The organism is Bradyrhizobium sp. 192, from assembly GCF_023100965.1.
Taxonomy (GTDB): domain Bacteria; phylum Pseudomonadota; class Alphaproteobacteria; order Rhizobiales; family Xanthobacteraceae; genus Bradyrhizobium; species Bradyrhizobium symbiodeficiens.
In genome coordinates, this window is sequence record NZ_CP064690.1 from 7,729,973 (window position 1) to 7,839,833 (window position 109,861).

At 64.7% G+C, this 109,861-nt stretch carries 110 protein-coding genes, 3 pseudogenes and 1 riboswitch (2 of these 114 cut by a window edge); of the genes and pseudogenes, 67 read left to right on the top strand and 46 right to left on the bottom strand.

Features of this window, described 5'->3' with window-relative positions; translation table 11 throughout:
* From pth to IVB24_RS36310, 3 genes are all read right to left on the bottom strand, one after another.
* On the bottom strand, positions 1–132 hold the 5' portion of the coding sequence (gene pth / locus IVB24_RS36300; RefSeq protein ID WP_247771430.1) for an aminoacyl-tRNA hydrolase. 474 nt of this gene lie to the left of the window's left edge; 132 of the gene's 606 nt are visible here — the first part of the coding sequence; its start codon is at positions 130–132; its stop codon lies beyond the left edge, outside the window.
* A gap of 58 nt (positions 133–190) precedes the next feature.
* On the bottom strand, positions 191–901 hold the full coding sequence (locus IVB24_RS36305) for a 50S ribosomal protein L25/general stress protein Ctc (protein ID WP_140482831.1): 711 nt from the start codon (positions 899–901) through the stop codon (positions 191–193).
* 264 nt (positions 902–1,165) lie between these two features.
* Entirely contained in the window at positions 1,166–1,426 is a 261-nt protein-coding gene (locus IVB24_RS36310) for an accessory factor UbiK family protein (protein ID WP_247771431.1), read from the bottom strand.
* A gap of 163 nt (positions 1,427–1,589) precedes the next feature.
* Between IVB24_RS36310 and IVB24_RS36315 the strand changes: the two genes are divergently transcribed.
* The 8 genes from IVB24_RS36315 to IVB24_RS36350 all read left to right on the top strand — a co-directional run bounded on the left by IVB24_RS36315 (position 1,590) and on the right by IVB24_RS36350 (position 9,238).
* On the top strand, positions 1,590–2,327 hold the full coding sequence (locus tag IVB24_RS36315; RefSeq protein ID WP_140482829.1) for a dienelactone hydrolase family protein: 738 nt from the start codon (positions 1,590–1,592) through the stop codon (positions 2,325–2,327).
* Between the two features lie 8 nt (positions 2,328–2,335).
* Positions 2,336–3,181 carry a prolipoprotein diacylglyceryl transferase gene (lgt, locus tag IVB24_RS36320; RefSeq protein ID WP_247771432.1) on the top strand — a complete coding sequence of 282 codons (846 nt, stop codon included), beginning with the start codon at positions 2,336–2,338 and terminating at the stop codon, positions 3,179–3,181.
* Positions 3,182–3,201: 20 nt separating this feature from the next.
* Entirely contained in the window at positions 3,202–4,317 is a 1,116-nt protein-coding gene (locus IVB24_RS36325) for an SAM-dependent methyltransferase (protein ID WP_247771433.1), read from the top strand.
* Entirely contained in the window at positions 4,317–5,084 is a 768-nt protein-coding gene (pgeF, locus tag IVB24_RS36330; protein WP_166467143.1) for a peptidoglycan editing factor PgeF, read from the top strand. Before IVB24_RS36325 ends, pgeF begins: the two co-directional genes overlap by 1 nt.
* Positions 5,085–5,197: 113 nt before the next feature.
* Positions 5,198–5,812, top strand: coding sequence for a hypothetical protein (locus tag IVB24_RS36335; RefSeq protein ID WP_247771434.1), 615 nt, complete (start codon positions 5,198–5,200; stop codon positions 5,810–5,812).
* A gap of 192 nt (positions 5,813–6,004) precedes the next feature.
* The gene (locus IVB24_RS36340; RefSeq protein ID WP_162308363.1) at positions 6,005–6,958 is read left to right on the top strand and encodes a ribose-phosphate pyrophosphokinase; all 954 of its coding nucleotides are present in this window, start codon (positions 6,005–6,007) and stop codon (positions 6,956–6,958) included.
* Positions 6,959–7,178: 220 nt separating this feature from the next.
* Positions 7,179–8,207: a putative zinc-binding metallopeptidase gene (locus IVB24_RS36345; protein ID WP_247771435.1), complete on the top strand. Its 1,029-nt coding sequence runs from the start codon at positions 7,179–7,181 to the stop codon at positions 8,205–8,207.
* Complete coding sequence (locus IVB24_RS36350; protein WP_162407023.1) at positions 8,204–9,238, top strand: ATP-grasp domain-containing protein; 1,035 nt, start codon at positions 8,204–8,206, stop codon at positions 9,236–9,238. The genes IVB24_RS36345 and IVB24_RS36350 overlap by 4 nt, the downstream gene beginning before the upstream one ends.
* Positions 9,239–9,329: 91 nt before the next feature.
* Here IVB24_RS36350 and IVB24_RS36355 read toward each other — a convergent pair whose 3' ends face one another.
* Positions 9,330–9,887 (bottom strand): 6,7-dimethyl-8-ribityllumazine synthase, encoded by a 558-nt coding sequence (locus IVB24_RS36355; RefSeq protein ID WP_094973048.1) that lies wholly within the window; start codon positions 9,885–9,887, stop codon positions 9,330–9,332.
* A gap of 77 nt (positions 9,888–9,964) precedes the next feature.
* A riboswitch (FMN riboswitch) is annotated at positions 9,965–10,138 on the bottom strand.
* 424 nt (positions 10,139–10,562) lie between these two features.
* On the opposite strand from IVB24_RS36355, the gene IVB24_RS36360 reads away from it, so the two are divergent.
* The 3 genes from IVB24_RS36360 to IVB24_RS36370 all read left to right on the top strand — a co-directional run bounded on the left by IVB24_RS36360 (position 10,563) and on the right by IVB24_RS36370 (position 13,558).
* Positions 10,563–11,063: a YbjN domain-containing protein gene (locus IVB24_RS36360; RefSeq protein ID WP_094973049.1), complete on the top strand. Its 501-nt coding sequence runs from the start codon at positions 10,563–10,565 to the stop codon at positions 11,061–11,063.
* A gap of 229 nt (positions 11,064–11,292) precedes the next feature.
* Positions 11,293–12,117: a pyrroline-5-carboxylate reductase gene (gene proC, locus IVB24_RS36365; protein WP_140482813.1), complete on the top strand. Its 825-nt coding sequence runs from the start codon at positions 11,293–11,295 to the stop codon at positions 12,115–12,117.
* Positions 12,118–12,196: 79 nt separating this feature from the next.
* Positions 12,197–13,558: a flagellar biosynthesis protein FlgA gene (locus IVB24_RS36370; protein WP_247771436.1), complete on the top strand. Its 1,362-nt coding sequence runs from the start codon at positions 12,197–12,199 to the stop codon at positions 13,556–13,558.
* 25 nt (positions 13,559–13,583) lie between these two features.
* Here IVB24_RS36370 and IVB24_RS36375 read toward each other — a convergent pair whose 3' ends face one another.
* The 5 genes from IVB24_RS36375 to IVB24_RS36395 form a co-directional block, all read right to left on the bottom strand.
* Positions 13,584–13,976, bottom strand: a complete 393-nt coding sequence (locus IVB24_RS36375; RefSeq protein ID WP_094973051.1) for a hotdog domain-containing protein — start codon at positions 13,974–13,976, stop codon at positions 13,584–13,586.
* Positions 13,977–14,058: 82 nt separating this feature from the next.
* The gene (locus IVB24_RS36380; protein ID WP_008144861.1) at positions 14,059–14,262 is read right to left on the bottom strand and encodes a tautomerase family protein; all 204 of its coding nucleotides are present in this window, start codon (positions 14,260–14,262) and stop codon (positions 14,059–14,061) included.
* A 117-nt stretch (positions 14,263–14,379) separates the two neighbouring features.
* Entirely contained in the window at positions 14,380–15,900 is a 1,521-nt protein-coding gene (gene hisS, locus IVB24_RS36385; RefSeq protein ID WP_247771437.1) for a histidine--tRNA ligase, read from the bottom strand.
* Positions 15,901–15,998: 98 nt separating this feature from the next.
* On the bottom strand, positions 15,999–16,523 hold the full coding sequence (locus tag IVB24_RS36390; protein ID WP_094973053.1) for a DUF2314 domain-containing protein: 525 nt from the start codon (positions 16,521–16,523) through the stop codon (positions 15,999–16,001).
* A gap of 131 nt (positions 16,524–16,654) precedes the next feature.
* Entirely contained in the window at positions 16,655–17,737 is a 1,083-nt protein-coding gene (locus tag IVB24_RS36395) for a branched-chain amino acid aminotransferase (protein WP_247771438.1), read from the bottom strand.
* Between the two features lie 339 nt (positions 17,738–18,076).
* On the opposite strand from IVB24_RS36395, the gene IVB24_RS36400 reads away from it, so the two are divergent.
* Genes IVB24_RS36400 through IVB24_RS36410 form a run of 3 tightly spaced genes read left to right on the top strand, consistent with a single transcriptional unit; the run spans position 18,077 to position 20,754 of the window.
* Positions 18,077–18,619, top strand: coding sequence for a MarR family transcriptional regulator (locus IVB24_RS36400; RefSeq protein WP_247771439.1), 543 nt, complete (start codon positions 18,077–18,079; stop codon positions 18,617–18,619).
* Positions 18,616–19,347, top strand: a complete 732-nt coding sequence (locus tag IVB24_RS36405; protein WP_094973056.1) for a response regulator transcription factor — start codon at positions 18,616–18,618, stop codon at positions 19,345–19,347. Before IVB24_RS36400 ends, IVB24_RS36405 begins: the two co-directional genes overlap by 4 nt.
* Before the next feature lie 18 nt (positions 19,348–19,365).
* A complete protein-coding gene (locus IVB24_RS36410) occupies positions 19,366–20,754 on the top strand; it encodes an ATP-binding protein (protein WP_140482805.1) in 1,389 nt (462 codons plus the stop codon).
* Between the two features lie 55 nt (positions 20,755–20,809).
* Here the strand turns inward: IVB24_RS36410 and IVB24_RS36415 are convergent, their stop codons facing one another.
* Together IVB24_RS36415 and IVB24_RS36420 are read right to left on the bottom strand one after the other, a co-directional pair.
* Positions 20,810–21,340 (bottom strand): DUF3617 family protein, encoded by a 531-nt coding sequence (locus tag IVB24_RS36415; RefSeq protein ID WP_247771440.1) that lies wholly within the window; start codon positions 21,338–21,340, stop codon positions 20,810–20,812.
* A 42-nt stretch (positions 21,341–21,382) separates the two neighbouring features.
* Complete coding sequence (locus IVB24_RS36420; RefSeq protein ID WP_247771441.1) at positions 21,383–21,682, bottom strand: hypothetical protein; 300 nt, start codon at positions 21,680–21,682, stop codon at positions 21,383–21,385.
* Between the two features lie 180 nt (positions 21,683–21,862).
* On the opposite strand from IVB24_RS36420, the gene IVB24_RS36425 reads away from it, so the two are divergent.
* From IVB24_RS36425 to IVB24_RS36440, 4 genes are all read left to right on the top strand, one after another.
* Positions 21,863–22,324 carry a hypothetical protein gene (locus IVB24_RS36425; protein WP_094973059.1) on the top strand — a complete coding sequence of 154 codons (462 nt, stop codon included), beginning with the start codon at positions 21,863–21,865 and terminating at the stop codon, positions 22,322–22,324.
* A 119-nt stretch (positions 22,325–22,443) separates the two neighbouring features.
* Positions 22,444–23,136 carry a ribonuclease T2 gene (locus tag IVB24_RS36430; RefSeq protein WP_094973060.1) on the top strand — a complete coding sequence of 231 codons (693 nt, stop codon included), beginning with the start codon at positions 22,444–22,446 and terminating at the stop codon, positions 23,134–23,136.
* 160 nt (positions 23,137–23,296) lie between these two features.
* Positions 23,297–24,157 (top strand): 23S rRNA (adenine(2030)-N(6))-methyltransferase RlmJ, encoded by an 861-nt coding sequence (rlmJ, locus tag IVB24_RS36435; RefSeq protein ID WP_140482801.1) that lies wholly within the window; start codon positions 23,297–23,299, stop codon positions 24,155–24,157.
* 253 nt (positions 24,158–24,410) lie between these two features.
* The gene (locus IVB24_RS36440; RefSeq protein ID WP_028176631.1) at positions 24,411–24,626 is read left to right on the top strand and encodes a cold-shock protein; all 216 of its coding nucleotides are present in this window, start codon (positions 24,411–24,413) and stop codon (positions 24,624–24,626) included.
* Positions 24,627–24,733: 107 nt separating this feature from the next.
* Here the strand turns inward: IVB24_RS36440 and IVB24_RS36445 are convergent, their stop codons facing one another.
* Positions 24,734–25,357, bottom strand: a complete 624-nt coding sequence (locus IVB24_RS36445; RefSeq protein WP_162307367.1) for an outer membrane protein — start codon at positions 25,355–25,357, stop codon at positions 24,734–24,736.
* A gap of 251 nt (positions 25,358–25,608) precedes the next feature.
* Here IVB24_RS36445 and uvrC point away from each other — a divergent pair, with 251 nt between their 5' ends.
* The 7 genes from uvrC to IVB24_RS36480 all read left to right on the top strand — a co-directional run bounded on the left by uvrC (position 25,609) and on the right by IVB24_RS36480 (position 31,891).
* Complete coding sequence (uvrC, locus tag IVB24_RS36450; protein ID WP_247771442.1) at positions 25,609–27,678, top strand: excinuclease ABC subunit UvrC; 2,070 nt, start codon at positions 25,609–25,611, stop codon at positions 27,676–27,678.
* 97 nt (positions 27,679–27,775) lie between these two features.
* Complete coding sequence (gene pgsA, locus IVB24_RS36455) at positions 27,776–28,393, top strand: CDP-diacylglycerol--glycerol-3-phosphate 3-phosphatidyltransferase (RefSeq protein WP_094973063.1); 618 nt, start codon at positions 27,776–27,778, stop codon at positions 28,391–28,393.
* On the top strand, positions 28,390–28,641 hold the full coding sequence (moaD, locus tag IVB24_RS36460; protein ID WP_027575806.1) for a molybdopterin converting factor subunit 1: 252 nt from the start codon (positions 28,390–28,392) through the stop codon (positions 28,639–28,641). Before pgsA ends, moaD begins: the two co-directional genes overlap by 4 nt.
* Before the next feature lie 4 nt (positions 28,642–28,645).
* The gene (locus tag IVB24_RS36465) at positions 28,646–29,128 is read left to right on the top strand and encodes a molybdenum cofactor biosynthesis protein MoaE (protein WP_140482793.1); all 483 of its coding nucleotides are present in this window, start codon (positions 28,646–28,648) and stop codon (positions 29,126–29,128) included.
* Positions 29,128–30,087 (top strand): 50S ribosomal protein L3 N(5)-glutamine methyltransferase, encoded by a 960-nt coding sequence (gene prmB, locus IVB24_RS36470; protein ID WP_247771443.1) that lies wholly within the window; start codon positions 29,128–29,130, stop codon positions 30,085–30,087. Before IVB24_RS36465 ends, prmB begins: the two co-directional genes overlap by 1 nt.
* Positions 30,088–30,177: 90 nt before the next feature.
* A complete protein-coding gene (locus IVB24_RS36475; RefSeq protein ID WP_247771444.1) occupies positions 30,178–30,759 on the top strand; it encodes a phage holin family protein in 582 nt (193 codons plus the stop codon).
* 1 nt (position 30,760) lies between these two features.
* A complete protein-coding gene (locus IVB24_RS36480) occupies positions 30,761–31,891 on the top strand; it encodes a YihY/virulence factor BrkB family protein (RefSeq protein WP_247771445.1) in 1,131 nt (376 codons plus the stop codon).
* 48 nt (positions 31,892–31,939) lie between these two features.
* On the opposite strand, the gene IVB24_RS36485 is transcribed toward IVB24_RS36480, so the two are convergent.
* On the bottom strand, positions 31,940–32,779 hold the full coding sequence (locus IVB24_RS36485) for a class I SAM-dependent methyltransferase (RefSeq protein WP_094973068.1): 840 nt from the start codon (positions 32,777–32,779) through the stop codon (positions 31,940–31,942).
* A gap of 121 nt (positions 32,780–32,900) precedes the next feature.
* Here IVB24_RS36485 and IVB24_RS36490 point away from each other — a divergent pair.
* The 3 genes and pseudogenes from IVB24_RS36490 (at position 32,901) to IVB24_RS36500 (ending at position 36,974) form a co-directional block, all read left to right on the top strand.
* Positions 32,901–34,458: pseudogene (locus IVB24_RS36490) on the top strand (winged helix-turn-helix domain-containing tetratricopeptide repeat protein).
* A 143-nt stretch (positions 34,459–34,601) separates the two neighbouring features.
* A complete protein-coding gene (locus IVB24_RS36495; protein WP_247771446.1) occupies positions 34,602–36,104 on the top strand; it encodes an EAL domain-containing protein in 1,503 nt (500 codons plus the stop codon).
* Positions 36,105–36,119: 15 nt separating this feature from the next.
* Positions 36,120–36,974 (top strand): TIGR01459 family HAD-type hydrolase, encoded by an 855-nt coding sequence (locus tag IVB24_RS36500; RefSeq protein WP_094973070.1) that lies wholly within the window; start codon positions 36,120–36,122, stop codon positions 36,972–36,974.
* A gap of 174 nt (positions 36,975–37,148) precedes the next feature.
* Here IVB24_RS36500 and IVB24_RS36505 read toward each other — a convergent pair whose 3' ends face one another.
* A complete protein-coding gene (locus IVB24_RS36505) occupies positions 37,149–37,544 on the bottom strand; it encodes a response regulator (protein ID WP_008567674.1) in 396 nt (131 codons plus the stop codon).
* 230 nt (positions 37,545–37,774) lie between these two features.
* Here IVB24_RS36505 and IVB24_RS36510 point away from each other — a divergent pair, with 230 nt between their 5' ends.
* The 11 genes from IVB24_RS36510 (at position 37,775) to IVB24_RS36560 (ending at position 49,897) form a co-directional block, all read left to right on the top strand.
* A complete protein-coding gene (locus IVB24_RS36510) occupies positions 37,775–38,746 on the top strand; it encodes a bifunctional riboflavin kinase/FAD synthetase (RefSeq protein WP_247771447.1) in 972 nt (323 codons plus the stop codon).
* 203 nt (positions 38,747–38,949) lie between these two features.
* A complete protein-coding gene (gene ileS / locus IVB24_RS36515) occupies positions 38,950–41,949 on the top strand; it encodes an isoleucine--tRNA ligase (protein WP_247771448.1) in 3,000 nt (999 codons plus the stop codon).
* A gap of 9 nt (positions 41,950–41,958) precedes the next feature.
* Entirely contained in the window at positions 41,959–42,453 is a 495-nt protein-coding gene (lspA, locus tag IVB24_RS36520; protein ID WP_247771449.1) for a signal peptidase II, read from the top strand.
* A gap of 95 nt (positions 42,454–42,548) precedes the next feature.
* Positions 42,549–43,277 (top strand): hypothetical protein, encoded by a 729-nt coding sequence (locus tag IVB24_RS36525; protein WP_247774241.1) that lies wholly within the window; start codon positions 42,549–42,551, stop codon positions 43,275–43,277.
* Positions 43,278–43,469: 192 nt separating this feature from the next.
* Positions 43,470–44,861, top strand: a complete 1,392-nt coding sequence (locus IVB24_RS36530; RefSeq protein ID WP_247774242.1) for a pitrilysin family protein — start codon at positions 43,470–43,472, stop codon at positions 44,859–44,861.
* On the top strand, positions 44,858–46,225 hold the full coding sequence (locus IVB24_RS36535) for a pitrilysin family protein (RefSeq protein WP_162308360.1): 1,368 nt from the start codon (positions 44,858–44,860) through the stop codon (positions 46,223–46,225). The genes IVB24_RS36530 and IVB24_RS36535 overlap by 4 nt, the downstream gene beginning before the upstream one ends.
* Positions 46,226–46,342: 117 nt before the next feature.
* Positions 46,343–46,765 carry an alternative ribosome rescue aminoacyl-tRNA hydrolase ArfB gene (arfB, locus tag IVB24_RS36540; protein WP_094973076.1) on the top strand — a complete coding sequence of 141 codons (423 nt, stop codon included), beginning with the start codon at positions 46,343–46,345 and terminating at the stop codon, positions 46,763–46,765.
* A 157-nt stretch (positions 46,766–46,922) separates the two neighbouring features.
* Positions 46,923–47,309 (top strand): c-type cytochrome, encoded by a 387-nt coding sequence (locus IVB24_RS36545; RefSeq protein ID WP_247774243.1) that lies wholly within the window; start codon positions 46,923–46,925, stop codon positions 47,307–47,309.
* Entirely contained in the window at positions 47,310–47,705 is a 396-nt protein-coding gene (locus IVB24_RS36550; protein ID WP_247771450.1) for a VOC family protein, read from the top strand.
* A gap of 44 nt (positions 47,706–47,749) precedes the next feature.
* Positions 47,750–48,298, top strand: coding sequence for a gluconate 2-dehydrogenase subunit 3 family protein (locus tag IVB24_RS36555; RefSeq protein WP_140482777.1), 549 nt, complete (start codon positions 47,750–47,752; stop codon positions 48,296–48,298).
* 30 nt (positions 48,299–48,328) lie between these two features.
* A complete protein-coding gene (locus tag IVB24_RS36560) occupies positions 48,329–49,897 on the top strand; it encodes a GMC family oxidoreductase (protein WP_247771451.1) in 1,569 nt (522 codons plus the stop codon).
* Between the two features lie 223 nt (positions 49,898–50,120).
* Here IVB24_RS36560 and IVB24_RS36565 read toward each other — a convergent pair whose 3' ends face one another.
* On the bottom strand, positions 50,121–50,438 hold the full coding sequence (locus IVB24_RS36565) for a ribbon-helix-helix domain-containing protein (RefSeq protein WP_247771452.1): 318 nt from the start codon (positions 50,436–50,438) through the stop codon (positions 50,121–50,123).
* Positions 50,439–50,668: 230 nt separating this feature from the next.
* Between IVB24_RS36565 and mutL the strand changes: the two genes are divergently transcribed.
* Positions 50,669–52,480: a DNA mismatch repair endonuclease MutL gene (mutL, locus tag IVB24_RS36570; protein ID WP_247771453.1), complete on the top strand. Its 1,812-nt coding sequence runs from the start codon at positions 50,669–50,671 to the stop codon at positions 52,478–52,480.
* Between the two features lie 136 nt (positions 52,481–52,616).
* Here the strand turns inward: mutL and rsmD are convergent, their stop codons facing one another.
* Positions 52,617–53,174, bottom strand: coding sequence for a 16S rRNA (guanine(966)-N(2))-methyltransferase RsmD (gene rsmD, locus IVB24_RS36575; RefSeq protein WP_247771454.1), 558 nt, complete (start codon positions 53,172–53,174; stop codon positions 52,617–52,619).
* Between the two features lie 285 nt (positions 53,175–53,459).
* Complete coding sequence (locus IVB24_RS36580) at positions 53,460–55,574, bottom strand: pseudouridine synthase (protein WP_247771455.1); 2,115 nt, start codon at positions 55,572–55,574, stop codon at positions 53,460–53,462.
* A gap of 120 nt (positions 55,575–55,694) precedes the next feature.
* Between IVB24_RS36580 and IVB24_RS36585 the strand changes: the two genes are divergently transcribed.
* Complete coding sequence (locus tag IVB24_RS36585) at positions 55,695–56,153, top strand: nucleoside deaminase (protein WP_247771456.1); 459 nt, start codon at positions 55,695–55,697, stop codon at positions 56,151–56,153.
* A 100-nt stretch (positions 56,154–56,253) separates the two neighbouring features.
* Here IVB24_RS36585 and IVB24_RS36590 read toward each other — a convergent pair whose 3' ends face one another.
* Positions 56,254–57,156 (bottom strand): alpha/beta hydrolase, encoded by a 903-nt coding sequence (locus IVB24_RS36590; protein WP_247771457.1) that lies wholly within the window; start codon positions 57,154–57,156, stop codon positions 56,254–56,256.
* A 200-nt stretch (positions 57,157–57,356) separates the two neighbouring features.
* Positions 57,357–58,640 carry a phosphoribosylamine--glycine ligase gene (gene purD, locus IVB24_RS36595; RefSeq protein WP_247771458.1) on the bottom strand — a complete coding sequence of 428 codons (1,284 nt, stop codon included), beginning with the start codon at positions 58,638–58,640 and terminating at the stop codon, positions 57,357–57,359.
* A gap of 310 nt (positions 58,641–58,950) precedes the next feature.
* On the opposite strand from purD, the gene IVB24_RS36600 reads away from it, so the two are divergent.
* From IVB24_RS36600 to IVB24_RS36610, 3 genes are all read left to right on the top strand, one after another.
* Positions 58,951–59,238 (top strand): hypothetical protein, encoded by a 288-nt coding sequence (locus tag IVB24_RS36600; RefSeq protein WP_247771459.1) that lies wholly within the window; start codon positions 58,951–58,953, stop codon positions 59,236–59,238.
* Positions 59,239–59,262: 24 nt separating this feature from the next.
* The gene (locus tag IVB24_RS36605; protein ID WP_247771460.1) at positions 59,263–59,469 is read left to right on the top strand and encodes a hypothetical protein; all 207 of its coding nucleotides are present in this window, start codon (positions 59,263–59,265) and stop codon (positions 59,467–59,469) included.
* Between the two features lie 1,140 nt (positions 59,470–60,609).
* The gene (locus IVB24_RS36610; protein ID WP_247771461.1) at positions 60,610–60,888 is read left to right on the top strand and encodes a hypothetical protein; all 279 of its coding nucleotides are present in this window, start codon (positions 60,610–60,612) and stop codon (positions 60,886–60,888) included.
* A 131-nt stretch (positions 60,889–61,019) separates the two neighbouring features.
* Here IVB24_RS36610 and IVB24_RS36615 read toward each other — a convergent pair whose 3' ends face one another.
* Positions 61,020–61,982 (bottom strand): hypothetical protein, encoded by a 963-nt coding sequence (locus IVB24_RS36615; protein ID WP_247771462.1) that lies wholly within the window; start codon positions 61,980–61,982, stop codon positions 61,020–61,022.
* A 296-nt stretch (positions 61,983–62,278) separates the two neighbouring features.
* On the opposite strand from IVB24_RS36615, the gene IVB24_RS36620 reads away from it, so the two are divergent.
* From IVB24_RS36620 to xseA, 6 genes and pseudogenes are all read left to right on the top strand, one after another.
* Complete coding sequence (locus tag IVB24_RS36620; protein WP_247771463.1) at positions 62,279–62,518, top strand: hypothetical protein; 240 nt, start codon at positions 62,279–62,281, stop codon at positions 62,516–62,518.
* A gap of 129 nt (positions 62,519–62,647) precedes the next feature.
* Positions 62,648–62,902, top strand: coding sequence for a hypothetical protein (locus tag IVB24_RS36625; protein WP_346771350.1), 255 nt, complete (start codon positions 62,648–62,650; stop codon positions 62,900–62,902).
* A gap of 41 nt (positions 62,903–62,943) precedes the next feature.
* A pseudogene (locus tag IVB24_RS36630) lies at positions 62,944–64,096 on the top strand (IS3 family transposase).
* A gap of 28 nt (positions 64,097–64,124) precedes the next feature.
* Positions 64,125–64,430: pseudogene (locus IVB24_RS36635) on the top strand (transposase); the annotation flags it as partial.
* Between the two features lie 294 nt (positions 64,431–64,724).
* On the top strand, positions 64,725–65,255 hold the full coding sequence (locus tag IVB24_RS36640; RefSeq protein ID WP_247771464.1) for a hypothetical protein: 531 nt from the start codon (positions 64,725–64,727) through the stop codon (positions 65,253–65,255).
* A gap of 355 nt (positions 65,256–65,610) precedes the next feature.
* Positions 65,611–67,251, top strand: a complete 1,641-nt coding sequence (xseA, locus tag IVB24_RS36645) for an exodeoxyribonuclease VII large subunit (protein WP_247771465.1) — start codon at positions 65,611–65,613, stop codon at positions 67,249–67,251.
* Positions 67,252–67,480: 229 nt separating this feature from the next.
* On the opposite strand, the gene IVB24_RS36650 is transcribed toward xseA, so the two are convergent.
* Positions 67,481–67,627: a hypothetical protein gene (locus IVB24_RS36650; RefSeq protein WP_101635014.1), complete on the bottom strand. Its 147-nt coding sequence runs from the start codon at positions 67,625–67,627 to the stop codon at positions 67,481–67,483.
* Positions 67,628–67,877: 250 nt separating this feature from the next.
* Positions 67,878–68,702, bottom strand: a complete 825-nt coding sequence (locus IVB24_RS36655) for a dienelactone hydrolase family protein (protein ID WP_247771466.1) — start codon at positions 68,700–68,702, stop codon at positions 67,878–67,880.
* Positions 68,703–69,023: 321 nt separating this feature from the next.
* Between IVB24_RS36655 and IVB24_RS36660 the strand changes: the two genes are divergently transcribed.
* Positions 69,024–69,248, top strand: a complete 225-nt coding sequence (locus IVB24_RS36660) for a DUF2093 domain-containing protein (RefSeq protein WP_140482753.1) — start codon at positions 69,024–69,026, stop codon at positions 69,246–69,248.
* 218 nt (positions 69,249–69,466) lie between these two features.
* On the opposite strand, the gene lpxK is transcribed toward IVB24_RS36660, so the two are convergent.
* From lpxK to IVB24_RS36690, 6 genes are all read right to left on the bottom strand, one after another.
* Positions 69,467–70,483, bottom strand: a complete 1,017-nt coding sequence (lpxK, locus tag IVB24_RS36665) for a tetraacyldisaccharide 4'-kinase (RefSeq protein ID WP_247771467.1) — start codon at positions 70,481–70,483, stop codon at positions 69,467–69,469.
* The gene (locus tag IVB24_RS36670; protein WP_247771468.1) at positions 70,476–71,834 is read right to left on the bottom strand and encodes a 3-deoxy-D-manno-octulosonic acid transferase; all 1,359 of its coding nucleotides are present in this window, start codon (positions 71,832–71,834) and stop codon (positions 70,476–70,478) included. Before IVB24_RS36670 ends, lpxK begins: the two co-directional genes overlap by 8 nt.
* The gene (locus IVB24_RS36675) at positions 71,797–72,516 is read right to left on the bottom strand and encodes a lysophospholipid acyltransferase family protein (protein ID WP_247771469.1); all 720 of its coding nucleotides are present in this window, start codon (positions 72,514–72,516) and stop codon (positions 71,797–71,799) included. The genes IVB24_RS36670 and IVB24_RS36675 overlap by 38 nt, the downstream gene beginning before the upstream one ends.
* Complete coding sequence (locus IVB24_RS36680; RefSeq protein WP_094973099.1) at positions 72,513–72,755, bottom strand: DUF4170 domain-containing protein; 243 nt, start codon at positions 72,753–72,755, stop codon at positions 72,513–72,515. The genes IVB24_RS36675 and IVB24_RS36680 overlap by 4 nt, the downstream gene beginning before the upstream one ends.
* A 62-nt stretch (positions 72,756–72,817) precedes the next feature.
* Positions 72,818–73,636 (bottom strand): 3'(2'),5'-bisphosphate nucleotidase CysQ, encoded by an 819-nt coding sequence (locus tag IVB24_RS36685; protein ID WP_247771470.1) that lies wholly within the window; start codon positions 73,634–73,636, stop codon positions 72,818–72,820.
* The gene (locus IVB24_RS36690; protein WP_162308357.1) at positions 73,623–75,041 is read right to left on the bottom strand and encodes a TldD/PmbA family protein; all 1,419 of its coding nucleotides are present in this window, start codon (positions 75,039–75,041) and stop codon (positions 73,623–73,625) included. Before IVB24_RS36690 ends, IVB24_RS36685 begins: the two co-directional genes overlap by 14 nt.
* Positions 75,042–75,306: 265 nt before the next feature.
* Here IVB24_RS36690 and IVB24_RS36695 point away from each other — a divergent pair, with 265 nt between their 5' ends.
* Positions 75,307–75,825, top strand: a complete 519-nt coding sequence (locus tag IVB24_RS36695) for a DUF6101 family protein (RefSeq protein ID WP_247771471.1) — start codon at positions 75,307–75,309, stop codon at positions 75,823–75,825.
* 102 nt (positions 75,826–75,927) lie between these two features.
* On the opposite strand, the gene ubiA is transcribed toward IVB24_RS36695, so the two are convergent.
* Entirely contained in the window at positions 75,928–76,860 is a 933-nt protein-coding gene (gene ubiA / locus IVB24_RS36700; protein WP_247771472.1) for a 4-hydroxybenzoate octaprenyltransferase, read from the bottom strand.
* Positions 76,857–77,519, bottom strand: a complete 663-nt coding sequence (locus IVB24_RS36705; protein ID WP_094973104.1) for a hypothetical protein — start codon at positions 77,517–77,519, stop codon at positions 76,857–76,859. Before IVB24_RS36705 ends, ubiA begins: the two co-directional genes overlap by 4 nt.
* A 210-nt stretch (positions 77,520–77,729) precedes the next feature.
* On the opposite strand from IVB24_RS36705, the gene IVB24_RS36710 reads away from it, so the two are divergent.
* The gene (locus tag IVB24_RS36710) at positions 77,730–78,485 is read left to right on the top strand and encodes a 16S rRNA (uracil(1498)-N(3))-methyltransferase (RefSeq protein WP_140482741.1); all 756 of its coding nucleotides are present in this window, start codon (positions 77,730–77,732) and stop codon (positions 78,483–78,485) included.
* Here the strand turns inward: IVB24_RS36710 and IVB24_RS36715 are convergent.
* Both IVB24_RS36715 and IVB24_RS36720 read right to left on the bottom strand, forming a co-directional pair.
* Positions 78,482–79,492 carry a helix-turn-helix domain-containing protein gene (locus tag IVB24_RS36715; protein WP_247771473.1) on the bottom strand — a complete coding sequence of 337 codons (1,011 nt, stop codon included), beginning with the start codon at positions 79,490–79,492 and terminating at the stop codon, positions 78,482–78,484. The two genes, IVB24_RS36710 and IVB24_RS36715, sit on opposite strands and share 4 nt — an antisense overlap.
* Positions 79,493–79,502: 10 nt before the next feature.
* Complete coding sequence (locus IVB24_RS36720; protein WP_094973488.1) at positions 79,503–80,009, bottom strand: hypothetical protein; 507 nt, start codon at positions 80,007–80,009, stop codon at positions 79,503–79,505.
* A gap of 740 nt (positions 80,010–80,749) precedes the next feature.
* Between IVB24_RS36720 and IVB24_RS36725 the strand changes: the two genes are divergently transcribed.
* The 5 genes from IVB24_RS36725 (at position 80,750) to IVB24_RS36745 (ending at position 85,815) form a co-directional block, all read left to right on the top strand.
* Positions 80,750–81,901, top strand: a complete 1,152-nt coding sequence (locus tag IVB24_RS36725; RefSeq protein ID WP_247771474.1) for an ATP phosphoribosyltransferase regulatory subunit — start codon at positions 80,750–80,752, stop codon at positions 81,899–81,901.
* A gap of 3 nt (positions 81,902–81,904) precedes the next feature.
* Complete coding sequence (gene hisG / locus IVB24_RS36730; RefSeq protein ID WP_247771475.1) at positions 81,905–82,882, top strand: ATP phosphoribosyltransferase; 978 nt, start codon at positions 81,905–81,907, stop codon at positions 82,880–82,882.
* Positions 82,883–82,981: 99 nt separating this feature from the next.
* Positions 82,982–84,019, top strand: a complete 1,038-nt coding sequence (locus IVB24_RS36735) for a glycosyltransferase family 2 protein (RefSeq protein WP_247771476.1) — start codon at positions 82,982–82,984, stop codon at positions 84,017–84,019.
* A complete protein-coding gene (locus IVB24_RS36740; protein WP_247771477.1) occupies positions 84,016–84,861 on the top strand; it encodes a ChbG/HpnK family deacetylase in 846 nt (281 codons plus the stop codon). Before IVB24_RS36735 ends, IVB24_RS36740 begins: the two co-directional genes overlap by 4 nt.
* A gap of 126 nt (positions 84,862–84,987) precedes the next feature.
* Complete coding sequence (locus IVB24_RS36745; protein ID WP_247771478.1) at positions 84,988–85,815, top strand: DUF2076 domain-containing protein; 828 nt, start codon at positions 84,988–84,990, stop codon at positions 85,813–85,815.
* 122 nt (positions 85,816–85,937) lie between these two features.
* On the opposite strand, the gene IVB24_RS36750 is transcribed toward IVB24_RS36745, so the two are convergent.
* Positions 85,938–86,747, bottom strand: coding sequence for a L,D-transpeptidase (locus tag IVB24_RS36750; protein ID WP_247771479.1), 810 nt, complete (start codon positions 86,745–86,747; stop codon positions 85,938–85,940).
* Positions 86,748–87,061: 314 nt separating this feature from the next.
* On the opposite strand from IVB24_RS36750, the gene IVB24_RS36755 reads away from it, so the two are divergent.
* Positions 87,062–87,850: a protein phosphatase CheZ gene (locus IVB24_RS36755; RefSeq protein WP_162308355.1), complete on the top strand. Its 789-nt coding sequence runs from the start codon at positions 87,062–87,064 to the stop codon at positions 87,848–87,850.
* 186 nt (positions 87,851–88,036) lie between these two features.
* Here the strand turns inward: IVB24_RS36755 and IVB24_RS36760 are convergent, their stop codons facing one another.
* Positions 88,037–88,558 carry a hypothetical protein gene (locus IVB24_RS36760; protein ID WP_162308354.1) on the bottom strand — a complete coding sequence of 174 codons (522 nt, stop codon included), beginning with the start codon at positions 88,556–88,558 and terminating at the stop codon, positions 88,037–88,039.
* A gap of 316 nt (positions 88,559–88,874) precedes the next feature.
* On the opposite strand from IVB24_RS36760, the gene IVB24_RS36765 reads away from it, so the two are divergent.
* The 3 genes from IVB24_RS36765 to IVB24_RS36775 all read left to right on the top strand — a co-directional run bounded on the left by IVB24_RS36765 (position 88,875) and on the right by IVB24_RS36775 (position 92,408).
* On the top strand, positions 88,875–89,171 hold the full coding sequence (locus tag IVB24_RS36765; protein WP_094973116.1) for a co-chaperone GroES: 297 nt from the start codon (positions 88,875–88,877) through the stop codon (positions 89,169–89,171).
* A gap of 175 nt (positions 89,172–89,346) precedes the next feature.
* Complete coding sequence (groL, locus tag IVB24_RS36770) at positions 89,347–90,975, top strand: chaperonin GroEL (protein WP_094973117.1); 1,629 nt, start codon at positions 89,347–89,349, stop codon at positions 90,973–90,975.
* Between the two features lie 221 nt (positions 90,976–91,196).
* Complete coding sequence (locus IVB24_RS36775; protein ID WP_247771480.1) at positions 91,197–92,408, top strand: hypothetical protein; 1,212 nt, start codon at positions 91,197–91,199, stop codon at positions 92,406–92,408.
* 151 nt (positions 92,409–92,559) lie between these two features.
* Here the strand turns inward: IVB24_RS36775 and IVB24_RS36780 are convergent, their stop codons facing one another.
* Both IVB24_RS36780 and IVB24_RS36785 read right to left on the bottom strand, forming a co-directional pair.
* Complete coding sequence (locus IVB24_RS36780) at positions 92,560–92,958, bottom strand: META domain-containing protein (RefSeq protein WP_166467189.1); 399 nt, start codon at positions 92,956–92,958, stop codon at positions 92,560–92,562.
* 130 nt (positions 92,959–93,088) lie between these two features.
* Complete coding sequence (locus IVB24_RS36785) at positions 93,089–94,753, bottom strand: L-lactate permease (protein ID WP_247771481.1); 1,665 nt, start codon at positions 94,751–94,753, stop codon at positions 93,089–93,091.
* A gap of 312 nt (positions 94,754–95,065) precedes the next feature.
* Between IVB24_RS36785 and IVB24_RS36790 the strand changes: the two genes are divergently transcribed.
* On the top strand, positions 95,066–96,826 hold the full coding sequence (locus tag IVB24_RS36790) for an ABC transporter ATP-binding protein/permease (RefSeq protein ID WP_247771482.1): 1,761 nt from the start codon (positions 95,066–95,068) through the stop codon (positions 96,824–96,826).
* Between the two features lie 256 nt (positions 96,827–97,082).
* Here IVB24_RS36790 and IVB24_RS36795 read toward each other — a convergent pair whose 3' ends face one another.
* The 5 genes from IVB24_RS36795 to IVB24_RS36815 all read right to left on the bottom strand — a co-directional run bounded on the left by IVB24_RS36795 (position 97,083) and on the right by IVB24_RS36815 (position 103,061).
* On the bottom strand, positions 97,083–98,099 hold the full coding sequence (locus IVB24_RS36795) for a TorF family putative porin (RefSeq protein ID WP_247774244.1): 1,017 nt from the start codon (positions 98,097–98,099) through the stop codon (positions 97,083–97,085).
* Positions 98,100–98,489: 390 nt separating this feature from the next.
* Positions 98,490–98,852, bottom strand: a complete 363-nt coding sequence (locus IVB24_RS36800; protein ID WP_247771483.1) for a histone — start codon at positions 98,850–98,852, stop codon at positions 98,490–98,492.
* Positions 98,853–98,936: 84 nt separating this feature from the next.
* Complete coding sequence (glcF, locus tag IVB24_RS36805; protein WP_247771484.1) at positions 98,937–100,259, bottom strand: glycolate oxidase subunit GlcF; 1,323 nt, start codon at positions 100,257–100,259, stop codon at positions 98,937–98,939.
* A complete protein-coding gene (locus IVB24_RS36810; RefSeq protein WP_247771485.1) occupies positions 100,256–101,494 on the bottom strand; it encodes an FAD-binding protein in 1,239 nt (412 codons plus the stop codon). Before IVB24_RS36810 ends, glcF begins: the two co-directional genes overlap by 4 nt.
* 73 nt (positions 101,495–101,567) lie before the next feature.
* Positions 101,568–103,061 (bottom strand): FAD-linked oxidase C-terminal domain-containing protein, encoded by a 1,494-nt coding sequence (locus IVB24_RS36815; RefSeq protein WP_247771486.1) that lies wholly within the window; start codon positions 103,059–103,061, stop codon positions 101,568–101,570.
* Positions 103,062–103,342: 281 nt separating this feature from the next.
* Between IVB24_RS36815 and cycA the strand changes: the two genes are divergently transcribed.
* Entirely contained in the window at positions 103,343–103,738 is a 396-nt protein-coding gene (gene cycA, locus IVB24_RS36820; RefSeq protein WP_094973125.1) for a cytochrome c-550 CycA, read from the top strand.
* A gap of 899 nt (positions 103,739–104,637) precedes the next feature.
* Here cycA and IVB24_RS36825 read toward each other — a convergent pair.
* Positions 104,638–105,594, bottom strand: coding sequence for an alpha/beta hydrolase (locus tag IVB24_RS36825; protein ID WP_247771487.1), 957 nt, complete (start codon positions 105,592–105,594; stop codon positions 104,638–104,640).
* Positions 105,595–105,936: 342 nt separating this feature from the next.
* On the opposite strand from IVB24_RS36825, the gene IVB24_RS36830 reads away from it, so the two are divergent.
* Positions 105,937–106,119: a hypothetical protein gene (locus IVB24_RS36830; protein WP_247771488.1), complete on the top strand. Its 183-nt coding sequence runs from the start codon at positions 105,937–105,939 to the stop codon at positions 106,117–106,119.
* A 7-nt stretch (positions 106,120–106,126) separates the two neighbouring features.
* Here the strand turns inward: IVB24_RS36830 and IVB24_RS36835 are convergent, their stop codons facing one another.
* The 3 genes from IVB24_RS36835 to ykgO form a co-directional block, all read right to left on the bottom strand.
* Complete coding sequence (locus IVB24_RS36835; RefSeq protein WP_094973491.1) at positions 106,127–106,387, bottom strand: hypothetical protein; 261 nt, start codon at positions 106,385–106,387, stop codon at positions 106,127–106,129.
* Positions 106,388–106,613: 226 nt separating this feature from the next.
* Positions 106,614–107,252 (bottom strand): tetratricopeptide repeat protein, encoded by a 639-nt coding sequence (locus IVB24_RS36840; RefSeq protein ID WP_094973128.1) that lies wholly within the window; start codon positions 107,250–107,252, stop codon positions 106,614–106,616.
* Between the two features lie 105 nt (positions 107,253–107,357).
* Positions 107,358–107,483 (bottom strand): type B 50S ribosomal protein L36, encoded by a 126-nt coding sequence (ykgO, locus tag IVB24_RS36845; RefSeq protein ID WP_006611362.1) that lies wholly within the window; start codon positions 107,481–107,483, stop codon positions 107,358–107,360.
* Between the two features lie 311 nt (positions 107,484–107,794).
* Here ykgO and IVB24_RS36850 point away from each other — a divergent pair, with 311 nt between their 5' ends.
* Positions 107,795–108,679 carry an amidohydrolase family protein gene (locus tag IVB24_RS36850; protein ID WP_097657474.1) on the top strand — a complete coding sequence of 295 codons (885 nt, stop codon included), beginning with the start codon at positions 107,795–107,797 and terminating at the stop codon, positions 108,677–108,679.
* Positions 108,680–108,879: 200 nt separating this feature from the next.
* Here IVB24_RS36850 and IVB24_RS36855 read toward each other — a convergent pair whose 3' ends face one another.
* Positions 108,880–109,614, bottom strand: a complete 735-nt coding sequence (locus tag IVB24_RS36855) for an SDR family oxidoreductase (RefSeq protein WP_247771489.1) — start codon at positions 109,612–109,614, stop codon at positions 108,880–108,882.
* Between the two features lie 84 nt (positions 109,615–109,698).
* Between IVB24_RS36855 and IVB24_RS36860 the strand changes: the two genes are divergently transcribed.
* Positions 109,699–109,861: the 5' portion of a helix-turn-helix domain-containing protein gene (locus IVB24_RS36860; protein ID WP_094973131.1), read on the top strand. 272 nt of this gene lie beyond the right edge of the window; the window shows 163 of its 435 coding nt (coding positions 1–163); it begins with the start codon at positions 109,699–109,701; its stop codon lies off the right edge, out of view.

A 109,861-nucleotide genomic window follows, 5' to 3' on the forward strand; every position in this document is an offset into this window, starting at 1 on the left:
GCCCTGAAAACGACGGCGCCATGGTCCGAAACCATGACGCCGCGCGATCTCGTCGACGGCCATGAAGCCGATATTGTGCCGGTTACGTGCGTATTTCGCGCCGGGATTGCCGAGCCCAACAAACAGTCGCATGACGCGGCGCGCCCCTCGCTCGGCGCGCGATCAGAGACCGCGCGCCAGCTTTGAGAGATTACTTCTTCTTTTCGCCGCCGGCGGGAGCCTTGGCAGCGGCCGCCGGAGCAGCACCCGCAGCCGGGGCAGCACCAGCCGCCGGAGCAGCCGCAGCAGCGCCAGGAGCCGCAGCCGCCGCAGCAGCCTTCTGCTCTTCGGCGTAGCCGGACGGCGGCACGATGGTGACGAGGGTCGCGTCCTCGCGGGTCAGCGCCTTCACGCCGGCCGGCAGCTTGACGTCCGACAGATGCAAGGAGTGACCGATTTCGAGCGAGCCGACATCGGCCTCGATGTACTGCGGGATGCTCTCGGCGCCGCATTCGATCTCGATCGCATGAGCCACGATGTTGACGGCGCCGCCGCGCTTCACGCCGGGCGAGCCTTCCGCCTTCACGACATGCAGGGGAACGCTGATGCGAATGGTGGCGCCTTCGCCGAGCCGCATGAAGTCGACATGGATCGGGAAGTCCTTGACCGGATCGAGGTGATAGTCGCGCGGAATCACGCGGTGCTTCTTGCCGTCGAGGTCGATGTCGACCAGCGTGGTCAGGAACCGGCCGGCGAGGATGCGCTGGCGCAATTCACGATCGTCAACCGAGATCGGGAGCGGGGGTTGCTTGTTGCCGTAGATCACTCCGGGCACTTTCCCGGCGCGACGCTCAGCCCGGGCGGCCCCCTTGCCGCTCTTCGGACGTGCGGTCGCCTTCAATTCCTTGACGGTCGTCGCCATGTCGTTAAGTCCTTGTTTTTGCAAAAGTTAATGGGCCGCAAGGCGGCCCATGGTGCCGTCCACAGCAAGCCTCCAGGGGTGCGGGGGCCGCGGACGTGGCGGGCTTTTACCCGGAAGATGCGGAAATGACAAGGAAATGCGAGGATTTTTTGCAGCCGGCGTGGCCCGGAACACCGTCATGGCCGGGCTTGTCCCGGCCATCCACGTCTTGCGGGACTGGAGTTGAGAACGTGGATGCCCGGGACAAGCCCGGGCATGACGACCTCAGCCAGCCGCTCCGCCGAGCTTGGCCTCCAGCGCCGCGATGCGCGCCTTCAGCGCCTCGTTCTCCTCGCGCGCCAAGCGGGCCATGTCCTTGACCGCCTCGAACTCCTCACGCTTGACCAGATCCATGTCACGCAGGAATTTTTCAGCTTGGGTGCGCATCACCGTGTCGAACTCGCGCTTGACGCCCTGGGCGGCGCCGGCGGCATCGTTCATCAGGCGGCCGATCTCGTCGAAAAACCGGTTGTTGGTCTGGGTCATTTCGGTCTCCTGGCGGCCTCAACTTTGCGCGAACTCTCGAAAAGACAATGGCAATCCGAGCGGAACGGTTCAAGGCCCGATCGGCGGTATCCTTGTCATGAACCGGTTTCCTTGCAATCGTATTCAACGTCCCTGCATAAGAAGAATCACAAGGCGACAAGAGATGATCGACCAGCAGATCGCGATCCCCACCAGGGACGGCCACACCGCAACCTTCATCAGCCATCCCGAACGCGGCGGGCCGTTTCCGGTCATCCTGTTCTACATGGATGCGCCCGCGATCCGCGAAGAGCTGCGCGACATGGCGCGCCGGCTCGCGACCTCAGGCTATTACGTGATGCTGCCGAACCTCTATTACCGCTCCGGCGTGATGGAGCTCGGTGCGCTGCCGGCCGATCCGAACGCGCCGGAACGCAAGCGCATGTTCCAGCTGATGGGCTCGCTCACCATTCCCATGATCATGGACGACACCAGAGCGCTGCTCACCTATGCCGAGGGCCAGGCAGCCGCGAACACCAAGCTGGTCGGCACCGTCGGCTATTGCATGAGCGGCCGCTACGCCGTCAACGCCGCCACACATTTCCCTGATCGCGTCAAGGCGGCCGCCTCGGTCTACGGCGTGCAACTGGCAACGGATCAGGACGACAGCCCGCATTTGGCCGCGGCCAAGACCAGGGCCGAACTCTATTTCGCCTGCGCCGAGACCGACGTCTACGCGCCGCCGGAGATCATCGAGAAGGTCAAAGAGGGCATGAAAGGCGCAAAAGCCGAGGTCGAGATCTATCCCGGCACCCATCACGGCTTCGCCTTTCCCAGGCGCCCGGTCTACGACCGCGACGCGGCCGAGCGGCATTGGGAGCGTCTGCTGGCGCTCTATCGCCGTAACCTCGTCCAGATATAGAAGGCGCGATGCTCTTTCTGCTCATCGACTTCCCCGCCTTCAAGCCGATCGCGATCGAGATCGGCCCGTTCGCGATCCGCTGGTATGCGCTGGCCTATATCTGCGGCATCGTGTTCGGCTGGCTCTATGCGCGCTCGCTGCTGAAGAAAGAGCGCCTGTGGGGCGGCCCAGCGCCGATGTCGCTGCTGCAGATCGACGACTTCATCCTCTGGGTCACGCTCGGCATCATTCTCGGCGGCCGCACCGGCTACGTGCTGTTCTACAATCTGCCATTCTTCATCGATCATCCTGCCGCGATCTTCCGATTGTGGGAGGGCGGCATGTCCTTCCATGGCGGCTTTCTGGGCTGCGTCGTGGCGGTGATGTGGTTTGCTTATCGCAATCGCATCTCGATCCTGTCGCTCGGTGACATCACCACCGCGGTCGCCCCGATCGGGCTGCTGCTCGGGCGCATCGCCAACTTCATCAACGGCGAATTGTGGGGCCGCGCCACCGATGCAAGCCTGCCCTGGGCAATGATCTTCCCCCACGATCCCACGCAGCTGCCGCGCCATCCGAGCCAGCTCTACGAGGCCGGCATGGAAGGCATCCTGCTGTTCACGGTGCTCGCGATCATGATCCGGCTCGGCGCGCTGAAGCGGCCTGGCATGATCCTGGGCGCCTTCATCCTGATCTATGGCCTGTCCCGGATCGCCGGCGAGCACTTCCGCGAACCGGACGCGCAGCTTGGTTTCCTCTGGGGCGGATTAACCATGGGCATGCTGCTGTCGATCCCGATGCTTATCGTGGGCGGCATACTTATTGTATTGGCAGTCAGGCGCGGTGCGCCGAAGCCCGCAGGGACCATTCGTTAATTCATTTCGAGAAGACCACCGTGACCGAGCAGCCGCTACTCAACGAGATCAAGGCGCTGATCAAATCCTCAGGCCCCATGCCGGTCTGGCGGTACATGGAACTGTGCCTGATGCATCCGCGCCATGGCTATTACGTTTCGCGCGATCCCTTGGGACGTGAAGGTGACTTCACCACCGCGCCCGAAGTCAGCCAGATGTTCGGCGAGCTGCTCGGACTATGGACGGCCTCGGTGTGGAAGCAGATGGGCTCGCCGCAATTCCTGCGGCTGATCGAGCTCGGCCCCGGCCGCGGCACCATGATGGCCGACGCGTTGCGCGCGCTTCGCGTGCTGCCGCCGCTCTACCAGGCGCTTCATATCCACATGGTCGAGGTCAATCCCGTGCTGCGCGAGCGGCAGGGTGCGACGCTGTCGGGCCTGCGCAACATCGCCTGGCACGACAACATCGACGATGTGCCTGAGGGACCGAGCATCATCCTCGCCAACGAATATTTCGACGTGCTGCCGATCCACCAGATGATCCGCCACGAGAACGGCTGGCATGAGCGCGTGATCGAGATCGACGGCAACGGAAAACTTCAATTCGGTGCGGCATCCGAGCCGACGCCACGCTTCGACGTGCTGCTGCCGCCTTTGGTGCGCGCCGCGCCCGTCGGCGCCGTGTTCGAATGGCGGCCCGACGGCGAGATCATGAAGCTCGCCACGCGCGTGCGCGACCAGGACGGCGCCGCGCTGATCATCGACTATGGCCATTTGCGCAGCGATGCCGGCGACACCTTCCAGGCAATTGCGCGCCACACCTTCACCGATCCCTTGAAGGCGCCCGGCCAGGCCGACGTCACCGCCCATGTCGACTTCCAGGCGCTGGGGCGCGCGGCCGAGGATGTCGGCGCGCGCGTGCACGGGCCGGTGACGCAAGGCGACTTCCTCAAGCGCATCGGCATCGACACCCGCGCCGCCGCCTTGATGCAGAAGGCAACGCCGGAGGTCGCCACCGACATTTCGATCGCGCTGAAGCGCCTGACGGACACCGGCCGCAGCGGCATGGGCTCGATGTTCAAGGTGCTCGGCATCTCCGAGCCGCGGCTGACGGCCATTGCCGGCCTCAGCGATCTCGAACAGGCCGGAGGCAATTGATGACCCTCACCTCGTCGCTGCTGGCAGCTGTGCCCGGCCTGCGCCATGCCTTCTTCACCCGCGAAGGCGGCGTCTCCGGCGGCATCTATTCCGCGCTGAACGGCGGGCTCGGCTCCAGCGACGATCAGACCCTCGTCGCAGAGAACCGCCGCCGCATGGCCGAGCATGTCGGCGTCGCGGCCGACCGCTTCCTCAGCCTGCACCAGATCCATTCGCCCGACGTGCTGGTCGCCGAGACGCCCTGGCCGAACGGGCCGCGGCCGAAGGGCGATGCGCTGGTGACCAACAAACCCGGCATCGCGCTCGGCGTCTCCACCGCCGATTGCGGGCCGGTGCTGTTCGTCGACCCCAATGCGCGCGTGATCGGCGGAGCGCATGCCGGCTGGAAGGGCGCGCTGACGGGCGTGCTGGAATCCACGATATCAGCGATGGAAAAACTCGGCGCCACCCGCAGCGGCATCATTGCGGCGATCGGGCCGCTGATCCGCCAGGACAGCTACGAGGTGGGCAACGAGTTCGTCGCGCGCTTCATCGAGGCCGATGCCGACAACGCAGTCTTCTTCATCCCGTCGGTGCGCGAGGGCCACGCAATGTTCGACCTCGCCGGCTTCATTCGCAACCGGCTCGAGGCCGCCGGCATTTTGATGATCGACGACCTCGGCCTCGACACCTACGCCGACGAGCGCTTCTTCAGCTATCGCCGCTCGGTGCATCGCAAGGAGCCGGATTACGGCCGTCACGTTCACGCGATCGCGCTCGAACCGTGAACACAGCGGCAACCCCGTGTCATTCCGGGGCGATGCCCTGATGCGATGGCGGTGGCCTGTGTCGCCCCTGCCCTAGACCTTAACCGATTTTAACGATATCGCTGCCGTCCATAATGAGGGACGCGTCATTCATCCTGGGCCGTGCGGGTTCGCGCGTGCTGGTGGTCGTGCTGCTGACGGCAGCGACCGCGCTTGGCGGCTGCGCCGGCGGCGGCGGGGCCGCCAATTCCTATGCGATGGCGCCGAGCACGGGCTCCGGAGCGACGGTTGCCTTCGAATCGATCGACGGGCCGCCGCCGCAGGTGTTCGACCGCATGGTCGGCGTGCTCGACAGTGAATCCAAGCTGCGCAGCCTGTCCGTCGTCTCCCGCGAGGGGACCGCTGCCTATCGCGTGCGCAGTTATCTCTCCGCCCAGGTGGTGCGCGGCAAGACCGTGATCGCCTGGGTCTGGGACGTCTACGACGCCAACCAGCAGCGGGCCCTGCGCCTCTCCGGCGAGGAGCCGACCGCCGCCAGGGGCGGCCGCGATCCCTGGAACGCCGCCGACGACCTCGTGCTGCGGAAGATCGCCCAGGCCGGATTCAGCGGACTTTCCAACATGATCAACGGAACGCCGGATGCACCGAGCACGGCTCCGGGCCTTCGGGGACCGGCGGTGGCGAGCGTCGCTCCGATCGCACCCGTACCCGAGATGCCGACGACGGCACTCGGCTATGCGGAGCGATAACCCCCGCTAAACCACGGCCTCAAGTTGCGGCCAAGCCGTTGGCCCGACTCGGGATTTTCGAAGGGAAAACGTAGCCTCCCGGGTTGCCATTGCAGCCCCCGGCCTGATATTTCCTCGCCCGTCGTAACCGTGCTTCCAGTGGGATCTGAGATGTTAAACGTCGTATCCAGCAAAGCGCGGGAGGAAGCATCCATGTCGGGCAAGAACGGCTCCATCAAGCTCGTCGCCGGCAACTCCAATCCGGCCCTCGCGCAGGCGATCGCGCAGGGCCTGGACCTGCCGCTGACCAAGGCGGTGGTGCGGCGCTTCGCCGACATGGAGATCTTCGTCGAGATCCAGGAGAACGTCCGCGGCTCGGATGCCTTCATCATCCAGTCGACCTCGTTCCCGGCGAACGACCATCTGATGGAATTGCTGATCATCACCGACGCGCTGCGCCGCTCCTCGGCGCGCCGCATCACGGCAGTGATCCCGTATTTCGGCTACGCCCGGCAGGATCGCAAGTCCGGCTCTCGCACGCCGATCTCGGCCAAGCTCGTCGCCAACCTGATCACCCATGCCGGCGTCGACCGCGTCATGACGCTCGACCTTCACGCTACCCAGATCCAGGGCTTCTTCGATATCCCGACCGACAATCTGTTCGCTGCCCCCGTGATGGTGCGCGATATCCGCGAACGTTTCGACCTCGGCAAGGTGATGGTGGTCTCGCCAGATGTCGGCGGCGTGGCCCGCGCTCGCGGCCTTGCCAAGCGCATCAACACCCCGCTCGCGATCGTCGACAAGCGCCGCGAGAGGGCGGGCGAATCCGAGGTCATGAACGTGATCGGCGACGTCGCCGGCTATAGCTGCATCCTGGTCGACGACATCGTAGACTCCGGCGGCACGCTGGTGAACGCGGCCGACGCGCTGATCGCCAAGGGCGCCAAGGACGTCTACGCCTACATCACCCACGGCGTGCTCTCCGGCGGCGCGGCCGCCCGTATCACCAACTCCAGGCTGAAGGAGCTCGTGATCACCGACTCGATCCTGCCGACGGACGCGGTGAGCAAGGCGCCGAACATCCGCACCCTGCCGATCGCCAGCCTGATCTCGGACGCGATCGCGCGCACGGCGGCGGAAGAGTCGGTGTCGAGCCTGTTCGACTAGTTTTCCGATCGCGACAGGGCCTCGTAGGGTGGGCAAAGGCGCAACGCGCCGTGCCCACCTTTGTTGTGACCATGAAGACGGTGGGCACGCTTCGCTTTGCTCTCCCTACGGCAGCCGTGCTCTGACGCGCCGCAGCACGCCTCGCAGCCCACGGGTTGTTGCCGCCCTCCGCCCATGACATCATCCGAATACCAAGTCATCTCTGCCCTCTGGATCCCTGATGCCAAGCCGGAAATTTGCCTGGGAGAAGCTGTCGGATGACGAGTTGCTCAGGCAGCGCCTCTCCAGCCTGAGGGTGACGGTCAAAGGCACCTGGCTCGAGGACTGCGTCAGCACGCTTCATGAGGAGCTCGAAGAGCGGGGCATCCGGCTGCGGCCTCACACCTGGATCTCCAGTGAATGGTTCAGTCCGGGCGGTGTGCCGGGCATCGCGATCCCCTTCTATCTCGCCCATCCCCGTCTGATGAAGCTTGAGAAGAAGATGATGTTCGACGTCGAGGGCGGGACCTGGCGCGAATGCATGGCGATCCTCCGTCACGAGGCCGGCCATGCCATGCAGCACGGCTATCAGCTGCAGCGCCGCCGGCGCTGGCAGCAGCTGTTCGGCCCGTCGTCGAAACACTACCCGCGCTACTACCGGCCCAATCCTGCCAGCAGGCGCTACGTCCAGCATCTCCGGCTGTGGTACGCGCAGAGCCATCCGGACGAGGATTTCGCAGAGACCTTTGCGGTGTGGCTGCGGCCGCGTTCGAACTGGCGGACGCGATATGCCGGCTGGCCCGCACTGAAGAAGCTCGAATATGTCGACGAGCTGATGAGCGAGATCGCGGGAAAGCGGCCGCTGATCACCACGCGAGAGCGTGTCGAGCCGCTGGGCCGGCTCAGCCAGACGCTCGAAGACCACTACAAGAAGAAGCAGGCGTTCTACGCCTTCACGCCACCGAAGACCTACGACCGCGACCTCTCCCGGCTGTTTTCGGCCGATCCGCGTCATCACCGCTCAAAGCCGGCTTCGGCCCTGATCCGGCGCCACCGCGCCCATATCAGGCAATTGGTCGCGCGATGGACCGGGGAGAACCAGCTCACGCTCGATGCCGTGCTTGACGAGATGATCTCCCGCTGCCGCGAACTCGACCTGCGCGCCGTCGGCCCTGAACAGAAGCTCGTTCTCGACTTCACCGTCCTCGTGACCGCCAAGACGATGCACACGATGTTCGGCCCGTCTCGGCGCAAATGGATCGCGCTATGAGACGCTTGCGCATTCTGGTCCTGATGCATCCGGACTTCATGCCCCCGGACTCCTCCGACGGATACACCGCGCAGGAAATCAACAATTGGAAAACGGAATACGACGTCGTCAGCACCTTGCGTGCGGCCGGCCACGACGTCCGCGCGCTCGGCGCGCAGGAGGAGATCAAGCCGGTGCGCGAGGCGATCGAGGAGTTCAAGCCGCATGTTGTTTTCACGCTGCTGGAGGAATTCCACAACAACGTTGCCTTCGACCAGCACATCGCGAGCTATCTCGAGCTGATGAAGGTCCCTTATACCGGATGCAATCCGCGCGGCCTGATCCTGGCGCGCGGCAAGGACCTGTCAAAGACGCTGGTCCATCACCGGCGCATCGCGGTGCCGGCCTTCGCGGTTTTCCCGATGCGACGCAAGGTCAGGCGGCCGAAGCATCTTCCGCTGCCGCTGATCGTCAAGAGCCTGAACATGGATGGATCTGCCGGCATTTCCCAGGCCTCGATCGTCGACACCGACGAAAAGCTCGCGGAGCGCGTCGCCTTCATCCACGATCGGAGCGAAACCGCCGCCATCGCCGAGCAATTCATCGAGGGGCGCGAGCTTTACGTCGGCGTGATCGGCAACAATCGTCTGCGCGTCCTGCCGGTCTGGGAACTGAAATTCGGCAGCATGGGCGGGCGCAGGTCTCGGCACATCGCCACCGAAAAGGCCAAGCACGACACCGACTATCAGGAGAAGGTCGGCATCGTCGACGGGCCGGCGAAGGACCTCTCGCCCGAAGTTACCGCGCGCATCCAGCGCGCGGCGAAGCGCATCTATCGGGCGCTTGGCCTCGACGGCTACGCGCGTATCGATTTTCGTCTCACCGCCGACGGCACGCCGTATTTCATCGAAGCCAATCCCAACCCCGAGATCGCCAAGAGCCAGGAGTTCGCCACGGCGGCTCAACATGCCGGGCTCAAATATCCGGATCTCCTGCAGCGCATCCTGACGCTCGGCATCAGCCGGGCCAAGGCGGGGGTGTCATTGGGGTGATGGAAGGTGACAGCGATCGTAGAATGGCCCCTCATCCTACGAGACGCGCTACGCGCTCCTCGGGATGAGGGGTAATGGTCGTTGCACTGCGTTACACAATTCCCGCCGCGACCTGGCCACGCAGGCGCTCCAGGCCGAGCAACGTCTCCGCACAGGCGGCCGCGACCTCGACGCCCTTGATCGCAAAATGCTTGCGGAAGAAGTCGTAGTGCACCTCGGTCTCGTGGAATTGCTGCGGCGTCAGCACCGCAGAGAACACGGGAACTTCGGTGCGCAGCTGCACGTCCATCAGCGCCTTGATCACGGTGTCGGCGACGAACTCGTGGCGATAGATGCCGCCGTCAACGACGAGGCCGGCCGCGACGATGGCGGTGTAACGCCGCGTCTTGGCGAGAACCTGCGCATGCAGCGGGATCTCGAACGAGCCCGGCACCTCGAACACGTCGACATGGGTGAGGTGGCGCGCTTCGGCCTCCTTGATGAAGGAGATGCGGGCCTCCTCGACCACGTCGCGGTGCCAACAGGCCTGCACGAAGGCCACCCGCTGCGGCTTTGCGAAGCGCGGGTGGTCGGGCGCCGGGTCATGCGGAACCGGCGGTAGGGTGACTTCGGAAGTTTCGGTTTTGGGGTCTTGCAACATCTGATTCATGGCTTTCCTCGGTTTAAGGACCAGAATCAGGGCACACGGAACGACAAACAGCCGCATCTTGCGATGCGTCTGCCTCCGACCGTTCTCTTTCATCCGGACTTTAACCGTCGGCTTCGGAGTTGCACCGAATCTGCTGACCCTTCCCCCCGGAGAAATCCTTTTCAGGAAGATCCTTGAGGAAGGCGCTCGCGGGCTTAGGCCTTTCGGCCCTTACCGCCGGTGGGGACTTTCACCCCGCCCTGAGAACATCGACCGCCCGGGATGAGCGGCCTGACCGGAAATATGACGCCGGCCGGCGGCCACAGCAAGCGTGTTCCTCATGGGGAGAGCGCATGGTCCCATGCCGCCATTGGGGTCCTCTTGGCGGCACGCCCCTCGCGGGGCGGAATTAACGCTGGGCGCGGGGTCCGGAATCCGATTCCGGTTTGTTCTCATCGTTAAGAATTGTGGCCGAGAGATGAGCTGTGGACGAACGAGTCCTGACTTGTGGACGGACTCGGCAGCCAGTTGCGCAGATTCCGCAAATCACATCACTTGATCCGCGACAGGCCCGCACCGATCCGAGGGGATCGCAAGAGCGACCCCGAGGGGAATCGCGATCGCGACATTGAGGGAGCGTACCGGGCCGACCGCGTGCGTATCAAAGACAACAAAAAGGCAAGAGGTCGAGACGGCATGTCCCTGCTCGAAGGCACTATCGATTCCAGAAGCCATCCGCTCGCGGTGGTCGAGGATATCGCTGCCAGCAACAACTGGCCGTTCGAACGCTCCGGCGAAGACGAACTCACCATTGTCTCGAAGGGACAATGGACCGACTACCAGATCTCCTTCACCTGGATGGGCGAGATCGAGGCGCTGCATCTGGCCTGCGCCTTCGACATGAAGATTCCGGTCGCGCGCCGCGGCGAGGTGCAGCGGCTCGTCGCCGCGGTCAACGAGCAGCTGTGGGTCGGGCACTTCGATCTCTGGACCAACACCGGCATGATCATGCACCGCCAGGCCCTGGTGCTGCCGGGCGGGCTCACCGCCTCGACCGCGCAATGCGAAGCCATGCTCGCCGGCGCCATCCACGCCTGCGAGCGCTATTTCCCGGCGTTCCAGTTCGTGGTGTGGGCCGGCAAGACCACCGCGCAGGCCATGGACGCGGCGATGTTCGACACGGTGGGAGAGGCGTAAGGTCTCGCCCACCTCTCCGCCGTCGTCCCGGACAAGCGAAGCTCCCGACAACGCGCAGCGTCGTCTGAAGCGGAGCGCCGACCCGGGGCCCAAACCGCGTGATGCCGCTTCTGGCGCGCGGCTTGTTGCCAACAGCTGCATCCACTAGAACGGCCTGTGGTTATGGGTCCCAGCGCCCGTGCGCAATTGCGCACCAGGCAGGGACGACAGCGAGTTTGTGGCAGCAGCGATGACGAACAATCCCCTCCAGAACATCACAGGCACCATCCTTCTCGCCGGCGCCGGCAAGATGGGCGGCGCGATGCTGACCGGATGGCTTTCAGGCGGACTCGATCCGCGCCGCGTCGCCGTGATCGATCCGCACATCTCGCCCGAGATCACCGCGCTTGCCGTCAAGGGTGTCGCGCTCAATCCCGACGCGACGACGGCCGGCCCCGTCGAGACGCTGGTCGTGGCGGTGAAACCGCAGATGTTCCGCGAGGCCGGCATCAGGCTGAAGCAATTCGTCTCGGACAAAACCTCGGTGGTGTCGATCATGGCGGGAACCACGATCGCATCGCTGCAACAGGTCTGCGGCGGCGCCGTGGTGCGCGCAATGCCGAACACGCCGGCCGCGATCGGCCGCGGCATCACCGTCGCGGTCGCAGCCAACAACGTCAGCGCCGCGCAGCGCGCGGTGGCCGATGCGCTGCTGCGCGCCACCGGCTCGGTCGAATGGGTCGACGACGAGAGCCTGATGGATGCGGTCACTGCCGTCTCCGGCTCCGGCCCGGCCTATGTGTTCCTGCTGGCCGAAGAGCTCGCCCGCGCTGGCGTCGAGGCCGGATTGCCCGAAGCACTGGCGACCAAGCTTGCACGCGAGACGGTTGCCGGCTCGGGCGAACTGTTGCACCAGTCGGAGCTGCCGTCGAGCACGCTGCGCCAGAACGTCACCTCGCCCGGCGGCACCACGGCTGCGGCGCTCGGCGTGCTGATGGGCGAGCCCGGCCTGCGCGAGTTGATGATCCGCGCGATTGCCGCGGCGACGAAGCGGTCGAAGGAATTGGCGAAGTAGGCAGAACAAGAGCGTTTCGGCCCCGATCCGGACGGCCGAACGCAAGGCGATCCTGGCTGTTGCCGACAGGGAGAGCGTCGTGAACCTCTACGCGAAACTTCTCGAACGACAGGCCGCGAGGCGCCCCATCGGGATCGGGCTGATCGGGGCGGGCAAGTTCGGTGCGATGTACCTGCATCAGGTTCTGCGCACGCCCGGCGTCCATCTCGTCGCAATTGCAGACCTGTCCCCGTCGCGTGCCCGCGAAAACCTGAACCGCGTCGGCTGGCGCCCTGAGCAGTTCGCCGCGACCTCGCTCGAGGACGCCCTCAAGAATGGTACGACCTTCCTGACCGACGACTGGGAAGCGCTGATGAAGTGCGGCGGCATCGAGGTGATCGCCGAGTGTACCGGAAATCCCGTCGCGGCGGTCGAACACTGCCTTGGCGCCTTTGCCAACGGCAAGCCCGTCATCAACGTGACCGTCGAGGCCGACGCCTTCTGCGGACCGATCCTCGCGCAAAGAGCAAGACAGGCCGGCGTAATCTACAGCCTCGCCTATGGCGATCAGCCGGCCCTGGCCTGCGACCTCGTCGATTGGGCAAGGGCCTGCGGTTTCCCGGTCGTGGCGGCCGGCCGCGGCCACAAATGGCTTCCGCATTATCGGGAGTCGACGCCTGAAACGGTCTGGGACCATTGGGGTCTCTCCGTCGAGCAAGCCGCGCGCGGCGGCATGAACCCAAAGATGTTCAACGCATTTCTCGACGGCTCCAAGCCGGCGATCGAATCCGCCGCGATCGCAAACGCAACCGGGCTGGAGGCGCCCTCGCAAGGCCTCGCATTCCCGCCGGGATCGGTCGACGACATCCCGACGCTGATGCGCCCCCGCTCCGAAGGCGGCATCCTGGAATCCAAGGGACAGGTCGAGGTCGTGTCATGCCTGACGGCGGACGGCAAACCGATCCCCAACGACATCCGCAAGGGCGTCTGGGTCTGCTTCGAAGGCGACAGCGAGTACATCCGCAACTGCTTCCAGGAGTATAGCGTCGTCACCGATCCGAGCGGCCGCTACATGAGCTCCTACAAGAAGTGGCATCTCATTGGTCTCGAGCTCGGAATTTCGGTCGCCTCGATCGCACTGCGCAAGGAGCCGACGGGGGTCGCAACGACGTTCAACGCCGATGTTGCCGCGACAGCCAAGAAGGATTTGCGCGCCGGAGATACGCTGGACGGAGAAGGCGGCTACACCGTCTTCGGCAAGCTGACGCCGGCCAGAACCTCGCTTGCAAAGGGCTATTTGCCGCTTGGGCTTGCACACAATGTGCGATTGACAAAGGCGGTAGCAAAGGACTCCTGCATCACCTGGGCCGATGTGGCGATTGACGAAACGCTGCCTGCTGTGCGTGTCCGCAGGGAGCAGGAAGCGTTCTATTCGTCGCTGGGAGCGCGCAGGGAGAGTTAGGCGAAGTCACGCCGAGCGGGCAGCACTATGCGCCCAGCCGCTTGTTGAACATCTCGACATTGACGAGCCCGCGCGCGTGGCGGCCCTCGCCGAGCTTGCGCGTGCCCTCGAACGCCTCGACCTCGAACCGAATGACGCGGCGTTCGACCGCAACGACCTTCGCGGTGGTCCGCACCGTCGCGCCGACGAGTGCGGCGGCGAGATGGCGGATGTCGACCTCGGTGCCGACGGTGACCCACCCCGGCTGCAGCGCCGAGCGGATCGCATCGCCCGACGTCATCTCCATTTCCAGGATCATCATCGGCGTCGCATAAACCATCGGCATACCCGGCACGAAGTGCCCGACCGTGCGCTCCGCCGGGACCACCAGCGTGCGCTCGGCGCTCATGCCGATCGTGATGTAATCGCGTGCGTCCATGGTGCCTCAAACTCCGCTGTCGTCCCGGATCTGCGCTGACGCTTGTCCGGGACGACGGTGGTGGTTGCCGCTCCAGCCGAGGCTACTTCTTCGCGGCCGCCGCGCGCTCCACGAAGGTCTTGCCGCCCTTCATCTTGTGGCGGAGCGGGGCTTCGTTGATCTGGATGACGACGGCATCGGCGTCGACGCCGAGATTCTTCACCAGCGCCTGGGTGATGTCGCGCATCATGCCGGCCTTCTGCTCGTCGGTGCGGCCTTCGGCCATGCTGACAGTGATCTCAGGCATCGTTCTCTCCCTGCTGCGTTCGTCATGGCCGGGCTTGTCCCGGCCATCCACGTTCGCTTTCATCAAACAGGACGTGGATGCCCGGGACAAGCCCGGGCATGACGCTTGGCGGAATGGCTATCCCCACTTTACGTCATGGCGCGCCAGGACCTCGCGCACTTTCGCAACCAGATCGGCCTCACTGCACGAGAACTGCGCCGGGCGGCTCTCGCGCCATTCCTGGTTGGAGGCAATCGCGGCCGCCGCCTTGGCGCCCTCGACCAGATCCTTGATCTGCACCTCGCCGCGCGCCTTTTCATCCGAACCCTGGATGATCACGCAAGGCGAGTTGCGGCGGTCGGCATATTTGAGCTGGTTGCCCATGTTCTTGGGATTGCCGAGATAGAGCTCGGCGCGGATGCCGGCGGTCCGCAAGGACGCCACCATCTTCTGATAGTCGGCGACGCGGTCGCGGTCGAACACGGTGACGACGACGGGGCCGAACTCCGGCTTGGTGTTGAGCTTGCCGAGCAGCGTCAGCGCAGCCTGGAGGCGCGACACGCCGATCGAGAAACCGGTCGCCGGCACCGGCTCGCCGCGGAAGCGCGAGACGAGGCCGTCATAGCGGCCGCCGCCGCCCACAGAGCCGAAGCGCACCGGGCGGCCTTTCTCGTCCTTGGTCTCGAGCAGCAGTTCGACCTCGTAGACGGGGCCGGTGTAGTATTCGAGGCCGCGCACGACGGAAGGATCGATCTTGATGCGGTCTGCACCATAGCCCGATGCCACGACGAGTTTGGCAATCTCTTCCAGCTCGCTTACGCCGGCCTGACCAACCTCGCTCTTGGCCAGGTAAGTTTCCGCTGCGGCAATGGCCTCTTTCCAATCGTCGCGCGGTTTGGTGATGGCGAGAACGACATCAGCCTCCGCGGCGCTGAGGTTGGCCCCCTTCGTGAAGTCGCCCTTGCCTTCCTCTCCACCATCCCATCGTCCGGGACCGAGCAATTTGCGCACTTCATCTGCGGAAAACTTGTCGAGCTTGTCGATCGCGCGCAGCACGATCAGCCTGCGCGGCGCGTTCTCCTCACCTGCGAGCCCGATGGCTTCCAAAACGCCGTCGAGCACCTTGCGGTTATTCACCTTCACCACATACTGACCGCGCGCGACGCCAAGCGCCTCCATCGTGTCGGCGGCCATCATGCAGATCTCGGCATCCGCTGCCGGCGTCGCCGAGCCGACCGTGTCAGCGTCGAACTGCATGAACTGGCGGAAGCGGCCGGGGCCGGGCTTCTCGTTGCGGAAGACGTAGCCGACGCGATAGCTCCGATAGGGCAGGACCAGCGCGTCGGTGCCGTAGCGCTCGCCGACATAACGCGCCAGAGGCGCGGTCAGATCGTAGCGCAGGCTGATCCACTGCTCGTCGTCGTCCTGGAACGAGAACACGCCCTCGTTCGGACGGTCCAGGTCGGGCAGGAACTTGCCGAGCGCGTCGGTGTATTCCATCGCCGGCGTCTCCACCGGCTCGAAGCCGTAGAGCTCGTAGACGGCGCGGATCTTTTCCACCATCTCGCGCGTCGCCCGGATCGCCGAGGGGTCGCGATCCTCGAGCCCGCGCGGCAGGCGCGCCTTCAATTTCTGGGGTTTTTTGGGTTTTTCGGCCATGCGCGGCGTTTACCAGCCGGGGCGCGAAGCGGCAACCGGTGCTTGGAGGACCGTCATTCCGGGTTGGCCCTTCGGGCGCCCCAGAATGACATCCCATACTACGGCTGCTCCATTCGCGCCCTGAGGGCATCGGCGTCGGCCTTCGGCAGGGACTTCAGGGTCGGTTTGATGGTTTCACCGCCGACGATCTTGCCGTTGCGCATGAACATCCAGTCCGAGATGTCGGCCTCAGTGAACTTGACCTCGTCGCCGGCCCGTTTGCCGGGCAGGTCCCGCGGTTCGTTGGCGAACACGCCCGAATAGCCTCCGCCCGGCAGCTTCTTCACCTCGGCGATCCAGATGTGCTCGCCACCCTTCCGAGTCGAGAAGCGCACCTTCAGGGCGTGCCCGGCTTCCGTCGGCTTGGGCGATTCATAAGAAGCCCAGAAGGTGGGCAGCGTGCCGCGGGCGCGCGCGATCGCGGTGTTCATTTCGGGATCGGTGGTGCGCACGTCGACGATCGGCGAGCGGTCATCGGCTGCGACCTCGTGCGTTGGGCCGATGGTGAGTATGCCGAAAACGGAGATGCCGGTGATTGCGGCGAGAATGGCCCATTTCACGGGCTGGGGGAGTCTGGGTGCCATGATCGCGATGCCTCGGTATGTCCTTGCTTTGTCGCATGGTCATGGCGGCGCGTTCATGGACTATCGGCGGGCGTTCCCCGGATGCGGCGCACCGCTGAAGGAGCGCTGCGCCGCGTCCGGGACCCGAGAGATCAAAACACCTTGCGGATCCAGTTGTGGGGATCGTTGGTGCGGCCGTACTGGATGTCGACGAGCTGCTTGCGCAGGCCCATGGCGACGGGGCCGGCGGCGCCGCCGCTGATCTCGAAATCGCCGCTCACCGAGCGCACCTTGCCGATCGGCGAGATGACGGCGGCGGTACCGCAGGCAAACGCTTCCTTCAGCCTGCCTGAGGCCGCATCCTTGCGCCACTGCTCGAGCGTGTACGGCTCCTCGCGCACGGTCTTTCCGGCATCGCGGGCGAGCGCGATGATGGAGTCGCGGGTGATGCCGGGCAGGATGGTGCCGAGCGGCGGCGTCGAGAGCGAGCCGTCGTCGAACACGAAAAACACGTTCATGCCGCCGAGCTCTTCGATGTAGCGGCGCTCGACCGCGTCGAGGAAGACGACCTGATCGCAGCCGTGCTGCATTGCCTCGGCCTGGGCGCGCAGGCTCGCGGCGTAATTGCCGCCGCATTTGACGGCGCCGGTGCCGCCGACGGCCGCGCGCGTATAATTCTCCGAGACCCAGATCGAGACCGGCGCGGGACCGCCCTTGAAGTAGGAGCCAACAGGCGAAGCGATCACCGCGAAGATGTATTCGGACGACGGCTTGACGCCGAGGAAGGTCTCGCTCGCGATCATGAAGGGCCGCAGGTAAAGGCTGCCCTCGCCGCCGGGCATCCAGGTGCGATCGATGCGCACGACCTGCTCGACCGCCTCGATGAAGACGTCCTCGGGCAGTTGCGCCATCGCCATGCGGTCGGCGGAATCCTTGAAGCGCCGCGCATTGGCGTCGGGGCGGAACAGGTTCACGCCGCCGTCGTCGCGCTTGTAGGCCTTGAGGCCCTCGAAAATCTCCTGGGCGTAGTGCAGCACGGCGCCGGCCGGATCGAGCTGGAAGTTGGCGCGCGCCTCGATCTTCGCCTCGTACCAGCCGCCCTTGGCCTGGTTGTAGCGCACGATCGCCATGTGATCGGTGAAGACCCGTCCGAAGCCGGGGTCCACCAACCTGGCCACGCGGTCCTTTTCGGACGTCGGATTGGATGCGGGCTGGATATCGAATTTCATGCTCATGTCCTTGCCTCCCGCTGCCGGTGGCGGCGCCGTTCCGGCGCCGGCCTGCCCCTCTTCGGGCCCGGCTGGCTTGATTGGTTTTAGGCCGAACCACCGCCAGCCTTGTTACGGCCGGTTTCCGTGGCCAGCATATCGCCGAGGACATGCTTTTGCGGAAGGCGGAAGTCCAGTATGTTTTGCCGAAACGCCGCTCGACAATCGCACGGTAGACCTGATCCGGCCGTCGTCGCCTGTCCGGCTCTCTCCAGCCGCCCTTGCTTCGATGCCACCCCGCGCGAAACGATCTAAAATTTCGTGCTGGTCAATCGTTTTGTAACATTGAACCCAAGATACGTCAATATGCCTGACATAAATTTCGCGACTTCCTCTCACGACGCCGCCGAGCCCAAGCCGGCCGCAGACGACGGAGGCAATTTGCGCTGGGATATCATCGAGCTACTATTCTTCGCCTATCGCGACTTCGTCGGCGACCCCGACCAGGAGCTGGAGGCATTCGGCTTCGGCCGGGCCCATCACCGGGTCATGCATTTCGTCTACCGCTATCCCGGCCTCAAGGTCGCCGACCTGCTCGACGTGCTCCGCATCACCAAGCAGTCGCTCGGTCGCGTGCTCAAGCAGCTGCTGGACGAAGGCTACATCGTGCAGAAGACCGGCGACAATGACCGCCGCCAGCGGCTGCTCTACGCGACGCCGAAGGGCGAGGCGCTGGTGCAGAAGCTCGCCGGGCTGCAGACCACGCGGATCACCAAGGCGCTCGCCGAGATGGCTCCGCAGGATGCGGAAACCGTCAAGCGCTTCCTGCGCGCGATGATCGATCGCGACGATCCGGACAAGGTGCTCGAGACGATCTTCGCTTCCGTCAACCACGACACCAAGGAGTGACCGTGCCGCTTGCAGCCACGCTCGCCCGCCCGCCGGCGCGCCCGGCCGATGACGCCCCGCATCTGCTGCTCGTCGACGACGACCGCCGCATCCGCGATCTGCTCTCGCGCTTCCTCGCCGCCGAGGGCTACCGCGTCACCACCGCCGCAAGTGCCGGCGATGCACGCTCGAAGCTGCTGGGTCTGCATTTCGACCTCTTGATCCTCGACGTGATGATGCCCGGCGAGACCGGCTTCGATCTGGCCCGCTTCATCCGCACATCCTCCTCGGTGCCGATCGTGATGCTGACGGCACGACACGAGGCGGAAGCGCGCATCGAGGGCCTGCAGATCGGCGCCGACGACTACGTGGCGAAACCGTTCGAGCCGCGCGAACTGGCGCTGCGCATCAACAACATCCTCAAGCGTGCCGCGCCGCCGCCGCAGGCCACGGCGGTGGAGAAGATCGCCTTCGGTCCCTACGTCTATCATCTCGATCGCGGTGAGTTGCGGCAGGGCGAGGAGGTCATCCACCTCACCGACCGTGAGCGCGAGATGCTGCGCATTCTCTCGGAGACCCCGGGCGAGACCGTGCCGCGCAGTGCGCTGACCGGCAACGGCAGCGTCAACGAGCGCGCCGTCGACGTGCAGATCAACCGCCTCAGGCGCAAGATCGAGACCGACCCCGCCAATCCACTGTTCCTCCAGGCGGTGCGCGGCATCGGCTACCGCCTGGTGGCCTCGCCATAAATCAGTGAAGCGCGACCGATGAGCACGATCGACACCGGCCTGACGCTGCTCCGAAGCGCCGCCGGCCGCGTCTCCGCCGCCAACGGCTGGATGGGCAACGCGTTCAAGGGCTGGATGCCGACCGGCCTCTACGCCCGCGCGCTCCTCATCATGATCGTGCCGATGGTGGTGCTGCAATCGGTCGTCGCCTTCGTGTTCATGGAGCGGCACTGGAACACGGTGACGCGACGCCTGTCGGCCGCGGTGGTGCAGGACATCGCGGCACTGATCGACGTCTACAAAGGCTATCCGCAGGACAAAGACCGCGACCAGATCCGCCGCATCGCCCAGCAGCGCCTCGGCCTCGTCGTCGACTTCCTGCCCCCCGGCGACATGCCGCCGCCGGGACCGAAGCCGTTCTTCTCGCTGCTCGACCAGACGCTGTCGGTGCAACTCGGCCGCCAGATCGGACGCTCGTTCTGGATCGACACGGTCGGCCGCTCCAACCTCGTCGAGATCCGCATCCAGCTCGACGATGCCGTGATGCGCGTGTTCGCGCAGCGCAGCGCCGCCTACGCCTCCAACTCGGAGATATTCCTGTTCTGGATGGTCGGAACGTCGTCGATCCTGCTGATCGTCGCCGTGCTGTTCCTGCGCAACCAGATCAAGCCGATCCTGCGCCTTGCGGACGCCGCCGAAAGCTTCGGCAAGGGTCGCGAGGCGCCGAACTTCAGACCGCGCGGCGCGCGCGAGGTGCGGCGGGCGTCGGTTGCCTTCCTCGAGATGAAATCGCGCATCGAGCGCACCATGGAGCAGCGCACCGCGATGCTCGCCGGCGTCAGCCACGATCTGCGCACCATCCTGACCCGCTTCAAGCTCGAGCTGGCGCTGATCGGCGACAGCCCCGAGCTCGACGGCATGCGCAAGGACGTCGACGAGATGTCGATGATGCTGGAGGATTACCTCGCCTTCGCCCGCGGTGATTCCGGCGAGCAGTCGCAGCCGACCGACATGGCGCAGGCGCTCGAGGAGCTGCGCGGCGACGCCGAGCGCCACGGCCATGCCGCAACCGTCGCCTTCCACGGACTGCCCGTGGTGACGGTGAAGCCGGCTTCGTTCAAACGTTGCCTCGCCAACCTCGTCACCAATGCGGCGCGTTACGGCAAGGCCATCGCCATCACCGGCCAGCGCGATCATCGTTATTTGACCGTGACGATCGACGACGACGGCCCCGGCATTCCCACGCATTTGCGCGAAGAAGTGTTCAAGCCGTTCCTGCGGCTGGACAACGCCCGCAACCAGGACGAAGGCGGCACCGGCCTCGGCCTCGCCATCGCCCGCGACATCGCCCGCTCGCATGGCGGCGACATCACGCTCGGCGACAGCCCAATGGGGGGATTGAGGGCGAGCGTGAGGATACCGGTGTAGGTGCCGCAGCCCGGATGGAGCGTAGCGATCCGGGCCAAGATCTCACGATGACCACCTACTTCGGCAGTAGCGCCTTCAGCTTGTCCATGTCGCGCACGTTCATCTTGAAGCCGCCGGGCATCACGATGTCGCCCGGCTTCTGCTCCGGCTTGCAGGCCCCAAGCCACTTCGCTTGGAGCGTCATGGTGCTATCGCGCCCAGCAGCGCCCGCGACGCCGCCTTTCGCGTGCGACGAGGTCTTCACGGTGTAGGCCGAATTGAAATCGCCGGTGATCTCGGCATGCGAGGTCGTGCTGACGCCGGCGACGCTGCACTCGGAATCGCTGACATAGCCGGTCGCGGTCTTCTTGATGTCCTGCTTGGCGCAGATCTGCTTCGCCATCGGCGAGACGTTATTGTTCATCTCCTTGTCGACCGTCTCGTCGGTGCAGTGCTGCATGGTCATCTCGGGCATCGGCGAGCCCGTCGTAACCAGCTTCATTTCCCAAAGACCGGCCTTGCGCACCGGCAGGTCGTCGGCGCAGGCACCGCCCGCCGACAGCACGAGGCAAAGGGTCGAGCCGAGCAAAGCGAGTTTGCGCGTCATGCGAGAAGCTCCCGGCTGAGATTGCGGCGTTACGGCAACGCCTCAGTAGAGCGTGCGGATCGGCTGGTCGGCGGCGCCATAGGGCACCCAGCGGCAGGAAAACGAGATGTAACCGCCCTCATAGGCCTGCACCGCCAGGAATTTCACGACCTTGCCATAGCGCGCGCAGTGATCGACCGCGGCCTGCCGGGCATCGACCTGGGTGGCCATCGAATAGGCGATGATGCCGCCGGTGTCGTTGCCCTTGAAAGCCGGCACATAGTCGGCGCGCGCCGACTGGCTCGCCATCATACCCGAGACAACCAGGCTGGCGAGAAGACCCGCGGCCGCAATGATTCGCATTCCCGTCACTCCAATTGGCTGGCGGCCAGTTTACGGTGCCGGGAGGGAAGTGGAAAGAACGGAAGCCCTGCCAACCACGATGTTGTAGTCAACTCCTGGCGAAGTGTTGCCGCGCTGCACTTGACCTCCACCGGCCTTCGCGGCACCGTCCACCCCCAACTTCAGCTGTCCGGATTGACCATGCGCGCCTCCTCCCCGAAATCGCTCCGCTATGCCGCCGTGCTCGGCCTCGTGTTCGGGGCGATGTCGCTCGGCGAGGCCCGGGCCGCCAATCCGCTGGAGCTGAATTTCTGGCTGAGCGGGCCGCGCTATGACGGCGCCGTCGCCGATTGCGACAGGGCGCTGCCGACCATCGCCACCCAGTTCTGGGAAAAGGAAAGCACGTTCTGGAATTCCTCGTTGAAGATCACAGGCTTCTCGGCCGTTCGCGAGACCGCGTTCCGGCCCTGGCAATCCGACAACATTCCGCGCCGCTATTGCAGCGCTGACGCCATGCTCAATGACGGCAAGGTGCGCAAGGTGCATTACTCGCTCATCGAGGATGGCGGCTTCGCCGGCTACGGCAACGGCGTCGAATGGTGCGTGGTCGGGGTCGACCGCAACTGGGCCTACAATCCGGCCTGCCGCGCCGCCAAGCCCTGATCGGAAGGCCCTGATTCGGGTCGCTCGAGGCGCTGAACAGCGGTCGCCCGAATTTTGTTCTTGAAATGTTCCCATCGCCTGCTAGGCTTCCTTGCACAGTCTAGTTGAGGGGCGCCGCCATGTTTCATTCCAGATTGCATTCGTTTTCCCGTCTCGTGATCTCCGTGACCCTGGCAGCCGGACTGGCCTTGCTCGCCGGCGGCGCAAACGCCCAGGACAAGCGGCAGAACGCGCCCGGCGAATTCGACTTCTATGTGCTGTCGCTGTCGTGGTCGCCCTCGTTCTGCGAGGAGGCGACCGAGCGTGGCCGCCGCTCCCAGATCCAGTGCGGCGGACGGCCTTTTGCCTTCGTGGTGCATGGGCTGTGGCCGCAATATGAGAATGGCTTCCCGGAATATTGCCAGCGGCCCGCACCACGGCTGAACCGCAGCATCGTCTCCTCGATGCTCGATTTGATGCCGGCGCCGGGCCTGATCTTCAACGAGTGGGACAAGCACGGCACCTGCTCCGGCCTCGCCGACCGCAGCTATTTCGAGACGATCCGCAAGGCGCGCGCTGCGATCAAGATTCCGGCCGAATATCTCGATTTGTCGCAGGCCAAGACCGTGGCGCCGGCGGAGGTCGAGGAAGCCTTCATCAAGGCCAATCCGGGGCTGAGCAATGCCGCCGTCTCGGTCACCTGCAACCGGACGCGGCTGTCCGAGGTCCGTATCTGCCTCAGCAAGGACCTGCAATTCCGCGCCTGCGACGAGAACGAACGCCGCACCTGCCGCCGCGACCAGGTGACGATGCCGCCGATCAGGGGCGGTTAAGTCGAGGTCGCCGCATCGTCAATCCGGGGCGCGCGGAGTGCGAACCCGCAATCCATCAAACGGCATCTTCGGTGGCAAATTGGATTCCGGGCTCGGTGCTGCGCACCACCCCGGAATGACAGGCCGTTACTTTCATCGCGCGATGTCGTAACTCTTCGCCATGAACTACCACCACGCCTTTCACGCCGGCAATTTCGCCGATGTCATCAAGCACATCGTGCTGGCGCGCATCATCACCTATCTGCAGGACAAGCCGGGGGCGTTCCGCGTCATCGACACCCATGCCGGCGCCGGCCTCTACGATCTCGACAGCGACGAGGCGCGCCGGGGCGGCGAATGGCTGACCGGCATCGCGCGGCTGATGCAGGCGCGCCTGTCGAACGAGAGCGCGGCGCTGGCCAAGCCCTATCTCGACATCGTCCGCGCCTTCAATCCGAAGGGTGAGCTCAAGGCCTATCCCGGCTCGCCGTTGATCGCGCGCGGCCTGCTCAGGCCGCAAGACCGCCTCGTCGCCTGCGAGATCGAGCCGAAGGCGCGAAAGGCGCTGATCGCCGTGCTGCGTCGCGACGAACAGGCCCGCGTGGTCGATCTCGACGGCTGGGTGGCGCTGCCGGCCTTCGTGCCGCCGAAGGAGCGGCGCGGCCTCGTGCTGATCGATCCGCCCTTCGAAGCCAAGGACGAGTTCGAGCGGCTGGGCGAAGCCTTCTCTACAGCCTTCGCGAAATGGCCGACCGGCATCTATCTCATCTGGTATCCGGCCAAGAACCGGCGCGCCACCGACACCCTGGCCCAAACCGTGGCGCGGCTCGCAGCTGCAGCAAAACCGCCGGGAAATTGTCTGCGCCTCGAGTTCAGCGTTGCGCCTCAGCTCGATGGCGGGGCTCTCGCCTCCACGGGGCTCCTGATCGTCAATCCGCCCTACACGCTGCAGGGCGAGCTCAAGACGATCCTGCCCGAGCTGGAAATGCCGCTCGGCCAGGGCGGCGCTGCCAGATTCCGATTGGAGACACCGAGACCGTAACACTCCGGCATTCTTGGGAAAAATATGCAGGAGCGGTGGTCAATCTGCAGAGAACCGTATTATGCTGTTTCCGTGACTGGCTTTACGTTCCGCTTCCGCGAATGGTTGCGGCGGAGTGAAGGCCTAAGAAAGATCCGGCCGGACCGTTGCGGTCCGCCCAAGGATGGCCAGCTCTCCCGGGCTTCGTAGCGCCCGGTCATGTCGTGACGTGAGTCTGCGTCGCGACGGAGGAGCAATGAGGGGGAGTTTCCCGATGGCCATGACGGGAACGGTCAAGTTTTTCAACGGCGAACGCGGCTACGGTTTCATCAAGCCTGACGACGGCGGCCGCGACGTCTTCGTACATATTACGGCTGTGGAGCGGGCCGGACTGAAGGACCTTGCGGAAGGACAGCGCATTACTTTCGAAGTCGAGCCGGACAAGAAGGGCAAGGGACCGAAGGCGGTCAATCTAGTGATCTTGGCCTAGCGGGACTGACGCGCAGTCTTCGGCGCAATACTCGGCGCAAGAAAGCGAAAAAAATCCCGGCCGCGAGCGGCCGGGAGGTTGTCGTCCGGTATTTTCTTCTTCAGCTATCAGAAGTGATAGTTCACGCCTGCGCGCACAACGCTGGCGCTATAGCCGTTTGACACGCCTGTAATCGCGAACTGGCTCGACGACAGATCGATGTAGAGATATTCGAGCTTCGCGCTCCAGTTCGGCGCGAAGCCGACCTCTGCGCCGGCGCCGATGGTCCAGCCGGCGGTGGTGTGCGACTCCGTCCAGCCGAACGTCTGTGCGCGCAACTCGCCGAAGGCCAGGCCCGCGGTGCCGTAGAACAGGATGTTGCTGAAGGCATAGCCGGCGCGACCGCGCAGGGTGCCGAACCAGGGATTGGAGAACTTCCACGGCGCGAAGGTGTCATCGGCACCGGCGGCCTGGATATCGCCTTCCACGCCGAACACCCATGGGCCGTTCTGGAAATTGTAGCCGGCCTGCACGCCGCCGACGAAGCCGGCGGGCTTTGCGGGATTGTTGCTCACCGAACCCCACTCGTAACCGAGATTGGCGCCGAGATACGGGCCCGCCCAGCTATAGGCGTTGAGCGGCTGGTTGACGGTATAGGGCGCGCGCTGACCGTAACTCATGTCGGCGGCCTCTGCCGAAGCTGTCCAGCCGGCCGCAACCAACGCGGCTGCGCCCACAACGAACCTCTTCATCACACACTCCCAACGCAACTGTCGCAACCGGTGCGAAGCCTGACGCCGCCGCGCAAGGCAAACCGCATGGTTACGGAACCACGACCTTTTCGCGTAAGATTTATCGAGAGTTTTAAGTTAAAGGGCTGTTAAGCCGGGTTACCGCGCTGTTAACAGGCTTAAGCAAGCGTTACCGGGAACTGGGCCGCCATCCTGTGCGTGCCGCGTTGCCGGAACTTCAAATCGGCCCCCCCAGCACTTAAATTCGCGCCATGGTTCACGATTCCACCGACAATCCGGACGACCGCGCGCGCAAACCCGTGCATGGCACCGCGCCGGACGTCCCGGCCGAGACGCCGCCCGACCTCGATCCCGCCGCCACCAGCGGCGGCGACGACGAGGACGATGCGCGGCTGCCCGATATCCTGGAAGAGAGCGGCGCCGTCGGCGAAGGCACGCTGGCGACCGGCCACGAGGCGATCGAGCGCGCGGTCCGGCTCGCCCCCACCTCGCCCGGCGTCTATCGCATGCTCAATGCGAATGCCGACGTGCTCTATGTCGGCAAGGCCAAGAACGTCAAAAAGCGCCTTTCCAACTATGCGCGCCAGAATGCGCCGCAGCCCGCCCGCATCCTGCGCATGATCGCGGCCACGGTGACCGTGGAGATCGTCTCGACCAACACCGAGACCGAGGCGCTGTTGCTGGAAGCCAACCTCATCAAGCAGTTGCGGCCGCGCTTCAACGTGCAGCTGCGTGACGACAAGTCGTTTCCCTACATCCTGATCACTGGCGACCATTGGGCGCCGCAGATCCTGAAACATCGCGGCGCGCAGAGCCGGCCCGGGCGCTATTTCGGTCCGTTCGCCTCCGCCGGCGCCGTCAACCGCACCATCACGGCGCTGCAGCGCGCCTTCCTGATCCGCTCCTGCACCGATTCCTTCTTCGAGAGCCGCACCAGGCCCTGCCTGCTCTACCAGATCCGCCGCTGCGCCGGCCCCTGCACCCGCGAGATCGACTTCGGCGGCTACACGACCCTGGTGCGCGAGGCGAGCGACTTCCTGTCCGGCAAGAGCCATGCGGTAAAGCAGGAGCTCGCCGGCGAGATGGAGAAGGCCTCCGGCGAGCTCGAGTTCGAGCGCGCCGCGCTCTACCGCGACCGCCTCGCCGCTTTGTCGGCGATCCAGTCGCAGCAGGGCATCAATCCGCGCACGGTCGAGGAGGCCGACGTGTTCGCCATCCACCAGGAGGGCGGCTTCTCCTGCGTCGAGGTGTTCTTCTTCCGCACCGGCCAGAACTGGGGCAACCGCGCCTATTTTCCGCGCGCGGAAAAGACGTTCACCCCGGAAGAGGTGCTCGGCTCCTTCCTCGCGCAGTTCTACGACGACAAGCCGCCGCCCAGGAACATCCTGCTCTCGCACGAGATCGAGGAGAGCGAACTGCTCGCCAATGCGCTCTCGCTCAAGGCCGGCCACAAGATCGAGGTCACCACGCCCAAGCGCGGTGAGAAGAAGGAACTCGTCACCCATGCGCTGACCAATGCGCGCGAGGCGCTCGGCCGCAAGCTTGCGGATACCGCCACGCAGAGCCGCCTGCTCGACGCCATCGCGACGACGCTGGGCCTGCCCCAGTCGCCCAAGCGCATCGAGGTCTACGACAACAGTCACATCCAGGGCACCAATGCGGTCGGCGCCATGATCGTCGCCGGCCCCGATGGTTTCGTGAAGAACCAGTACCGCAAGTTCAACATCAAGTCGGAAGGGATCACGCCCGGCGACGACTTCGCCATGATGCGCGAAGTGCTGGAGCGGCGCTTCAAGCGCCTGATCAACCCGCCCGAGGAGGGCGCGGCCAAGGAAAACATCAAGGCGAAGGACGACGATTTCCCGCAATGGCCCGACCTCGTCATCATCGATGGCGGCCGCGGCCAGCTCAATGCCGTCCGCGAGATCTTCGCAAATCTCGGCCTGACCCAGGTGTCGCTGATGTCGGTCGCCAAGGGGCCGGACCGGGATGCCGGCCGCGAGACCCTGTTCATGCCGGAACGCGAGGCCATCAAGCTGGAGCCGCGCGACCCCGTGCTCTATTTCATCCAGCGGCTGCGCGACGAGGCCCACCGTTTCGTCATCGGCTCGCACCGCAAGCTGCGCAAGAAGGACATCCGCGAGGCTGGCTTGCAGGAAATCCCGGGCATCGGCCCGTCCCGCAAACGTGCCTTGCTGCATCATTTCGGGACCTTGAAGGAGATCGAACGGGCCTCGATCGGCGATCTCGGCAAAGTTCCGGGGGTGAGCGCCGAGAGCGCCCGCAGGATTTTCGAGTATTTCCATCCCCAGCCGGGATGAACTAAAGGGGCTGTGGTCATATGGTCGTCGTATCCCGCACCCCATCTTGCGGAGCGGAACGGTTGACCTTCAGGCACGAGCGGTATTGGTAGGACGAATGAACATCGCCACGACACGAGGGACGACCAGCCGCGCGATGTCCCTCCCGAACCTCCTGACCTATGGCCGGATCGCCGCGATCCCGGTCGTCATCGGATGCATCTATGCGCAGTCGATTCTGGATCAGCCGCTCTGGCTGCGCTGGGTGGCTGTGGCCCTGTTCATCGCGGCCGCGGTCACCGATTACCTCGACGGCTATTATGCGCGGATCTGGAATCAGCAATCGGCGTTCGGCCGGATGCTCGACCCGATCGCCGACAAGCTGCTGGTCGCCTCGTGCCTGCTGATGCTGGCCGCCGACGGCATCATCCATGGCTGGTCGTTGTGGGCCGCCATCGTGATCCTGTGCCGCGAGATCCTGGTCTCGGGCCTGCGCGAATACCTCGCCGCGCTTCGGGTCAGCGTGCCCGTCACCAAGCTTGCGAAGTGGAAGACCACGGTCCAGCTCGTCGCCATCGGGTTCCTGCTCGCCGGGCCTGCCGGCGATGAGGTGGTGCCTGTGGTCTCGATGATGGGCCTCGCGCTGCTATGGGCCTCGGCGATCGTGACCATCTACACCGGCTACGACTATTTCCGCGCCGGCATCCATCACCTCATCAAGGAGGACGAGGGATGAAGGTGAAATATTTCGCCTGGGTCCGCGAGCGCGTCGGCAAGGCGGAGGAGACCATCGAGCCGCCGGCGAGCGTGCGCACCGTCGAGGAACTGATCGCGTGGCTGTCCGGCCAAAGCGAGGCCTACGCCTACGCCTTCGAGAAGCCGAAGGTGATCCGCACCGCGATCGACCACGCCCACGTGAAATCGGATGCCGCAATCGCCGGCGCCCGCGAGATCGCGTTCTTCCCGCCGATGACCGGCGGCTAGGCTCATGACCTCCTCTGCTGGCGCCTGCCCCGTCACCATCCGCATCCAGGAAGACGATTTCGACATCGCGCGCGAGATCGCGGTCCTGACCAGGAGCCGTACCGACATCGGCGCGGTCGTCAGCTTCTCCGGCATCTGCCGCGCCGACGATGACAGCGCCAAGGTCGCCGCGCTGACGCTCGAGCATTATCCCGGCATGGCCGAGGAAGAGATCAGGCGTCATGCCGACGAGGCGACTTCGCGCTGGCCGCTCAACGGCGTCACCGTGATCCACCGCGTCGGCCGCTTCATGCCGGGCCAGAACATCGTGCTGGTGCTGACCGCCTCGCAGCATCGCCAGGCCGCATTCCATGCGGCCGAGTTCCTGATGGACTACCTCAAGACCAGCGCGCCGTTCTGGAAGAAGGAAGAGAGCGAAGCCGGCACTGACTGGGTCGAAGCCCACGCCCGCGACGACGAGGCCGCCGCACGCTGGACCCGATCCTGATGGCAAAAGCAGCCAAGAAGACCGTACGCGGCCGCGCCGCGCCAAAGCTCGCCAAAGTCGGCCCGGGAGAACTTCTCACACTGCTCGATTTCGTCCGCTATGCGGTGAGCCGCTTTGTCGAAGCCGAACTCGCCTTTGCGCACGGTACGACCGATCCGGTTGCCGAAGCAGCCTTCCTGGTGAGCGAAGCGCTGCATCTCAATCCCGAGCAGTTCGAGATGTTCGCCAACGCGCGCGTCACCGCGCCGGAAGGCAAGACCATCCTCGACCTCATCCATCAGCGCGTCACCACGCGCAAACCGGCCGCCTATCTCGTCAACAAGATCTACATGCGCGGCCTGCCCTTCTATGTCGACGAGCGCGTCATCGTTCCGCGCTCCTTCATCGGCGAACTGCTGGAGTCGCATTTCGGCGGCGACGGCGAGCCGGGCTCGCTGATCGACGATCCCACGGCGGTCGAACGCGTGCTCGATCTCTGCACGGGATCGGGATGCCTTGCCATCCTCGCCGCGCACCATTTCCCGAACGCTGCCGTCGATGCCGTCGACATCTCCAAGGGCGCGCTCGAAGTCGCCACGCGAAATGTCGGCGAATACGGCCTCGAGGACCGGATCAGCCTCTATCGCGGCGACCTGTTCGCCCCGCTCGGCGATGCCAGATACGATCTGATCATCACCAACCCGCCTTACGTCGACGCTGAGGGCATGGCCGCGCTGCCGCCGGAATGCCGGGCCGAGCCGAAGCTCGCCTTCGACGGCGGCGCCGACGGTCTGGATGTGGTCCGCCGCATCCTGGCCGAGGCACCCGATCATCTGACGCCGGATGGCGGGCTGATCTGCGAGATCGGCCGCGGCCGGGACCTGGTCGACGAGGCCTTTCCGGAACTGCCGCTGCTCTGGCTCGACACCGAGGACTCCGAGGGCGAGGTGTTCTGGATCGCGGCCGCCGATCTGGCCTGATCCGCCACGGCACCTTCTGCTCCGGCGGAACAAGTCAAATTCCGCCACGTTCATCCCCGACGAACTGTCTCGCTTTCGGAGGATGTCCAGATGCTCGCGCCATCGGGCGAATTGCTGCGCGCCGGCATGGCGCTGAAACTCAACCATCTCAAGCGCGCCGCCCAATCCTATCTGCGTGACCGCACCAGCCAGGCCACGGGGCGCGCAACGTCCTATATGGTCGCTGCCGGATTGTTCGCAGCGGCCGGGCTGTTTCTGATCGCGACCTTTTTCGTCGGCCTGATCGCCCTGTACCGCTGGGTTGCAATCACCCACGGACAATTCTGGGGCTTTGGCGCCGTCGCGGCCGTGCTGCTGGTGTTGACCGCGGTCTGCGCCGGCGTGGCGATGGCGATGATGAAGCGGCCGACCAAGGCGATCGTGCCGCTTGCCAGCCGGATGCGCGTTGCAATCGCGACGCCGCGGATTCCGCGCGGAACGATCAAAGAGGCGGTGAAAGAGGTCGCAACCGCGATTCCCCTGGCGCCGCTCGCGCCGGGCGAACGCCGCCACGGCAGACCCGCCTGGCCCACCATCCGGCCCGTGCAGCTTGGCCTGATGCTCGCGGCGGTTGGGCTTGCGGGGTTCACCGCGGCGCGCCGCAGGCGGCACGGCCAAAGGTCGGACGCTTGAAATGCCGGTGCGGCGCTCCGAGCAGTTCGACTCGTGGCTCCTGGTAGCAGCCACAGCCGTCTTCGTGCTCACCGCGGAGCGCTATCTCCAGGATTCCGGCCTGATCCGACCGGGACCTCCACCAGACCATCGCAACAACGAGGGGAATTCACCGGAAACTCACCCCGCAGGTGCGGCGCTGCAGCCCGGTCGTGGCCGTCATGCGAAGAGCCCCTTCGCGATCCCCTGGGCGGGCTGGAAGGATATCTTCTGGCGCACCTATCAGCGCATCGACGATGATCGCCTGCTTGCGACAGCAGGTGGCGTCGTCTTTTTCGGGCTGCTCGCGATCTTCCCGGCGGTAACGGCGCTGGTCTCGTCATATGGCCTGTTCGCCGATCCCGCGACGATCAGCGCCAATCTGCAAACGCTGGCGACGATGCTGCCGCAAGGCTCGTTCCAGATCGTCGAGGACCAGGTCGCGCGCGTGGTGTCGAACGGCAATACCACCCTCGGTGCCACCTTCCTGCTCGGTCTTCTACTTGCGATCTGGAGCGCCAATGCCGGCGTCAAGTCGATCTTCGACGCCCTCAATGTCGCCTATGAAGAGCGCGAGAAGCGCAGCTTCATCAAGCTCAACATGTTGTCGCTGGCCTTTACGGTCGGCGGCATCGTGGCGCTGCTGGTGATGGTGGGGGTTGTCGTCGCCTTCCCGCTGGCGCTCAATCATCTCGGCATGGCGCCCGAAAGCAAGCTGATCGTGGCGCTGGCACGATGGCCGTTGATGTTCCTCATCCTGCTCATGGCGCTCGCGGTGCTTTACCGCTTCGCGCCCAGTCGCGATGCGCCCCGCTGGCAATGGCTCAGCCTCGGCGCAGTCATCGCCGCCATCCTCTGGATTGCCGGGTCAGCGCTGCTATCCTGGTATCTCTCGGCCTTCGCCAATTACAACGCCACCTACGGCTCGCTCGGCGCGGCGATCGGCCTGATGATGTGGATGTGGATGTCGGCCATCGTCATCATGTTCGGCGCCGAGCTGAATTCGGAGATCGAGCGGCAGACGCTCAGCGATACGACCACGGGCCAGCCCAAGCCGCTCGGCACCCGCGAAGCCGTCTCGGCCGACACTGTCGGCGCCGCCGCGCCAATTTGATCGCTGGTGGTCAGGCGAGGACCCGCCTGACCAACCATCTCAGGCGCCTCAGCGCTTGGTAATCACTGCCTCGAGATATTCACTGTGCACCACGACCGTGCCGTCTTCGGCATGATTGAACTCGCCGAGCAACGCCATGAGATCGTGCCGCAGCGCGGCCTGGCCGGTTTCGTCAAGCGCGGCAAATGCTTTCAGCATCGGCCCGTAATAGGACTTGAACACATCAAGCCAGTGATCCGGCGAGCGATAGCGGAAGACGAACATGCGGGGTTCTGCGGTAATCTCCGAGGCTTGGCTCCCGAACATCTCCTGAAGCCGCGCTTCCGTACCCCATAGTGCCGGCGACTTCACGCCGGCGGGCGGCGGTACGCGCTTGCCGATGGTCTTGAACAGCTGACCGATAAAACCCTGAGGCGTCCAGTTGGCAAGGCCGATCTTGCCGCCTGATTTGCAGACCCGCGCGAGCTCGGAGGCCGCCTTGTCCTGGTCTGGCGTGAACATCACACCAAAGGTCGAGACGACGACATCGTAGCTCGCGTCCGCAAACGGCAGCGCTTCGGCATCCGCCTCGCGGAACTCGACCGTCAGATGGTCCGCTGCCGCGCGCTCCTGCCCGCGCTCGAGCAGCGCCGGCACATAGTCGGTGGATGTGACGTCACACCAGCGGCGTGCGGCGGCCAAGGTCACATTGCCGTTGCCGGCGGCGACGTCCAGCACCTTGCTGCCGGCGCGTAAGTCGAGTGCCTCACAGAGCTGCTCGCCGACGATCTGCAATGTTGTGCCGACGACGGCATAGTCGCCGGACGACCAGGCGCCGTGCTGGCGCTGCTTGACGGCGGCAAGATCGGGTTGGGCGGCGGCTGGCTTGAGCGCGGCGGATGTGGACATGGCAATCTCCTGCGGTTGAAAACACCGGGACGATAGGGCGCATGCGGCTCGCTGGCCTTGAGAGCGGCATTATTTTACGCTGAGAGTGCCTTGATTTCCCTGCAGGAGCCGAGGAGGAATCGTGACGTTTCGCTTTGAGGATTTCCTGCTCGACCCTGAACGTCGCGAGTTGCGGCGAGCCGACGCACTGATCGCGCTCGAGCCTCAGGTGTTCGATCTGCTGCTTTTTCTCGTCCGCAACCGCGATCGCGTGGTGACGCGGGACAATCTGCTCGATGCGATCTGGAATGGCCGCGTCGTCTCGGAATCGACGCTGACGAGCCGGATCAACGCCGCACGCCGCGCGGTCGGTGATAGTGGCGACGAGCAGCGGCTGATCCGCACCATTGCGCGCAAGGGCGTACGGTTCGTCGCCGATGTCACAGAACTTTCCTCGGCAGCCACGCCCGCTGCGCCCGACAAGCAAGCCGCTCCGCCGCCGGCGGGATTGCCCCTGCCTGACCGTCCCGCCATCGCGGTGCTGCCCTTCACCAATATGAGTGGCGAGGCCGAGCAGGATTACTTCTCTGATGGCATCAGCGAGGACATCATCACCACGCTGTCGAAGCTGCGCTGGTTCTTCGTGATCGCGCGCAACTCCTCCTTCATCTACAAGGGCCGCACGGTACATCTGCGGCAGGTCGCGGAAGAGCTCGGCGTACGCTACGTCGTGGAGGGCAGCGTCCGCAAGGACGGCCACCGCGTCCGCATTACTGCCCAACTCAACGACGTCGCCACCGGAAGCCATCTCTGGGCCGAGCGCTACGACCGCGAGCTCGCCGACGTCTTCGCCGTGCAGGACGAGATCACCGAAGCCATCGTCGCCGCGATCGAGCCGCAGCTCTACGCCGCGGAAAATTTTCGCGCGCAGCGCAAGCCGCCCGACAGCATGGACGCCTGGGACCTCGTGATGCGCGCGCTCTCGCATTATTGGCGGGTAACGCGGCAGGATCATATTGTCGCGCAAGCGCTGCTCGAAAAGGCCATCTCGCTCGATTCAAACTACGGCAAGGCGCTTGGCCTGCTTGGCACCAGCTATATGTTCACGGCGCATATGGGCTGGATGGACATGGCCGCGGCGCTATCCCTCGGGCGCGGCGCGGGCGGCGATCCGCGCCGACGACGAGGATGCCTGGGCGCACAACGCAATGGGCCATGTCCATCTGTTTGCGCGGCGGTTCGAGCATTCGCTGGCCGAGTTCGAGGCGGCGCTGCGGCTCAATCCGAGCTTCGCGCTGGCCCAGGGCTATCATGGGCTGGCGCTGAGCTATTGCGGCCGTTGGCAGGATGCCGACGAGGCCGCGCGCCGCGCGATCCGCCTCAGTCCGCGCGACCCCTATGCGCCAGTCTATCTCGGCATCGCCGCGTACGCCCGCTTCCTCGGCAGCGATTATGTTGAGGCGATCCGGCTTGCCCAGGAGGCCTTACGCCAGCGCAGCGACTTCGTCGGCGCTCACCGGGTGCTGACCGCGGCCGCCGGCATGGCCGGACAGACGGAGATGGCCGATGCGGCGCTGAAGGAACTCCGCCGCGCCCAGCCGAATATCTCGCTCGCCTGGATCGTCGAGTTCATGCCGATCATGCTCGCCCCTGACCGCGATCGCTACCTCGAAGGCTTTCGCCGGGCGGGCATGACATAGACCGCCAGACAGTCACTATGCCCTCGAATCAACAATGATGTTAAGCTCACGCGGCTTTGGGGAGCACGAGGCGTGGCGGGTTCGCACAGCGACCCGTGTTTTCCCGGGGTGAGGCAGTCAGCTCTTGAGGCGTAACGCGCGGCATGATTCGCATTTCGACGATCTTCATCGCCATCTGCATGGTTCTGGTCGCGGCCTCGCTCGGGCTCGTGCTCTACGCCGTCGCCGGCATCAGCGGGACCGAATCCGCGATCGTTGCGCTGACCGCGCTGACCTTCCTGATCCTCTACAACGCGGTGTCGATGCGGCTGCGCGACCGCAACGACGTCGGCGGCCAGATCGCCGATTTGTCGCGCGGCACCGCCGACCTCGCCCGCCAGGTCGCCGAGTTCGGGCGCCGGCTGGCTGCGATCGAGGGACGCATCGCCTCGTCCAATTCGACCAACTCCGACCGGATCCAGTCGGTGGTCGGTGAGATCAACGAACTCGGCGGATTGGTCAGGCAGCTCGCCAGCACCGTATCGACCCATGAGGATCTGTTGGCCGGCAATGCGCCGGCACCCGCTCCCGCTCCGATCGCCAGGCAGGAACCGGAGGCGCCGATCGACCTGATTACGGCGTTCGATGAGCAGCCAGCTGCCCCTCCCCCGCTTCCTGCGGCCCCCCCGCCTCCGGTGGCGCAGCCGCGGCCCGCGCCGTCGATCCAGGCCCAGACCGCCCCCCCGGTCCAGACCGCCGGACGCAATCAGACGCAATTGCTGGCGACGCTGCGCAACGCGATCGACGAAAACCGCATCGACATCTTCCTGCAGCCGATGGTGACGCTGCCGCAGCGCAAGGTGCGGTTCTACGAAGCGGTGACTCGCCTGCGCGACGAGCGCGACCAGTTGGTCGCCGCCGAGGAGTTCATCAGCATCGCGGAAGCTTCCGGGCTGATCGGGCGCATCGACAACATGGTGATGCTGCGCTGCGTGCAGGTGCTGCGGCGCCTGATGGTGCGCAACAAGGACGTCGGCGTGTTCTGCAACGTCGCGGCATCCACGCTCGGCAATTCCACCACCTTCGCGCAATGCCTCGACTTCCTCGAAGCCAACCGGGCGCTGGCGCCCTCGCTGGTGCTGGAGTTCAAGCAATCGACCTTCCGCAATCTCGGCCCGGCCGAGACCGAGAACCTCGCCGCACTGGCCCAGCGCGGCTTCCGTTTCTCGATCGACCACGTCACGGATCTCAGGATCGAGCCGCGCGAGCTGGCCGACCGCGGCGTGCGCTTCATCAAGGTGCCGGCCACGTTGCTGCTCGACCCCCGGCAGGCCTCGGCCTCGGACATCCACCCTTCCGACCTCTCCGACCTGCTCGGCCGCTTCGGCATCGACCTGATCGCGGAGCGGATCGAAGGCGAGCGCGCGGTCGTGGATCTGCTCGACTATGACGTGCGGTTCGGCCAGGGCTTCCTGTTCGCGCCGCCCCGACCATTGCGGCCGGAGGGGGCATCTGCTACCGGCGGGGCCTCGCCGAACCAGGCGCAGGACATTCAGGGATCCAATGGCTCCGCTCCCCCCAGCCAAGGTACGATATCTGCCGCGACGTCAGCCGCTCCTCCGGCACAACGCATCACCGGCAACGCGGCTCTCGCGCGCCGCATCTGACCGGCCGCGCGCATCATGACCACGCTGCATTTCGCCGAAAGCCTGCGCGAGCTCGTGGGTGGTGTCGATGTCGTGCTCAGCGACATCTGGGGCGTCGTCCACAACGGCCTCGAATCCTTCCCCGAAGCCTGCGAGGCGTTGCACACCTATCGCAGCCACGGCGGTACGGTAATCCTGATTACCAACGCCCCGCGGCCCGCTGACAGCGTGCAGCGGCAATTGCGCAAGCTCGGCGTCGCCGACGAGACCTATGACGCGATCGTGTCGTCCGGCGACCTGACCCGGCTCTATGTCGCCGAGCATCCCGGCCGCAAGATGTTCTGGCTCGGACCCGAGCGCGACAACTCGATCTATCGCGGCCTCGATGCGAAAACCGCGCCGCTGGAGGAAGCCGACTATATCGTCTGCACCGGCCTCTATGACGACGAGACCGAAACGGCGGAAGACTATCGCGGCATGATGCTGAAGGCGCGCGAGCGCAAGCTGACGCTGGTCTGCGCCAATCCCGACATCGTGGTGGAACGCGGCGACCGGCTGATCTATTGCGCCGGCGCCATCGCGGAGCTCTACCGCGAACTCGGCGGCGAAGTGATCTTCTATGGCAAGCCGCACCGCCCGATCTACGAACGCGCAATGACGCTCGCCGGTGAACGCCAGGGCCACCCGATCGACCGGAAAAAAGTGTTGGCGATCGGCGATTCCGTCCGCACCGACTTAACCGGCGCGCGCGAGTTCGGCATCGACTGCCTGTTCGTGACTCGCGGCATCCATGCCGAGGAGTTCGAGGGCCTCGACCAGCTCGACCCGAATTCGGTGATGGAGTTGTTCGGCCATCCGCCGAAGGCGCTGATGCGCGAATTGAAGTGGTGATGGCGCGGCTTGGACCGACGCGAGCTTAGACGAATTGCTGAGCCCCAGGCCGTCATGGCCGGGCTCGTCCCGGCCATCCACGCCTTTCTTCTTCCATCCAGGAACGTGGATGCCCGGGACAAGCCCGGGCATGACGATCTCGATGGAGAATTGTTGATCCGGCGAAGAGCGCGCTTACGCGCTCGCCATGTCCGGGAAGACCGCCTCGATCTTGGTCTTCAGCGTCGCCGCGTTGAACGGCTTGACGATGTAGTTGTTCACGCCGGCCTTCTTGGCCGCGATCACGTTCTCGGTCTTGGATTCCGCCGTGATCATGATGAAAGGCGTGGTGGCGAGGTTCGGATCCGCGCGCACTTCGCGCAGCAGGTCGTAGCCCGTCATCGGCTCCATGTTCCAGTCGGAGATCACGAGCCCGTACTTCTTGCCGCGCATCTTGTTCAACGCTGCCGAACCATCGCTGGCATCATCGATGTTCTCGAAGCCAAGCTGCTTCAGCAGATTCCTGATGATACGGATCATGGTGCTGTAGTCATCCACCACCAAAACCGGCATCGACAAATCAACCGCCATCTCGACTCCCCCAACGCAAACCAGGAATATTACGATCGGATCTGCCCAAGCCCGGAGCCCCGGCAGTTCCACGCCCAAGCACTAGCACCAAGGCGTTAAACAGCGCGTTAATTGGGGGCGTCGCCCAAGGACTGAAATCGCATTCGATCCGGCCGCCCCCTCCCGCTTGACTTCATCCGGCGGGTCGCGCCACGGTCCCGGCCGGTCCCGCCGGTTCGAGAATTCCCCTGATGGCTCCGCATTTTACCGTTATCCGTGACACCACGCCGGACTCCGCCATTCCAAGAGGTGCCGTGGTCGCCATGGGCAATTTCGACGGGGTTCATCTCGGCCACCGCGCCGTGATCGCCGCAGCCCTGGAAATGGGCCGGGCGCAGGGCCGACCCGCCTTGGCATTGACCTTCGAGCCGCATCCGCGGCGGTTTTTCAGCCCCAATACCCCTCAATTCCGCCTGACGGACGAGCGGGCCAAGCTGCGGCTTCTGGCCGGCACCGGGCTTGCCGGCGCCGTGGTCATGACCTTCGACAAGGCCCGTGCCGGAACCAGCGCGCAAGACTTCATTCACCATGACCTGATCGGGCGGCTCGGCGTCAGCGGGATCGCGGTCGGCTACGACTTCCATTTCGGCAAGGGACGGGTCGGCTCGCCGAGCCTTCTCGTCAACGAGGCGCCCCGGCTCGGCATCGAGGTCGACGTGCAGCCCCATGTCGATTTCGACGAGCGGCCGGTGTCCTCCAGCGCGATCCGGATGGCGCTCGCCGAAGGTCTGCTCGACGAGGCCACCACTATGCTGGGGGCGCCCTGGTTCGTCACCGGCGAGGTGATCCATGGCGAGAAGCGCGGCCGCGATCTCGGCTATCCCACCGCCAACATCCGCCTGGACGCCAATTGCGGGCTGAAGCACGGCATCTACGCGGTACGTGTCGGCCGCGGGCCCGAGCGGCTCGAGGGGGTGGCAAGCTTCGGCCGCCGCCCGACTTTTGATAATGGCGCGCCCCTGCTCGAAATCTTCCTGTTCGACTTCAAGGGCGACCTCTACGGGCAGACTCTGGACTGCGCCTTCGTCGGCTTCATCCGCGAGGAGCTGAAATTCGATGGTCTAGAGCTCCTGATCCGGCAGATGGACGACGATTCCGCCCGTGCCCGTGCCATCCTGTCCGCCGCCCCGGACGCGTTTCCACGGCTCGGCATCGTCGATTGAGGGCCGAACCCGGCGTCCCCGAACCTTTGCGCTTCCCTTGGCCCCCTGCTATGGAGTGCCCATGTTTGCGCGGCGCATCATAGGGATTAGCGGCCCGGCTTCCGCCTGAGCTTTCGGCTCGGCGCAAGACCGGGATTTTGACGTTTCACCCCGCGATTCCGCATCGCCATCCGTTCCCGCGCCCTTCCGAGCCAGTCAGCCTCATGTCCGAAAAGCCGCAAAAGTCAGACGCCAAAGACTATTCCAAGACCCTGTTCCTGCCGCAGACCGAATTCCCGATGCGCGCCGGCCTGCCGCAGCGCGAGCCGGAGATCCTCAAGCGCTGGTACGAGATCGGCCTCTACGAGAAGCTGCGTGAGAGTGCAAAGGGCCGCGCCAAGTTCGTGCTGCATGACGGCCCGCCCTATGCCAACGGCAACATCCATATCGGCACGGCGCTGAACAAGATCCTGAAGGATCTCGTCACCAAGAGCCAGCAGATGCTCGGCTTCGATTCCAACTACGTGCCGGGCTGGGACTGCCACGGCCTGCCGATCGAATGGAAGGTCGAGGAAGAGCACTATCGCAAGAAGGGCAAGCAGAAGCCCGACTTCCGCGACTCGACCGCGATGATCGATTTCCGGAAGGAATGCCGCGCCTACGCCACGCATTGGCTCGGCGTGCAACGCGAGGAGTTCAAGCGCCTCGGCGTCGTCGGCGACTGGGATCATCCCTACGCCACCATGAGCTATCCCGCCGAAGCCCAGATCGCTCGCGAACTGATGAAGTTCGCCGCCAACGGCACGCTCTATCGCGGCTCCAAGCCGGTGATGTGGAGCGTGGTCGAGAAGACCGCGCTCGCCGAAGCTGAGGTCGAGTACGAGGATCACACCTCCGATACGGTGTGGGTGAAGTTTCCGGTTACCTCGCCCGCGCATGGCGCGCTTGCCACCGCAAGCGTCGTGATCTGGACCACCACGCCCTGGACGCTGCCGGGCAACCGCGCCATCTCGTTCTCGCCGAAGATCGCCTACGGCCTGTACAAGGTGACGGACGCGCCCGCCGACAATTGGACCAGGACCGGCGATCTGCTGATCCTCGCCGACGCGCTTGCCGAAGAGGTCTTCAAGCAGGCCCGTGTGACGGCCTTCGAGAAGGTCCGCGACGTGCCCGGCGACACCATGGACGCAATCGAATGCGCCCATCCGCTGAAGGGCCTTGCCGGCGGCTACGATTTCGTCGTGCCGCTGCTGCCCGGTGACCACGTCACCGACGACACCGGCACCGGCTTCGTGCACACGGCGCCCGGCCATGGCCGCGAGGACTTCGATGTCTGGATGGCACAGGCGCGCGATCTCGACGCGCGCGGCATCACGACGGCGATTCCCTATACCGTCGACGAGAACGGTGCCTACACCGACCACGCGCCGGGCTTTGTCGGCAAGCGCGTCATCAACGACAAGGGCGAGAAGGGCGACGCCAACGAGGCCGTGATCAAGGCGCTCGTCGAACGCGGCATGCTGCTGGCGCGCGGCCGGCTCAAGCATCAATATCCGCACTCCTGGCGCTCCAAGAAGCCGGTGATCTTCCGCAACACGCCGCAATGGTTCATCGCGATGGACAAGGATGTCGCGGCGAGCGGCAAAGCCAAGTCCGGCGACACGCTGCGCGCCCGCGCGCTGCACGCGATCTCGGTGACGCAATGGGTGCCGCCGTCCGGCGAGAACCGCATCAACGGCATGATCGAGGCGCGCCCCGATTGGGTGATCTCGCGCCAGCGCGCCTGGGGCGTGCCGATCGCCGTGTTCGTGCGCGAGAAGGGCGACGGCTCCGCGGTGATCCTCCAGGACGAGGCCGTCAACAGCCGCATTGGCGAGGCCTTCGAGCAGGAAGGCGCCGACGCCTGGTACGCCAAAGGCGCCCGCGAGCGCTTCCTCGGGTCCCGCGCGAGCGAGGACTGGCAAAAGGTCGACGACATTCTCGACGTCTGGTTCGATTCCGGCTCGACACACGCTTTCGTGCTCGAAGACCCCGTGCACTTTCCCGGCCTCGCCGGCATCAAGCGCAAGGTCGACGGCGGCACCGACACGGTGATGTATCTCGAAGGCTCGGACCAGCATCGCGGCTGGTTCCACTCCTCGCTGCTGGAGAGCTGCGGCACCCGCGGTCGGGCTCCCTACGACATCGTGCTGACCCACGGCTTCACCCAGGCCGAGGACGGCCGCAAGATGTCGAAGTCGCTCGGCAACACCATCGAGCCGCAGTCGGTCATCAAGGAATCCGGTGCCGACATCCTCCGGCTCTGGGTCGCGTCCTGCGACTACACCGACGACCAGCGCATCGGTCCCGAGATCCTGAAGAACACCGTCGAGACCTACCGCAAGCTGCGCAACACCGTGCGCTGGATGCTCGGCACGCTGCATCATTACAAGCCGGCTGACGCGGTCGCGCCCGCCGAGATGCCCGAGCTCGAGCGGCTGATGCTGCATGAGCTCGCGATCCGCGCCGCCGCCATCGGCAAGGCCTATCAGGAGTTCGACTTCAAGTCGGTGGTCGCGATCCTGTCCGCTTTCCTGAACAGCGAGCTCTCGGCGTTCTATTTCGACATCCGCAAGGACAGGCTTTATTGCGATCCGCCTTCGTCGCCGACGCGCAAGGCGGCGCTGACGACGATCGACCTGTTGTGCGCCTCGGTCCTGAAATGGCTGGCGCCGGTCCTCAGCTTCACCGCGGAGGAAGGCTGGCGCATGTACCGGCCCGATGCCGAACCGTCGGTGCATCTGACGCTATTCCCGACCGATCTCGAAGGCTTGCGCGACGACAAGCTTGCTGCGAAATGGGAGACGATCCGCAACGTCCGCCGCGTCGTCACCGGTGCGCTCGAGCTCGAACGCGCCGCCAAGAACATCGGCTCGTCGCTGGAGGCGTCACCGGTGATCTACGTCGCCGACCGGGACATGCTGATGACGCTGTTCGACGTCGACCTCGCCGAAATCTGCATCACCTCGAATTACGAGGTGCGTGAGGGCGAAGCTCCGGCTTCGGCATTCCGTCTCGATGCCGTGCCTGGTGTCGCGGTCGTGGTGGAGAAGGCGGTCGGCACCAAATGCGCCCGCTCCTGGAAGATCTCCCCGACGGTCGGCGAAGACGCTGAATACCCCGACGTCACCCCGCGCGACGCCAAGGCGCTGCGCGAGTGGAAGGCGTTGGGCGTGGCCGTCTGATCGCCTGCCATGTCCCCGCTCGGCGCCGGCATCTTCGCGGCCATTGTCACCCTGGTGGCCGACCAGGCCTCGAAACTGTGGCTGCTGAACGTCTTCGATCTTGCCGGGAAGGGCGTCGTCAAGGTGACGCCCTTCTTCGACCTGGTGCTGGCCATGAATATCGGCATCAGCTTCGGCTGGCTTCAGAACGACAGCCAGGCGGCGCAGCTGGCGCTGATGGCCGTCAAGGCCGTCGCCGTGGTCGCGCTGGCGATCTGGATGGCCCGCTCGCACACCCGGCTTGCCACGGTCGCGCTGGGGCTGATCATCGGCGGCGCCATCGGCAACGGCATCGACCGCCTGGCCTATGGCGCGGTGGTCGATTTCGCCCTGCTCCACATCGAGATCGGCGGAAATACCTATAATTGGTATGTGTTTAACCTGGCGGACGTGGCCATCGTTGCTGGGGTGGCGGGGCTATTGTATGATTCCTTCCTGGGGGTACCCGCCGCAAAAGCGCCCTGATCCCGGCCGATACGGACCGGCAGGTGGAACCCGGCCTTTGCGAGGGTTTGCCGCATACGCGCGGCGATCTGACACAATATGGAACAGGTACAGTGATGCGCAGCTCGAAGACCAGCATTTCGATGGTTCGAGACCCCCAATCGGGGCTTTGGCGGGCATTGAAATTGTCCGCTGTCGCGCTCGGCATCGGTCTCGTCATGTCGGCCGGGGCAGCCCGTGCCGGTGACGACGACGATGATGATGATGGGATGACCTTCGAAGAGAAGATCATCGACAATCTGATGTCCGGCATCGGCGCCAAGAGCATGGAGAAGAGGGGCATCGAATACCGCGAGCGCTCTCCGCTGGTGGTGCCGCCAAAGCTCGATCTGCCGCCGCCTGCGACTGAAGCCAAGGCCGCGCCGAACTGGCCCAAGGACCCCGAGGAGAAGCGCCGCAAGGAAGCCATCGCCGCACGCAAGAAGGCAACCAAGGAAACGGAAATCTGGCAGGTCGCCCGGCCGCTGACGCCCGCCGAGATGAAGGCCGGCGAAGTTGCCGCAGCCCCCCGGACAAGCAACGACCCAATCCAGCCGGGCACCAACGGCAATCCGTCGCTCAGCCCCGCGGAGCTCGGCTTCTCCGGCGGCCTGTGGAATATGATGAGGGGAGTCGGAGGCAAGGCCGAGGCCAAGCAGTTCACCAGCGAGCCGCCGCGCCAGTCGCTGGTCGAGCCGCCGCCAGGCTACCAGACCCCGTCTCCGAGCTATGCTTATGGGGCCGGCGAGGACAAAACGCGGCGGACCTATTTCGACATCATGTCGGGCAAGGACAAGGAACAATAGCGTTCCTGTTTGCAGACCTGAAACCCCGCGCCGGCGATTCATGTCCGCCGGCCGAGGTGCATAAATTGCTGATCAGTAACTTGCCACCGCGTTGAGTTCTCTGCTTCGTGACGCGAAGCCTCAGCCGCACGGTGTAGCATGCCGTGCCTCCGAGCCGGGCATCCGGACCTCGGTCATCCCTAAAGGATCATGATGTCCGCAAACCGATCGGCTGCCTGTCTCCTTGCCGCGCTGCTTTCGACCAGTGTCCTGACATCAGGCGCGGCCCTTGCCCAGACCACGGTCACGTCGGCCCCGCCAGCCAGCTTCACGCTCGCCAACGGCATGCAGGTCGTGGTGATCCCCGATCACCGCACGCCCGTCGTCACCGAGATGATCTGGTACAAGGTCGGTTCGGCCGACGAAACGCCGGGCAAGTCGGGCCTCGCCCACTTCCTCGAGCACCTGATGTTCAAGGGCACCTCGAAGCATCCGGTCGGCGAATTCTCCCAGACCGTGCTTCGCGTCGGCGGCAATGAGAATGCCTCGACCTCGGTCGACTACACCAACTATTACCAGCGCGTGCCGAAAGAGCAGCTGGCGACCATGATGGAGTTCGAGGCCGACCGCATGACCGGCCTCATCCTCAAGGACGAGAACGTGCTGCCCGAGCGCGACGTCGTGCTCGAAGAATACAACATGCGCGTCGCCAACAATCCGGACGCGCGGCTGAACGAGCAGATCATGGCCGCGCTCTATCTCAATCATCCCTACGGCCGTCCCGTGATCGGCTGGCATCAGGAGATCGAGAAGCTCGATCGCGAGGACGCGCTCGCCTTCTACCGCCGCTTCTACGCGCCGAACAACGCGATCCTGGTGATCGCCGGCGACGTCGAGGCCGCCGACGTCCGCCCGCTGGTCGAGCGCAATTTCGGTGCGATCCCGGCCCAGCCCGCGATCCCGGCACGGCGCGTCCGTCCGCAGGAGCCGGAGCCCGCCGCGCCGCGCACCGTCACGCTGGCCGACCCGCGCGTCGAGCAGCCGAGCATGCGGCGCTATTATCTGGTGCCCTCGGCGACCACGGCTGCGGCCGGTGAAAGCGCCGCCCTCGACGTGCTCGCACAGCTGATGGGCAGCGGCAGCAATTCCTATCTCTACCGCGCCCTCGTCGTCGACAAGCCGCTCGCGGTCTCCGCCAACGCCAGCTATTCGAGCATCTCGCTCGATCCGACCCAGTTCGCGGTCTCGGCCTCGCCGAAACCCGGAATCAGCTTCGCAGAGGTCGAGCAGGCGGTCGACGCCGTCATCGCCAATGTCGCGCAGAACCCGATCCGCGCCGAGGATCTGGAGCGGGTCAAGACCCAGCTGATCGCGGAAGCGATCTACGCCCAGGACAACCAGGCGGTGCTGGCACGCTGGTATGGCGGCGCGCTGACCACCGGCCTGTCGGTCGAGGACATCAGGAGCTGGCCCGACCGCATCCGCGCGGTCACCGCCGAGCAGGTCCGCGCCGTCGCCCAGAAATGGCTCCAGAAGAAGCGTTCGGTGACGGGCTATCTGATCAAGGACACCGGTGCCGCCAAGCGCGAGGAGAAGCGTTCGTGACCTATCCCTTCCTTCGACGCGCTGCATTCTCCCTTGCCACCGGCGCTGCGCTTGCGCTCGCTTCGCTCTCGCCGTCACAGGCCGCCGCAAAGATCCAGCGCCTGGTCTCGCCCGGCGGCATCGAGGCTTGGTTCGTGCAGGACGCAACCGTGCCGCTGATCGCGATGGAATATTCCTTCGCCGGCGGCTCGGCCCAGGATCCCAAGGACAAGTCGGGCGTCGCCAACCTGGTCGGCGACCTCCTCGACGAAGGCTCCGGCGATCTCGATTCCAAGACTTTCCACGAGCGGCTCGACCGCCGCGCCATCGAGCTCTCCTTCAGCGCCACCCGCGACACCTTCCGCGGCAGCCTGCGCATGCTGCGCGACAACAAGGACGAGGCTTTCGACCTGCTCAGGAGCGCGCTGACCTCGCCGCATTTCAACACCGCCGATGTCGAGCGCATCCGCTCGCAGGTCATCTCGGGCCTGCGCCGCGAGACCACCAACCCGACCTCGCTGGCGAGCCGCAAATTCCTGGAGGTCGCCTTCGGCGATCACCCCTATGGCCGGCAGACCAACGGCAATCTCGACAGCGTGCCGACCATCACGGTCGCCGACATGAAGGACTATGTCGGCCGCGTGCTTGCGAAGGACGGACTGAAGATCGCAGTCGTCGGCGATGTCGACCCGGCGACGCTCGGTAAGCTGCTCGACCACACGTTCGGTAGCCTGCCCGCCAAGGCCAACCTCACGCCGGTCCCCGACGTCGAGGCTGCAAAGCCGCCGCAGCGCGCCTTCGTCACGCTCGACGTACCGCAGACCGTGATCACGTTCGGCGGCCCCGGGGTGAAGCGCAACGATCCGAACTTCATGGCTGCCTACGTCGTCAATCACATCCTCGGCGGCGGCGGATTGTCTTCGCGCCTTTATCGCGAGGTGCGCGAGAAGCGCGGGCTGGCCTATTCGGTGTTCGAATCGCTGCTCTGGATGGAGCATTCGGCGATCTTCATCGGCAACACCGGCACGCGTGCCGACCGTGCCGGCGACACCATCGACGCCATCGACAAGGAAGTGCGCCGGATCGCAGAAGAAGGTCCGACCCAGAAGGAGCTGGACGAGGCCAAGTCCTACCTCAAGGGCTCGCAGATGCTGGCGCTCGACACCTCCTCCAAGCTGGCGCAGGCGCTGCTGCAGTATCAGCAGGACAAGCTGCCGATCGACTATATCGAGAAGCGCAACGCCATCGTCGATGCCGTGACGCTGGACGACGCCAAAGCCGCCGCCAAGCGCCTCTGGGGCCAGGGCCTGCTGACCGTCGTCGTCGGCCGCGCCCCGCAGGCCGCGGCGCAACCGTCGGCGGCGCCGGCGACGAAGTCGAACTGACCTCCCTTCCGGATGTCCTGAAATGGCCGGGCTCGCCCGGCCATTTGCGTTTCCCCCAGGCACCATTGCCGAACGCAGACGTCCGCGATATGTCCGGGCATCACGAATGGTGCCACCATGCTGCGGATATCCCGCGATCTCGTCATCGACGAGGACGACATCGAGATCGGCTTTGTCCGCGCCTCCGGCCCGGGCGGGCAGAACGTCAACAAGGTCGCGACCTCGGCGCAGCTGCGCTTCGACACACGCAAGCTGACTCTCCCCGATGATGCGGCTCTCCGCCTTGCCCGCCTTGCCGGTCAGCGCATGACCAAGGACGGCGTGATCGTGATCCAGGCGCAGCGCTTCCGCACCCAGGAGCGCAACCGCCAGGATGCCATCGACCGCCTCACGGAAATGCTGCGCGAGGCCATGGTGCGGCCAAAGCCGCGGCGCGCGACGAAGCCGACTTTCGGCTCCAAGCAGCGCCGCCTCGAGGGCAAGAAGCGTCGCAGCGACGTCAAGGCCGGACGCGGCGGGGGCCGCAGTTTCGACGACTAGAGATCGCGGCCTTCGATCAAGCCCCCTGACCGCGCCGAACCACGTCGTGCGTTGTGCGCTTTGTTCCCGGTCGAAATAGCCCGCTACTACCACCGCATGTTTGGCGGCGCCTAGAGTTTGCGCACGCTGAATTTGACATGGATGCGGGTTCTTGGCAATGCGCGCGATCGTGCTGGGATTGTGCACCGCAGCGGTGCTGACGGTGCGGGTTGCCGACGCGCAAATGCCTCTGCCGGCCGCAAAGCCGCCGGATGGCGCGACGCTCTTCAAGCAACAATGCGCGGTGTGCCACACGTTGAGCCTGTCGGAGCCGGCGCGCCAGGGACCGCCGCTGCTCAAGGTCGTTGGCCGTCCCGCCGGCAAGATCGAGGGCTTTCGGTATTCGCAAGGCCTCGCCAACGCGGACTTCGCCTGGGACGAAGCCCGGCTCGACGCGTGGCTGACCAATCCGCAAGCCGTCATTCCTGGTGTGATCATGGCCTATCGGCAAGGCAAGCCGGAGACGCGCGCCGCCATCATCGCCTACCTGAAGGAGCAGAACTGAATGGCAAAGCCCGTTCATTCCATGATCCGCGTGCTGGACGAGGCACGCGCGCTCGACTTCTACAGACGCGCCTTCGGTCTCGAAGTCGCCGACCATCTGAAGTTCGCAGACTTTGCCCTGATCTATCTGCGTCACCCCTCCTCACCTTTCGAGGTCGAGCTGACGGTGAACTTCGATCGCAAGGAGCCTTATGCGCTCGGCGACGGCTATGGCCATCTGGCCGTGGTGGTCGAGGATCTCGATGCCGAGCACGCCCGCTTCGAGCGCGAGAAGCTCGCGCCGGGGCCGTTACGCGATTTCAAGCACGGTGGCAGGACGCTGGCGCGTTTCTTCTTCGTCAGCGATCCCGATGGCTACAAGATCGAAATGATCCAGCGGGGCGGACGCTTCGGCTGATCAAGCTACAAAAATCAAAATCACAAAAATCAACGGAGGAACCCATGAGAGAAGTCGATCGTCGAAGCAAGCACAGCCGCCGTGTCTTTCTCAAGGGCGCGGTGACGGCCGTTCCGGTCGTCGCTGTCGCGACCAGCGTCGCCGTCAGCATTGAGGACGCCTGGGCCGAGGATGCGAGCGCACTCTCGCCCGCGACGATGAAGACATTGCTGAAGGTCGCGCGCGACATCTATCCGCATGATGTGCTCGGAGACAGCTATTACATCACCGCGATCAAGCCTTGGGACAGCAAGGCGGCCAAGGACGCGTCCGTCAAGTCGCTGATCAGCGACGGCATCACGCGGCTCGATCAGAACGCGCGGGACCGCCACAAGGTGGCCTATATCGAGGTGCCCTGGGAAGCCGACCGCGTCGTACTGCTGAAGGAAATCGAGCAGAGCGACTTTTTCCAGAAGGTCCGCGGCGACCTCGTCGTCTCTCTCTACAACCAGAAAGAGGTCTGGCCGCGCTTCGGCTACGAGGGCTCCTCCGCCGAGCACGGCGGCTACATCAACCGCGGCTTTGCCGACATCGACTGGCTGCCGAAGGCTTGAGATCCACCCCAACGGTTCAGGAGAACGCATATGGCAAAATTCGATCTGAACGACTCCAGCGTTGTGGTGATCGTCGGCTCCGGTGCCGGCGGCGGCACGCTGGGCAACGAACTCGCACAGAAGGGCGTCAAGGTCGTCATTCTCGAAGCGGGTCCCCGCATCGAGAACCACGACTTCGTCAACGACGAATGGGAGAGTTTTTCCCAGCTCGCCTGGACCGATGCGCGCACCACGTCGGGGACGTGGCGCGTCGCCAAGGATTTTTCGGGCCTTCCCGCCTGGATCGTCAAGGCGGTCGGCGGCTCGACGACCCATTGGGCCGGCGCGTCGCTGCGTTTCGACGAGCACGAGTTCAAGGTGAAGAGCACCTATGGTGGCCTGCCCGGCGCAAACCTGCTCGACTGGCCGGTGACGCTCGCGGAGATGGAGCCGTGGTACGCCAAGGCCGAGAACAAGATGGGCGTGACCCGCACCAACGGCATTCCCGGCCTTCCCGGCAACAATAACTTCAAGGTGCTGGAGGCCGGCGCCAAGAAGCTCGGCTACAAGACCGTGCACACCGGCAACATGGCGATCAACAGCCAGCCGCGCGATGGGCGCGGCGCCTGCCAGCAGATCGGCTTCTGCTTCCAGGGCTGCAAATCCGGCGCGAAATGGTCGACGCTCTACACCGAGATCCCGAAGGGTGAGGCGACGGGCAATCTCGAAGTCAGGCCGAGCAGCATGGCGATCAAGATCGAGCATGATGCCGGCGGCAAGGTGACCGGCGTGGTCTATGCCGACGAGAGCGGCGCGATGCAGCGCCAGAAGGCGCGCGTCGTGGCGGTCGCCGGCAACTCGATCGAGAGCCCGCGGCTGCTGCTCAACAGCGCCTCGACCATGTTCCCCGACGGCCTCGGCAATTCATCGGGCCAGGTCGGCCGCAACTACATGCGGCACATGACCGGCAGCGTCTACGCCGTGTTCGAGAAGTCCGTACACATGTATCGCGGCACCACCATGGCCGGCATCATCCGCGATGAAGCCGCCAACAATCCGAAGCGCGGCTTCGTCGGCGGCTACGAGATGGAGACGCTGGCGCTCGGGCTGCCGTTCATGGCCGCGTTCCTCAATCCCGGCGCCTGGGGCCGCCCGTTCACCGCAGCGCTCGACGGCTATCCCAGGATGGCCGGCATGTGGCTGGTCGGCGAGGACATGCCGCAGGTGACCAACCGCATCACGCTCGACCCCGTCGTGAAGGACAAGTTCGGGCAGCCGGTGGCGAGCGTGCATTTCGACGATCATCCCAACGATCTCGCGATGCGCGCGCACGCCTACAAGCAGGGCGCTGCAGTCTACGACGCCGTCGGCGCCACCGTGACCTATCCGACGCCGCCCTATCCGAGCACCCACAATCTCGGCACCAACCGAATGAGCGAAAAGCCCAGGGACGGCGTCGTCAACAAGTTCGGCCAGAGCCACGACGTCAAGAACCTGTTCGTCTCCGACGGCAGCCAGTTCACCAGCGGCGCGGCCTGCAACCCGACGCTGACCATCGTCGCGCTGGCGATCCGGCAGGCGGATTACATGGCGGGCGCGATGCAGAAGAAGGAGATTTGACCTCTCCAATCATCGCATGGAAGAACTTGGCAGGAAGTTCGCCTGTGGCCATCCTTCGAGACGCCCGCCTCCTGCGGGCCCTCAGGATGAGGTCTGGTTTTGCGGCGAGATATCAAACCCTCATGACGAGGAGCCCGCCAAGGCGGGCGTCTCGAACCATGCAGGCCGAACACGTTCGACAGGACGACGTTGAAAATGCGGGTGCCGGCTCTCGCTGTCGTGGCTATTCGGCCGCGTCGAGCATAGGCGCGACTGTTCCCTTGAAGTCCTGCACCGGCGCCACGTTCCGGGATCGATAGATCAGGCAGGAGCATCGCAGCAGCGAGGCGAAATTATTGACCTCGCCGTGATGGTCGAGCACCTCGTTGTAGAGCGTCGTCAGGAATTTCCCGACGCTCATGCTCTCCTTGGCCGCGATCTCCTCCAGCGTATCCCAAAACGCCATTTCAAGCCGGATCGAGGTACAGTGCCCGCCGATCCGCAAGGAGCGGGTCTGGGATTCGTAGTCACGTTGGGGCTGGTGCGCGAAGAGATGGCACATGGCGTCCTCCCGTCCTGTTGCTATTTTTTCACGATGCTACACCGCTGCCCGCCACCCCACAATCAAGTCTGAGGGAGGAGGACAGCCGGCGCGATTTGCTCGAACGTCCAATGGCTTCAGGGCAATCGTCCACAACCCTCCCCGGCGGGTCAGGTTGCCTGTTGCTTGGCACATGCTTTTGACGCAACACGGCATAGAATAGCCCGTCCAGCGAATCCAAGAACCAGCCCATGCCCGTCCGCCAGCTTCCAGAGCAGGTCGTCAACCGCATCGCCGCCGGCGAGGTGGTCGAACGTCCTGCGAGCGTGGTCAAGGAACTGGTCGAGAACGCCATCGATGCCGGCGCCAGCCGGATCGACGTGTTCACCGACGGCGGGGGGCGGCGGCGGATCGGCATCACCGATGACGGCGGCGGCATGACCGCGAAGGACCTTGCGCTTGCGGTCGAGCGTCACGCGACCTCCAAGCTCGACGACGAGGATCTGCTGCAGATCCGCACGCTCGGGTTCCGCGGCGAGGCGCTGCCCTCGATCGGTTCGGTGGCACGGCTGTCCATCACCACCAGGCATGCCGGCGAGCCGCATGCCTGGGCACTCAATGTCGAAGGCGGCGAGAAGTCCGAGATCATGCCGGCGGCGCTGGCGCATGGCACCCGCGTCGAGGTCAACGATCTCTTCTACGCGACGCCGGCGCGGCTGAAATTCCTGAAGACCGACCGCACCGAGGCCGAGGCGATTCGCGAGGTGGTCAGGCGGCTGGCGATGGCGCGGCCCGATATCGCCTTCACACTGGCCGGCGAGGAGCGCGCGCCGGTGACCTGGGCCGCGGCATTGCCCGGCGCCGCCGGCCGCCTGACGCGGCTTGGCGACATCCTGGGCGCCGAATTCCGCAGCCACGCTTTCGAGGTCCACGCCGAACGCGAGGGCGTGGTCGTCGCCGGCTATGCCGCGGCGCCTGCGCTGACCAAGGCCAACGCGCTCGGGCAATACCTCTTCGTCAACGGGCGTCCGGTGCGCGACAAGCTGATCTTAGGCGCGGTGCGCGGAGCCTATGCCGACTATCTGCCGCGCGACCGCCATCCGGTGCTGGCGCTGTTCATCACGCTGGATCCACGCGAGGTCGACGCCAACGTCCATCCGGCCAAGACCGAGGTGCGATTCCGCAATGCCGGCCTCGTCCGCGCGCTGATCGTGCACGGGCTGAAGGAAGGGCTCGCGCGCGAAGGCCGCCGCACAGCCGCCAATAGCGGCGAGAGCGCCCTGTCCGCGTTCCGGCCCGCCTTCACGCCGCGTCCCGCAAGCTGGGACTGGCGGGCCTCGCCGTCCGCGCCTGTCGCGCCGATGCCGTCCTTCGAGGGCGCCGCCGCGCCTGCCTTTGCCGAGCGTTCGCAGGCGGCCTTCGACGTCGGCGCGCCCAGCGCAGACGTGCGGTTCGAGTCGCAGCCCATCAGCGATCTCGTCGACCGCCCGCTCGGCGCTGCGCGCACGCAGATCCACGAGACCTATATCGTCTCGCAGACCCGCGACGGTCTCATCATCGTCGACCAGCATGCCGCGCATGAGCGCATCGTCTATGAGCGGCTGAAGGCCTCGCTGGCGGCGAACGGCGTGCAGCGGCAGATCCTCCTCATCCCCGAGATCGTCGAGATGGACGAGGCGACGGTCGAGCGCCTGCTCGAGCGCAGCGAGGAGCTGGCGTCATTCGGCCTCGCCATCGAATCCTTCGGCCTCGGCGCAGTCGCGGTGCGCGAAACGCCCTCGCTGCTCGGCAAGTCCAATGCGGGCGGCCTCCTGCGCGATCTCTCCGAGCACATGGCCGAATGGGACGAGGCGCTGCCGCTGGAGCGCCGCCTGATGCACGTCGCCGCGACCATGGCCTGCCACGGCTCGGTGCGCGCCGGCCGAAGGCTGCGGCCGGAGGAGATGAACGCCCTGCTCCGCGAGATGGAGGACACCCCGAACTCCGGCCAGTGCAATCACGGCCGGCCGACCTATGTCGAGCTGAAGCTGAGCGACGTGGAGAAGCTGTTCGGGCGAAGGTGATTTTGTAGGGTGGGCAAAGGCGCGAAGCGCCGTGCCCATGAGCTCTGCATGATCGAGACAGGTGGTGGGCACGCTCTGCTTTGCCCACCCTACGGCAGCTATGTATGCCGAAACACCAGTGGCGGATTACGCTGCGCTAATCCGCCCTACGCAGAAACACGAATTCCGTGTCGTCATACGCGCGCCGCTCCAATTCCTCGTAGCCTTCCGGCGTCACGAACTGCGCGGCCTTTGCCTCTTCCACCACGAGCAGCGCGCCCGGGGTGAGCCAGCCGCCGTCGCGCAAGCTTGCGAGGGCCTTCTCCGCGAAACCCTTGCCATAGGGAGGATCGAGGAATGCCAGCGAGAACGGCTCGACGGGATGCGCGGGGCCCAGATCTGTGGCATCGCGGCGATAGACTTTGGTCACGCCGCCGAGGCCGAGCGACTCGACGTTGTTGCGCAGCAGCGCCCGCGCCTCCGCGCCGTTGTCGACGAACAACGTGAACTTGGCGCCGCGTGACGACGCCTCGATGCCGAGCGCGCCGGTGCCGGCGAAGAGATCGAGCACGCGCGCGTCCGCAATCGGATCGTCATAGGCGTGCACGAGGATATTGAAGACGGATTCGCGCAGGCGGTCCGCCGTGGGGCGGATCTCGCGCGAGGACGGTGAGGCGAGATTGCGCCCCTTCAAACGACCGCCGACGACGCGCATTACATGGCCCGTCCTGTGGCCACACGAACGGTCGCCTCCCTCCCCCGCTTGCGGGGGAGGGTCGGGGTGAGGGTTGTCTCAGCGATGGGACCATCGAGACGCGCCGAGGAAATCCCCCAGAGGTGAGAACCCTCACCCGCCGCGCTCTGCGAGCGCGTCGGCCTCTGCCGCAAGCGGGAGAGGCGGAGCAAGCCCGCAGGCCGCCGCCGTGAAAGCAAATGCGATTCCCCTGCAGGCAAGAGTGAAGGGAACGAAGCAGTGCGGAGTGACCGACCGCTCAGCATGTCAGTCCTCCTTCGGCGTCAGGTCCCGCTTGCCGTGATAGCCGCGCTTGGGACGGCGCGGCGGACCGTAGCCGCTCGCCTCGGCCTCGTTGCGCTCGCGCGCCTCCTCGCTGCCGGTGCGCTGCACCAGCACGCGGCGGCCCTTGCGGTCAGCGATCACGTCACGTTTGCTGGCGGGCTTCTTCTCGCGCGGCACCCCATCGTCGCCAGCCGAGGCAGACTTCTGCGGCACGTCGAACTGCGCGCCCGACTTCTCGATGATCTTGTCGCCGAGCTGGTCGCGCAGCACGCGCGACTTGATCTCCTCGACCTCGCCTTCGGGGACTTCGCCGAGTTGGAACGGGCCGTAGGAAACACGGATCAGCCGGTTCACCTCGAGCCCGAGATGCGCGCAAACATTGCGCACCTCGCGGTTCTTGCCTTCGCGGATCGCGAACACCAGCCAGACATTGGCGCCCTGGTCGCGCTCCAGCGTCGCGTCGATCGGGCCGTATTTGACGCCCTCGATCTCGACGCCGTCCTTGAGCTCGTCGAGCTGCGCCTGGGTGACGTCGCCATGGGCGCGAACGCGATAGCGGCGCAGCCAGCCGGTGTCCGGCAGTTCGAGCGTGCGCGCGAGCCCGCCGTCGTTGGTGAGCAGCAGCAGGCCCTCGGTGTTGAAATCGAGCCGGCCGACGCTGATCAGCCGCGGCAGGCCTTCGGGCAGATTGTCGAACACGGTCGGACGACCCTCGGGGTCGTCATGCGTGGTCATCAGCCCGCGCGGCTTGTGATAGAGGAACAGCCGCGTGCGCTCGCGCTCCGGCAACGGCTTGCCGTCGACCAGAACGACGTCGTTCTTGGTGATGTCGAGCGCGGGCGAGTTGATGACGCGACCGTTGACGGTGACACGGCCCTGCGTGACCATCTCCTCGGCATCGCGGCGCGAGGCCAGCCCGGCGCGAGCCAGCGCCTTGGCGATGCGCTCGCCGGCCTTCTTCGGCTTCGGCTCTTCCTCCCGGCGCGGGCGGCGATCGGAATCACGATCGCGCTCGCGATAGGCGCCGCGGCCGCCGAAGGCGGGGCGCTTCTCGAAGATCCGGCTCTCGTCCTCATTTTCACGGCGGGGACGATCGCCGAAGCGGCCCTCGCTGCGCGGATGCTCATGCCAGTCAGAACGGCCTTCCGAGCGCTCGCGCGGCCGGTTGAATTTCGGCCGGTCGCCGCCGCGGTCGCCCTCGCCGTCGCGACGGGGCCGGTCGAACTTTGGACGATCGTCGCGGGGGCGATCGAATTTCGGCCGCTCGCGGAACGGACGATCGCCCGTTGCGCGATCGTCGCGCGAACGCGAGAAGCGCGGACGGTCATCGCCGCCTTCGCGCTTCTGCCAGGGCTTGTCCCCGCCGCGGTCGCGGCCGCCGAAATCCTTGCGCGGCCCGCGGTCGCGATCCGGTGCGCCTCGCGAAAACTTTCGCTCGCCGTCGAACTTGCGCTCCGGACGGTCGCCGCGCGGCGCACGATCACCGCGATCGAAATTCGGGCGATCTCCGCGCGGCTTGAACGGGCGCTTCTCGCCATCACGCGAGGAGCGATCCGGTGCTCCGCGCGAAAACTTCCGCTCGCCGTCGAACTTGCGTTCCGGACGATCGCCCCGCGGGGCGTAGGGCTTCTTGTCGCCAAACTTTCTGTCACCGGTCCGGCCGGCGGGGCGGGAATCGTCGCGATCCCGGCGCGGCGGGCGGTCGTCGCGGCCAAAGGAGGGGCGATCACCACGCGGCTTGAAGGGGCGCTTCTCGCCATCACGCGAGGAGCGATCGGAGAAAGGCCGGTCGCCATGCGGCTTGAAGCTGCGCTCGCCGCGATCTTCCCGGGGCCGGTCGTCGCGGTTGAATTTCGGCCGCTCGCTAAAGTCGCGGCGCGGGGCATCGCCGTCCGCGCGGGGGCGGAACGGACGGCTGTCGCGGTCACCACGGGGTGGGCGGGCGTCGCTCCTGCCCTCGGGGCCGCGCTTGGCGAATTTCTTGTCCGGGCCGCGCGGCTTGCCGGACCGGCCCTTCGGCGGTCCCTTGTGCGGACCTCCCCTTGCCGGGCCTCGCCGGCCGCGGGAATCGTTGTCTTTGTCGCTATCGCGAGGCATGAATGATCTCACTCGAGGGGGTGGCCGTTAGGCATTGTGCGCGCTCGTTCGGAGCCGCAGGCCCAGGCAAAACCGGTAAGCACTTCTGCTGAAGGCGCAGCTACTAGCAGGTTTCTTGCGATGATACGAGGCTTGAAAGCCCCCTCTTTCATGGATTTGGCGCTTCTGGCGGCCGAAAATGCCGGAAAAGCGGGCGAAGTTCCTGTTGGCTGCGTGGTGGTCCGCAATGACGAGGTCATTGCCACCGCCGCCAACCGGACGCTGACCGACCGCGACCCCACCGGCCATGCCGAAATCGTCGCGCTGCGCGAGGCGGCGAAAAAGATCGGCAGCGAGCGCCTGGTGGACTGCGACCTCTACGTGACGCTGGAGCCCTGCACCATGTGTGCGGGCGCGATCTCGTTTGCAAGGGTGAGGCGGCTCTATTACGGCGCCGCCGACCCCAAGGGCGGCGCGGTCGAATCAGGCGTGCGCTTCTTCGCCGCGCCGACCTGCCACCACGCGCCGGACGTCTATTCCGGCGTCGGCGAGAGCGAGGCGACTCGGCTGCTCAGGGAGTTCTTTCGGGAGCGGCGGTGACGGCTTCCGTCATTGCAGGCGCAGTGCGTAGCCCGGATGAGTGCAGCGACATCCGGGATCGCCGCGAAAGATGTCCCGGGTGTCGCTGCGCTCACCCGGGCTACGAGGAGAAGAACTCGCGCAGCGCCTTCGCGGTCGCGTCAGGATTCTCCTCGGTGAGGAAGTGGCCGGAATCGACCGGCATGCCGCTCACATTCGTCGCCCATTGCTTCCAGGTGTCGAGCGGCGTCGCAGCGGCCTGCGCGATGCCGACGCCACCCCACAATGCCAGCATCGGGATCGTGATCTTCTTGCCGGCTTCGAAATCGGCCTTGTCGAGATCGTAGTCGAAATAGGCGCCGGCACGGTAATCCTCGCACATCGCGTGGATGCGGGCGGGATCGCGGAACGGGGCGAGGTAGTGCTCGAGCGCGCGCGGGTCGATGGCATCGAGCGTCTTCGATTTGGTCTGGCTCGCCATCTTGAAGCGCAGGAAGAACTCGCCCTGCCCTGCGATCAGCGTCTCCGGCAGCGGCGCGGGCTGGGCCAGGAAGGTCCAGTGATAGATCTTCAGCGCGTAGGCGCGGTTCATCCGCTCCCAGTAATTATAGGTCGGCAGGATATCGAGCACCGCGAGCTTCGACAGCCGGCCGGGATGGTCGAGCGCCAGCCGATACGAGACGCGGCCGCCGCGGTCGTGGCCGGCCAGCGCGAAGTGCACGTGACCGAGCCGCTCCATCGCTTCCACCATCGCCTTGGCCATGGCGCGCTTGCTGTAGGGGATGTGCAGCGCATCGCTCTCGGGCATGTCGGACCAGCCATAGCCCGGCAGATCCGCAATGATCAGCGTGAAGGCGTCAGCCAGCTCAGGCGCCACGCGGTGCCACATCACGTTGGTCTCGGAGAAGCCGTGCAGGAGCAGGAGCGGCGGTCCCTTGCCGCCGACGCGGGCGAAGATGCGGCCGAACGAGGTATCGATCCATTCGGACGCAAAGCCCGGATAGAGGTCGGCGAGATCGGACATCTTGTTGCATCCTTGTCGGGTCAGGCTGGGCCGGCCCCCGACCCCCAAAAGTGCGAAAACAACCCCATGCACAGTACCGGTATCATCATCGGGGCCACTAACCCCAAAAACCCATTGCACATTCTGGCGGGCTGATGTGGCGATCCGGTGACGGCGACCGCGCCAAGCGAGCTCTGGACGAGCCCTCGGCCAGCTCTCGACTAGCCTTTGGCCTTCTCCGCCTCCACCGCCTGCCAGCCGATGTCGCGGCGGCAGAAGCCCTCGGGCCAGCGGATGCGGTCGACGGCCTGATAGGCGCGGGCCTGCGCCTCGGTCACGGTCGCGCCCAGCGCGCAGACATTGAGCACGCGGCCGCCATTGGCGAGGATCGCGCCGTCCTTCGCGACCGTGCCGGCGTGGAAGATCTCGACATTGTCGACCTTCGCGGCGTCGTCGAGCCCGTCGATCCGCGTGCCCTTCTGATAGTCGCCGGGATAGCCCTTCGCCGCCATCACCACGGTGAGCGCGGTTTCCTTGTGCCAGCGCAGGTCGAAATTCTTCAGCTGCCCGTCGCAGGCGGCGAGCAGCGCCGGCACGATGTCGCTCATCATGCGCAGCATCAGCACCTGGCACTCGGGGTCGCCGAAGCGGACGTTGAACTCGAACAGCTTTGGCCCCTGCGTCGTCAGCATGATGCCGGCGTAGAGAATGCCGCGGAACGGCGTGCCGCGGCTCTTCATGCCGGCGACCGTCGGCAGGATGATCTTGGCCATGATCGCGTCGTGGATCTGTGGCGTCACCAGCGGCGTCGGCGAATAGGCGCCCATGCCGCCGGTGTTCGGCCCGACATCGTGGTCGAACACGCGCTTGTGGTCCTGCGCCGAGGCCAGCGGAATGGCGGTCTCGCCGTCGCACAGCGCAAAGAAGCTGATCTCGCGGCCCGGCAGAAACTCCTCGATCACGACTTCAGTGCCGGCCTCGCCGAACGCGCCCTCGAACATCATGGCGATGGCGTCCTCGGCCTCTCGCACGGTCTTGGCAACGACGACGCCCTTGCCGGCGGCGAGACCATCGGCCTTCACCACGATCGGCGCGCCCTGGCTCTGCACATAAGCGCGCGCGTCCTCGGGATTGGTGAATCGCTTGTAGGCGCCGGTGGGAATGCCGAATTCGGTGCAGAGCGCCTTGGTGAAGCCCTTGGAGCTTTCGAGCTGCGCCGGAATTTTGTTGGGCCCGAACGCCTTGATGCCGGCCGCCGTGAGATCATCGACGATGCCGGCCGCCAGCGGCGTCTCCGGCCCGACCACCACGAGCTCGACCTTGTTCGTCTTGCAGAACGCGATCACCGCCGCATGGTCGGCCACATCGAGCGCCACGCATTCGGCCTCCTTCGCGATGCCGGCATTGCCCGGCGCGCACCAGAATTTGGTCACCAGGGGGGAGGCTGCGATTTTCCATGCCAGGGCATGTTCGCGGCCGCCGGAACCGAGGAGGAGAATGTGCATCGAGGGCTCAGAAATGACGGGTTTGCTGGGGGCGGAGGTCGCACGAATCCGCGTGGGGCTCAAGGGGTGTTGCCCCGAACTCCCCGGCATTCCGGGCCGCGCGCCTTGGGCGCGAGCCGACTTCATCGGGCCATGCGCAGGCTAGTCGGTGACGCTCCGGAAGCTACCCGGCGAAACCACTAACGTTGCGGAATACGGACATTTAGATTTTACCAAGCCTATGGCTGCTGCCGTCTGACGTGCATTCCACGCGTAGGCAGGCGCCGCGTGCTATATTCTGCTAGTTACAAACCAGCTGAGAGGAGAGCAGATGCCGTCTTTGCGTGGAGCGAAGGTGTTCCGGTCGGGCGTCACCGCAAGCCGATGGAACTTCGAAAACGACAGCGTTATCGTGAACAACTTCAGCGAAAGGGAGCCATCGCTGCACTTCAAATTCGAACTTGCTTCGAAGGGCGGTGGCACAACCGAGGTCTCGTTGAGAATGAGTCCGTCATGTTTCGACGCCATCTTAAACCAGATGTACAAGGTCGCGCCGGAAAAGACTGCCGCACTAATGGCCCGTCAGATGAAAGAGCATTTTTGGCCGGAAACCACATAATGTCTGTCAACAGGATTTGACGCCATGCACACGAAGGCTAAAGCAACAGCACACCAACTTGAAGAGATCACCTCTCAGCGAATGCGCGGTTGCCGCGTGATCATTCACCGAGACCCCATGTACGGCTGGGGTGCAAACCTTATCGCCTCGCCCGCGCAGGCGATTTCGTTGAATGGCGAACTGCAGCAAATTGTTGCCGAACTTCGTTACCGTTACGATTTGTCCGACTGATCGCCCACAGCCCATGTTGCCTGCCCTGACGAAAACCTGCATCTTCTGTGGTCCGAACTGCGGCCGTCTCACGAAAGAGGATGTTTGGCCCACGTGGCTTGGTCAATACGTTCCTAAGAACGGCACAAGCTACAGTGCGTCAAGCACCGTCGTTCATGACGACCGTCCCGCAGACGTAGATCGTAGGAACATCAACGGCGACTCGAAGTCTAGGCGCGTTAAGCTGGTTTGCGCTGATTGCAACAATGGTTGGATGAGCAGGCTCCAAGAGCGCGCAAAGCCTGTGGTTCTTCCGCTAGCAATAGGACGATCAACATCGATCGGGGTTGATGCACAAGGGACCCTCGCGGCGTGGTGTGCCATGTCGGTCATGACGTCGGACCACTTTTATCCCGACCGTGCGGCGATCCCGCAACAACATCGCGACGCACTTATGAACGTTGGCATGCCCCCAGCGGCACAATGGAAAATCTGGATCGGCCACTATGAGCGAGGCGACTGGGTGGCAGACTGGGTCAAGAATGCCTTGGCAATCTCAAGCGAAGCCCATCCGGCGCGGCATCTGCCAAACGGGCTGCCAATACCGAATACTCAGACGACCACACTGGTATTCGGAAAGCTGTACGTCCACGCAGTAAGCTCCGTTCATTCGGATATAATTGACATGACAGGGAGTCCAAGCAGCAAATTAGTTCGGCTCTTTCCACTTGGTGGGAGTGCCATTGAGTGGCCGCAGAAATGCATGACTGACAGGGACGCGGACGATGCTGCAGGCTTTATAATGAATGCGCTCGGCAACGCGAGCACGCGATAGGAAGGGTTAGGCTTCAATCACTACGAAACCTGCTACAAAAGCAGACTAGTCGCGAACAATAGCCTAGCATTTTTAACGCTTGAGCGGTGGGCGCGCCCCGTTCCGACCCAACTATACCCTGATCTGAATCCAGCAACCTATCTCACCGCGCCGTGGCTTCCGCCGTAAGGTTCATCGCAAAAATACGGTGACAGTGCACTGAATCAGCCAAAGCATCTGTTACGCGGTTTAGTGCACTGTCACCGCACTACATTCGATCATGGTCGAGCGTAGGGTTAGGTCTCTTCGTTACTCATTATCGCGCATGGTCGTCGGAGCACAGTGAAATGAACATCAAGAAGGACGGCAAGGGTCAGCCCTACATCGAATGGGAGATCGGTCCGGGCGGTTTTAAACGAGCATGGATTCAGCACCGTGAAGCAGACAAAGATTGGGCCGGCACAGGCCGGTACCTCAATGTTGTCCGGGTCGATGAATTCGACAAGGGGCCTTCCGGCAATGCGACCGACTTTCCAATCTTCTCACAATTATCAGATGAACAAATCCTCATCGCATTCGTGTCGTCAGTTTGCGCGATCACTGGCTGCGCTCTGATGGACCGGTAATAATGCGTCCGACATCGCGTCGTCCGATTGATACGGTATTACCGTAGCAGTGCACTAATTTCCAAAACCAGCGCAGTTGATACCATTTTGTGCGCTTTCACCGTAATTTCCTCGCTTCCAGAACGTCGACATTACGTACAACGACCAAACGCACTGATCGCGGCCTCCGCCAGCCTCTTGCACGGCAGGTGGAGGCGAAGCCGCAACAATTCAAAGAAATAGAGCTGGATCAGTCGCTCGCTGCGCGAGTCGAACGACGAAAAGCTTCCCTTGTGAAACAAGGCATGGCGACGTTCGTACACCGAACGGAATTCCAGGTCATCGTAGGCATAAGTCTTGTTCTGGCCGTAAGCGTTTCCGATCTTGGCGGCAACACCATCGCCCTTCGTCTGGGCAATCATCTCAAGCGAGATCCAGTAGAGACTGAACCTGAACCACTCATCGCGCTCCTGAACGGCCCGCCCAAACACGTTCTGAGCGAACAGAATGCTGTCCCTGGCTTCTTCGGGTAGCGCCAGGATGGCATCGAGAGTTTCGCTCAGGATTGCGGGATCGTTGAAAGCGACGAACTCGTAGGGGTGTGGGACCCGGAAAGCGTTGCTGACGGAGGTCTCCTCAAGCGTTGCGGCGACGAGGACCTGATCGCTGATGTGATCGAGACAGATGGTGCGACCGGCAAGCGAAGCGAGCAACCCGAGAACCACATCGCGGGTGCGCATGGCCAGAAAGTAGTCATTGAACCCCTCGCGCGCGACGCATGGCGAGAAGAGAACCATGTAGCAAGCATCGGGCAAAGCGAATTTGCGTTGATCGGCGAACAGATTGAGGCCCGGATGAACAGCGATAACGCGATGATCGAGGTGCAGCACCTCCCGGTTCTTCATGTCTGCAATCACGAAACCAAACGGGTGCCAGCTCTTGCGACCGACGGACAGCCCGGAGAACAGCTTCGCCAAGTCATCCTTGAAGGAAGGATCGACCGAGTAATAGGAAAACAGAGTGGCCTGAAACCGGGGGTCCTTGGCCGCATAGCGTTTTGCAACCTGGATGAAATAATCATCCTTGGCGGATGGTGTCGTGGTCTCGTCCGTCATGCTGCTGGCTGACCGTTTTGGCGAGGTTCGCTGCGGCCGGGATTATTTAGTTCTCCACAGGATGTGCCTGTGAATAGCCGGGATAAGCCCGACGATTAACCCTTGCCGGCGGCAAGGCATGGTCAACTAACAGTTGACGATTCGGGGAGGACCGCCAGCTTGCGACTGGCGGCCCCGAATTGCCCGCGCAATCCAGCCGGACTGCGGGCCAATTGCTGATGTTCACAGCGCCAGCATTACATTCGGTCACCACCGACAGGTCAAGTCCGGCTTTCTTCAGTTGGAAAGAAAGTCGAATGGCTACCTATAAGAACGGAAACTACTTGCAACAGTCGAACAGTGACGCGTTCGATCAGGATCACGGGCCGGGAACTGCAGCTCCCTACGCCGGTATATACCGGTGCATGGGCTGCCATCGCGAGATTGGCATTGCTGCCGGCCACATCCTCCCGCCGCAAGGTCACCACGCGCATACGCCGGCGCAGGGCTCGATCCGCTGGCGCCTGATCGTTTACGCGGACCACGATCCGAAGTGAGCGTCACGAAACGGAGTCCGGTGAGAGCCGGACTTCTCGCTCCATCGGAGCGGCGCCAATTGGTAAGCCCGTAGGATGGGTTGAGCCCTTGCGAAACCCATCGCTCTTGTTTCGTGACAAGATCGCGTCATGACCGCGTACCGCCGCAACTTCATTCCGGGTGGGTGCTTCTTCTTCACCGTCAATCTGGCGGAGCGGAGGCTGGCGTTGCTGACGGATCATATCGCGGTGTTACGCGGGGCGTTTCGCGAAACGCACCGACGCCATCCATTCACCATCGATGCCATCGCGGTGCTGCCTGATCACCTTCATATGGTGTGGACTTTACCAAAAGGTGATGCCGATTTTGCCATGCGCTGGCAGTTTGAGCTGCTGCCGGTTTGATGGACACCGAGATTGGGTGTTTCATGAAGCCGGAGGTGGTCATGCAGAGACGGAAGTTCAGTCGAGAGTTCAAGGTCGAGGCGGTCAAGCTTGTCAGGGAACGAGGGTGTCGGTGGCGCAAGCCGGCCGCGACCTGGGGGTTCATGAGAACGTGCTGCGCAAATGGGTGAAGGAGTTCGGCTCCGATCCCGTTCAGGCCTTCCCCGGCCACGGGCAAATGAAGCCTGAGCAATTGGAGATCGAGCGGCTGCGGCGCGAGGTCACCAAGCTGAAGGCGGAGCGGGACATCCTAAAAAAGGCCGCTGCCTACTTCGCGAAGGAAGCGACATGAAGTTCGGCTTCATCGCGAAGCACCGGACCATCTGGCCGGTGGCATGGCTATGCGAAGCAATGGGCGTATCGCGGTCGGGCTTCCATGCCTGGCTGAACCGATCGCCCAGCGCCAGATCCCGAAGCGACGAGACGGTAGGCCAGAGGGTCAAGGCGAGCTTCGTTGCCAGCGACCGGACCTATGGCGCACGGCGCGTCTGGAGAGACCTTCTGGCAGACGGCGTCGACTGCGGCCTGCATCGAATCGAGCGGCTGATGCGCCTGCAGGCCTTGCGGGCGAGACCAAGGCGCCGGCGCCTGCCGAAGGACGAAGGCGACCGGCAGATAGCGAACGTGCCGGCGAACCTTCTGGATCGTCAGTTTGTGGCTGAGCGGCCGAACCAGAAGTGGATCGCCGACTTCACCTACATCTGGACCGCCGAGGGCTGGCTCTACGTGTCGGCCGTGATCGACCTGTTCTCGCGCCGTGTGGTCGGCTGGTCGATGAGCTCTAGTATGACAGCGCAATTGGTTGCCGATGCCCTGTTGATGGCAGTCTGGCGCCGCGGCAACCCGGATGCTTTGATGCATCATTCCGATCGCGGCAGCCAATACGTCAGCGAACAGTTCCAGCGCCTGATGGCCGACAGCGGGATCGTTTGCAGCATGAGCCGATCCGGCAATGTGTGGGACAACGCGGCGATGGAGAGCTTCTTCTCGTCGTTGAAGACCGAGCGCACCGAGCGCAAGACCTATCGCACCAGGAACGAGGCAAGAGCAGATGTGTTCGACTACATCGAGCGGTTCTATAACGCCGTCCGGCGTCATTCGACCATCGGCTATCTCAGCCCCGTTGAGTTCGAGCGTAAGGTGGGATTAGCTTAACCTGGTGTCCATCAAACCGGCAGCAGCTCAGTTGATCAAATCCAGCTTTTCGCGCGGTCTGCCACGCAACGAGGGGATATCCCAAAGCCGCTCGGCCAAAGGTGAACGGGGCATTTGGCAGCGCAGATATTGGGAGCATACCATTCGGGACGAAGTCGATTTCGCGCGGCATGTCGACTATGTTCATATCAATCCGGTCAAGCACGGGCTTGTCAACCGGGTACGTGACTGGGCGCCCTCCTCGTTTCATCGCCACGTCAAGCTCGGTAATTACCCGGCCGATTGGGCCGGGGATCAGTCGGATGACGGCCGCGATTACGGTGAACGAGGATAGAGAAGCGATGGGTTTCGCAAGGGCTCAACCCATCCTACGAACTGGCACCATAATCCCAATCATGCCAATCCGGAGCTTAGTTTGGTTCACGTCCCTATGATCTCCCCCAAGACATTGGAGCAGAGTGGTCGCCTGCCACTCCGTGACAAGCCTGCCCGTTTTGCAGTCGGTGATCCTGCAGGGGTCAGTTCAAACTCTTGGCGCGTTTGGAAGCAAAAGCAGGACCTATACATCGCATGCCGGGATAACTTTCGACAAACGAAGGTGAGCCTTCACGCGTCTGGCCGATGGAGGATGGGATTCACAACCGAAGCCATAGCTGAAGCACCGCATTTGCTGGGCAACAACGAAGACCGGGCTTGGGAAGTTTGGGATAGGCCCGAAGAAACACTTCCTTCAACCGTTGCTGCGTTTCATCTGATTTTCGCGACATCCGAGCTTGCGGTTCATCCGAAACAACGAGTAACGCCCGATTGGAAGGACGTGATTTTTGTCGAGGCCGCTCCCAGAGGTAAGGCGACCATCGCAACCTTGTTCATCACGAGTGCAACGGCGCGTCTTCAACACGAAACTGAACCATCGTTCGTGCTAGGTACTTGGGCGCTCGCTGATAGCCGATGTGCACAGTTGGTATTTCACGGCGACCCCGAAGGTACACTTCCAGAATTGATCGCGAATTCTGTCCGCTCAGCGCGCGATGCGACCATGGCAAAGGGAGTTAACATCCCGGAGGGGGCCTATGGCTATTTTCTCGGACATCGGGAGAATGGTGCTCGCTTTCTCTTGGGAGCCAAGATAGGGCAAGGAGTTGCGGGTAGCCCGTAGGATGGGTTGAGCCCTTACGAAACCCATCACACTTGTTTCTTGAACATCCGGAAAGCTAAACCGATCGGGCGCCATCCGCGCTTCGTCGTGAGTTGCAGTCGGATGACAACCGCCATGACCGAGAGCCGCGATGGGTTTCGCAAGGGCTCAACCCATCCTACGAAGCGTCATTCCGGGGCGCGCGTAGCGCGAACTATGGTGCGCACTTGCGCACCTGAGAATCCATTGAGCGGCAGCAACAGTGGTGAAATGGATTCCGGGCTCGCGCCCAAGAGGGCGCGCCCCGGAATGACGGCGCAGAAAGCAGGATTCGCGCTTGCCGGCGAAAAGCCTTAACGTCGGGTCTGACCCCAAAATGCCGAATCGTTTGCCGATGCCGCCTGCGGAACCCCTGCTCAACGCCCCCGAATTCACCGTTTCCGAGCTCTCCCAGTCCCTGAAGCGGACGGTCGAGGACGCCTTCGGCCATGTCCGGGTCCGCGGCGAGATCTCCGGCTTCCGCGGCGCGCATTCGTCCGGCCATTGCTATTTCGCGCTCAAGGACGAGAGCGCCAAGATCGAGGCGGTGATCTGGAAGGGCGTGCACGGCCGGATGCGCTTCAAGCCCCAGGAAGGGCTCGAGGTGATCGCCACCGGCAAGCTCACGACCTATCCGGGCTCCTCGAAGTACCAGATCGTGATCGAGGCGCTGGAGCCGGCCGGCATCGGCGCGCTGATGGCGCTGATGGAGGAGCGCAAGAAGAAGCTCGCCGCCGAAGGCCTGTTCGACGAGGCCCGCAAGCAGCTGCTGCCGTGGCTGCCGGAGGTGATCGGCGTCGTGACGTCGCCAACCGGCGCCGTGATCCGCGACATCCTGCACCGGCTGGAGGACCGCTTTCCGCGTCACGTGCTGGTGTGGCCGGTGAAGGTTCAGGGCGAAGGCTCGGCCGAGCAGGTCGCGGCCGCGATCCGCGGCTTCAATGCGCTGCCGGAGGGCGGCAGGATTCCGCGGCCCGACGTGCTGATCGTCGCGCGCGGCGGCGGCTCGCTGGAGGACCTCTGGTCGTTCAACGAGGAGATCGTGGTGCGGGCAGCAAGCGAGAGCATGATCCCGCTGATCTCGGCGGTGGGGCACGAGACCGACATCACGCTGATCGATTTCGTCGCCGACAAGCGCGCGCCGACACCGACGGCCGCGGCCGAGATGGCGGTGCCGGTGCGCAGCGATCTCTTCGTCGAGGTCGCCGATCTCGGCCGCCGCACCCGCGCCTATTGGCAACGCAGCCAGGAGAGCCGCCGCAACGAGTTGCGCGCCGCCGCGCGCGCGCTGCCGGCGGCCGGCGATCTGCTCGCCATTCCGAGGCAACGGCTGGATTCGGCGGGCGCGTCCCTGCCCCGCTGTCTCAAGGCCAACACGCATGCGCATTTCCGCAGGTTCACCGCCGCGAGCTCGAAGCTGACGCTGCGGGTGCTGCACGGCCAGATCTCGCAGGCCGACCACCGGCTCACCGTGTGCGGCGAGCGGCTTGGCCTCTCCGCGCGCTCGCTGCTGCGGCGCCGGCGCGACCGCTTTGCCGGGCTCGAAATTCGCCTGCGCGCCTCGAAGCTGTCCAACGCGCAGGCGCAGCGCAACGCCATTGCCCGCCAGCGCGAGCGCACGCATCGCCTCAGCGAACGCGCCGGCCGCGCGCTTCTCACCTTGCTGCAGCGGTTGGAGGCCCGCGTCGACAACAGCGGCAAGCTGCTCTCCGCGCTGTCCTATCGCAGCGTGCTCGCGCGCGGTTTTGCTTTGGTGCGGGACGAAGCGGGACATCCGCTGCATGCGGCCGACAGCATCGGTCCCGGCGCACGCCTCGAGATCGAGTTCGCGGATGGACGTGTCGGCGCGACGGCGGATGCGGATCGTGCAGCTCCAACGGCCAAGCGCGCGCCGGCGCAGGCCAAGCCGGCGGCGCAGGAGGCCAAGCCCGCGCCGAAGCGCGTGGCCAAGCCGGTGGATCAGGGCAATTTGTTCTGAGGCGCGATGGCGCTTCAATCTCGGTGTCATTCCCCGCGCAGGCGGGGAATCCAGTACGCCGCGGCCTATCGATTCAGTCACAACCGTCTCGGAGTACTGGATCGCCCGGTCAAGCCGGGCGATGACGGCGCGTGTTGAGCATGAGTTGTAGCCCGCATGAGCAAAGCGATATGCGGGAATGGTTGTCCCGGATGTCGCTTCGCTCATCCGGGCTACGGCACCGTCATGCCTACCGGCACGACAATCCCGCGTCGATCGTGGTCCAGAAGCCGCAATGGTCCGGCGCGCGCTGGGGGGCGCCGGCGTGGGCCTCGTAGAGGAAGATCGCGACGGTGAAGACGGCCAGTGCGGAGGCGAGAGTGAGGCGGTTGCGCATGAGGATTGCGTTTAATCGACATCGTGGTCGAACTAAGGCGCCGTCACCGGCTGAAACCCGCATTGCGCGCGATCCGTAGATTCCCGGTCGGCCATCAAGTCCGTGCAGGGCGGTGGTCGATGCGGGCTGCTCGCCTGAATTGTTCCTCGGGCGGCCCCGCTTTTGGAGCCGAAAAATGTAGCCCGCATGAGCGCAGCGATATGCGGGACCACTCGCCCCGGATATCGCTTCGCTGATCCGGGCTACGGAATTACCGCGCCAGCCATTGCGCGACGTCCCTCTGCGACTCCGCGCGCGCCTCGGCATCCGTGCCGAGATGGCCGTGCTCCGGCGCGGCGGCGTCGTTGCTGCCGCCGGCTGCATGCAGCTGCGTGCTGGCGCGGTCGAAATCGTGATCGGCGCCGGGATAGACCACGATGCGTGCGAGCGCGCTACGGCCATGCGCGCCCTCGACCATCTGGCGGCAGGCCGGCGGCGAGGAAACGTCGTCATTGCCGCCGATCAGCACCAGGGTCGGCACCCGCGTGCTCCAGCCGAGACCGGCGGAGATCCGGCAGTCCGGATAGAAGGCGACCGCGGCGCGGAAATCCGGCCCAAGCTCACGCGCCGCGCTCTGCGGTCGCACCGCCCAGAGCAGCGCGCTCGCGCCAGTGGCCCAGCCCATCAGGCTGACGCGGTTGCGCGCCACCCAAGACTGCTTCATCAGCCAGGCGTGCGAGGCCGCGATATCGATGACGCGCTCACGCCGCGCCTTGAAGTGCATCTCCTTGACGCGGCATTGCGGCCCGAGATCGCGCGAGCCATAGCTGTCCGGCAGCAGCACGGCATTGCCCGCCCTCAGCAGGCGCTCGGCCCAATCGCGATAGCGCGGCAGCACGGGATCGGAATGGCCAGCGAGGCCGCCGCAGCCGTGCAGCGCGATCACGGCCGGAAACGGCCCCGCACCTTCAGGCTTGTAGAGCTGTGCATGCAGCACGCCCGACGCCAGCGGAATGTCGACCGGCTGCGGCGCCGGCGCGGCATGCGCGGCCGACATCAGCAGTGTCAGGAACAGGGCGGTCAGTCGAAGGCGCATCGGAGTCTGCCATGGGAGATGCCTGATACAGCGATCCTTCGCCCAAGCACCAGAGCCATTTCCGTTCCGATGGAATCGGAACGGGGCTCTCGATTGTTATTTTGACGCGGTTTCTTCACGCGAACCGGTTTCCACTTCGCTCGAAAACGCTCTATCACGCGGGCACGGCGGCAAAACATCACAAACCGGTGGGTTTAACGGGCGGACAAGCCACCCTATCTATGCTACATCCCATCCAACACATCGTGCCCTCCAGGGTTTCCCTTTAAGGTTTTCCTTTAAAGTTTTCCTGGAAGCGGCCTTCCACGGAGACTTTCGACCGTGCTGAACAAGTTCGGCCCCTCGGGCCATGGCGAAGCGCAAGTGCAATATCTCGACGGCGACTTCCGCGTGATCTCGCCGGGGACCTTCGTGCGCTGTGCCATCACCGACACGCGGATTCCGCTCGACGAGCTGAAATACTGGAGCGTGGATCTGCAGGAAGCCTACGCCACGCCCGCCGCCGTGCTGCAGCGGCACTTCCCGGGCGCGCCGAAACCGGCGTGACGCTTCGGCTGGTGGCGAGGGCTGCGGACGGCCATTTCATCGAATTCTCCTGATCGCCGGAGATCGATAGAAGTCTTGCGATGAATGTCGCCTGAATGATGGTGCCGTAGGGTGGGCAAAGCGCAGCGTGCCCACCACCTGTCTCCGAACACAAAAGATGGTGGGCACGGCGCAAGAGCGCCTTTGCCCACCCTACGGGATCCGCACCAGAGGCGAGATCAGCGCCTGGAGAACCTTCGCTCGCGCGCCTTGTAGAGGTGATCGCTGATCAATTGCCGCAGCTTTGCCGGGTCGTCGAATTCGAGCTGAACCGCGAACGGCACGATTCCATCGGGCACGCCCTCGCTGCCGCGCAGGCGCGCTAGGTCCTTTTCCGTCGTCACCAGCGTCAGCTGCTCGCGCTCGGCATCCGCCGCGAGCGCTGCGATCTCCTCGCGGGAGAACATGTGGTGGTCGGCAAAGGGCCGCGTGCGCGCGACCTCGATGCCGCCAGCGCGAAGGGTGCGGAAGAAGCGCTCGGGATCGCCAATGCCGGCAAAGGCGAGAACATTTTTGCCGAACAGCTGCGCGAGCGAGGCTGCATCCGGCTTCAGGCGCGCGCGCAACTCCGGCTTGTCGCGCTTGGCAAGCTCTGCCGCAACTTCGTTGGCGGCACGACCGTCGCCGATCAGCACCAGCGCATCGGTGCGGTCGAGCTGCGCCTTCAACGGCGCGCGCAGGGGACCGGCGGGAAATACCTGGCCGTTGCCGAGGCCGCGCTCGCTGTCGATCACGATCAGCGAGGCGTCCTTGAGCAGGCGCGGGTTCTGGAAACCATCGTCCATCAGGATGACGGTGGCGCCTTGCGACTTCGCCAGCGCAACGCCGTCGAGGCGGTCACGCGCGACGGCGACCGGGACGTCGCGCGCCATCATCAAGGGCTCGTCGCCGATGTCGGCCGCGGTGTGGCGTGTGCGGTCGACCATGACCGGACCTTGCAAGCGCCCGCCATAGCCGCGGCTGAGCACCACCGGGGTCTCGCCGAGTTCGCGCAGGAGCCTGGTCAGTGCCAGCACGGTCGGCGTCTTGCCGGCGCCGCCGACGTGATAATTGCCGACGCAGATCACGGGGATACCGGCATCCGCGCCCTGGCGCAGCATGCGCCGTTCGGTGATCGCGCCGTAGAGCGCTCCGAGCGGCCATAACGCGTAGGACGGGAGGGAACGTGGCCGGTACCAGAAGGCCGGCTCACGCATTGGCGGCTCCCATCTCGATCCGCAGCTGCAGCAGATAGGGCTCGAGCGCGGCCATGGTGCGGTTGAGCGCGCCGCCGAGATCCTCGACCACGCCCGAGCCTGCGCGCTGCATCTTGTCGCGTACCGTCGGCTCGGCCAGCAGCAGGCCAAGCTGCTTGACCAGCGCCTCCTGCGTGTCGGCCTGGCGTGCACCGCCGCGCGCATCGAGCGCCTCGTAGACATCGGCGAAGTTGAAGACGTGCGGACCATGCACGATCGCGGCACCGAGCTTGATCGCCTCGATCGGGTTCTGGCCGCCATGGCGGATCAGCGATCCCCCCATGAACACGATCGGCGACAGCCGGTAGAACAGGCCGAGCTCGCCCATGGTGTCGGCGACATAGACGTCGGTGGTCGCGGTCGGCAGTTCCTCGCGCGAGCGCAATGCCGGCTTCAGGCCCGAGGCCGTGATCAGGCCCGCGATCGAGGAGCCGCGATCGGGATGGCGCGGCACGATCACGGTGAGGAGCTGCGGGAAGAAGCCGGACAGGCTGCGATGCACCGCGACCAGCATCTCGTCCTCGCCCGGGTGGGTCGAGGCCGCGACGATGATGGGGCGCCCGCGCGTCATCGCCATCAGCCGTTCGAGCTTGGCGGGATCGGCCGGCGGCGCCGGCACATCGAGCTTGAGGTTACCCGTGGTGACGACGTCGCGGCCGCCGAGCGTGGCGAAGCGTTCGGCATCGGTCCTGGATTGTGCGAGGCAGACGTCGAAGCGCGACAGCAGCGCCGAGATGGTGCCCTGCATGCGCCGCCAGCGCGGGAAGGAGCGCGGCGACATCCGCCCGTTGATCAGCACCATCGGCACCCGGCGCGTCGCGCCCGCCAGGATCAGGTTCGGCCACAGGTCGGATTCGATGAACAGCGCCAGCGACGGCTGCCAGTGATCGAGGAAGCGCGCGACATAGCGCGGCGAGTCATACGGCACGTATTGATGAATCACGTCGGGCGGAAAGCGCTTTGCGACCACGGCGGCCGAGGTGACGGTGCCCGAGGTGAGCAGGATGCGCAGATTGAGATCGCGCAGGCGCTCGATCAGCGCCGCCGCGGCCAGCACCTCGCCGACACTGGCGCCGTGGATCCAGACCAGCGGGCCATGCGGCCGCACGTCCCGGGACAGCCCTCGCCGCTCGCCGACGCGCGCGGGATCCTCCTTGCCCTGCTTCAGCCGCCGCCTGATCAGTGCGGGCGCAAGCGGCACGAGGCCGGAAGCAAGGCGACGATACAGCCGCAGCGTCAGCGGCAGCGAGCCAGGCAACGACTTGGGAAGCAGCTTAGCCATCTTGGGGCCCAGGACGGCCGAGTTGCGCATAGGCGCGGCGGGTCGCCTCGTTCAGCGTCTCTTCCAGCTCCAGCCGCAACGCTTCCATCATGGCGGCGTCGGCATCGGCGGGAACGTGGATTTCCTTGATGCCGACCAATGCGCCCCGCCCGAATGGAAGATTGATGGTGGTGCGGTCCCAATTCTTGAGCCGGACGAAGCGGCTGGTCGCCATCGCGAAAGGCATGATCGGCCGCCCCGATTCCCGTGCCAGCATGATAATGCCGAGCCCGGCCACGCGCGAGCGCTTGGGGACGTCGGCGGTCAGCGCGACATTACAGCCGGCCTGGAGCGTGCGCACCATTTCCTTGAAGGCGCCGACCCCGCCCTTGCGGTGGAAGGCGCCGCCATGATCGCCGGAACCGCGGATGGTGCCGATGCCGAGCCGCTCCGCGGCGATCGCATTGAACTCGCCGTCGCGATGGCGGGAGATCAGCACCTTGGCGCGGTAGGAGGCCTTGTCCTGGTTCTTGATGAAGGGCGTGAGGAAGTGCTGGCCGTGCCAGAACGCGAAGATCGCAGGGAGCTGCGGCTCGACCCGCGCATAGACGTCGGGCGGATCCAGCGTGAATTTGTTGGTCCGCCAGACCAGACGCAGATATTCGGCCGCCAGAACCCCGACGGCACGCTGAAACCAGCTGCTTCGCAGCGTATTGCGAAGCAGCTTTTTCAACGCGCCGGTTCTTGATTCGGGTCGAGCAGCCGGTGGAGATGGACGATGAAATAGCGCATCTGCGCATTGTCGACCGTGCTCTGCGCCTTGGCCCGCCAGGCGGCATGCGCGGTCGCATAATTCGGATAGAGGCCGACGACCTCGACGTCGTCGAGATTCTTGAAGGTGTTTTGCGTGAGATCGACGAGCTCGCCGCCGATCACGAGGTGAAGCAATTGTTGCGGGGCACTATCTGGCATGAGTTCTGTTCCTAACGGGCTGCCCGGCAAAGCAGTGTTCGAGAAGCACGACAAAAAGCGCTTTAGGCCAAGGGACGGTTTCGAAAATGCGCGACAATGCCCGCATGACGATCGCGTCCCGCTGCCACCAGCACCCCGTGCGCCACTTCCCGGCGGTTATAGAGGATGGGTTCTCCGGAGAGGTCGCTCATCCTACCATCGGCTTCCTGCACGATCAAATCGGCCGCCGCAAGGTCCCAATCATGGCTGTTGCCCCCCGCAAAAGCCGCATCCAACGCGCCATGGGCGACCCGGCACAGCCGCAGCGCGAGCGAGCCGATTCGCGGATGAAGCTTGATCTCGCCGCCCGAGCTGTTGAGCCGCTCGACCATCGGTTTCGGGCCGGCGACACGGGAGAAGTCGAGCGCGGATCCGGGCGAAGCCTGCACGGCTGCGCCGTTGAGCGTGGTGCCCTGGCCGCGCGCGGCGAAGAAGAACTCGCCGCTGACAGGCGCGAACACCGCAGCCAGCACCGGCGCCGTATCCTGGACCAGCGCGACGCTGACGCACCAATCGTGGTGGCCATTGAGGTAGTTGCGCGTGCCGTCGATGGGATCGACGATCCAGGTCAGCCGCCGCGACAGCCGCGCGGCATCGTCGGCGCTCTCCTCCGAGAGCCAGCCATAATCCGGCGTCGCGCCGCGCAGGCGCGCTTCGAGCAAATCGTTGACGGCGATGTCGGCTTCCGACACCGGCGAGGACGCGCCCTTGGTCCATGTCTTCAATTCGGTGCGGAACATCGACTGCGCCAGCGCGCCTGCTTCGCGCACCGTGTCCTGCAGCAGCGCCCTGTCGCGCGTCAGGATGGTTTCGCCGGGGGCGTTCGCCTCAACGTCCGCCAAGCGTCAATCCCTCGATGCGCACCGTCGGCGCATTGATGCCATAGCGGAACTCGAGATTGTTCGCGGGCTGCATCGACTTGAAGATCTCGAACAGATGGCCGGCGATCGTCACCTCGCTGACGGGATAGGTGATCTCGCCGTTCTCGATCCAGAAGCCGGAGGCGCCGCGGCTGTAATCGCCGGTGACGCCGTTGACGCCGGAGCCGATCAGATCGGTGACGTAGAAACCTTGCTTGATGTCGGCGATCAGCTCAGCCGGGGTCGGCGTGCCGGGCTCGAGATGCAGATTGTAGGGCCCTGGCGAGGGCGACGACGAGACGCCGCGATGGGCATGGCCGGTGGTGGTGAGGCCGAGTTCGCGCGCGGTGGCGCAGTCGAGCAGCCAGGTCGTCAGCACGCCCTCGTCGATCAGCGCGATCTTCTTCACAGCCACGCCCTCGGCGTCGAACGTCTGCGAGCGCAGGCCGCGCTTGCGCAGGGGATCGTCGATGATGCGGATGTTCTTCGCAAACAGCTGCTGGCCGAGCTTGTCCTTGAGGAAGCTGGTCTTGCGGGCGATCGAGGCGCCGTTGATGGCGCCGACGACGTGACCGACCAGGGAGCCGGCGACGCGCGGATCGAACACGACGGGCACCTTGCAGGTCTCGACCTTGCGCGGATTGGAGCGCGCCACGGTGCGCTCGCCGGCGGAACGGCCGACGATGTCAGGCGACAGCAGGTCGGCGCCATGCGGCGCCGAGGTGAAGTCGTAATCGCGCTCCATGCCGGTGCCTTCGCCCGAGATGGCGGTGGCCGAGATGCCCTGGCTGGAGCGCAGGTAAGAACCGTGGAAGCCGGTCGAGGTGACCAGCACCATCCCGCCCATGCCCGCGGACGCCGAGGCGCCGCCGGATTTGGTGACGCCCTTCACCGCAAGCGCCGCAGCCTCGGCTTCGAGCGCGCGGCGCTCGAGCTCGGAGGTCGCGGGCACATCGGGATCGAGCAGATCGAGATCCGGGAAGTCGCGCGCGAGCAGCGATGGGTCCGCGAGGCCGACATATTTGTCGTCGGGCGCGACGCGCGCCATCGCGACCGCGCGTTCGGCAAGCTTGGTCACGGCATCGCCGCTGACGTCGTTGGTCGAAACTACCGCCTGGCGCTGGCCGACCAGCACGCGCAGGCCGACGTCGTCACCCTCGGAGCGCTCGGATTCCTCGACGCGTCCATCGCGCACCTCGACGCCTTGCGAGACGCCGCGCACCGCGACCGCGTCGGCCGCATCCGCGCCGGCGCGCTTCGCCGCCTCCACCAGCCGCTGCGCCAGATCCGACAAAGCGGACTGGTCGAACAGGTCGCGGCTGGCCTTTGACCCCTTGGAGGAATCCTTGGACGAAAGCGTCGAGCTTGCGGATGGTGAAGAGTTCACGAACGAAATCCTGTTGGGGCGGGGGTTCGGGACCGGAACCCACAGATGTGCCCTGATCGCGCGGACTTCAAGCATTTTCAGCCTGCCAGAAGCTCAGATTCGCACCTTTGACGCAACGTCTCGTCAATCATGCGCGCCAAGGTCTTGTCAATCATGAGCCACGGTGACGGTGGGTTAACCAGCCTTTTTAAGCGGGTTCGGAAAGCCGCGCGCTAAGGTCCTCGCATCGACCGGGAACATAATCCCGGCGGGGAGAACTAAAGCCGTGAGGCGTCAAACAGCAACATGCGGGATCGCTCCCGCCGGGTCGAGCCGCTCTCTGCGGCTCGACCCCCTTTCCCTTCCGGTCCGCTTCGATGCGCACGATCCGCGCGCCGACGGACATGTCAGGCAGATCGAGCTTCATCGCGAACGCGTCGTGCTTCGCCGTGCCGTTTGCGGCATGCGGATGGCGATCAACGTCCGCGTCAGCGATTTCACAGGCGTCGCACTGCGCGGCAATGACGAGGCGCAGGCCATCGTCCTCGTGCATCGCGATCCCTCGCTCTCCGTTCCGCTGCTCGTCGGCGCCGACGCCGACGAACTCGTCGAGGCCTTGGCGATCTGGAGCGAGCTGTTCGCGCTTCCGCAGCTCGACGAAGGCGCGCGCAAGCCCGCCGCCCGCCGCCGCCGCGCCAATGCGATCCGCGCCCGGCGTCCGAAATTCCTGATGCGCCGCCGCGTTGCGATGGCGCGTGAATTGTCGGTTCATCGCGAAGAACGCGAGATCATCGCGCGGAATTGAAGGTGCCGTAGGGTAGGCAAAGCGCAAGCGTGCCCACCTTTCCTATCAATCATTGAGAGAACGTGGGCACGGCGCAAGGGCGCCTTGCCCACCCTACAAGACCTACGCCGCCCGCATCACCGCGTCGGCGAGCAATCCCGCAAACAGCAACAGGCCAGCTTCCCTGTTCGACTTGAACAGGCGCAGACACAGCCCGGGATCCTCGATCCGCAAGCGCACGATCTGCGATGCGAGGTGCACGGCGAAGGCGACCAGCCCGAGCCAGGCCGGCCAGCGCGCATCGGCGGAGGCCAGCGCGACACCGATCAACATCACAGCGAGCCCGTAGAACAGGACCAGCGCCTGGTGCGTATGCGTGCCGAACAGGCGCGCCGTGGACTTGATGCCAATCAGCGCGTCGTCCTCGGCGTCCTGATGCGCGTAGATCGTGTCATAGCCGATCACCCATGAAATCGCGCCGGCATAGAGCACCATCGCGGTGACGTCGATGCGCCCGAAGGTGACGGCAAATCCCATCAGGGCGCCCCAGGAGAAGGCGAGGCCGAGCACGATCTGCGGCCACCAGGTGATCCGCTTCATGAAGGGATAGATCGCGACGATCAGGAGCGAGGCGATGCCGGTCAGGACCGCGAAGCGGTTGAATTGCAGCAATACGACGAGACCGGTCACGGCCAGCGCGATCATGAAGGCCAGCGCCTGCTTCGTGCTCACCTGTCCCGAGGGCAACGGCCGCGAGCGGGTGCGCTCGACCTTGGCGTCGAGGTCGCGGTCGGTGATGTCGTTCCAGGCGCAGCCCACCCCGCGCATCACGAAGGCGCCGATGAAGAACAGCACGATGGTGAGCGGCAGTCCGCGGACGTCATGCGCCATGCCGCTCGCGAGCGCCGCCGACCACCAGCACGGCATCAACAGCAGCCAGGAGCCGATCGGACGATCGAAGCGGGACAATCGCAAATAGGGCCGCGCCCATTGCGGCGCGCGCGTATCGACCCAGTTGCCGGTGGAATCGGCAACGCGGGCGGATGTATCGCTCATCGGGTCAGGACGTTGCCGTTGAGCGTGTCGAAGGTGCTGCCGCCCTTCTTGCCGGCATTGGCCTCAGGCGCCGAGCCCGAACCCAGCACCTCGCTCAGCGACGGGCCCGCCGGGCCGCGTGGCTGGTTCTGCATCTGCTGAGCGACGTTGCAGACCTTCGTCGCCATGGCCTCTGTGTTCTTGTGACCGGACTTCATCTGGTCGCCGATCTGCTGCGGAATTCCGCATTTGGCGGCGTGGGTCTCGATATACTTGATCATCTTGGTCTCGGCCTGGCTGAAATTGCGGATCAGCTTGCAGGCCTCGTCCGGGGGCGCGTGACGGTCGCTCGCGGCCTTGATCAGCTTGCCGCGTTTCTCGGCTTCCTCGCGCAGGGGGATGAAAGCCTTCATGCAGTCCTCGCCGGGGCCGCCCTGGGTCGGCGGGGCCGCGCTGAACGCGCCAGCGCCGCCGATGGGCGCGGCGCCGTTCACGGGAAAGGACGATTGCGGCGCCGTGCCGACCGAAGCAATTGGCGCCGAGCCGTTCACCGGGGGAAACGCGGAACTGGTAGCAGCCTGGTTCGGTAGCGGCGCCGGGAAGGCGCTTTGCGCAGAGGCGCCCGCGGCGCTCAGGGTGACCATGGCGGCAGTGATCGGAACCATCAAATGACGGATCATCAAGATAGTCTCTCCGGCAGGAGCTACGGGGTTCGGCGCCTTCCCAATTGAAGCGCAACCAGCGTGTTCGCGTTTTTACGATTCCCGCCGACGCTTAACAACCCGTTGAATAGGGCAAGAGCGCGGCGCGGGGACGCACCATTTCGGCAATATTTACCCCCGGAATGGCTGCTATCGGTTAAGAACGGCCGCAAATCGGACCCCTGAACGATGCCCTCCCACGATTTTCGCGGCCCCCGCCTGTTCGTCGACGCTCCTCTTGCCCAGGACGCCAGGATCCCGCTCGACCGCGACCAGAGCAATTATCTCGGCAATGTGCTGCGACTTGCCGCCGGAGCCGAGGTTTTGGCCTTTAACGGCCGGGACGGCGAGTGGCAGGCCGCCATCGAAGGTCGCAAGCGGCCGGACGGCCTCGTGATCCTTCAGCAAACCCGGCCCCAGGACAGGCTGCCTGACGTCGCCTACGTTTTCGCCCCGCTCAAGCATGCCCGGCTCGACTACATGGTCCAGAAGGCCATCGAGATGGGCGCCGCCGCCCTGCACCCGGTCCTGACCCGGTTCACCCAGGCCTCCCGGGTCAACACCGAGCGGATGCGCGCCAATGTCGTCGAGGCGGCCGAGCAATGCGGCATTCTGAGCATCGCCACGGTCGCCGAGCCAATGCCGCTGGAGCGGTATCTCGGTCAGCGGCCCGCCGATCGCCTGCTGATCTTCTGCGACGAGGCGGCGGAGGTGCGAAACCCCGTTCAGAGCCTGCAAAACGCCCGAGAGGCCGGACAAGGTATCGACGTGCTGATCGGCCCCGAAGGCGGCTTTGCCGAGGAAGAGCGGGCGCTGCTGCTGCGGCAGCCGAAAATCCTGCGGCTGGCCCTGGGTCCCCGGATCATGCGGGCCGACACCGCCGCGGTGGCGGCGCTGGCGCTGGTGCAGGCCGTATTGGGCGACTGGGGCAGCGGAAACGGCTAGATCGTTTCCCGCATCGCGCGGTGCAAGGTCTCAGACGGCAGTTCACCGAACGCCGCCTTGTAACTCGCCGCGAACTCGCCCAGATGCCAGAAACCGTGCGCAATCGCGCAGGCCTTCACGCTGCGCCGTCCCACGCCGATGCGCAGCTGCTTGCGCACCGACCAGAGCCGCAGAATCCGGTCATAGCGATGTGGGCTGATGCCGCAAATGGCCTGTGTCGCGCTCTGGAGCGTGCGGACGGACACCCCCACCTGCTCTGCGAGTTCAGGCGTCTTGTGCGAGATCGTCAGATCCTGCTGGATGAGGCGTTCCATGTCTGCGACGATCCGGCGATAGCCGTCCATCGCGGACGACGCGGGTCCGCCTTTCGCGCTGGTGGTCAGCGCAGTTTCCATCGTGCTGAGCAACGATTGCTCGACGACGCTCAACGATATCGGCTCCCTCAGGAAGTCCGGATCATGCGCTGCGGTTTCCAGCGTGACGGAGACCAGACGGCGCAATGAGGCAAGGGCGTCCGATGTGGGGTTCACCAAATGGTAGCCATCATCCAGTTGCGCCCAGGGTTCGCGCCGGGGCGGGGTGAAATACACGACGGCTATCAGCCGGCCCTCCGGCTCATGGACCAGGCAATCGGAATTGCCTTTCAGAATGACGATCGAACGACCGATTGATTGCCCGTTGATGCGGGCCGAGGTGACGTGATCCATCGGCACCGCGACAGCGATGGCATTCGTCAGTTGATAGCCTCGGACGATCCGCGGAAGAGTCTTCACCAGAGACAGGGTCAGGGCCGGCAGGCTGAGCCGGGCGCGCATGATGGCTGTGGCTCCGACCGCCAACGGCATGCTGGATGCGCCGGCATATCTCTCGGTCTCGCTGAAATGGTCGATGTCATACGCCCGGAGTTCGAGGGCCGAGGATGGCTTGAGCCCCTGGAAGGACATCAAGCGGTCCGCCGCCGCCGTTTGCGCTCCGTCGCGCGCAGTCTCGAAATGGCCCTGATCCATGTCGTGCCGATTACTTTGCCTTCCTTGCAGACGGGGCTCCCCTGGACGCGCGCAGATCGTCCGGCCCGTTGATGCCGGCGCGCTTGAGATCGCGAAGCAGCTTCGTCAGCAGTAACATGTTGGTCTTCTGCAGTTCATGGTTGTTTCCAAACCTGAATGCGTTCTGCTCGGTCACGATGAGTCCTGCTTCGGTCTCTTCGAGAATCTTCCGCCTCTTCAGCCCGGTCACGCGACGGCGAACCGTCTCGAGCGGCAGGCTGAGGAAGCGAGACAGTGCCGCACGAGAGACCCCTTGCTTGATCACATCCGGCTCGACGTCATGAATGCTGGAGAACCGCTCGTCCAACACCGGATCGTTCATCACATTGATGACATTCGCGTTCAGGACCGCATGAACGATCAGAAGGTCCAGAGGATCGAATTCATCGTAGTGCCGAAACATCTCACTTATCGAAAACAGCATATAGGCTAGCGTGTGTCGCGAGACCGTGCGGATGATATCTGAAGCATTGCGCATGAATCGGAATCCAACATTCATCTTGTAAACGACGAATAGTGCGAACGGATCGTCCGCCATACCCAAAATGAGTATGCGACGACTTGCCAGCAGTCCTCAATTTCTCATTGTGAAGCCCGGCCTCGGCCGTATCGAAATCGCTCGCCGACGCGTTCGCGCAGCACCATGAAGGTTGGACCTCGACATGCAGCGGAAGCGCTGGCCGACAGCACTTTGTCGCACGATCGCGGATTCGACTACTCGATGACGGACGGTATCGAGGTGGCGGGCGATGGAAGGCGTGGCGATGAGCGATGATGTCGGGCCGGACGCGAGGGGATGCGAAGAGCTGCGGCTCATCAGAGCGTTTCTCCGCCTCAGGGACCCCGGTCGAAGGCGGAGAATACTCGAACTGGCGGAGCAACTCGTGGAAGAAGTCGGGTCCGCTGCGACTGGAGCGGCCGTGCCGGCGCATCATCCGTCGAGCCAGTTGGAGACGCCCCCGGGCCCGGCCGAATGAGACCCTCCAGCCCGTCCCAAGCATTGGCGCAATGAGGTATTTTATTACCCTGTTCGGCGCGACGGCGAATCTCCGTTTTCAGCCGCTGACCGGCGGGCGAGGCCCACTTCAAACTCGTTAAGCGATTGATCCTTTGGAGGTCGAAACCGCTTTCGGGCCATGCTAAGGGCAGCGCAATTCGCTTGCCTCCCCTTGCCTCCCCCTTGCCCTGCCCGGTTCCGCCGGGACGATGGACCCAGTTATGACCGCGACTGCCACCTCAAATGCTGCCGGCTCCGCCGCCTGGGCGGATACGCTGCTGCTGTCGTTCGCGCAGGCCGGTTACGTCAGGGCCGAACCTGCCATCCTGCAGCCGGCCGAGCCGTTCCTGGACCTCTCCGGCGAGGACATCCGCAAGAGCCTGTACCTGACGACGGACCTCACGGGCGAGGAGCTCTGCCTTCGCCCGGATCTGACCATTCCGGTGGCGCGCGACTACCTGAGCTCCGGTCGTGCCGGCCAGCCGGCCGGGTTCAGCTATCTCGGCCCGGTGTTCCGCTACCGCAGCGGCCAGGCCAGCGAATTCCTGCAGGCGGGCATCGAATCGTTCGGCCGCCAGGACCGCGCCGCGGCCGACGCCGAGACGTTGGCGCTCGGGCTCGAAGCGACCGCGGCCTTCGGTGTCCACGACGTCGAGATCCGCACCGGCGACGTGGGGCTGTTCAACGCGCTGCTTGATGCGCTGAACCTCTATCCGGTCTGGCGCCGCCGCCTGGTCAAGGATTTCAACCGCAAGATCAGCCTGGAGCAGGATCTGGAGAAGCTGGCGGCTGCGACCACCGCGAGCCCCAGCGAATATGAGGGCGTGCTGGCCGCGCTCGCCGGCTCCGACCGCAAGGCCGCGCTCGCCTTCGTCACCGACCTGATGTCGATCGCCGGCACCACCAATGTCGGAGGACGCACCACCGCCGAGATCGCCGATCGCTTCCTCGAGCAATCGACGCTGAAGGGCGGCGCGCTGCCGCGCGAGGCGATTACCGTGCTCAAGCGCTTCCTGACGATTGCAGGCAATCCCGACGATTCCATCGCCGAGCTGCGCGCGCTCACGGCCGACGCCAGGCTCGACCTCACGGCTGCGATCGACCAGTTCGAGAGCCGGGTCGGCTTCATGGCGGCGCGCGGCATCGACGTGAAGCAGACTCGCTTCTCGACCGCGTTCGGGCGCGGTCTCGACTATTACACCGGCTTCGAATTCGAGCTGCATCACCGCGGCAACGGCGCCGAGCCACTGGTCGCCGGCGGCCGCTATGACGGCCTGATGACCCAGCTCGGATCGGCTGAGCCGATCCCCGCGGTCGGCTTCTCGGTCTGGGTGGATGCGCTGACGAAGATCGGCCGCAAGGTGGGAGCTTAAGTCATGAGCACGCCATTCGTCCTGGCCGTTCCCTCCAAGGGCCGCCTGCAGGAAAACACCGAAGCCTTCTTCGCCCGTGCCGGCCTCAAGCTGTCGAAGGCCGGCGGCGCCCGCGACTATCGCGGCACGCTTGCAGGCCTCGACCATGTCGAGGTCGCCTATCTCTCGGCGAGCGAGATCGCCTCGCAATTGGCGCGCGGTTTTGCCCATCTCGGCGTCACCGGGGAAGATCTGGTGCGCGAGAACATCGCGGACGCCGACAAGCGCGTGTCGCTGATCGATGGGCTCGGCTTCGGCTATGCCGACGTCGTGGTCGCGGTGCCGCAGGCCTGGATCGACGTTCGCACCATGGCCGATCTCGACGACGTCACCACCGGCTTCCGCGAGCAGCATCACATGCGGATGCGGGTCGCAACCAAGTTCGTCAACCTCACCCGCGCCTTCTTCCAGAGCCACGGCATCACCGATTACCGCATCGTTGAAAGTACCGGCGCGACCGAAGGCGCGCCGGCGGCCGGCAGCGCCGAGCTGATCGTCGATATCACCACGACGGGCGCAACCCTCGCCGCCAACGGCTTGCGGGTGCTCGACGACGGCGTGATCCTGCGCAGCCAGGCCAATCTGGTCGCCTCGAAAGAGGCCGACTGGACGCCGCAGGCGCGAGAGACCGCGCGAATCATCCTTGATCACATCGCGGCAAGGGCGCGGGCCAACAAATACCGCGAGGTCCGCACCCGCTTCCGGCAATGCGACGCCGCCACGCTCGGCGAAGCCCACAGCCGGTTCGGCGTCGAGGCCCCGTTCGGCGGGCCGACCTCGTCAGGCATGCTGACGTTGCACTGCCCGCCGGGGCAGCTCTATGCGCTGGCAAGCTTCCTGCGCGAGCATGGCGCCGAGACCGTCTCGGTGGTGTCGCTCGACTACGTGTTCGACCGGGAGAACCCGCTGTTCGCCAGGCTCGAGGCGTTCCTGCGGCAGTGAGCCCCAGGTTCGCTCGGCTTTTCCGTTCAGCTTTGCGACAGCAAACGGCAGCTACCATATGCTGTTGAGATGACTTTGAACGCCTCTGGGACTTGACCGATGACGCTGGGCTCTGACGTTTCCGGCATGACGACCACCGCAGCCACCGCCGTGGCAAAAGGACTGTCGATCGTCGTCCCCGTCTACAACGAGGCGGCCGGCCTCGCCGGTCTGCATCAGCGCATCTGCGATCTCGCAAAGACCTTGCGGGAGCGCTATCGGCTGGCTTGCGAGGTCGTCTATGTCGACGACGGCAGCAAGGATGCGACGCTGGCGATCGCCCGCGCGCTGCCGGCCGACGCGATCGACGTCCAGGTGGTGTCGCTGTCGCGCAATTTCGGCAAGGAGGCGGCGCTGATGGCCGGCCTCGACCATGCCCGGCTCGGCGCCGTCATGTTCATGGACGGCGACGGCCAGCATCCGCCGACCCTGATCGAACAGCTGGTGCGGCACTGGATCGATGACGGCTATGACGTCGTCTACACCGCCAAGGCGCATCGCGACAACGAGCCGTTCTTGCGCCGGATCGCCGTGCACGGCTTCTACGCGCTGATCAATTGGGGCGCACGGCAGAAGATTCCCGAGGACGCCGGCGACTTCCGCCTGCTGTCGCCGCGCGCGGTCACGGCGCTCAGACAGCTGCCCGAGCGCAACCGGTTCTTCAAGGGCCTCGCCAGTTGGATCGGCTTCCGCCAGATCCGCGTCGATTATGAGCCTTCGGAGCGCGCCCATGGCGTCACCACCTTCAACACCGCAAGCCTGCTCGGCCTGTCGATCGAAGGTCTGACCTCGTTTTCGGTCGCCCCGTTGCGCTTTGCCAGCCTGCTCGGCGTCATTCTCGCCGGCGGCGCTTTCCTGTTCGGCCTGTCGATCCTCTGGGAGGTGTTCACGACCGGCAAGCAGGTGCCCGGCTATCCCTCGCTGGTGATCGGGCTGATGACGATCGGCGGCGTGCAGCTCATCATGATCGGCATCGTCGGCGAATACATCGGCAAGATCCTCTCCGAGATGAAGGCGCGCCCGATCTACTTCGTCGCCGAACACAGTGAAAAGCACTTCGAAGCCGACGACGCCGCGAAGAGGACGGCCGCCGAATGAGCGCGGCCGCGGGCCTGCGGCGGATCTGGCTCTGTGCCGACGATTACGGCATCAGCCCGGGCGTCAACCGCGCCATCCGCGACCTGATCGAACGCGGCCGCCTCAACGCCACCTCGGTGATGATGGTGGGACCGGCGGTCGAGCGCAGCGAGATCGAAGCGCTTCAAGCCGCTGCGAAAACGAGCCCGCGCTGCGCGATCGGATTGCACGTGACGCTGTCGGCGCCGTTCCGCCCCCTCACCATGCATTTCCGGCCGCTCGACGGCGACATGTTCATGCCGTTTCCGAAGCTGCTGCGCGCAGGCGTTTTGCGGCGGCTCGACCGCGAATTCTTCCGCAACGAGGTGAAGGCGCAGCTCGCCGCCTTCGCCGAAGCGTTCGGCCGGGTGCCCGACTTCGTCGACGGCCATCAGCATGTGCAGCTCTATCCGCAGGTGCGCGACGGCTTTGTCGAAGCGGTCAGCGAAGGCGCGCCAAACGCCTGGGTGCGCCAGGGCGGCCGCGACCTGCCGCTTCAACAACGACTGGCCTCACCAAAAGCCATGGTGCTCGACATCCTCAGCGCGCAATTCCGCCGCCGCGCCGGCAGCGCCGGCCTCAGCTTCAACCCCGGCTTCGCCGGCGCCTATGACTTCACGCGGGCGGCCGATTTTGGCGAACTGATGCGGCAATTCCTGGAGGGCTTGCCGGACGGCGGCCTCGTGATGTGCCATCCCGGCTTCGTCGACGACGTCCTCGCCGGCCTCGATCCGATGACGGATGTCCGCGAACGCGAACACGCCTATCTCTCAGGTGACGCCTTCGCACGTCTGCTGGCGGACAGCGGCGCCACGCTGGGATGAGACCTGCGGAAAGCAGCCCGCGAGGCAGCTTGTCGCATACGGAAATTTAATCCGGCCGGCACTGTTGGGGCCACAATGGAACCCTACATCTCCTGCGCGCTTGGTTTTGCGCGAAGGAGACAGATCATGACGCCGCAGGAACGCCAGCTCGTCGACGACCTTTTCGACCGGCTTTCGAAGCTGGAAAATGCACCGCGCGATCCCGACGCGATCGCCGCGATCTCCGACGGGCTGCGCAAGGCGCCCGGCGCGGTCTACGCGCTGGTGCAGACCACGCTGCTGCAGGACGAGGCGCTGAAGCGCGCCCATAACCGCATCCAGGAGCTGGAAGCGGCCCACGCGCCCGAGCAGGCGCAGTCCGGCGGCTTCCTCGACACCATGCGCGACACGCTGTTCGGCGGAAGCCCCTCGCGCGGCTCGGTTCCGAACGTGCCGCCGCGGGACGCGCGGCCGGTCTGGAACAGCGGCGGAGCGATGCAGCAGACCCAGCCGGGCTACGGCCAGCCGCCTTACGGACAGGCTTACGGCCAAGGTCCCGGTCCGGGCCCGGGCCCGGGTCAGGGATATGGCGCACCGCCGATGGGCGGTGGCGGCGGCTCGTTCCTCGGCACGGCGGCGGCAGCTGCCGCCGGTGTCGTCGGCGGCTCGCTGCTGCTCTCCAGCATCCGCGGCATGATGGGCGGATCGCATCAGCAGGCCTTCGGCGACACCAATGCCCTCGGCGACCGCAGCGCTGGTGGAAGTCCTTGGGGCGGCAGCGATCAGTCCGACGGCTCGCTCGCGCGCGATGCCGGCCTCAACGACATCGGCTCGAACCGCGAGTCCCGCCAGGGCTTCTCCGACCAGGCGAACAACGATCAGAACTACGGCGACAACAACGACGACGGCAATATGGACGTGGCCGACGACAGCGATTTCGGCGGCGACGACGATGGCGGCAGCGACTACGCGTAAGGTTGCTGTGCCGCGCTGCGAACAACAACGGCCGCCCAAGAGGCGGCCGTTTTCATTTCAGGGTCCCTTGGTCATCGCTCTTCCTCCGCCCGTTGCGGAGAAAGTGAGCGGCGAGCGCCTGGCTACATCACCACGACCTTGGTGCCGACATTGACGCGGCCGTAGAGGTCGATGACGTCTTCGTTGCGCATCCGGATGCAGCCGGAGGAGACGTTGGTGCCGATGGTCCAGGGCTCGTTGGAGCCGTGGATGCGATAGAGCGTCGAGCCCAGATACATCGCGCGAGCGCCGAGCGGGTTCTCCGGCCCGCCTTCCATATGCCGGGGCAGATCGGGACGGCGCGCGATCATTTCCGCCGGCGGCGTCCAGTCCGGCCATTCGCGCTTGGCCGTGATCGCCTTCACGCCGGACCAGGTGAAGCCGGGACGCCCGACGCCGATGCCGTAGCGCATCGCCCTGCCATTGCCCTCGACGAGATAGAGGAACTTGTTCGGGGTATCGACCACGATGGTGCCGGCACTTTCCTTGCCGCTATAGTCAACAGATTGTTTCTCGAACCTCGGATCGAACTGACGCTGCCGCGGGTCGGCCGCCTCCTGCTGAACCGCGCCTTGCTGATATCCATTCTGCTGCGGCTCGCCCATCGGCGGCAGGCGGCGCTGGTCGTAATAGCCGGGCTGCTGTTGATAGACCGGCTGCTCGGGCGCGTAGGCCGGACCGCGGCCGGGACCGTCGCCGAACAGGAACTCGATGAAGCCGCCGCCCATGTTCGCATTGGAGGCGACGCGCACCGGCGCCGGCGGCACCTGCGGCTGGTAGAGCACCGCGGGCGGATCGTTCGGCACCGAATTGTCGAAGGCGCTGGCACTGTTTGCGCCGGCAATGAAGGTGCAAGCGCTGCCGAGCAGCGCAACAGACATTTTCTTGAACATCGACGTACTCTGTACTGTTTCGTCTAGATCACATGCGCCGTGGGGAGCTGATGGCTGATCGGCGTCCGCGACGTGGTCAATAAAAAGCAAAAGGCGTTTTGTTTGGTAAACGGAAGCCGCGTTTTGATTCACCACGTCGCGAGCGAGGGGCCAATTTGGCGATCAGCGTTTATTTTCGATGAACGCTGCACGGCCATGGTTAATCGCTTCTTTGCGCGCCGTCGCCTGCAACCGCACAACAGTTCCGGCCGTGAACTTCGTGTTAAATCGCTTCTGCCTACAAAGACGCGTGAGTGAGGTGGGGGAGTATCCTGATGGCTGTTCACCGCAAACGTTTTCGCGTCGAGGATATCGCTGGTGGCGGCGAGATGCCGAGTTTTGACGTATCTGAAGAGGCAATCCCGATGCATAGCGAGATCATGGCGGAGCTGCGCGCGATCCGCGCACAGATGGCGAAGGGCAGCGTGCCAGCGCCCTTGTCCGGCAGCGCAGCCATGGCGGCGATCGACGCCTCCACCGCCCATGAGCTCTCCGAGGCTCGGACCATGCTCGAAACCTATCGGGCCCAGATCGAGCAGTGCGAAAAGCTGAAGGTCGAGCTCGACCTGATCCATGACGCCATCGACCGCACCAAGCGCGAAATCGCGACGCTGCACGGCAAGAGCTTCGATGGCGGCGAAATGGCCAAGGTCAATGGCGAGCTCGGCGCGGTGGTCGGCGGCACCGAGCAGGCGACCCAACAGATCCTCGAAGCCGCGGAATCGATAGACCAGGCCGCCAGCGCAATGTCGAAGGTGGACTCGGTCGACCAGCAGAAGCGGCTCGCCGACGACATCCAGGAACGCGTCATCTCGATCTTCGAGGCTTGCAACTTCCAGGACCTGACCGGCCAGCGTATCAGCAAGGTCATGGCCACGATGAAGTTCATCGAGCAGCACATCAACTCGATGATGGACATCTGGGGCGGCGTCGACGCGATCAAGGCCCACGTCGTTCCGCAGGCCGACAATCGCAGCGAGGACGACAAGCTTCTCAACGGCCCCAAGCTCGCCGGCGACGTCGGCCACGCCTCGCAGGACGACATCGACGCGCTGTTCGACTGAGCGGACGCGACAGACAGAAAAACAAAACGCCGGCCCTGAGGCCGGCGTTTTTTTGTTTTGGGAAGCTATCTCACGCTGTCATTCCGGGGCACGCGAAGCGTGAACTTTGGTGCGCACTTGCGCACCTGAGAATCTCGAGATTCCGGGTTCGGTCCTGCGGACCGCCCCGGAATGACGGAGTAGAAATCACGCCCGCGGCGCGCAGCGGACGTAGACCATGTTGCCGTATCGGGTGGCGGCGTCCTTGTCGATGAAGCGGGTGATCAGGACGCGACCGTCGAAGGAGACGATCTCGCGATCCTGCTCGCCGGGCGTCGGGCCCGCCGGTCCGATGTAGTTCTTGCCGCTCGGCGACCCCTTCAGCCGCAGCTCCTGCGGGGTTGCCTGGTCGGCCAGATGCATGATCACGCCGCCGGAGGAGCCGGCGGTGATCACGTAGGGATTTTTGCACTGGGCCCGGGCGGCGGCCTCGGTCCGGGCGCGGTCGGCCGGGTTCTGGAACGAAGCGAGACCCCAGCGGCCAACGATCTCGTCGGCGCGAATGGTCGCGGGCATTTCCGGGGCGGTGCCGGGCTCGGCTTCGGGCGGCGGCGAGGACGACGAGAAGGACGGCAGGCTCATGCCGCCGCCGCAGGCGCCCAGCAGCAGCGCCAGACAAGAGGCGGCGGCCAGATTGGCAACCGTGCGCGCGTGAGCTGAATTGATCATGGCATTCCCCCGGACAAGACCATGGCCGCACCCCTCCTGCAGCCAAGCGTAAAAACGCTGCCGGAGCAATGGCGTCCTTTGATACGCCGGCGCCCCGAACAAGTTTCCAATACCACCATCCTATATCCGCCTCACCAATCGCTTAACCACCTTTGCTTGACAGGATCGCGGCCAAGCCATATTTCCGGGCCCACTATTAGCACTCGGAAAGCCCGATTGCTAAGCGCGCCGTTCGATCCCTGGGATAGGGGGTGGGCGGAAGCGCCGCCCCACCCACTTCCACTACCTCCGAAGCGAGCCTCCAAAGGGAAACGTCATGGCTAAATCCAAATTTCGTCCGCTGCATGACCGTGTCGTGGTCAAACGTATCGACGCCGAGGAAAAGACCAAGGGCGGCATCATCATTCCGGACAGCGCCAAGGAAAAGCCGTCCCAGGGCGAAATCGTCGCCGTCGGCCCCGGCGGCCGCGACGAGACCGGCAAGCTGACCCCGATCGACCTCAAGGTCGGCGACCGCGTGCTGTTCGGCAAATGGTCGGGCACCGAGGTCAAGATCGACAACGAAGAGCTCCTGATCATGAAGGAGTCGGACATCATGGGCGTACTGGCCTAAGGCCACCCGCCTGAACAGCCGCTGAATGCTTCATTGTCATGCCCGGGCCTGACCCGGGCATCCATCATTTTTCGCACCAGGATGGATTGCCGGGTCAAGCCCGGCAATGACGAAGAGAGCGCGGCAAGACACAGAATCAAACAAGACACATCACGACACACGAGGGATTGCAGAAATGGCTGCCAAAGACGTCAAGTTTTCCGGAGACGCGCGCGATCGCATGCTGCGCGGCGTCGACATTCTCGCCAACGCCGTCAAGGTGACGCTCGGCCCGAAGGGCCGCAACGTCGTCATCGAGAAGTCGTTCGGCGCGCCCCGCATCACCAAGGACGGCGTCACCGTCGCCAAGGAGATCGAGCTCGAGGACAAGTTCGAGAACATGGGCGCCCAGATGCTGCGCGAGGTCGCCTCCAAGACCAACGACCTCGCCGGTGACGGCACCACCACCGCGACCGTTCTGGCCCAGGCGATCGTGCGCGAAGGCGCCAAGTCGGTTGCCGCCGGCATGAACCCGATGGACCTCAAGCGCGGCATCGACACCGCGGTCGCGGCCGTCATCAAGGACATCGAGAAGCGCGCCAAGCCCGTCGCCGCCTCCTCCGAGGTCGCCCAGGTCGGCACCATCTCGGCCAACGGCGATGCCGCCATCGGCAAGATGATCGCCCAGGCGATGCAGAAGGTCGGCAACGAGGGCGTCATCACCGTCGAGGAGAACAAGTCGCTCGACACCGAAGTCGACATCGTCGAGGGCATGAAGTTCGACCGCGGCTATCTCAGCCCCTACTTCGTCACCAACCCCGAGAAGATGACCGCCGAGCTCGAGGACGCCTACATCCTGCTGCACGAGAAGAAGCTCTCGGGCCTGCAGGCCATGCTGCCGGTGCTGGAAGCCGTGGTGCAGTCGGGCAAGCCGCTCGTCATCATCGCCGAGGACGTCGAGGGCGAGGCGCTGGCCACCCTGGTCGTCAACCGCCTCCGTGGCGGCCTGAAGGTGGCCGCGGTGAAGGCGCCGGGCTTCGGCGATCGCCGCAAGGCCATGCTGGAAGACCTCGCGATCCTCACCGGCGGCCAGCTGATCTCCGAGGACCTCGGCATGAAGCTCGAGAACGTCACGGTGAAGATGCTGGGCCGCGCCGGCAAGGTGGTGATCGACAAGGAGAACACCACGATCGTCAAGGGCGCCGGCAAGAAGCCGGACATCGAGGCCCGTGTCGGCCAGATCAAGGCCCAGATCGAGGAAACCACCTCGGATTACGACCGTGAGAAGCTCCAGGAGCGCCTCGCCAAGCTCGCCGGCGGCGTCGCGGTGATCCGCGTCGGCGGCGCCACCGAGATCGAGGTCAAGGAGAAGAAGGACCGCGTCGAGGACGCGCTCAACGCCACCCGCGCCGCGGTGCAGGAAGGCATCGTCCCCGGCGGCGGCGTCGCGCTGCTCCGTGCCAAGAAGGCGGTGGGCCGTCTCACCAACGCCAATCCCGACGTCCAGGCCGGTATCAACATCGTGCTGAAGGCGCTGGAAGCTCCGATCCGCCAGATCGCCGAGAACGCGGGCGTGGAAGGCTCGATCGTCGTCGGCAAGATCCTGGAGAACAAGTCCGAGACCTTCGGCTTCGACGCCCAGAACGAGGACTATGTCGACATGGTCGAGAAGGGCATCATCGATCCCGCCAAGGTGGTGCGCACCGCGCTCCAGGACGCCTCCTCCGTGGCCGGCCTGCTGGTCACCACCGAGGCCATGGTCGCCGAGCTGCCGAAGGAAGCTGCGCCCGCGATGCCGGCCGGCGGCGGCATGGGCGGCTTCTAAGCCTCCGTTCCATCACAGCATTGCGAAGGCCGCCTCCGGGCGGCCTTCTTTTTTGCCGACCCTGCCCCTCCGCTTTCCGATTCAACCGACGGCCGAAACCAACTACGGTGACGCGCCGATTCGAATTGTTTGGGCATGATCCTCTCGGAAAACCGCTTCGCACTTTGCGCTAACGCGGCCCTCCGGGTCCGGATCATCCCCGTTGCGCGAGGATTTCATCGATGCGTGCGCTTCTGGTGTGTTCGACAGCCCTTTTTGCGGCTCTGCTTGCAGCTTCTCCGCATCCCGCCTCCGCCCAGATGAAGCTGTCGCCGAAGGCCACGACGCCCAGTGGTCCGGAGACACGCTATTTCACCTCGATCGACGGGCTGATGGACGGCAATGCCGACGTGATCCTGAAGGAGACGCGCCAGGGCAAGACGGTGACGGCGGCCGTGCTCGACGTCTGCTATCCCGTCGCCAAGAATTCCGACCGCAAGGACCGCTTCGTCGTCAACCTCCAGGTCGCGGGCCAGACCCTGATCGGCACCACGCAGAGCGTCGGCGAGAAGGCGCCGGTCAGCGTCAAGCTGCTGCGCAAGCAGGCCGGGGACAGTTTCGAATTCCGCGGCCAGATCAGCATCGGCCAGGTGGTGACCGAGGTGACCTCGTCCGACAATTCCGATCTCAGCGAGAAGGAATTTCAGGACAACCAGACCTCCGACGACGGCATCACGCCGCAGCCGAAGGATTTCACCGACGTCTCGCCGGAAGCGATCGCGGTCAAGGTCAAGCTCGACGTCGCGACCGACTTCCTGAAGAGCCTGAAGGGCCAGGCGGTCGAGGTGACGCTGGCGAGCCTCACCGTCGGCTGCGATGCGCTGCGTGCGGGCGAGCAGACCATCAGCATGTCGGTCGATCCCGAGCGCGCCGGAGCGCTGCTGGCGAAGTTCAAGGCGATGCCGGGCGTCACCGCCGCGGGCTGGACCGCGGGCATGACCGAGATGGACCGCACCATCCGCTTCGCCGCAGCCGACTGGCGCGAGGGCGACAAGATCAGCAAGGACAAGCTCGCGGCCGCTGTTGCGAACGTTTTGAGCCGCACGCTCGCGGCAAAGCCGGCGTCGCAGAGCTTCAACCCCGCCACGGGCAAGCTCAAGCTGGTGTTCAAGCGGCCGAACCCGGATTTCCCCGCACTCGATCTCACCGACACGATCGAGGTTGCGGGGCTCGTCTCGCCCGACAAGCCCGGCACGACCGATAAGCTCATGCTCTGGATCGGCAGCCCCGCGACGACGACCACTGATGAGAGCAGCGGCGCCAAGCTCAATCTCTCCGACGACGCCTCGGTCGACGAGGAAGGCGATCAGCCCGACGACAACGGTTCGATTGAAGCGCTCGCCAAGGAGCTGAGGGGGCAGCGCTGGGACGCCGACAACTCGGTGTGGAAGTAGGCTCTCGTGCCGCGGACGTAGCGCGAAGCGCTACGAGCCGGGGCCCGGAGGCCGCAAGCGAATTTGTCGATAGATTCCTGAGGCTCGGCTCTGCGGCGCATCGCTTTCGCGCTGCGCCTTGTCCGAGACACGGGGAAAACCGCGAGCGGAGCTAATTCCCCGTCGTCCTGAAGCGCAGCGGCTTGGGGCCGATCAGCGTCAGCACGTCGCCCTGGCGCTTCCAGGTCTCGACGCTGCTGAGCGCTGCGACGAGTTCGTCGTCGGCCTGCGCTCTTGCCGGCGGGCAGTTGCGGTCCTGGATCTGGCCGGGGACGAAGATCACGGTGTTGCCGGCGACCGAGAACTGGCCCTTGCCGCCCTTGCACCAGAGCTCCAGCACGACCTCGCCATGGTCGCCGATCTCGATGTTCGGAATTCGCTTCGAGCCTGCCTGCGGCAGCGCTTCCAGCGTCATCTCGGTGCCGAACGGAAAACCGTCCTCGGCACGCGCGACACTGGACATCGCGAGCATTGCAACCGCAGCACACACCAATCGCTTGAGCGAAACCATGAGACCTCTCGACCGACCTGATTTGCGGCACCTTCTATAAGACTGCGGGCTCATTGAGAAGGTTCGCTGACACGCAAAAATCCCCGCGGAGACCTCCGCGGGGATTTGCATCGAAACCGGACGTGGCCCGTTACTTCAGCACCATCGCTGTGAACGGATAGACATAGGCCTGCAACGTCACGAGCACACCGACGAGACAGGCCAGCACGATCGAGTGCCAGAACACGAAGCGCAGGATCGTGCCCTCATGGCCGTACCAGTTGGTGGCCGTGGAGGCGACCACGATCGACTGTGCGTCGATCATCTTGCCCATCACGCCGCCGGAGGAGTTCGCGGCGGCCATCAGGATCGGCGATATGCCGAGCTGCTCGGAGGTGATCTTCTGCAAATTGCCGAACAGGATGTTCGACGACGTATCCGACCCCGTCAGCGCCACGCCAAGCCAGCCGAGCAGCGTGCCGAAGAAGGGATAGAGCACGCCGGTTGCAGCGAAAGCGAGCCCGAGCGTCGCATCGACACCGGAGAGCCGCGTCAGCGTACCGATCGCGAGCATCGCCGAGATCGTGATCAGCGAGATCGCGCAGAGGCGGATGGTGCGGCCGTATTCGGTCACGAGCTTGCCGGGACCGACGCCCATCAGGAAGCCCGAGATGATCGCCGCGATCAGCATGCCGGTGCCGGTAAACGACAAATAGGTGAATCCGAATACCGCCCCCTCAGGCGTCGGCTTGGCCGCGACCGGCGGCATCTTGTTGATCATCTGGTGCAGCTCGGGAACGGGATAGTTCCAGACGAAGATCGAATTCGCCCAGGTCTTGAAGCCGCCATTGCCCCAGACCAGCATCACGATACAGACGATGATCCAAGGCAGCAGCGCGCTGAACATCTCGCTCTGCGTGAGCGGCGTCTTGTCGAGCGGTCTTGCCGTGGCCATGGTGGAGGCCGATTCATCATTGCCGCGCAACGCTGGCGACAGCCAGAGCTGCTTCGGCTGCCAGACCTTCAGGAACAGGATCAGCGCACCCATCGAGATCAGCGACGCTCCGATGTCGACGATCCAGGGGTTGATGTAATTCGAGATCACGAATTGCGGGACCGCGAACGACACGCCGGTGACCAGGATCGCCGGCCAGACGTCCTTCATGCCTTTCCATCCGGCGAAAGCCCATATCACCCAGAACGGCACGATCAGCGAGAAGAACGGCAGCTGCCGTCCAACCATCGCGCCGAGGATGTAGGGATCGAACCCGGTGACCGAGGCAAGACCCTGGATCGGCGTGCCCAGCGCGCCATAGGCGACCGGCGCGGTGTTGGCGATCAGCGACAGGCCAGACGCCGCAAGCGGCGAGAAGCCGAGGCCGATCAGCACGGCACCGGTGATGGCGACCGGCGTGCCGAAGCCGGAGGCGCCCTCGAAGAACGCGCCGAAGGAGAACGCGATCAGGAGCAATTGCAGCCGCCGATCCTCGGTGACGCCGCCGATGGCGCGCTTGAGCAATTCGAAGCGTCCCGTGCTCACCGTCACCTGGTAGAGGAAGATGACGTTGAGCACGATCCAGCCGATCGGGAAGAAGCCGGTGACGATGCCCAGCACCGAGGCCCGGATCGACATGTTCGCCGGCATGGTGAAAACGAAAATCGTGATCAGATTGGCCACGATCACGGCGATGACCGCCGCGATATGCGCCTGGACGCGTCCGCTCGCGATCAGGACCAGCAGCGTGACGACCGGCACCGCCGCGGCAATCGTCGACAGCACAGGGCTGTGCAACGGATCATAGACTTGATTCCACATGGTCTTCCTCCCCACGCATGTTTGTGGCAGACGGCCCGCGTGGAGAGCCGACCTGCTTGACGCTGGAAGCGATAACCCCCGAGCTGGACGCGAATTCCTCGCGAATGCGGCGGTTCCCGTCCCGCTCACAAGCTCGCGAAATCCCGAAGCACCCCACCCCGCGCCGCCGAACCCCATGCTAGGGTTGCGGGCTGCGACAAGACAACGCAAATTGCAGCACTTGCGACTTTAGTCTAAGCGCGCCCATTTCCGCCATTGCCCCAAACCCTTGGCACAGGGCATTTGTGCACCCCCCTCAGGAGACAGAGCTCTGTGAAGAACATCAGCGCCACGCTCGCGATCGTCTGGCGAATCGCGATCCCCTATTTCCGGTCGGAGGACAAATGGGTCGGCCGCGGCCTGCTCGCCGTCGTCGTCGCGATGGAGCTGGTGCTGGTCGCGATCAACGTGCTCCTCAATCAGTGGCAGAACCGGTTCTACAGCGCCCTGCAGGCCTATAATCTGCCCGAGTTCGTCAAGGAGGTCTGGATCTTCCTGGGCCTTGCCTTCACCTTCGTCGCACTGGCCGTCTACAAGCTCTATTTGAACCAATGGCTCCAGATCCGCTGGCGACAATGGCTGACGCAACACTATCTCGGTGAATGGCTCGACGGCGCCACGCATTACCGCATGCAGCTCAAGGGCGACGCCGCCGACAATCCGGACCAGCGCATCACCGAGGACGTCAAGAATTTCGTCGAACAGACGCTGGCCATCGGCCTTGGCCTCTTGTCGTCGATCGTGACACTGGCCTCGTTCGTCGTCATCCTCTGGGGCCTGTCCTACAAGGCGCCTTTGTACATTTACGGCACCGATATCCTCGTCCCCGGTTTTCTGGTCTGGTGCGCACTGGCCTATGCGATCGTCGGTACGGCGCTGACGCACTGGATCGGCGCCCCGCTCATCAATCTGAATTTCGAGCAGCAGCGCTTTGAAGCCGACTTCCGCTTCAACCTGATCCGCGTGCGCGAGAATTCCGAGCAGATCGCCCTGTTGAAAGGTGAGCCCGCCGAGCGGGGGCGTCTCCTGCACCGCTTCGGCTTCGTCATCGGCAACTGGTACGCGATCATGGGCCGGACCAAGCGCCTGACCGCGTTCACGGCAAGCTACGGCCAGGCTGCGACGATCTTTCCCTATGTGGTGGTGGCGCCGGCCTACTTCGCCAAGCGCATCCAGCTCGGCGACATGATGCAGACCGGCTCGGCGTTCGGCAGCGTGCAGGACGCGCTGTCCTTCTTCGTCACCGCCTATCGTTCGCTCGCCGAGTGGCGCTCGGTGATCGCTCGCCTCGATGGCTTCGAGATGTCGGTCAGCTCCGCCGCCCACGGCGCGGCGCTCGAGCCGACCATCGATGTCGCACCATCGAACGGCAAGGCCATCGCGCTCGAGCAACTGCTCGTCAGGCTGCCGAACGGCACACCTCTGGTCACGGCCGATGCCTTCACGATCCAGCCGTCGGAACGGGTGCTGGTGACCGGCCCGTCGGGCTCCGGCAAGTCGACGCTATTCCGGGCCATTGCCGGCGTCTGGCCGTTCGGCACCGGCACGATCGCGATCCCGGAAACAGCGAAGCTGATGATGCTGCCGCAGCGGCCGTATTTCCCGATCGGCCCGCTCGGCGACGCCGTCATCTACCCGGCCGAGCAGGGCTCCATCCCGCCCGAGAAGATCCGCGACGCGCTGATTGCCGTCGGCATGCCGCGGCTGGCGGACCGTCTCGACGAGCACGGTCACTGGAACCGGACATTGTCGCTCGGCGAACAGCAACGCCTCGGGCTTGCCCGCGCGCTGCTGCACGTGCCGGACTATCTCTTCCTCGACGAGGCGACGGCGTCGCTGGACGAGCCGTCCGAGGACCGGCTCTACCGGCTGCTGATGGAGAAGCTGCCCCAGGCCACCATCGTCTCGATCGGCCACCGCTCGACGCTCGACTCCTTCCATACCCGCAAGGTGACGATGACGAAGCGCGGCGAGATCCACGTCCTGGGCGACGCGGACAAGCCGGCCGAGGCGCAGCCGAGCGTCGCGCGCTGAGGCGGTGCAACCAAGCTTCCGTCTATCGTAACGCGATAGGACCTTCGTTGCGGCCATCCTTCGAGACGCCCGCCTCCGGCGGGCTTCTCGGGATGAGGTCTGTCCTCGCGACAAGATCCCAACCCTCATGGTGAGGAGCGCCGCCTTGCGGCGCCTCTCGAACCATGCGGGCCGAGCGCTCTCACAGACGCCCCTCTCCCAAAGCAAAAGGGCGGCAGGTTGCCCTGCCGCCCTCGAAATCGTCTCGGGACGAAACTTACTTCAGGTTGCTCATCGCCGTCAGGTCGAAGGACAGCTTGGCAACGCCGGCCGCGCCGCACCAATTGGAGCTAGCACCGCCCGGATTGATCGGGGTGACGTTGGTGGTGCCGGTGGCGTTGAACGCGCTGGTGAAGGCGTTGCAATCACCCTTGCTCATGTCGGTGTCGGAGTAACGCAGATCCAGCGTCATCACTTTATAGGTGAAGCCGATGCCGATGTTCCAGGTATTATAGCTGGGCTCGGGAATACCGCCCGTGTAGTTCGGGAAGCCAGCAAGCTGAGCCACGCCATAGAAAGAATCCGAAGTTCCGAACCACTGGCGGCCGAACTCACCCGAAACGTACATTCCGACGCCGCTCGCACCAAATGTCGTGCTCGGCGCGATCCACTTGCCGGTGATCGACAGGTAGTTGCCCCAAGCGCCGGTATTGAGGAAATTCGGCGAATAGAATTCGTTGAGGCCGAACGAGAAGCTGTCGTTCACGGTGTAGGTCACCTTGCCGTAGACCTCGTAGAAGCTCGCATCCCTCTTCGCGACGTTGAGGTTGGTCAGGGTGTTGGCGATACACTCTGCGTTCAGCGGGTTTCCTGCGGTGTCGGTGACAGCGCCACCGCCATAGTAGCAGGTGCCGCCCGGATACAGATAACCCCAAACACCAACGTCGAAGGCGAAGGCACCGAAGGTCGGGCGAATGCCACCGTAAATGTCGATCTCGGCGGCCGCGCGATTGGGGAAGGAGATGCTCTCTCCGGCCACACCGGCGTACAGCTGCAGGTCCTTGGTGACGTTGTAGCGCGGCTCAAAATAGGCCGCGACTGACGCCTTGTGGTTCGACTGGGTGATACCGCGGAAGATGTAGTCGTTCATGATCGCGGCGCCGAAGGCGATATCCCAGGGGTCGAAGGCGGGCGGCGGCGGAGCCTTCAGGGCCTTGACCCTCATGTCCGCCGCGAAAGCCGAACCCGTCATCACCATTGCCAGCGCCGTTGCCAACAAAGCCACTTTCTTCATTTCGATCCCCATCACCAGTTCTTACCCAGTCGGATCCCGGAAGCCCCCCGGAGCGAACGACCTGAGTGCAAAATTGCGTTACCGCGACAATGTGGATTGAGGGATGTGGCCCGTGAAGCAAAAATCACGGGCATCTGCCGACTTTTTGGGCGTTTTGACGATTCCACGAAAGGTTGTCGGGTTGTGTGTCTTCTCGATCACATTATTTGCATTCCAAAGTGTACGAAGAGACCGTGCAAGTACGGGCAAGGCGGATAGCGTGGCAATCAAGCTACGAATCAGACTTGCGGAGGGAGAGACGGCTTCCGGAGGTCCTTGCGGCGATGCAAAAAGGCCGCAGCGTCACCGCGGCGGCCTTCACTGTTGGCGATCGCGCTCGCTGGATGGGACCTAGCTTTGCCCCTCGGCGGGTGCGGCTTCCGCAGAAGACGAAGGCATCGCCCAGCTCGTCTCGGCGGCCGGCTCGGGAGCCGGAGTTACCGCCGGCGCTGACGGCTTCGGCGCGGGAGCTGCCTTCGCCTTCTTCGGTGCCGCTTTCTTCGCAGCCTTCTTCGGTGCAGCCGGCTTGGCCGCCTTCTTCACAGCCTTCTTGGCGGCCTTCTTCGGCGCGGCCTTCTTCGAAGCTTTCTTGCCGGCCTTCTTCTTGGATTTCTTGGCAGATTTCTTGGCAGACTTCTTCGCGGTCTTCTTCGCTGCTACAGCCTTCTTCGCCTTTTTGGCCTTCTTGCTTTTTTTCTTCTTCGCTTTCGCCATCGTGGTCCTCCTGTTGTCGACGAACAATGGTCGATCGGGCGTCGTTCCAGCGCCGCCTCCGGACGAAAGCTCGGGCTTGAAAGCTCAAACTTGCGCGTTCAATGCCGGTCGCGACCCGCCCGTAGCCCAATCGAGAAGCTCAATCGTGTGTACGACCGGAACTGACGTGCCACTGGCAATCTGCACCATGCAGCCGATATTGCCCGCGGCAATCATGTCCGGCTTGACGCTCGCGATGTTGGCGACCTTGCGATCGCGCAACCGGCCCGCAAGCTCGGGCTGGAGAATGTTGTAGGTCCCCGCCGAACCGCAACACAAATGGCTCTCCGGTACATCTTTCACCACGAATCCATTCTTGGAAAGCAATTCTTTCGGAAGCGTCGTGATTTTCTGCCCGTGCTGCAACGAACACGCTGAGTGATAGGCGACGACGATGTTGTCCTGTCGCGCAGTCGGCTCGAGTCCGAGGCCGGCGATGTATTCGGTGATGTCCTTGGCGAGCGCAGACACCTTTGCCGCATCGGCGGCGAATGCCTTGTCCTCACGCAGCAGATAGCCGTAGTCCTTGATAACCGTGCCGCAGCCCGAGGTCGTCACCAGGATCGCGTCGAGCCCCTCGCCGGCCGCTTCCCTTTGCCAGGCCGTGATGTTGGCTCGCGCCCGCGCCAATGCATCCTGATCGTTGCCGAGGTGATGGGTCAGCGCGCCGCAGCACTGCTCGTCCCTGACAAGGACAACCTCGATGCCGTGGCGGGTGAGGAGACTGATGGCGGCCTGGTTGATGCGCGGCGCCAGCACCTGCTGGGCGCAACCCTGGAGCAGCGCGACCCGGCCGCGCTTCTTGCCGAGCGCCGCGAACACGCTACCCGGCAGCGCCCCCCGCGGCGGCAGTCGGTTGGGCGCCAGCGCCAGCATCGCCTTGATACGCTGGATCAGGCCGGGTGTCGCCGAGGGCCGCGGCGTCGGCAGGAACACGGCAAGCGGACGGGCGAGCCGCGCCAGCATCATGCTGATGCGAAAACGCTGCGGGTCCGGCAGGACGAAGGCCAGCACCTGGCGCAGCAGCCGCTCGGCCAGGGGCCGCTGATAGCGCTGCTCGATCCTGACCCGGGCCTGGTCGACGAGATGCATGTAATTCACCCCTGAGGGGCAGGTCGTCATGCAGGCCAGGCACGACAGGCAACGGTCGACATGCTTGACCACCTCGGCCGTCGGCGCCTGGTCCTTCTCCAGCATCTCCTTGATCAGGTAGATGCGGCCGCGCGGGCTATCGAGCTCGTCGCCGAGCAGCACATAGGTCGGACAGGTCGCGGTGCAGAAGCCGCAATGGACGCAGGCGCGCAGGATCTTGTCGGCTTCCGCGATGTCGGGATCGGCGAGCTGGGCAAGCGAGAATTCGGTCTTCATGCCACAGCGCCTCGGCTCAAGCGGCCCCGGTTCAGAACGGTCTTTGGATCGAAACTGGCGCGCACCCGCTCGCTCAGGGCGGCGACGCCTGATGCCTGCGGATGGAAGACGTCCACATCGCGCCTGACGTCCTCGGCCGCCCGGATCAGCGTAGCGTGGCCGCCGACGGCATTGGCCCGCATCCGCACCGCCGGTGCATGCGCATCGTCCTTCGGCGGCAGAGCCGCCCAGATCAGCCCGCCGCCCCAATCGTAGATCACGTCGCCCCCCGTCTCCCGCGCCAATAGCGTGCCGATCGCAGCGCCCGAGGCCGGTGGGCAGACGATGCGCCAGACCGGCCAGCCGCCGAGCGCGCCGCCGGCCGCGAACGGCAGCACGTCGCGGACCGTCGCCCACAGCGCGGCAGATGCCGCGTCCTCGATCAGGGTCGCGGTTCCGAACGGCGCCAGCAATTCCCGCAGCGAACCGGCGCGATGGGCCGCGGAAGCCGTGATGCCTTCGAGCCGCAGCGCGGTCAGCGACCCACCCTCGGCGGCGAGATCGCCCAGCGCCTCGGTCCCGGCCCGGAGGGTCGACGCCGGCAGGTGAGCCGCACCGGAGACGTCGAAGGGCGAGCCGAGCGCCGCAGTCATCGCCTTGTTGGCGACGGCATCATCCAACCCGCGCAGCAGCAGCGTCCGCTCGGCCTCGGGCTTCGGCATCACCTTCAGCGTGACCTCGGTCATGACCGACAGCGTGCCCCAGGAGCCCGCGAGCAGCTTGCAGAGGTCGTAGCCGGTAACGTTCTTCACCACCTTGCCGCCGGTCTTGAAACTGTCGCCGAAGCCCGAGACGGCGTGCGCGCCGAGCAGATGGTCGCGCGCCCCGCCCGCCCTGATGCGGCGCGGACCGGCGAGCCCGGCTGCGATCATGCCGCCGATGGTTCCGAGCGCCGGCGTGCCGAGCAGCGGCGCCGTATTCATCGGCTCGAAAGCGAATTGCTGGTTCTTGGCATCGATCAGCGACAGCACATCGGCCAGTGGCGCGCCGGCCTGGAGCGTGACGATCAGCTCGTTGGGCTCGTAGGCGGTGACGGCATTGAGCGCGGAGAGATCGAGCACGGCATTGGTCGCCATCGCGTGGCCAATGCCGCGCTTTGAGCCATGACCGATGATCTCGAGCGGCTGCTCATTGGCAATCGCCGCGCGCACCACCTCTTCGATGTCTTTGGCGTCACGTACCTTGAGCGTATCCACGAGTGAGCCGGTATCCAAGTTGAGAGCGGAAAGCAAATTTGGGGGCGTTGCAGCGAAGGCGCTGCGATCGACGCTAGAACCGCGGAATGTCCGGAAACGCCAGCTTGCCGGCATGGACATGCATGCGACCGAGCTCGGCGCATCGGTGCAGGGTCGGAAACACCTTTCCGGGATTGAGCAGACCTTGCGAATCGAAGGCGCATTTCAGCCGCTGCTGCTGGTTGAGGTCTACTTCCGAAAACATCTCCGGCATCAGGTCGCGCTTCTCGATGCCGACGCCGTGCTCGCCGGTGAGCACGCCGCCGAACTCGACGCAGGCGCGCAGGATGTCGGCGCCGAAGGCTTCGGCGCGCTCGATCTCGCCGGGCTTATTGGCATCGTAGAGGATGAGGGGATGCAGATTGCCGTCGCCGGCGTGGAACACGTTGGCGCATCCGAGCTGGTATTTTTCGCCGAGCTCGCGGATGCGGGCCAGCGCCTTCGGCAGCGCGCCGCGGGGGATGGTGCCGTCCATGCAGAGATAGTCCGGCGATATCCGCCCCACGGCGGGGAACGCGGCTTTGCGGCCGGCCCAGAACAGATTGCGTTCGGCCTCCGAGGTCGAGATCTGGCAGGTGGTCGAGCCGCAGCCGTTCGCAATGGTCTCGACGCGCGGGATCAGTTCGTCGACCTCGATCTTGGGCCCGTCGAGCTCGATGATGAGCAGCGCCTCGACATCGAGCGGATAGCCGGCATGCACGAAAGCTTCAGCGGCGTGGATCGCCGGCTTGTCCATCATCTCCATGCCGCCAGGGATGATGCCGGCGCCGATGATGCGCGCCACGCATTCGCCGGCGGCCTCGACCTCGGCGAAGCCGACCATCAGCGCGCGCGCCGTCTCCGGCTTCTGCAGGATGCGCACCGTGACCTCGGTGATGACGCCGAGCAGGCCTTCGGAGCCGGTGATGACGCCCATCAGATCGTAGCCGGCGTTCTCGCACCCCTTGCCGCCGATGCGCAGGATCTCGCCGCTCATCAGCACGATCTCGCAACCGAGTACGTTGTTGGTGGTCATGCCGTATTTGAGGCAGTGCACGCCGCCGGAATTCTCCGCGACATTGCCGCCGATCGAGCAGGCGATCTGCGAGGAGGGATCGGGCGCATAGTAGAAGCCGGCATGCGCGACCGCCTGGCTGATGGCGAGATTGGTGACCCCAGGCTCGGTGACGACGACGCGGTTGTCGAAGTCGATCTCGCGGATGCGCTTGAACTTGCCGAGCCCGAGCAGCACGCCGTCCTCGAGCGGCAGCGCGCCGCCGGATAACGATGTGCCGGAACCGCGCGGCACCACCTTGATGCCTTGCCCTGCACAATATTTCAGGATCAGCGAGATCTGCTCGGTCGTCTCGGGCAGCACCACGACCATCGGCGGCTGTCGATACGCCGTCAGCCCGTCGGACTCATAGGCCCGCATCTCGGCAGGCGCATCGATCACGCCCTCGCCGGGCACGATCGCGCGCAACGCAGCAACGATCTCGGCGCGGCGCGCGAGCACGGCCTGGTCGCTCGCAGGCATCATGATGGCCATGTTGAATCCTTCATGATTTATCCTTCCACCTCACGCCGCCCGATTCAATTTGTCTCGGCAAATCAATCACGTCCGCGGGTGTTTGGGTAGGCCATCCGAAAGTCGAATCGACCATCTGCTGCCAGTTCGCTCTGGGACAAGTCGGAAATCGTGAAACCTGTCATGGTTTGGTGGCTTGTCCAAGCCGAGCAGGCCTGCCAAAACCGGCAGGTCGGGCGATTGCCGATCCGGCAAGAGACTGACCAGCCCAGACCCACCAGGGAAGAGACGAAGAGCACCCGATGACAAAACTGATTTTTGGCGCACTGACGATCCTCACCGCGATTGCCACCGCACCCGCCGCGATGGCGCAGGATGTTGCGGCCGGCAAGACGTCGTTCAACAAATGCCTGGCCTGCCACGCGATCGGCGAAGGCGCCAAGAACAAGGTGGGCCCCGAGCTCAACGGTCTCAACGGCCGCAAGTCGGGAACCGCTCCGGACTACAATTATTCGGACGCGAACAAGAATTCCGGCATCACCTGGGACGAAGCCATCTTCAAGGAATACATCAAGGACCCCAAGGCCAAGATCCCCGGCACCAAGATGGCGTTCGCCGGCATCAAGAACGAGAACGAGATCAACAATCTCTGGGCCTATGTGTCGCAGTTCGACAAGGACGGGAAGATCAAGCAGTAAGCACGTAGCGGACAGCCGACGCGGCTTCGGTTCTGATCGAGTCAGGACCGAAGCTGTCGCTTTTTGGCTTGCGCACATGGCTTCGCGTTCTCGCGGCGTAATTCGCCCGAGCTTTGCTTCATCTTTCACCCTCTGAATCCAAGAGGGCACAGGGAAGGCCGGGTGCCGGCTGGCACCCGCGGTCCGCTGCGCGAAAGGCACGCGCAAAAAAGACCGCACAGCAGCATACAGGTGTCGCCGATCACTCGGCCTTCCCTGCGCAGTGGCTGGACGGCTTATGCCGTGATCTCCCGGGAGCCGACCATTCCTTCTGGCCTCCCTCGCCGTTCAAATTGACGATGCCGTCCACCCGGTTGGGCTCGCGCACATCTTCGAACAGCTTGACCGTGGCAACGACGGTCAGGACCACACGGTTTTGCCGTACGCACGGCCCGCCATGTCGCCGCAGTATTCCCTGGCTCCGTCGACAGAGCCGGAAACTTACGAGCGAGACGAAGCCTAGCAGCGCCGTCGTCCGCACGCGGTTACGGACTCACAGGGACTACCCGCCCTGCCCGCACCTCTCGTGCCGACGCTGCCGCGTCCACCGCAACCCCGGCTCGCGAACATGACGACGACAAGTCGCCCCTCTTGGGTGAGCCGGGATGGGCGACACATACGCCGAAACCGAATTTCGGTAAAGTGGAATATTTTCGCGCGCGTGGATTGACAGAGGCCGACACAGGCACGGTCCCGTAGCCCGGATGGAGCCAACGGGTCGGCGCGAAGCGCCGCCCGATGACAGGCTCCGCGCAATCCGGGACGGTGCGAAATGCCGGGCGAGCGGTCCCGGATTCCGCTTCCGCCTTCGCTCTTCGAGCTACGGCGGAGCTCCATCCGGGTTACGGGAGCATTCCGCTCTAATCGGCCGCCGCCTGCGCCGGGGCGATTTTCCCGATCATGGTCTCGATTTCCGTCTTCACGAGTTCCGGCACGGCGTTCTGCACCATGTGGCCGAGATCGGGCAGCACGATCAGCTTCGCATGCGGCACCATAGCCGCGAACGGGCGCGCGTGGATGTTGGTCTTCACCGTCTTGTCGGGCTCGCCGGCGATGATCGTGACCGGTGCCGAGATCTCGCCGTAGCGCGCGGCTTGCGCCGTCACCGCCTGCTTCAGCGTCACCAGATCATAGGCATTGGCGATGAACTCGCGCGGGCGCAGCAGCAGCGGCGTCGCGGAATCCTGCACGAATCCATCCGGCATCATCTGCGGCAGGAATACGTTGCGCGCACCGGGCTCGGCCAGAAAGTAGCCGAGCGGCAGGGTGACCGTGTAGGCGAGCAGCGGACCGATCACCGGCGTTGCGATGATCTCGTTGTAACGGCCGACGCCGCCGCGCCAGGGATGGGTGACGGGAGCGAGCATGACCAGGCCCGCGACGCGGCCGGGATGATCGAGCGCAATCCGCGCGCCGAGCGCACCGCTCCAGGAATGAACGACGAAGACCGCGCGATCGATTCCGAGCTTGCCCAACGCCTCGTCGATCATCCGCGCCTGGATCTGCGGCGTGGAATCCTGGCGCCGCGCGCGCGTGCTCCAGCCGTGGCCGGGACGGTCGACCAGGATGACGCGATGGTCCTTGGCGAGGAGGTCGCCGAGCGGGCGCCGCATCGCTTCGAGATTGGAGCTCGCACCGTGCAGCATCACGATCGGCAATCCCGCATCGCGCGGGCCGATATCGACGACGTGAAGCGTCGCGCCGTCGACCTCGACCATCCCGCCCTGCCGCGGAAAGGCGCGCTGCACGGCGACGATTCCAGCCTGCGTGACCAGCGCCAGCAGAACCAGCGCCGTCACGACTGACATCACGATCATGGAGAGAATCCGGGAGATCCTGGGCACAGGGCGATTACGGCTCTCGTGGGCAACAGTTTCGCTCCGCCGGCTTTCCGTGCGTCCACAAAAAAGGGTGGGGCTGTGGATATGTGCATAATTGAAGAACGCAAAAGCTCAATGGAATCAACAATATTCCATGAGCACGCGCAAGCCTCGGAACGCTTCATGCAGCCGTCATCGCGGCTTCCTTATAATCGCCACGGTCGGTTCCGCCATCTAGGCGCGGGTGGGCGCCGATCCTCCTCGCAGGCCCCAGGGCAATCTCAGGGGATACGGGAAAGACCGGCAGGATTTGTCCTGATTTGAACCGGAGGATTTTCGATGAGCTTCAGATCGAACGACACTGCGATCGACGAGATCGTGGCGAGTTGCAACGGCGATCTGCGCGGTGCCGTGCGGGCGCTGCTGCTGATCAACGAGCACCTGGAAACGGAGCTGGCAATGGCTTACGCCGCAGCCATCGATCGCGGCCCGGTCGAACGCGGCGGCAACGCCCTGCATTGATGACCGGCTAGTTCGTGCCGTCCTCTTCCTTTTCCTCGTCCGGCGTGGGCGCGGGACAGGCGCGGATGGTCGAGCGGGCAAGCTTGGCATCGGCCCTGGACTTGTAGGGACCGTCGCCGAACCAGATATCGCCGATGATCACGGGATTGCTGGTCACGATGTTGCATTTTCCGGTGGCGCGGTTGCCGACCACCCAGAACAGTCCGTCGGCGAAGCTCAACGTTCCCGACGCCAGCAGCAACACACCCGCAAAGATCAAACGCTTCATGGCTTTTGCTCCTGCCATGCAGGTAGGCCTGCGGCGGCGCCGGCAATAGTGCTCACGATGCCGCGCTTCCGATCGTGGTTAATCCGAAGCCGCCGCGTTCACTCAAGACATGATCGAGTTTTAAAGCATGATCCGGAAAAGTGCGCAGCGGTTTTCCGGAAAGATCATGCGCAAACAACAACCTGAAGCGCGATGACGATCCATCCTGATCGCATCGCGCTTTGGGCTAAATATCGCGTCCCTCGACCTTCTCGGTCAGCGATTTGACCTGGTCGGGGATCTTTTCGAGGTGCGGATTGACGGCGAGCGCCTTGCGATAGGCATCGAGCGCGCGCTTCTCGTCGCCGACCTCCTGCATGATCATGCCGAGGCCTGCGAGCGCGCCGAAATGGCGCGGCTCCCGGATCAGCACCTGCTGGATATCGGCGAGCGAACGACCATAGTCGTTCTGCATGTAGTAGAGCGTGGCGCGCCGGTTCCAGGCCTCGATGTAGTCGGGCCGGAGCTTGATGACGGAATCCAAAAGCTTGATCGCGACATCGATCTTCTTGGCATCGACCGCGGTCTTCGCCCGCGACATCAGCAACGACGCGGTGTCGCTCGGGGTCTGCAGCCAGATCGCCCAGATCCGCGCCTCGACATGCTTGGCGCTGACCTCGTCGGGCGCCGCCTTCAACGCGCCGAACAGGAAATCGAGATTCTTGGTGCGATCGACCTTGGGCAGCTTGGCCGGCGCTTCCGGGAGCTTCTTCTGCTTGCCCGGCGGCGTCGGAGGATCAGCCTGCGCCTGCGCCGGAGCGAGGCCGACTGTTCCCAGCACGAGGGCCAGACAAAAAGTGCGCGCGAAAAGGAATCTCACTGCCATGGTCAAAGTGTAAACGCGTAAAGCCGCCCTTGCAAAGCAAAGGCGGCGTCAAACTCGTGTGAGCAGTGGTCTTCCGGGGCGCGCGAAAGGCCCTCGGCAGGGATATCAGCCCTGGCGAGCCTTGAAGCGGCGCTGCACCTTGTTGATCACATAGACCCGGCCCTTGCGGCGGACCAGGCGGTTGGCGCGATGGCGACCGCGCAGCGACTTCAGGGAGTTACGGACCTTCATGGCAGAATCCTGAACGTTCGAAAGGCCGTGTTCGGCACTACCGTTTCGGCACGCGCGAATGTGGCAAAATGAGATTTTTCCCGCCGGCGGACGACCGCCCGGGACGGGGCGGTTCTTAAGGCATGGCGGGAGGTCATGTCAATGTTAACTGCCCCGTTCCACCCCAGCAAAATCTCGAAAGCAACCCCTGCACCGGAGAAGCGTCCGGATCGGCCCGATTTATCGCCAAGGAAATCGGGGGTCTTTCGACGACGCCTTGCCAAGTTCGTTATATCATATAATCAATTCGGCAACCCGTCGGGAGGAAACCCATGCCGAAGCTGAAGCTGCCTGATATCGACAAAGTCGTTGCCATCGACATCCACACCCATGCCGAGGAGCCCTGCGGCTGCCATCCCGACGACGGCTATGACGATTTCCAGGCGCAGATGGCGGAGTACTTCAAGTCGCCGAACAAGCATCCGCCGACGGTGCCGGAGACCGCGGCCTATTACCGTTCCAAGAACATTGCCGCGGTGATCTTCCCGGTCGATGCCGAGCGCGAGACCGGCTTCCGCCGCTACAACAATTACGAGATGATCGAGGCCGCCTCCGACCATCTGGACGTCCTCATCCCCTTCGTCTCGATCGACCCGCACAAGGGCAAGCTCGGCGCGCGCGAGGCGCGCAAGCTGATCGAGGAATACGGCGTGCGCGGCTTCAAATTCCACCCGACCATGCAGGGCTTCTACGCCAACGACCGCATGGCCTATCCGCTCTACGAAGAGATCAACAATGGCGGCGCGGTCGCGCTGTTCCACACCGGCCAGACCGGTGTCGGCTCGGGCATGCCCGGCGGCATGGGGATGCGGCTGAAATATTCCAACCCGATGTACATGGACGACGTCGCGGCCGATTTCCCCGACCTCAAGATCATCCTCGCCCACCCTTCCTTCCCCTGGCAGGAAGAGGCGCTGTCGGTCGCGACCCACAAGCCGAACGTCTATATCGACCTCTCCGGCTGGTCGCCGAAATACTTCCCGCCGATCCTGGTGCGCTACATCAACTCGATCCTGCAGGACAAGATGCTGTTCGGCTCGGACTGGCCGGTGATCACGCCCGACCGCTGGCTGTCGGACTTCGCCAAGATCGAGATCCGCGACGAGATCCGGCCGAAGGTGCTGAAGGCCAACGCGCGCAAGCTGCTGGGGATATAATCCAGGCGTGATGAGATCACGTTGATGACTACGACGGAGGCGCACTCCCTCTCCCGCTTGCGGGAGACGGTCGGGGAGAGGGTGTTTCCGCAAAGGGACAATCGCCAAGAGGAGAAAGCCCTCACCCGGCGCCCGGCACGATGCTTCGCATCGCCCGGACGCGCCGACCTCTCCCGCAAGCGGGAGAGGTGAACGGAGCCTCAGATCTGAGCGAGGCCTCCGTCGACGAAGACTTCGCTGCCCGTCATGAAGCTGCTGTCCGACGACGCCAGGAACGCGGCGACCGCGCCCGTCTCTGACGGGGCTGCCACGCGGCCGAGCGGCGTCGTGCTGCCGAGCGCATCGAAGGCCTCCTCGCCGACGATCTCCAGTGCCAGCTCGGTCTTGGTCGGCCCCGGTGACAGCACATTGACGCGGATGCCTGTGCCGCGCAGGTCCTGCGCCCAGCTCCGCGCCAGATTCCGAACCGCGGCTTTGGTCGCGCTGTAGATGCTGAACTGCGGCGTCCCCATCACCCCCGTGCTCGACCCGGTCAGGATGATCGACGCGCCTTTCATCATCAGCGGCAGCGCCTTCTGCACGGTGAAGACCAGCCCCTTCACGTTGACGTCGAAGATATGATCGTAATGCTCGACCGTGATCTCGCCGAGCGGCGCGAACAACCCGGTGCCGGCATTGGCGAACAGAATGTCGAGCCCGCCCCGTTCTTTCTTCACCGTCTCGTAGAGCCGCTCGAGGTCGGCCAGATCCGTCACCGAGCCCCTGATGGCTCGCGCCGAAGATCCGAGCTTCGCCACGGCGGCGTCGAGCTGCTCCTGCCGTCGCCCGAAAATGTAGACGAACGCGCCCTCGTCGATGAAGCGCTTCGCCGCTCCAAATCCGATGCCGGTTCCGCCGCCGGTCACCACTGCCGTCTTGCCTTGTAGTCTGCTCATGATGTGCTCCTTCACTGAGGTTGCACTGAGCTGGCGGCGTACACACCTATCGACAAGTATGCACCTTTTGGTAAGTACCCAAAAATGTCAGACACCACTCTCCCGCCTGCACAGGCTCAAACACCGGTCCAGAGCTGCACGCCGACTTTGCCCGGCTTCACCTGCGGCCTGGATGCAACCTTGCGGGTCGTCGCCGGCAAGTGGAAGCCGCTGATCCTGTACTTCGTCGCCCAGGACGGCCCGACCC

Excerpts from the sequence above, each read along its gene's own strand:
- IVB24_RS36305 (WP_140482831.1), bottom strand. The coding sequence starts at position 901 with ATGGCGACGACCGTCAAGGAATTGAAGGCGACCGCACGTCCGAAGAGC.
- IVB24_RS36310 (WP_247771431.1), bottom strand. The coding sequence starts at position 1,426 with ATGACCCAGACCAACAACCGGTTTTTCGACGAGATCGGCCGCCTGATG.
- IVB24_RS36315 (WP_140482829.1), top strand. The coding sequence starts at position 1,590 with ATGATCGACCAGCAGATCGCGATCCCCACCAGGGACGGCCACACCGCA.
- lgt (WP_247771432.1), top strand. The coding sequence starts at position 2,336 with ATGCTCTTTCTGCTCATCGACTTCCCCGCCTTCAAGCCGATCGCGATC.
- pgeF (WP_166467143.1), top strand. The coding sequence starts at position 4,317 with ATGACCCTCACCTCGTCGCTGCTGGCAGCTGTGCCCGGCCTGCGCCAT.
- IVB24_RS36335 (WP_247771434.1), top strand. The coding sequence starts at position 5,198 with ATGAGGGACGCGTCATTCATCCTGGGCCGTGCGGGTTCGCGCGTGCTG.
- IVB24_RS36340 (WP_162308363.1), top strand. The coding sequence starts at position 6,005 with ATGTCGGGCAAGAACGGCTCCATCAAGCTCGTCGCCGGCAACTCCAAT.
- IVB24_RS36345 (WP_247771435.1), top strand. The coding sequence starts at position 7,179 with ATGCCAAGCCGGAAATTTGCCTGGGAGAAGCTGTCGGATGACGAGTTG.
- IVB24_RS36350 (WP_162407023.1), top strand. The coding sequence starts at position 8,204 with ATGAGACGCTTGCGCATTCTGGTCCTGATGCATCCGGACTTCATGCCC.
- IVB24_RS36355 (WP_094973048.1), bottom strand. The coding sequence starts at position 9,887 with ATGAATCAGATGTTGCAAGACCCCAAAACCGAAACTTCCGAAGTCACC.
- IVB24_RS36360 (WP_094973049.1), top strand. The coding sequence starts at position 10,563 with ATGTCCCTGCTCGAAGGCACTATCGATTCCAGAAGCCATCCGCTCGCG.
- proC (WP_140482813.1), top strand. The coding sequence starts at position 11,293 with ATGACGAACAATCCCCTCCAGAACATCACAGGCACCATCCTTCTCGCC.
- IVB24_RS36375 (WP_094973051.1), bottom strand. The coding sequence starts at position 13,976 with ATGGACGCACGCGATTACATCACGATCGGCATGAGCGCCGAGCGCACG.
- IVB24_RS36380 (WP_008144861.1), bottom strand. The coding sequence starts at position 14,262 with ATGCCTGAGATCACTGTCAGCATGGCCGAAGGCCGCACCGACGAGCAG.
- hisS (WP_247771437.1), bottom strand. The coding sequence starts at position 15,900 with ATGGCCGAAAAACCCAAAAAACCCCAGAAATTGAAGGCGCGCCTGCCG.
- IVB24_RS36390 (WP_094973053.1), bottom strand. The coding sequence starts at position 16,523 with ATGGCACCCAGACTCCCCCAGCCCGTGAAATGGGCCATTCTCGCCGCA.
- IVB24_RS36395 (WP_247771438.1), bottom strand. The coding sequence starts at position 17,737 with ATGAGCATGAAATTCGATATCCAGCCCGCATCCAATCCGACGTCCGAA.
- IVB24_RS36400 (WP_247771439.1), top strand. The coding sequence starts at position 18,077 with ATGCCTGACATAAATTTCGCGACTTCCTCTCACGACGCCGCCGAGCCC.
- IVB24_RS36410 (WP_140482805.1), top strand. The coding sequence starts at position 19,366 with ATGAGCACGATCGACACCGGCCTGACGCTGCTCCGAAGCGCCGCCGGC.
- IVB24_RS36415 (WP_247771440.1), bottom strand. The coding sequence starts at position 21,340 with ATGACGCGCAAACTCGCTTTGCTCGGCTCGACCCTTTGCCTCGTGCTG.
- IVB24_RS36420 (WP_247771441.1), bottom strand. The coding sequence starts at position 21,682 with ATGCGAATCATTGCGGCCGCGGGTCTTCTCGCCAGCCTGGTTGTCTCG.
- IVB24_RS36425 (WP_094973059.1), top strand. The coding sequence starts at position 21,863 with ATGCGCGCCTCCTCCCCGAAATCGCTCCGCTATGCCGCCGTGCTCGGC.
- IVB24_RS36430 (WP_094973060.1), top strand. The coding sequence starts at position 22,444 with ATGTTTCATTCCAGATTGCATTCGTTTTCCCGTCTCGTGATCTCCGTG.
- rlmJ (WP_140482801.1), top strand. The coding sequence starts at position 23,297 with ATGAACTACCACCACGCCTTTCACGCCGGCAATTTCGCCGATGTCATC.
- IVB24_RS36440 (WP_028176631.1), top strand. The coding sequence starts at position 24,411 with ATGGCCATGACGGGAACGGTCAAGTTTTTCAACGGCGAACGCGGCTAC.
- IVB24_RS36445 (WP_162307367.1), bottom strand. The coding sequence starts at position 25,357 with ATGAAGAGGTTCGTTGTGGGCGCAGCCGCGTTGGTTGCGGCCGGCTGG.
- uvrC (WP_247771442.1), top strand. The coding sequence starts at position 25,609 with ATGGTTCACGATTCCACCGACAATCCGGACGACCGCGCGCGCAAACCC.
- pgsA (WP_094973063.1), top strand. The coding sequence starts at position 27,776 with ATGAACATCGCCACGACACGAGGGACGACCAGCCGCGCGATGTCCCTC.
- moaD (WP_027575806.1), top strand. The coding sequence starts at position 28,390 with ATGAAGGTGAAATATTTCGCCTGGGTCCGCGAGCGCGTCGGCAAGGCG.
- IVB24_RS36465 (WP_140482793.1), top strand. The coding sequence starts at position 28,646 with ATGACCTCCTCTGCTGGCGCCTGCCCCGTCACCATCCGCATCCAGGAA.
- prmB (WP_247771443.1), top strand. The coding sequence starts at position 29,128 with ATGGCAAAAGCAGCCAAGAAGACCGTACGCGGCCGCGCCGCGCCAAAG.
- IVB24_RS36475 (WP_247771444.1), top strand. The coding sequence starts at position 30,178 with ATGCTCGCGCCATCGGGCGAATTGCTGCGCGCCGGCATGGCGCTGAAA.
- IVB24_RS36480 (WP_247771445.1), top strand. The coding sequence starts at position 30,761 with ATGCCGGTGCGGCGCTCCGAGCAGTTCGACTCGTGGCTCCTGGTAGCA.
- IVB24_RS36485 (WP_094973068.1), bottom strand. The coding sequence starts at position 32,779 with ATGTCCACATCCGCCGCGCTCAAGCCAGCCGCCGCCCAACCCGATCTT.
- IVB24_RS36495 (WP_247771446.1), top strand. The coding sequence starts at position 34,602 with ATGATTCGCATTTCGACGATCTTCATCGCCATCTGCATGGTTCTGGTC.
- IVB24_RS36500 (WP_094973070.1), top strand. The coding sequence starts at position 36,120 with ATGACCACGCTGCATTTCGCCGAAAGCCTGCGCGAGCTCGTGGGTGGT.
- IVB24_RS36505 (WP_008567674.1), bottom strand. The coding sequence starts at position 37,544 with ATGGCGGTTGATTTGTCGATGCCGGTTTTGGTGGTGGATGACTACAGC.
- IVB24_RS36510 (WP_247771447.1), top strand. The coding sequence starts at position 37,775 with ATGGCTCCGCATTTTACCGTTATCCGTGACACCACGCCGGACTCCGCC.
- ileS (WP_247771448.1), top strand. The coding sequence starts at position 38,950 with ATGTCCGAAAAGCCGCAAAAGTCAGACGCCAAAGACTATTCCAAGACC.
- lspA (WP_247771449.1), top strand. The coding sequence starts at position 41,959 with ATGTCCCCGCTCGGCGCCGGCATCTTCGCGGCCATTGTCACCCTGGTG.
- IVB24_RS36525 (WP_247774241.1), top strand. The coding sequence starts at position 42,549 with ATGCGCAGCTCGAAGACCAGCATTTCGATGGTTCGAGACCCCCAATCG.
- IVB24_RS36530 (WP_247774242.1), top strand. The coding sequence starts at position 43,470 with ATGTCCGCAAACCGATCGGCTGCCTGTCTCCTTGCCGCGCTGCTTTCG.
- arfB (WP_094973076.1), top strand. The coding sequence starts at position 46,343 with ATGCTGCGGATATCCCGCGATCTCGTCATCGACGAGGACGACATCGAG.
- IVB24_RS36545 (WP_247774243.1), top strand. The coding sequence starts at position 46,923 with ATGCGCGCGATCGTGCTGGGATTGTGCACCGCAGCGGTGCTGACGGTG.
- IVB24_RS36550 (WP_247771450.1), top strand. The coding sequence starts at position 47,310 with ATGGCAAAGCCCGTTCATTCCATGATCCGCGTGCTGGACGAGGCACGC.
- IVB24_RS36555 (WP_140482777.1), top strand. The coding sequence starts at position 47,750 with ATGAGAGAAGTCGATCGTCGAAGCAAGCACAGCCGCCGTGTCTTTCTC.
- IVB24_RS36560 (WP_247771451.1), top strand. The coding sequence starts at position 48,329 with ATGGCAAAATTCGATCTGAACGACTCCAGCGTTGTGGTGATCGTCGGC.
- IVB24_RS36565 (WP_247771452.1), bottom strand. The coding sequence starts at position 50,438 with ATGTGCCATCTCTTCGCGCACCAGCCCCAACGTGACTACGAATCCCAG.
- mutL (WP_247771453.1), top strand. The coding sequence starts at position 50,669 with ATGCCCGTCCGCCAGCTTCCAGAGCAGGTCGTCAACCGCATCGCCGCC.
- rsmD (WP_247771454.1), bottom strand. The coding sequence starts at position 53,174 with ATGCGCGTCGTCGGCGGTCGTTTGAAGGGGCGCAATCTCGCCTCACCG.
- IVB24_RS36580 (WP_247771455.1), bottom strand. The coding sequence starts at position 55,574 with ATGCCTCGCGATAGCGACAAAGACAACGATTCCCGCGGCCGGCGAGGC.
- IVB24_RS36585 (WP_247771456.1), top strand. The coding sequence starts at position 55,695 with ATGATACGAGGCTTGAAAGCCCCCTCTTTCATGGATTTGGCGCTTCTG.
- IVB24_RS36590 (WP_247771457.1), bottom strand. The coding sequence starts at position 57,156 with ATGTCCGATCTCGCCGACCTCTATCCGGGCTTTGCGTCCGAATGGATC.
- purD (WP_247771458.1), bottom strand. The coding sequence starts at position 58,640 with ATGCACATTCTCCTCCTCGGTTCCGGCGGCCGCGAACATGCCCTGGCA.
- IVB24_RS36600 (WP_247771459.1), top strand. The coding sequence starts at position 58,951 with ATGCCGTCTTTGCGTGGAGCGAAGGTGTTCCGGTCGGGCGTCACCGCA.
- IVB24_RS36605 (WP_247771460.1), top strand. The coding sequence starts at position 59,263 with ATGCACACGAAGGCTAAAGCAACAGCACACCAACTTGAAGAGATCACC.
- IVB24_RS36610 (WP_247771461.1), top strand. The coding sequence starts at position 60,610 with ATGAACATCAAGAAGGACGGCAAGGGTCAGCCCTACATCGAATGGGAG.
- IVB24_RS36615 (WP_247771462.1), bottom strand. The coding sequence starts at position 61,982 with ATGACGGACGAGACCACGACACCATCCGCCAAGGATGATTATTTCATC.
- IVB24_RS36620 (WP_247771463.1), top strand. The coding sequence starts at position 62,279 with ATGGCTACCTATAAGAACGGAAACTACTTGCAACAGTCGAACAGTGAC.
- IVB24_RS36625 (WP_346771350.1), top strand. The coding sequence starts at position 62,648 with ATGACCGCGTACCGCCGCAACTTCATTCCGGGTGGGTGCTTCTTCTTC.
- IVB24_RS36640 (WP_247771464.1), top strand. The coding sequence starts at position 64,725 with ATGGGATTCACAACCGAAGCCATAGCTGAAGCACCGCATTTGCTGGGC.
- xseA (WP_247771465.1), top strand. The coding sequence starts at position 65,611 with ATGCCGAATCGTTTGCCGATGCCGCCTGCGGAACCCCTGCTCAACGCC.
- IVB24_RS36650 (WP_101635014.1), bottom strand. The coding sequence starts at position 67,627 with ATGCGCAACCGCCTCACTCTCGCCTCCGCACTGGCCGTCTTCACCGTC.
- IVB24_RS36655 (WP_247771466.1), bottom strand. The coding sequence starts at position 68,702 with ATGCGCCTTCGACTGACCGCCCTGTTCCTGACACTGCTGATGTCGGCC.
- lpxK (WP_247771467.1), bottom strand. The coding sequence starts at position 70,483 with ATGCGTGAGCCGGCCTTCTGGTACCGGCCACGTTCCCTCCCGTCCTAC.
- IVB24_RS36670 (WP_247771468.1), bottom strand. The coding sequence starts at position 71,834 with ATGCGCAACTCGGCCGTCCTGGGCCCCAAGATGGCTAAGCTGCTTCCC.
- IVB24_RS36680 (WP_094973099.1), bottom strand. The coding sequence starts at position 72,755 with ATGCCAGATAGTGCCCCGCAACAATTGCTTCACCTCGTGATCGGCGGC.
- ubiA (WP_247771472.1), bottom strand. The coding sequence starts at position 76,860 with ATGAGCGATACATCCGCCCGCGTTGCCGATTCCACCGGCAACTGGGTC.
- IVB24_RS36705 (WP_094973104.1), bottom strand. The coding sequence starts at position 77,519 with ATGATCCGTCATTTGATGGTTCCGATCACTGCCGCCATGGTCACCCTG.
- IVB24_RS36710 (WP_140482741.1), top strand. The coding sequence starts at position 77,730 with ATGCCCTCCCACGATTTTCGCGGCCCCCGCCTGTTCGTCGACGCTCCT.
- IVB24_RS36715 (WP_247771473.1), bottom strand. The coding sequence starts at position 79,492 with ATGGATCAGGGCCATTTCGAGACTGCGCGCGACGGAGCGCAAACGGCG.
- IVB24_RS36720 (WP_094973488.1), bottom strand. The coding sequence starts at position 80,009 with ATGCGCAATGCTTCAGATATCATCCGCACGGTCTCGCGACACACGCTA.
- IVB24_RS36725 (WP_247771474.1), top strand. The coding sequence starts at position 80,750 with ATGACCGCGACTGCCACCTCAAATGCTGCCGGCTCCGCCGCCTGGGCG.
- hisG (WP_247771475.1), top strand. The coding sequence starts at position 81,905 with ATGAGCACGCCATTCGTCCTGGCCGTTCCCTCCAAGGGCCGCCTGCAG.
- IVB24_RS36735 (WP_247771476.1), top strand. The coding sequence starts at position 82,982 with ATGACGCTGGGCTCTGACGTTTCCGGCATGACGACCACCGCAGCCACC.
- IVB24_RS36740 (WP_247771477.1), top strand. The coding sequence starts at position 84,016 with ATGAGCGCGGCCGCGGGCCTGCGGCGGATCTGGCTCTGTGCCGACGAT.
- IVB24_RS36745 (WP_247771478.1), top strand. The coding sequence starts at position 84,988 with ATGACGCCGCAGGAACGCCAGCTCGTCGACGACCTTTTCGACCGGCTT.
- IVB24_RS36750 (WP_247771479.1), bottom strand. The coding sequence starts at position 86,747 with ATGTTCAAGAAAATGTCTGTTGCGCTGCTCGGCAGCGCTTGCACCTTC.
- IVB24_RS36755 (WP_162308355.1), top strand. The coding sequence starts at position 87,062 with ATGGCTGTTCACCGCAAACGTTTTCGCGTCGAGGATATCGCTGGTGGC.
- IVB24_RS36760 (WP_162308354.1), bottom strand. The coding sequence starts at position 88,558 with ATGATCAATTCAGCTCACGCGCGCACGGTTGCCAATCTGGCCGCCGCC.
- IVB24_RS36765 (WP_094973116.1), top strand. The coding sequence starts at position 88,875 with ATGGCTAAATCCAAATTTCGTCCGCTGCATGACCGTGTCGTGGTCAAA.
- groL (WP_094973117.1), top strand. The coding sequence starts at position 89,347 with ATGGCTGCCAAAGACGTCAAGTTTTCCGGAGACGCGCGCGATCGCATG.
- IVB24_RS36775 (WP_247771480.1), top strand. The coding sequence starts at position 91,197 with ATGCGTGCGCTTCTGGTGTGTTCGACAGCCCTTTTTGCGGCTCTGCTT.
- IVB24_RS36780 (WP_166467189.1), bottom strand. The coding sequence starts at position 92,958 with ATGGTTTCGCTCAAGCGATTGGTGTGTGCTGCGGTTGCAATGCTCGCG.
- IVB24_RS36785 (WP_247771481.1), bottom strand. The coding sequence starts at position 94,753 with ATGTGGAATCAAGTCTATGATCCGTTGCACAGCCCTGTGCTGTCGACG.
- IVB24_RS36795 (WP_247774244.1), bottom strand. The coding sequence starts at position 98,099 with ATGAAGAAAGTGGCTTTGTTGGCAACGGCGCTGGCAATGGTGATGACG.
- IVB24_RS36800 (WP_247771483.1), bottom strand. The coding sequence starts at position 98,852 with ATGGCGAAAGCGAAGAAGAAAAAAAGCAAGAAGGCCAAAAAGGCGAAG.
- glcF (WP_247771484.1), bottom strand. The coding sequence starts at position 100,259 with ATGAAGACCGAATTCTCGCTTGCCCAGCTCGCCGATCCCGACATCGCG.
- IVB24_RS36815 (WP_247771486.1), bottom strand. The coding sequence starts at position 103,061 with ATGGCCATCATGATGCCTGCGAGCGACCAGGCCGTGCTCGCGCGCCGC.
- cycA (WP_094973125.1), top strand. The coding sequence starts at position 103,343 with ATGACAAAACTGATTTTTGGCGCACTGACGATCCTCACCGCGATTGCC.
- IVB24_RS36825 (WP_247771487.1), bottom strand. The coding sequence starts at position 105,594 with ATGATCGTGATGTCAGTCGTGACGGCGCTGGTTCTGCTGGCGCTGGTC.
- IVB24_RS36830 (WP_247771488.1), top strand. The coding sequence starts at position 105,937 with ATGAGCTTCAGATCGAACGACACTGCGATCGACGAGATCGTGGCGAGT.
- IVB24_RS36835 (WP_094973491.1), bottom strand. The coding sequence starts at position 106,387 with ATGAAGCGTTTGATCTTTGCGGGTGTGTTGCTGCTGGCGTCGGGAACG.
- IVB24_RS36840 (WP_094973128.1), bottom strand. The coding sequence starts at position 107,252 with ATGGCAGTGAGATTCCTTTTCGCGCGCACTTTTTGTCTGGCCCTCGTG.
- ykgO (WP_006611362.1), bottom strand. The coding sequence starts at position 107,483 with ATGAAGGTCCGTAACTCCCTGAAGTCGCTGCGCGGTCGCCATCGCGCC.
- IVB24_RS36850 (WP_097657474.1), top strand. The coding sequence starts at position 107,795 with ATGCCGAAGCTGAAGCTGCCTGATATCGACAAAGTCGTTGCCATCGAC.
- IVB24_RS36855 (WP_247771489.1), bottom strand. The coding sequence starts at position 109,614 with ATGAGCAGACTACAAGGCAAGACGGCAGTGGTGACCGGCGGCGGAACC.